Origin of the sequence: Ammoniphilus sp. CFH 90114 (genome assembly GCF_004123195.1) — a bacterium.
Classification (GTDB): Bacteria; Bacillota; Bacilli; order Aneurinibacillales; family RAOX-1; genus YIM-78166.
In genome coordinates this window covers 57672-173014 of record NZ_SDLI01000002.1, presented here as the reverse complement: position 1 = coordinate 173014, position 115343 = coordinate 57672, and the positions used below count along the sequence as shown (strand labels likewise).

Genomic DNA, 115343 nt, shown 5'->3' with positions numbered 1-115343 from the left:
TGCTCTCTGGTGATCGGTAAAAACGTTCGAATATCGCATCCAACTCTTTCTCTGGGATCATGGGTCCATTGTTCGTGATACTTATGACAGCTTCTTGGACGAGAAGATCTCGTTCGCGAATCTCCAGTTTCATTTCAATCTTCCCCTCATCAGGGATGAACTTTTTCGCATTTGCCAATATATTTGCAATGACCTGCTCCATTCGTAGGGTGTCCACGTGGGCTAAAGGTCTACCCTTATCGTCGAGTTCCGTGTCAGAAGGGGCTTTCCAGGTAAATCGGGCAGCTCGCTCGAGCATATCCATCTCATAACAGCTGTATAGATGATGAAAAAAGGAAACCACATCAACCTTCTGGAATTCAAATTGAATCTGTTCTGTTTCTAGTTTCGTAAGCTCCACTAAATCATCGATTAAACGTTCAAGCAGCTTAGTCCGTTCATAGATTCGAGTGGCGTATCTGGTGTAATCCTCGGCAACGAATCCGTCTGCCATGGCCATAGAGAGTCCGCGTATCGCTGTGATGGGGGTTCCCAGCTCATGGGAAATATCAGACAGCAGTTGACGCCGAAACTGTTCATCACGGAACAATTGTTCATTCACTCTCTTTAGTTCTTCATTGGAACGGCGAAGCTCTATTGTTCTCTCTTGAATTTTTTGTTCCAGCGTTCCGTTGGCTGCCTTTAGTTCCACAGACAATCGCTCGGCCCTTTGCGCTGTTTGGGAGAATTTCAATGATAAATGGATCGATTGAGAAAACAATAGTATAAGCAATCCATATGGCGTGAATCCCCCATTTGGAATCAAGTGATTATAAAATAAAATATCACCGATAATCGAAGCCGCAAAGAAAATAAATCCTGTCATATTGAATATGAAATCTATCCTTCTTTTCATAGAAACCCGTAGGAAACCAACTAACAAAATGAGGAGAACAGGGACCATCACAAGCAGTTGATAAGGAAGCATCAGCTGGGTATAGATTCGGGCAGGAGTCACCATGACTAGCAGAAGTAAACAGGCATGTATAACCATGGATAATTTGACGATCAAACCATATTTCTTTGTATACTCTCGGCAGATGAACAATGCAATCATGTGCATACCGATGAAGATGGACGCGTATTCCAGCTTTACAGCCCATTCCCAAGAGAAACTAGGAATGAGATAGAGCAAGACGGCTTCACCTAACACCGAGGTTCGTACGGCAACAGCCAGACATAAGCTTCCAAAATAAAGGGAAGAGAGATCCTTTTTTCTTCCAGCATAGAGTCCTAGATGATAGATTCCCATGATAAGCAAGCAGCCGATGATAAAAGCTTCTGAAGCAAAGTTTAGTAACCGTTCTTGCCCAATTTGCTCCGTACTCCCAAGTTGTATGGGTTCCCAGATCCCCCCTTTTCGCTGAACAAAATTGGAAACCTGCATCACGAGTTCATTGTGGCCGGGCTTGGGCACAAAGGTAATCACCTTTGGCAAATTGTAAGGAACCATGGTTTCAAATGAGTTACCAACAGTACCATTTTCGGCTAAGAGTTCTCCGTTGATCCATAAGCGATATGAAGTGGCCACGCCCCTTATATAAAGGGACAAGGGCGGTGGATCCTGATAATCAGGCAGGAGGATTCTGATTCGATAGGTAGCGAACCCTACATTTGGCAGCTCCTTATTTTCTACGCTCGCCCGGCTCCAGATCGATGGGACACGCACCTTGAGTGGCTCTTCTTTCAATCGGTTCAAGTGTTCAGGGTTTAGCTCATTCCAGTAGAGGTCCCATTCCCCATCCAAGCCCACGATACCAACAGAGGGTTCCCACGTTGATAAATCTAGGGTCGCAGGTTTTCTAAGATTCTCTTGAGCAAATACCGCCTGACCCAATCCACCCCATATGATGAACAAGATAACGATCCGAAGCAAACTACCTAATCTAGACATAATCCATAAACTCCTATCGATATAGGTCACTTTTACTATACGTTAATCTTACTACATGTTTTCATAAAAAACAGTATTTACAATCAATTCCCTCTCTTTGACAAAAAAAAGACGCAGCCACGGCGGGCTTGCGTCTAAATGGTATTTCCGTTTTTTTCTTTATCAATTAGGTAACTTTAGTGAGCTTCCCAGCACCCGGTATATCTCTGGCTCATTTGCCTTATCTTGAATAAAGAAGTGACCTCCCGAAAAGGAATGTATGCTGAAACATTCGTTGGTATAACGACTCCAGGAAAGGATATCTTCTTCTTCCCCAATCTCTTGATCTCCATACCAAACCGAGATGGGACAAGACAGCACGGCATCGGGTTCCATGAGCTGATAACTTTCCGAGATCGCGAAGTCTGCTCGAATGATCGGAAGAAATAGTTCTGCTAGAGCCGGATGGTCTAGAAGTGATTCAGGTGTTCCTCCCATTTTGACGAGTTCCTTGATAAGCAGTTCATCATCCAAATCATGAATCATCTGCTTCGGCCGAGTACGATGTGGCGCACTGCTTCCCGATACAAATAAATGGCATGGGGATTGCCCTTTTTGGCTTAAGACACGGCTTACTTCAAATGCTAAACGAGCCCCTAAACTATGACCGAATAAGGCGAATGACGAGCCGTCCAACTGCTTTGTGATTTGCAGCTCTAGGTCATCCACGGCTTCGGCAAAGCTTTGATATAACGGTTCCCCCATGCGTTTGCCGTGTCCTGCCATTTCTACGGGTATAAATTGTATAGCTGGACCGAGCATTTCCCTCCAATGATAATAAATAGACGCAGAACCTCCAGCGTATGGAATACCAAATACTTTAATTTGATTCCCCTCCAAATGATGGTAATAATTGCTGTCTGTCTCTCGGATCTAAGGTAAGCACAAATTGCTCCAATAATTCTCTCCAAGATAAGACTTCTATTTCCCCTGGCATGTTGGGGTGCAAAGAACAGATCGTCATTTCATAACCAGAAGCGAGTGCATATTGCCTAAAACACCAGTTTTCCTGTTCATCCTCGCATCGAAAAAGAATACTTCCCATTTTGCACTCAAAAGAAAAGGACTGAAGAGGGATCGATAATCCCATCCCTTTCGCTTTCACATAGCTTTCTTTTAATGTCCACAGTTGAAAGAAATAACTTAACTTTTCTTCCTCTGGCTGAAGCTGTAATTGGGCTACTTCCTTCGTAGAAAAGAATCGATGGGCCAGCTCAAGGTCGATCGGTCTGATTTGTTCTACATCAATGCCGACGGGAAACGATCCAAAAGCAGACACCACCCATTCTCCTGAATGCGATACATTAAAATGAGCATGGGGCATCCCAACGATATAAGGTTTTTGAAAGCTGTTCGTTGCCATCCTTAGTTGCTTCCCTGTTAAACCCCAAAGCTTAGCTGCATAGACTCGAATGAACATCTCAGAGCATAAAGATCGGATCCGATCCTCTTGAAACCGATATCTTTGTATCCTCTCTTGTCTTTCATGACTCAGGAAGGGCGACAAGCGATCACACCAAACGGGATCAACACGGGTGATATTTACCGCTGCGATTCTCATGGTCGATAGCCTTTAGCTGTTCGCTTGATCATGGAGAACCGCCGCCTTTGCCAAATCCCCAAGCGTTTGATATTGGAACACATGTTTAATCGTCAGTTCCACTCCTATCAACTGAGCCCTTGATACGATTTGAAGGGCAAGAATAGAGTCACCGCCAAGCTCAAAGAAGTTATCATGAACGCCGATATGTTCTTGGCCCAAAACATCCGACCAGATGGACGCTAAAGCTTTCTCCGTTGGGGTCATGGGTTGGGAAATATCCCCTAAGGACTTGCTATGATTTGTCGGCTTCGGTAAGGATTTACGATCTAATTTCCCATTTGCCAATAAAGGCAGCGACGGAACAGACACAAACGAGGCTGGGATCATATAATTGGGCAGCTTCTGTTTAAGAAAATGGCGCATTTCTCGATCCGCAATCTCTCCCTTCCCTGACATTTCATAATAAGCAACCAGACGCTTATCGCCAGGGACATCTTCACGGACAATGACGACACTCCTTTGCACTCCTGGGAACTGCGCCAAGGCCGCTTCTATCTCCCCTAATTCAATTCGATATCCCCGGATTTTCACCTGATCATCGATCCGCCCGAGATACTCAATGTTTCCGTCGGGAAGCCAACGGGCCAAATCACCGGTTCGGTACATTCTTTTGTCTGGTATAAATGGATGTTCCACGAATTTCTCGGCTGTCAACTCTGGTCGGTTCCAATAGCTCCTTGCCAATCCATCCCCGCTGATGCACAATTCACCCGGAATCCCAATCGGCACTAAGTTATTTTGCGGATTCAGTAAGTAGATTTGATAGTTTGGTATCGGCTTGCCGATCGGTATGCTAGAGGATTCCGTGCCCGTGACCACATACGAAGTGGTATCAACGGTACATTCTGTGGGACCATATAAGTTCGTGATTTGCAGTGATCTAGAAAAACGCGTCCGAATCGAACGAACAAGTTCCATCGACAGCGCTTCTGCGCCAGTTAAAAAGTGTTGAAGACTCAGGTCACGAGCCGAGCTCGCCAACAGCAATTGCAAATGGGTGGGTGTGCCATCTGAAATCGCAACATCATGACGCTCAAAAAATTCAACCAGCTGAGCTCCGTCCACCCGTACCTGTTCCGGTGCCACCACGAGGGTATGCCCATGCACCAAACTGAAAAACATGTGCTTAACCGAAGAATCAAAAATATAAGCAGCCAGCAAGGCAAAACGCTGAGGTTCCGTTGCTGCGTAATAAACCTGCTGTTTCAACCCGGTAACAAGATTGACGACATTGCGGTGTTCAACTGCGATCCCCTTCGGCTGACCTGTCGAACCTGACGTATAAATGACATAGATGAGATGCTCCGGTTCCGTCAACGATGGCGGATTGCTTGTCACAGCCTGCAACCAGTCCTCCTTGTCTAAATCAAAGATCGATCCAGCAAAGGAAACAGGATCAGCCAAGCCCCGATGAATAAGCAGCATAGAAACCCCGCAATCGCTAAGCATGTATTGAATGCGTTCAGGTGGATAGGCCGGATCAAGCGGTACGTAAACGGCTCCCGCTTTAATCACGCCGAGTGTACAAATGATCATCTCCATGGAGCGTTCCACAAGAATCCCAATCCGATCGCCAGCCTGGATTCCTTTTTGCCGCAGAGTGTGGGCCAATTGGTTGGCTTTTTCATTGAGCTCTCGGTACGTCAACTGTTTGTTCTCAAATACGACGGCGATCCGATCCGGGTACTTTTCCACTTGCTCTTCAAACAACTGGTGAACCGCTTTATCTCTTGGGTAATCCTGATTCGTATCGTTGAAATCAACGAGCACTTGTCTTTTCTCCGCCTCGGTTAATAAATCAATCTGTCCCAGCTGTACATCCGGGTGATCCGTGACCTGCTCCAGCAGTCTCAGCAGGTGAACCGACCATCGCTCGATCGTTTCCCGCTCAAATAACGCTGTACTGTATTTCCAAGAGAACCAGAGTTCATCCGCTTGCTCCTCAACCTCCAAGATCAGGTCGAACTTCACGTCCGTAACTGTCTGTTTGGCAGGGCGCAGCTTCAGCCCATCCATATCCAGTTCCGCTCGATTAATATTCTGCAGCACCAACATCGTGTCAAAGACGGGGTTGCGGCTAGCGTCACGCTGGATCTCAAGCTTATCCACCAATGTCTCGAAGGGCACTTCCTGATTCTCGTACGCCTGCAGCGCGATTTCTTTCATTTCCGCAAGGAACTCTATGAAGGATTTATTCGTCTGAGGGTACCCGCGCATCGCCAACGTTTTGACGAACATCCCGGCGATCCCCTCCAGATCGGCATGCGGCCTTCCTGCAATCGGTAAGCCTACAATAATGTCATTCTGTCGGCTATAGTGCGACAGCAGAGTCTGGTATGCCGCGAGGAGGACCATATACAGCGTGCTACCGGTTTGCTGGGACAACCGCTCTAACTTTTGCTTTAACTTTTTGTCGCCCCACCTTTCTACTACCGCACCGGCTAAGCTCTGTACTGCGGGACGAGGCCGGTCGGTCGGCAGCTGAAGTACCGGTAGTTCTCCTGCCAATTGATTCAGCCAGTAGGCCTCCTGTCTAGCATAGTCTTCGCTTTGCTGCTGTTCGTTCTGCCATACCACCACGTCTTTATACTGTATGCGCAAAGGGGGAAGCTCCACTCCGTTATACACCGTGCTGAGCTCGTTCGCCAGCAAGCTGACCGTGATGCCGTCTGAGATGATATGATGCATATCAACTGCGAGTAGGTGATGATCCAAAGATAGGGTCATCACTTCAATCCGCAGCAGAGGCGCTTGAGCCAGATCAAACGGCTGGGTGAAAGATTGCTTCCACTTCGCCGCTTCCTCTTCCGTACCGCTTACGTATGACACTGCAAACGGTACGGTCTCGAGAACCTTCTGCCTGGGCTGTCCGTCCAACAGAATAAACTGGGTTCGCAGGGATTCATGGCGAGCGATCAACTGGCGAAAGGCCTGCTCAAGCCGCCCAGGATCCAGTTCGCCCTCCAGCTCAAAAAATCCGGGCATATTATAGGCCGTACCTTTAGCATCCATTTGCTGCAGCACAAAGATCCGCTTCTGTGCGGAAGACAACATATAGGTCTCCTGCCGGGGGGCGGGTTCTATCTGAGAGTAAGGCGAGAGCATCGCATGCTCTTGCATCCATCTGGCAAGCTCGCGAATTGTCGGATGCTGAAATAGTTCACGCAGCGGCACTTCCGTTCCCATCCTGAGATTAATGTGCGATACAAGTGTCATTGCCCGGAGTGAATGGCCACCCAGCTCAAAGAAGTTTTCTATCATACCAATACGCTTAATACCCAACACCTCCTGCCAAATCTCGGCTAGTATTTCCTCGAAGGCAGAATGAGGCGATACATACTGGCTTGAGAGCCGTCCGCGTTCCGGTTTTGGGAGCGCTTGGCGATCCAGTTTCCCGTTGACCGTAAGCGGCATCTGTTCGAGCTTCATGAAGTAAGTAGGAAGCATATAATCTGGCAATACCTCCGCCAGGTGAGCACGAAGTTCCTCCGACGGAATCGGCTGGTCAGCCACGTAATAGGCTCCCAATACGTGATCCCCGTCTTCCTCTAAGGCCAGAACAGCTGCCTCATCGACCCGCTCATGCAACAACAATCGGCACTCGATCTCCCCGATTTCAACCCGGTATCCGCGGATTTTTACCTGATTGTCTATGCGACCCCAATATTCAATGGTTCCATCAGGCAGCCAACGGGCCAAATCCCCTGTTCGGTACATGCGCTTTCCTGGTGCATACGGATTATCAATGAACTTCTCCCTTGTCAGTTCGGGTCGATTTAGATAGCCTCTGGCGAGACCGTCCCCTGAGATGCAGAGCTCACCAACATCCCCTACCGCAACAAGCTGCAAATCATGATTGACAATATAGACATAGTGATTGTTCAGTGGAGTGCCAATCGTCACCGGTTGGCCGTCTGAAAAATCATCAGGGACCAGCCAAACCGCTGTATCAATTGAATCTTCCGTTGGACCATAGGCGTTATAATAACGAGTGCGATGCTTCCATTTTTGAATCAACTTCGGATGGCTTGCGGCCCCTCCAATGATCAGGTTAGCAATCGATGGAACCCGATCCGGATTAAGAATTTCAGCGTAGGCAGGCGTCAAGCTTGCCGTTGTAATCTGATGCCTCGTGATGTAATCTTCCAACAACCGGTTGTCTAGGATTTCTGATGCTATCGGCAAGTACAAGGTTGCTCCGTTAAACAAGGCCATGAACATTTCCCAGCAAGACGCATCAAAGGAGAAACTGGCAAACTGAAGGATCCGATCATCAGGCGTAATGTTCAGGATCTCTTCATAAGCAGCCTTGATATTGCACAGTCCATGATGCTCTACCATCACCCCTTTGGGCTTGCCTGTTGTACCTGAGGTATAAATGATATAAGCCAAATCATTCGGTCCTGCCAACGGCTCAAGATTAGTTTCATCTTGCTCAGAGATTGGAATTTCACTTAGCATCACGGATTCTCCTGAAAAGGAAGTATCGTGAGCCAACGAAGGTTGGGTTAGAAGGAGGTTAGCACCAGAATCCGATAGCATAAAACGAATCCGCTCCCGAGGATAACTAGGGTCCAACGGCAGGTAGGCCCCCCCTGCCTTCAATACGGCCAAAACCCCCATCACCATTTCAGGCGCACGTTCGGATAGAAGAGCTACAATGGAACCTGGTCCAACCCCTTTCTTTCTTAACCATCGCGCCAATTGGTTCGCCTTGGCGTTTAAATCCCGGTAGCTTAACTGCCTATCGTTATATACCAGTGCCGCATGATCAGGTGTACGTGCGGCCTGCTCCTCGATCAACTCATGTATCGTTTGATCTTTGGCATAAGCTCCTGCCTTCCCCGCAAACACAGTGAGAAGCTGATTTCGTTCATCTGCAGATAAAAGATCTATGGCAAACAATTTCCTGCTGGAATCAAATAAGGCTTCTTGATAAAAGCGAACTAACTGGTCAAAAAATAGCTCGATCTTAGCGAAGTTGAAATTGTTGGCCGTGCTTTGGATGACTTCCAACTCGATCCCTGTTTCTGTTTTATGAAAGTGAAATTGGTGACCTACAAGAGGGTTTTCTTCCCATCCTTCACCATGCAGTGTATTGAGAGTGACAGCCCCATGGAAAAGCGGTTCCCCGCTGCTAATGCCATGGACTCTCAGTTCTTCAAACAGCAGGCCGTAAGGAAAATCCTGCTGCTCATACGCCTGTTGAACCGCTGTCCGAATGTCCTGCAAATAATCCTTGTAGGATTGCTCCATCTTCACTTTCAATCTTACCGGTAAAAGCTCCTGGCTAGACTTCTTCCCTAGTTTAGGAACGCCAACGACGAGCTCGGATGTGCGAGTCCTCCTTGTAAGTACATAGTGAACACCAGACAATAGCAGCAGATAGAGCAGGTGATCTGAATTCCGGCTGATTTCCAAGAGTTTTTCTGTGATTGACATCGAGAGTTTCCCCGTTGATGTTCGCCTATTCTCGAGATCTAAAACTTCTGCTAAGTTCTCCCCCTTCAGCTGGTCAACCCAGTATTGAATATGCTGACGCCAATCGGCTCTAGTTTCCATGTTGCACCTCCTTGGAAATAAGTATATAAATTCTGTTACAAATCAAAATCCCAATCAGGGATCGAAAGCTCCTCACTCAAATGATCCTGTTCGGCAACGAATCGAATCTCTTGTAAAAGGATATAGGGGTTATCACAAATGATATGGAGCAATTGAATCCAGTCCTCTGCGATCGATTCGATTGTACTGTGACGAAACAGATCGGTTCGGTATTCAAACTGGAAGCCTAGACTCTCATCTGCACGATTTTCCCTTGCTTCTAGACTCAGGTCGACTTGCGCGGTATGTTTATTCATCGGATATTCGCGGTAGCGTAACCCGTTGCTTTCGTATTCCTGTTTTTCAATCGGTTGCAAAACGAGCATCACGTCAAATAATGGGTTTCTTTGACTCGTTCTCACAGGATTTAATTTTTCAACCAAATCGTAAAAAGGAACTTCCTGATGTTCAAACGCCTCCAACGTCACTTTTTTTACCTCTTGCAGGAAAGTCAGAAACGTCTTGTCTCCTATTGGTTTCGCCCGCATAGCGAGGGTGTTTACGAACATCCCAACGAGCTCCTTTGCCTTCAAGTGGTAGCGCCCTTCAACAGGCGTACCAACAATCACTTCTTCTTGTCCGCTATATTTACTCAATAGAGTCTGGTAAGCGGCAAGCAACACGATAAACAAGGTCGTTTCCGTCGCCCTTGTTAACTGCTGGAGGCTATATGTCAGCTGTCGATCCGCTTTGATGGATACCACATCCCCAGCAAAACTCGGTATCACAGGTCTAGGTTTATCAATGGGAAGTTGCAGTACGGGCAATGACCCACCCAGTTGCCGCAGCCAATATTGCTCATGCGCCTGGTATTCTGGACTAGTCATCCGCTCTTTTTGCCAAGCGGAGTAGTCCTTGTACTGGATTCGCAGAGGCGGAAGCTTCTGGGCGTCGTATAAGTGAGAGAATTCCTCGGCTAAGATGTTCATAGATGCCCCATCGGAAATAATATGGTGCAAATCAATAAGCAGTAAATGACGATCCGATGCCACTCTCAATACGCCGGTGCGAAATAAGGGCGCCTGATCCAAACGGTAGGGTTGAACAAGCGTCTTGATCCAATCCTCCACCTCGTCTTCTATCCCTTCCTGGTAGACCAAGTCTAGTTTGACGTGAGTCACCACCTCCTGGACAATCTCGCCTTCATGTACATAGAACTGGGTACGCAGGGATTCATGGCGATCAACTAAGGCTTGTAAAACCTGCCCTAGCTTTTGCTGATCCACTCCACCATCCAACTCGAGAACAGTCGTTACGTGATAGGCCCTACTAGACGGTGCAAGTTCATACAGCATAAACATCTGTTTCTGGGCAGGAGAGGCCGGATAAAATGGCAGAACGGGCAAGGGTGGTATCGTTTGATGAGAATCATGCTTACCTTGTTCTTCGATCCATGCTGCCAATTGACGAATCGTGGGACAGAGAAACACCTCTCGGACAGGGACATCTACCTGTAGTTCGTGCTGGATCTTGAGCACGAGCGTCATCGCCTTGAGAGAGTTTCCACCCTTCTCAAAAAAGTTTTCACTCACCCTGACTTGCTGGATACCCAATACCTCTTGCCAGAGCTTCACCAAATGAAGCTCTAACCCGGTTTGCGCTTCCGCTTCTTCTATAGACTTCGGTTCAGACGCGCCGATCGCCATTTGCTGCAGTGACTTTCGGTCTATCTTTCCGTTTGGAGTCAGCGGAATTCGCTCAAGCTGCTTGAAGTAGGTCGGGATCATATAATCTGGTAAAAAATCAGACAGATGCATCCTGATCATGGCAGCCTCCACGGGTTGGTCTGCGGTGAAATATGCGCATAATTGCTTGTCGCCAGCAGGATCCTGGGACACCGTCACGACGGATTCACGCACATCATCTAACTCTTGCATTCGCTGTTCGATCTCCCCCAGTTCAATCCGAAATCCTCTAAGCTTCACCTGCTGATCGATCCGCCCAAGATGCTCGAGGGTGCCGTCTGCCCGCCAACGGGCCAAATCGCCGGTTCGGTACATTCGTTCTCCTGATGTAAAAGGATCCGGCACAAACTTTTCCTTTGTCAGCTCAGGTCGATTATAATAGCCGCGGGCAACACCAGCGCCAGATATGCAGAGTTCACCCGCCACCCCGATGGGCTGAACGCAGCCCGCTTCATTGACAATATAAACCTTGGTGTTGGCAATCGGTTGGCCGATATGGATGTTTCGCTGATCAATCCGAGCTGCCGTGGACCACACGGTCGTCTCCGTAGGACCGTATAAATTGTACAAGACCAAATTCCCTTCTTGATACGGGCTGACTTTCTCCAGCAAAACAAGGTCTGAACCAGCCAATGCTTCACCTCCCACCAGCAGCAGTTTCAAATGACTCATGCTGCTAGGGGCCGAGACGGCCGACCATAAGACGCGCAGTCGCGACGGCGTAAGCTGGATTCCGTCAATCAGCCCACCCTCCAGGAGGCGAAGAGTTTCTTTCGGGTCGGACTGCTCCTCTTCACGGCCAAGCACAACTGTTATCCCTGCATACCACGGTCCCCAAAGCTCCAAGAGAAAAATATCAAAGGATACGGTTGTGAGTGATAAAAATCGGGAACAACGGGACCATGGCAAAGCTTCCGCCATGCCGAAGACGAAGTTGATCGTATTCGCATGCTCAATCATGACCCCTTTGGGTTTTCCTGTAGAGCCGGACGTATAGATCATATAAGCTAAGTCGCTTCCCTTGGCATAAGACGGTAAATTCCCCTGATCTTGTGCATAGGCCTTCGGAGAAGTGACATCGATGATCACTCCACCGAAATCTCTCCACGGGTTAAACTCGGCTGTAGTCAGCAAGATCCGAGCTCCGCTATCCTTTAACATCTCATCGATTCGTTCCTTCGGATAAGCAGGGTCTAGTGGCACATAGGCTCCTCCCGCCTTCCAAATCGCCAGCAGGCCAACCACCAGCTCAGCTGATCGTCTGATCAGCAACCCCACGGTTTGGTCCGCTTCTATCCCTTGCTGACGCAATGTACGCGCCAACTGGTTCGCTCTTGAATTGAGCTCCCCGTAAGTAAACGATTGACCTTCGAAGACCAAGGCAATCTTCTCAGGAGAGCTGTCGGCTTTCTGTTCAAATAGCTGATGTAAACTTTGTAGCTGCGGAAATGACAGATCGGTTTCATTCCATTTTTGAAGAAGCTGCTTTTTCTCTGTTGTGCTTAAGAGATCGATGTGCCCGAGCTGCAGGCCAGGATTTTGTGTAACCTGCTCCAGTAGGTTCAGGTAATGGGCTGCCAGTCGCTCGATCGTTTGACGGTCGAACAAATCTGCGGCAAATTCAAAACGGAAAAGGTGCTCTCCGTTGCGTCGCTGCGATTCCAACACGAGATCCATTTTGGCAGAGATGGGAGCTTCTGTATAAGGGACCCAAGAATTTCCGTCTACCACGAGTTCGCCATACTCGAAATCCTGATACAAAAACAGAACATCAAAAATCGGGTTCCGGCTCATATCCCGGAGAATCTCCAACCGATCTACAAGGGACTCGAAGGGCACCTCTTGATGCTCATAAGCATCAACAGCAGCTTCCTTGACCTCAAGGAGAAATTCACGAAACGTCTTGCCAGCTTCCGTTTTTCCCCGCAGGACAAGCGTATTAACAAACATGCCGACCGTTTCCTGCACATCAGGATGGATTCGTCCAGCTACAGCGGAACCTACCAGAATATCCTCCTGTCCACTGTAGCGTGATAGCAAGGTTTGAAAGGCTGCCAGGAGCACCATATACTCCGTAGTCCCCGTCTGTAGGCTGAGATCTTGAATCTGCTTCTGCAACCGAGGACTCATCACCTTCAGAACTTGATCGCCGGCCTTCCCTCGAATCGGAGGCCGTGGATGATCTAAAGGCAAATCAAGCACAGGCAGCTCCCCGCTAAGTTGCTCCTGCCAATACGCCATGTGTTGCACGTACGCATCTTCCTGCATGCGAACCTTTTGCCAAGCAGCAAATTCTTTGTATTGCAATGGAATCGGGTGAAGCGATTCCCCTTCATACAGCTTGATCAGTTCGCGAAATAATAGCTGAGCGGATGATCCATCCACCACAATATGATGAAAATCAAAAGCCAACACCTGACGTCCCTCTTGCCATTCAGCCAGCCCTACACGAAACAGAGGGGCTTCAGATAGAACAAATGGACGAATGAAAACAGTAAGCCATTCTCGGATCCCTTGAATCCTATGGTCCGGCTGCTCCACGTTGACTCTCGCCTCTGGCATCACGATCTGCACGGGACGCCCATCCTCCATTCGAAAACAAGTTCGCAGCGACTCGTGTCTGGATACTAAGTTGCTGAGGGCGTCCTCTAAGCGCTCATGATCGAGCTGGCCTTTGATCACATAAGCGTAATGCACATGGTATGCCGTACTAGCTGGATCGAGCTGTTGAAGGAAAAACATTCTCTCCTGGGATGGGGAAAGTTCATACGCTTGCTGCACAGGCAGGAGGGGAATCGACTTGTAGATCACTTGGTCCGATTGTTCCAAATAATGGACTAGGGCTCCAAAGGTGGGGTTCTCAACAAGCAGACGAAAGGAAAGGTTTACCCCAAAATCTTGATAGATTTTAGTCAGCAGCCCAGCCGCTTTCAGAGAGTTCCCCCCCTGCTCAAAAAAGTGAGTGGTCTCAGAGGCTGGTTTAGAACCCAACGTCTCTTCCCAAATAGCCGCAAGTTTTCGTTTGCGGCCAGTCCATGGCACATCCTGTTGTTCATATTCTAGTTGATGAATCATTTGGATTTGTCTATTTACTTCTTCTTCCACTTGACGATAGATTCCATTTTGATAGTCTTCCGCTAATTGATATCTTTGCAGTTTTCCGCTAGTTGTTTTGGGAATCAAGGATACAGGGAGTAGTGCATGACACTGAAAGCCGAATACTTTGTTCAGGTAGGCTTGCAGCTGCAAGGCGATGGGGGCAAAGCGTTGTTCTTTGTTCCTCCCCCTGACTTGCACGAACAGGATGATCTTCTCTTCCTGACTTTTTGGATCGATCCAACCAACGGCTGCCGTCGTTCCTTCCCGAATACCGGAGCATTCCTCAGCGACCCGTTCCACATCATGGGCAAAAAAGTTTTGGCCGTTCACAAATAAAATGTCTTTTAAACGTCCTGTAACAATCAGCCTTCCGCCTCGCATAAATCCCATATCGCCTGTTCGAAGCCAGCCGTCGGATGTAAACAACTTCTGATTGGCCCCAGGGTTGTTGAGGTAACCGCTAGTTACGTTGAGTCCCTTGATTTGAATTTCACCGTAAACCTTCTCTGGTAACGGACAGCTTTGTTGATCAGCGATTCTTACCTCGACATAGTCAAGCGGATGGCCAAGATCAACGAAAACAACAGAGTCCGTTTGTTCGTTGCTTTCAACCACAGGGTGACCGAGTCCCATAGACTCGCGAGATATCAAAACCGTCACGGTTGACTCCTCTTTCGGAGGCATAGTAACTCCTAAGGAGGCCTCTGCCAACCCATACGAATTCATCATCACGGATGGTTTTAGTCCGTAAGGCGACAGCTGCCTCAAAAAGCGATCGACAACAAACGGAGAGATCGGTTCAGCCCCATTTAAGATCACCCGAATCCTGGAAAGATCCCATGTACTCGCTTTTTCTGGATCAAAGTAGTTGGCAAAATGCATGTACCCGAAATTCGGAGAGCACGTGACCGTAGTCCTTAGATCAGCCGCAATCTGCATCCAAAGCTGGGGACGAAGAATAAATAAAGCGGGCGGCATCATGTAATGACTGATGTTATGCAATAAGGGGGTCAGGTGAAATCCGACGAGTCCCAAATCATGGGTCAACGGCATCCAGCTTAATACCGAATCATCCGGCGTAAAACCGATCACACGACCAATCGCTGCAACGTTATGGACAACGTTCCGATGGCTAATGACGACACCTTTGGGTTGACCTGTCGACCCCGAGGAAAATTGAATGAATGCCGTTTGATCTGGTGAAGCAGGTACGAGGACACCTGGTTCACCCGTGTCCCCATTCCAAACTTCTTCCAGAAAAGTTCGTTTCTCAATGTTCCGAAAAACGGACTTCCACTCCTCCTCTTGTGCGAAGGTTTCCAACAAGTTGAATTGCTTGGCGTCTGTCACCAAATAAGGCTTACTTAACGTTGCCCAAATCCGAAACAATTTCCGCTTATACTCATCCATCGTCGCCAAGGTGATCGGAACAGGAACGATGCCCCCCAGGATGCAGGCCCAGAACACATACACAAACGGTTCATTCTTCTCGATCTGAAAAATCAGCTCATCGCCCGGTTTCACCCCATTGCGTTGCAGGCTTCCTAGGATCTTCATGGCTCTAGCAAGTAGTTCAGGATACGTGACATGAAGGATCGCATTATCCTGTTGGATAAAACCGATTCCCTGTTCGCTATCTTTTCCATGTTGTAAGATGGCATCTTGCAAAGTTTCAAAGTTCATCATATATCACCGCCCACGGCTGCTCAGGATTAAGTCGGAGGCTATTTTACCAGAGGCGAGGGCTGTCACCACGCCACCAGGCCAGATGGTCCAATGTCCAGCGCAATAAAGGTTTTCAATAGGGGTCACAATCCGTTGATCGGTGGCGCTTATGAGTGTCCGTTTCGGGTTCCATGTCCAGCCTGCCGTAGCTCCCCCGCTGTTTAGCGTATATCTATGATGAGTTAAAGGGGTTGCTGACGAGCTGTGTACGATCGCTGATCGCAAACCAGGAATAATTTGAGCTGCATTTTCAATGAGTTGTTCCTCCGCCAATTTCTTTAGCTCTTTATAGCTGCGCTGACGCCTCCCGTCCGGCTCAATTCTCCAGCGCTGCATCCAATCATAAGAGCTGAACGTCTGTAGAATGAGGGTAGAGTGCCCCTCCTTGGCCAATTTCGGGTCCAGTAAACAAGGCGCTGACATTTCCATCGGCAGAGATTGGTGAAACGCTTCCCCGAATGGATCTGGAGAAGGCAGGTGTGTCGGGAAAAACCAAGTATGATGAACTCCCTTCAGATGCTTCCCTAGCTCCTCTGGACTCATTTTCAACCCAAGGTAAACTGTAAACATCGCTTCGCTAACCGGTGTATTCTTCATTTGTTCGATCCATTGGGTCACAGAAGGATGATATTGCAAAAGGTTTTCCATGGTGTGGCGCAGATCGGCATTCGAAATGACATGATGGGCACGGATCATACGTCCGTTAGCTAATCGAATCCCTCTTACCTTATTGTCCTTGACCACAATCTCTTCCACAGAAGCTCTCAGCGCAAGCGTTCCGCCACGTTCGGTAAAAGCATCCGCAAGCATATCCAGAAGGGCTTGTTTTCCGCCCTCATTGTAGTAGTAATCATCACACCACATATACCAAAACAGACCTGTAGCAAAAACACTTTGGTTGCGATAGCCCATGTGAGTCAAGATGCGGGACACCCTGCTATCTTTTCCAAGAAGTTCTCTAGTCTTTTTCCAGGAGATGGTGGAATTGTATTCCTTAAAGGCTTCATAATGGGGGAGTTTGGACCAGTAGCTTTCGTAATTTGGCATAAACGACTGGGCGTCGCCCTCTATGATCCCGCGAAATCCTTTCAAGTTATACAGACGCGCAACCTCATATACATGGTCATAATAATCAAAATAAGCATGTAATTCGGCTTCGCTTTCAGGAAAGGCTTGAATAAATGCCTGCCTTGCCCCGTCCATACTGTTAATAGTCACATCGAGGGAATTAAAGGGCGATAAGAGCCTATATCTGCTGGGATGAAAGGTTACGCGATCATTCAGCTGCAATTTCTCAAGAGCAGGGAGAATTCCACCCATGATTTCATTGGATTGAATACCGTAGTCGAAATAAAAACCTCGCTCCCACCCCCCCTGCATGTATCCACCAACGACGTAGTGGCGTTCAAGGAGTAAAGTTTTCACACCCTGCTGTGCCAGAAAGTTCGCAGCAAAAAGCCCGGCAATCCCTGCTCCGACAATAATGGCATCGTACGAGTCTTCCAGTTGGACGATAGGGATCGATTTTGCCTGACGAGAAGTAGAATTCATTGATTTTCTCCATCCTTTATTTTTATCAGCAACAGCGGGATTAGGGACAGATCGCAAAAGAGATTTCGCCCTTTGCGACGGTTTCGCCATTGACCGTCGCCACACAGTCTACAATGCCTCCCGTACTGATGATTTTGACAGGGCTGCAGGTAAAATGCAGCTGGTCACCAGGTTTCACGACATTTACAAATCGAATTTTCGTACCCGCAAGCAAGTAGGTTGCTTCCGTTTCTTCTTGCTGCATCGAGCGAAGCATGACAATGGAAGACTGAGCCAATCCCTCAATAATGAAAATCCCAGGATATATCGCCTGTTTAGGGAAATGCCCTGGCATCATCCATTCGTTTCCCGTCACATTCTTCAGTGCGATAATGCGCTCGCCGGGCTCGAGCTCCAAAACCGTGTCAATCATGATCATTGGATAAGCTTGAGGCAGCAACTCGCGAATCTCGTCATAAGTCAATACCGGTTTCATCTGGCTCCCCCTTAAAAGTTCTGTATCACCACAGCCGAAGAACAGCCGTAATAGTCCTGAGAAATGAGTAAAATGGTTCCTTTATTGTATTTCCAAGCTGTACAATCACGCGTGATATTTAGACCGCTAAACAGCTGGTTGTCTAGATCGCTTGGAATGGTGGCTGGAAGATACCCCGTCTTTAAGGCACCAAGTGCCGTAATCAGTTGAAAGTGGCCGCCAGCCCCATAGGTTTCTCCCATAATGCCTTTCGGGGAGCAGATCGGTACCGATTCCGAAGAAGAAAAATATTGGGCCAGTGCGGAAGCCTCGGCACGGTCCTGCCTTGAAAACCCGCTGGCGCCTGAAATCACAAGCTCAATGACCTCGGGACCAAGCCCCGCCTTTTGCACCGCCTGTTTGATCGCTCGCCGCAACGTCCCGCCTGAATCGCGCTCCTCCCTGCCAAGGGGAGTCGTTGAAGCCCATGACAACACTTTCGCGAGGGGCTGAACCTCTCTTTCCCGTGCGCTGGATGCTCGCTCAAGGATGACGGACGCCGCACCTTCCCCTGGTAACCAGCCTGTGGAATCCAGGAGGAAAGGGCGACCAGCCCACTCGGTTGAATCCTCAGACCATACTCCCATATGCTTGTAGCAGCTCAGGACACGATCGTTTAACTCTTCCACTCCCCCTACGACAAGACGAAGGGCCCGGGATGCGTTCAGCATCCGTGCGGCATAACCAATAGCGTCAAGACCTGCGCATTGTCCGGTGGAGATGGTTGTATTTAAAGCTTGTGCTTTGATTCGGGTACCGAGATGGGAAGAACCGGCATTCGCCAGCGTATTCGGTGCTTGCATCGGGCTGACATAGCGTGGACCCTCTGAGATCGCCGTATAATCATATTCAGACATAATCTTTAGACCTGTAAGATTGGCCGAAACCACTACTCCTAACGTTTCCGGTTCCTGTGACACGCGCTCAAGCTTGGCCGCATCCATAGCTAATAAAGAAGCTCCAGCCAGAAAACGAGCACTCCGAGGGAGATATTGCAAGCCTCTGCGCCCCAGCAAGGCTTCAGCATCCCAGTTCGTTACCATCACACCCGACGGGTAATCGGGGTCAGGCAATGGACGTTTGCCTTCCAGAAGTCTAGACCAGAATTCTTGCAGTTCCGACCCGAAGACAGAAACAATGCCAGCTCCTGTAATGACGATGGAATCCTGCTTATTCATCTTGATCCCTCCGTCCTAATAGAATCGTTGCGTTATTTCCCCCAAAGGCAAAGGAATTGCTGAGGACAACCTGCAATTCTTGCTGAATCGGTTGGTTCGGAACGATATGGTTCAAACACTCCGGATCCGGCGTTTGAAAATTCGCTGTTGGAGGAACCATCTGATGGTATAGTGCCAAGGAACAAGTGACGGCTTCAATAGCGCTGGCTGCTCCCATCGTATGACCAAGCATCGATTTGATCGAGCTGCACGGAATATCATCAGATCTTTCACCAAATGTATCTCGAACAGCGAGAGACTCGGTTGAATCATTGGCACGCGTTCCTGTTCCATGTGCGCTAATATAGGAAACCTGCGAAGCATCACAGTCCGCTTCCGCTAACGCCCGATCCATGCCTAACTTCGCTCCTGCTCCCTCTGGATGGGGCGCTGTAGGATGATGAGCATCACAGGATAAACCGTACCCTAGAAATTCCGCATAGATCCGCGCCCCTCGTTTAACGGCAAGTTCATAGTCCTCAAGGACCAATACCCCTGCCCCTTCACTTACGAGCGTCCCTTTACGCTTCGCATCAAACGGTTGGCACACATCCGGTGAGATGGCACCCAGCCTGTGAAACACCGCATAGCACCCGCGGGACAAGGCATCTGTCCCCCCCACGATGGCGATATCTACACTGCCGTCGCGAATGAGATCGGCTCCCCAACCGATAGCATAATTCCCTGCTGCACAGGCCGTTGGGATGGTCATACTTGGGCCGCCAATCCCCAATTCCTCCGCGATGGCTACGCAAACATAAGATGTGGGATAGGAAGACCAAAGACTAGAAGGAACTTCTGCTCCGTTCCCCATTTGATGGTTGTTACTGGATTCCACGATGGTTTGGTTTCCCATCGTCGTTCCCATGCACACAGCCACTCTCTCCATGTCCATGTCATGAAAGGATAAGCGGGCATCGTCTACCGCCATCCGTGTGGCAGCAACAGCCAGCTGTGTGGTTCTCGCGCAGTTGGCAGGATCGATAACGCGAAAGTAGGTGGAAGGATCGACATCCGTTACTTCACCCCCGTTTCGGATATCAAACAAAGACGTATCAAACGATTGAATCGGTCCTGTTCCGACGCTGCCTAAGCAGAGCTGCTGCCAGAATTTTTCCTGGCCAGATCCAATCGGCGACAGCACACCCAGACCTGTAATGGCAATTCGTTTTGTCGGACTTTGCATGATTAGACTTCCTTTGTTTCATTTTCATTCATAATTTTGATGACTACAGCAACGACCTGATTCAACGATTGCAAGTTCGTCAACTCTTCTTCAGCAATCTGGATCCGATACGCTTTTTCAATCCGTGCCACGATTTCAAGCGCCATCATGGAATCTACACCTAAATCCTGAACAAAATTCTCATCATCGGCAAAATCATCGATCTCAATGGTTGCGGCAATCATTTCTCTTAATTCTTCTTTTAGTTGCTGTTCATTCATTTCCAAGCCCTCCAATGGATAAAATGTAGTTTTATGAAGTTAACCCACCGTCAATCACCAATGTACTTCCGGTTACATAGGCCGCTGCGTCAGACAGAAGATACAGCACACTGCCGGCTATTTCTTCCGGCGTTGCAGGTCTGCCTGCAGGGATTTGCTCGATGGCTTGAAGCTTTTTTTTCTCAGACATGGCTTGCCACATGTCGGTCTCAACAAATCCTGGCGCGACACAATTGACCGTGACATGGAAGCGTGCGGCTTCCTTAGACAACGAGCGGACAAAGCCTATAAGTGCAGCCTTGGAAGCGGAATAATTGGTTTGCCCGACTGTGCCTGAAAGGCCGCCAACCGAGCTGATACAGACGATTCGTCCTTGTTTTTGTTGAATAAAGCCATAAATGACCGCCTTGCAATAGTTGAAGGTGCCCTTGAGATTGGTGTCCACGACGGTATCCCAATCCTCTTCAGTCATCATAGCCAGCAGTTTATCCCGTGTTACGCCAGCGTTCGTGATGAGGCCATCTAATCCGCCAAAACGCTCGCGGACATTCGCTACAACGGTGCGAGCCTCATTCAAACCGTTGACAGGCGTATGGATAGGAACCACACTTCCCTTCAGGTCACGGGAAGCCGCCACGACTTCCTGAGCAGCTGATTCATTATTTTTATAAGTGAAAGCAACATGTGCACCCTGCGAAGCGAGCGCTAACACGATCGCGCGTCCGATTCCCCGGGAGCCTCCAGTCACGAGGTATCGTTTCTCTTCGTAAGACACCCATTCATTCCCCCTGTCTGTCTATGTGTTGGTGAATTCATCGATCTCATCTTGTTTTTTTACAAATAACGACTTTATCATAACAGTCCTTGTTTAAAACTAGTTTAAAAAATCCAAAGAGCACCAAAGATTTTTCAAAAAAAAAAGACGCAGCCAGATGATTACTGACTGCATCAAAATTTCCTATTATGTAGTGGCAAATCCTCCTCCACCATGGGGTTTCCCACTTCAATCAACCCTTTATTTTGTGCCAGAAACACACCGATGAAGAAAACAAGTAACCCCGTTCCGACAAGGAGCCATTCAATTGGGATCACATCTGCTATAGGTCCAAATATTAGCATGCCAATGGGCATCATCGAAGTCGAAATCATCCCGTATACACCAAATACTCTCCCCAAATAGTTTTCCTCAATCTTTTCTTGTAGTAAAGTCCTGGTTGGCGCATTAAAAATGGGCATCGCAGCTCCTAATATCCCCATGAAAACGAGGTAGATCCAAAAAACAGGGACCATACCAAGGGCAAAGGTACAAGCACCCATGATCAAACTCGAGAGAATCATCGTATGAACTTTATTGGGAAAGCCCCCCCAAGAAGCAAGGATTCCTCCCCCTGCTATCATCCCCACCGAAAAAGCGACTTCAATGGCCGTTAATCGCCAAACCTCTTCCCCGAAGCTGCGCGCCACCTGCAGCGGAGTTAAAAAAGCCGCAGGAGCCATCAAGATATAAAAACAACCAAAAATCAAAAAGAATTTCTTTAGAAATTCGTGATGCTGAATATAGGTTAAACCTTGTTTTAAGTCATTAAAATAACTCGTGGTTGGTCTTGCGGCTGCCTTCTGATGCACAGGAATCTTAAAAAATATGAATAAAATCAAGATTGCAATCGCTGCGGTTAGAACATCGAGAAGAAGAATGATTTCAATGGAAGACATGGTCAATAAGGCAGCGCTAACCATCGGTGCCAAAAACAGCTTCAAGGCTTGTAGACTTCCATTGATTCCATTGACCTTCATTAACTTTTCCTCAGGCACAATTTGCGGCAAAATAGCCCCGACCGCTGGAGTTTGAATCCCTGCCCCGATCGCGCGAATAGCAGATATGAGTAAAAACAACCAAATATCATCATATCCCATCAAAAATACGACAGCTAGAATGAGCGTTGCAAGGGCAATCAGGGCATCTGAAAGAATAATGAGCATTTTACGATTGTAGCGATCCGCCCATACTCCCCCGAATGGGGATAGGATGAAGGTTGGGATAAAGCCACAAATAATCATCAGCGTAATCATCAATCCCGACTCCGTGGCAAGAGTAATATGCCACATGATCGCATATTGAACGATGGAAGAACCAAAAAGCGAGATCGTCTGGCTGATTAAGAACAGAAAAATATTTCTTTTCCAAATGAGGTTTACTTCACTCACTTTTGAATCCAATATACCCACAACCTTTTTGTGTAAAATAGTAGTTGGTATCTTTCATGACAACCAGGTTTCTCTTCAACACTAACGAAATAATATATTAATTGTTATTAAGTGTAAATTGAATTGTTCCCTTCACTTCTATTGCCAAACCTGGGGAGAAGGTCACGGCCTGTGGGGTTCTTTTTCTATGGAAATCAATCCGATTTATGTGCTTTTTGAATATATTATATAAGACAAATTCATTTCACTGAATTGTACCCCATCTTTATAATGTTCCTATAACAAAAAGGTGGAGGTACATGATGCTAGGAATTACTAATTATGAAATCTTTCTAATCACAGGCATTATCCTTAATTTAACTCCTGGGCCAGATACACTATTTATCCTTGGACGTAGTATGGCACAAGGAAGATCCGCAGGTGTTTGTTCTGCCTTAGGGATTAATGCGGGTGCAGTAATCCATACGATTCTAGCAGCGATCGGATTATCTGTAATCTTATCTAAATCTATTCTAGCGTTTACCATCTTAAAATACTTAGGAGCAATGTATCTATTGTATTTAGGTGCAAGATCTCTCCTTGCGAAAAATGATCAACTTTCCGTAAAGGAAGGGGGAAAAATGAGATTGCAGAAAATATTTTTGGAGGGCATGCTGACGAACGTATTTAATCCTAAAGTAGCCTTGTTTTTCTTAGCTTTTCTGCCTCAGTTTATAGAACCTCACAACTCCTATGGGATGCTGCCGTTTCTTGTACTTGGAGTAACCTTTGTTGTGACAGGGACTATTTGGTGTCTGATTGTAGCTTTTTTTTCTTCAAAGTTCACAATTCAGCTGAGAAACAATAGGAGAGCATCTTCCCTTCTTAATAAAGCTTCCGGATTGTTATTTGTTGGGTTAGGTATTCATTTACTTTTTACCAAGTCATCTAACTAACCTAAAAAAGAGCCAGGTTTCCGTATGTAATTACAGATCCCTGGCTCTTTCTTTTTCCTTTCTAGATTCATTTCTTATCCCATAAATGGATTAGCTATCGTAATTATACTCCTGATAATAGTAGACGTTTAAAGTCAAGAAAGGCTCGTGAATAACGATTTTTCTTATGAAAAACAAGATAAATGGATCTCTTGGGGATGGGATGTAGTGAGCGAAACGGAATCGAGATCAATTCACCTGATTGAATAAAGGAACGAGCCACAAGTTCAGGAAGAAAGGCTAACATTTTATGATTTAGAAGTAAGCGGGTAAGAACCGTAGTATCATCGACTTCAATAGACGGTAATAACCTCGTACCAATGTCTTGATGAAACCAGTCAAGGAAGGGGGACTCCCATGGAATATGGATAAACGGTAGTGTCCGCAATTCCTCACTAGTTAAGTGTAAGGGTACTTGAGTAAAAAGAAATGGACTAGCAACAAGCTGAAAGGATTCTTGAAAGAGCTCAATTCCCTCTAGATATGGATGGTGTGGAGGGGTGGGGACCACACACGCATCTAGTCTTCCATCCATTAGTAGGTCTAGCATTCTTTTAGTATGTCCCGTAAAAAAACGAAGGGTGTATTGGCTCTGATTCCTCAGCTCATGAATATAGGGTAAGAGGAAATAATGCCAAATCGAGACGTGGCTTCCGATAGCTAAAATCTCATCGAAATCTATCGAATTTTTGGCTACTAATTCCCCTTGTTTTAGTAGCTCAAGCCCTTTTTTCGCATAGGGATAGAGGGCAAGTCCTGCTTCCGAGAGCCTAACACTACGTGTATCTCGAACGAATAAAAGCTTGCCAACTTTGTTTTCTAACTGCTTTATCCGATTAGTCACTGTTGTTTGCGAGATATGCAGTAGCTCCGCTGTTCGTGAAAAGCTATGAGTATCAGCTAACGCCAGAAAGGTTTCCCAATGCTCGTAATCCATGTTCATCACCTTTGTCAACAATTGCATTATTGGCCTATTATAGCGAAATACACCCTTATACAGAAGAAAAAAATCTCGTGATCTTACCTTTATGATAATCATCGTATACCGGAATGTCGTCGTGCTCCAACACTATTAATTAAAATTGCTCAGGAAACAAAAAAAAGTCCCTAAAGCCTTGAGATTACTGGAATTCCAGCAGTGTCAAGGATCTTCAGGGATGGAAGTAGGAAATGAAATGGATTTACTACATACTTAATATACCATACAGAGCCTAGTTACGACAGGGCACATTGCTCGACAGTTTTCGGCAGGTTTCTATGCTTGTTTGAGAAAAAAATGGAGTCGATTAATACTAGACATAATTACTGAAAGTGTGTATATTTATATATTATAAAAGCATATTTATTCAATTACGACTTATAAAAATACTAACATGTTGGAGGCCCGAGAGGGAGGAACCTTATGAATATTCGTCAAGCTACAATAAAAGATTTAGACCGTATGGTTGAACTCATTAATATGTACGCAGAAAAGGGAATGATGCTGCCACGCTCCAAGCTATCCCTCTGTGAATCGCTAACCTGCTTTTCTGTTGTCGAGGATCCTGAAGCCGATCGCATCATTGCTGTTGGCGGGTTGCATATCTTATGGGAGGACTTAGCTGAGATACGTTCTCTAGTGGTGGCCCCAGATTATGCAGGAAAGGGAATTGGGAAGAAGCTGGTGGATCACTTATGTGAACGAGCTTGTGATCTAGAGATTAAGAAGGTCATGGCTTTAACGTACCAGGAGAAATTTTTTAATAGCTGCGGCTTTCAGGTTGTATCGAAGGAAACTCTTCCGCATAAGGTTTGGAAGGATTGCATCAACTGTTCTAAGTTCCCTGCCTGTGATGAAATTGCGGTGATTAAAGAGGTTATGGTTGCTCAAATTGCATCTTAGAAAAGGAACAAGGCTGTCCATGGTTTCATAAAAAACCGAGGATCAGCCTCTTTTTTTGCACAAGCAGAAGGGTCTTCCCTCGTCGATTCGCTTTGACGATAATAACAGTAGAAATTTCCTTTATTTCATAAAAAGAAATAAAAAAAGAGAAAATAAGAGAAAAATTTTCCTCTATTGCTCTAAAAAAGCCTCTAACAAGCTGTTTTTAGGGCAATAACGGTAATTTTTTCCCTTATTCCTCCTCTTTTCCACACGTTCATTGAAATATGGGAAAATGATTCCCTTATTGATCCACCAGGCCGCAACCACCAGGCTGCCTCCACCAACCGCGCCATCAACCGACCAACCAGCCCCTAACACCTGGCCTTCCCTACTTCTTGTTCAACAGGTTCTTAATCGTCCCCAACACTTTGTTATCTACTAATTCTTCAGCTTTCTTTAACAGCTCCTGCACGGTCTCAAGCAAGTCTGCTTCCCCATTCCAATGCTCGAGCAGTACATGCTTGTCCACTTCATTCATCATCCGACTCAAGGCATAAGCAGCTAAGATAATATCATCTAAAAAGCCGATAGGTCCGAGCAGTATCTCCGGCATGACATCCAAAGGAGAGAGAAAATACGCAACCACGACTCCTGCCATGGCCTTAGACTTGGTTGGTACACGTTTATCCTGAAGAAGCCGAGCAAATAAGACAAACAGATCTGGTGCAAGTAGAATGTATTTAGCTGCTGAATCGGCTTTATCACCTGTTTGCTTTTTGAGAAATTCTTCAACCTTACTTCTTAATTTATCATAGAATCTTTGGTGTTCCTTTTCTAACACAATCAACTGAGTGTTCTGACCAGCCTCTGAACGTTCACGCGGTTCCTCGGCTGATGCCGTTTCAATCTGACTCCACTCGCCATCGATCGAATTCTTCTTATCCCACTTGTTCACTTGACTGCCTCCATCCTCAAACTTAGGTTCTTACCCTCTATTTTACATGAAGATGAAAGCTTAGGCCAACTTGTCTATCCTAAAACCGCACGATCGCTTGCAAACTTCTCTCCGCGTAGGCGTTCGAATTCTTTTAGCAATCGTTCAATGGTTAGAGTCTCTTTCTGCTCAGGTCCTACATCAAGTATGATCGTCCCCTTATCCATCATGATCAAACGGTTCCCTAAGTCAATGGCTTGCTGCATATTATGGGTAACCATGAGGGTCGTCAGGCCTGCATTTTGAACAATCTCCTTCGTCAGCTGGGTGATTAGCGCTGCTCTAGCCGGGTCAAGTGCTGCTGTATGCTCATCTAGCAGAAGAACCTTGGGACTAGTGAAAGTAGCCATGAGTAGACTTAAGGCTTGTCGTTCTCCACCGGATAGAAGGCCGACCTTTGCACTGAGACGACTCTCTAAGCCTAAGTGAAGGGACTCAAGATGCCCACGGAACATTTCTCTTCGTTCTTTATTTACGCCTTTGCGAAGTCCTCTCGTTTTATTTCGAGAATAGGCCATAGCAAGATTTTCCTCAATCGTCATTGTTGGAGCTGTACCCGCCATAGGATCCTGGAATACACGTCCAATTAGAGGCGCTCGCTGATGCTCCTTTAGATGATTCACTACAGACTCATCAATTTCTACAGTTCCTTCATCAGGCTGAAGAACCCCGGAAATAATATTCATTAAAGTAGATTTTCCCGCTCCATTACTCCCTATGATCGTAACGAAATCTCCTTTTTTCAACTCCAGATTGATGTTTCCGAGGGCAATTTTTTCATCTACCGTGCCTTCATTAAAGATTTTATTAATATTCTTCATTCTAAGCATCGTCTGCTCTCCCCTCTTATTGAGCTGGATTTCTTGACTCTGTAATTTGCTTGCGTCTATCTGCTTTTTTCTTCTTCTCTTTCATACTAGAAATAATCTTCGGTGTGATAAGAGCAACAATAACGATTAAAGCCGTCATCAATTTCATATCTGATGGACTTAGACCCACCCGAAGTGCAATAGCGACCACGAGGCGGTAGATAATGGCACCACCAATAACAGCTAGAGTTGCGCGTTTAATCGAACGATTTCCGAAGATAGCCTCACCTATGATAACGGAAGCCAGACCGATAATAATCATACCAATCCCCATTGATACATCTGAGAACCCTTGGTATTGGGCCATTAAAGCACCGGATAAAGCAACTAATCCATTAGACAAAGCCAAACCAATAATAATCGTATTGTCTGTATTCGCGGAGAAGCTTCGAATCATTCTTGGATTGTCTCCAGTGGCTCTAAGCGCTAGTCCAACTTCCGTATCCAGGAACCAATCTACAACTAGTTTAATGACTACTACAAAAACAGCCATAAAAATAAGAGTAGAATATTGGGAAAAAGCCTGGGCAAAGGCACTTGTAAATGCTCCCATTTGAGACATAACCGTCTCTTCTCCAAGTAATCCGATATTCGCCTTCCCCATGATTCTTAAATTAATAGAATATAGAGCGATCATAGATAGAATACCTGAAAGCAGGGCATTAATTTTCCCCTTGGTATGAAGAATTCCTGTAAGACTACCAAAGAACAATCCTGCTAGCATCGCTACAAAGGTAGCCATAATCGGAGGATAACCGCCTACAATCATCACGGCTGCTACGGATCCGCCCGTTGTGAAACTTCCATCTACGGTTAAGTCCGGGAAGTTTAGTATTCTAAATGTTAGGTATACACCCATGGCCATAAGAGCAAAAATGATACCTGATTCAACCGATCCTAATAATGCTGGACCCATGACGAAAACCTCCTCATCCTCTATCTGAAATATAAAAATTATTATAATATAAGATGACAAATAGTTTAAGCACAAATTTTTAACACGATAGCGCTTTTTAGCTTTTATCTCATAAAGAGGACAATTTTTACTTTCATTCTAGTCCGATCACACCAAACGTTATTTCACCCGTCAACAAAAAAAGGAATTCCGAGTGGAATCCCTTTTCTCTATTCCTTCTTATACGTTGGACGAGGCATACTCATGATATTCCCTAATGTCACATAATCTGTTCCCGCCAGCCTGCCAATCGGCGCCAGCTTCTTCGTGTCTATTCTTCCCCCATCGTAAAGGGTATCATCAACATGAATATGAACGACTTCGCCTATGATAAGATCTGAGTTTGGACCATTTCCTAATTCAAGATGCTGATGCAATCGGCATTCGAAATGTACCTTTGCCTGTTGAATACGCGGTACATGAACAACTTGGCTTGGCGAGGTTGTAAGTCCTGCTTGCTCCACCTCACTGATCTCTGACGGATAGTCACAAGAGGTAACATTTACCTTATCGACATTCTGCTCATCCACCACATTGATAACGAATTCCTTGGACTCAAGAATATTACGAGCCGTATCTTTGTGAACACCTCCAGGCTTCCTCATCACCGCAACAGCTATCATCGGTGGATCCGTCGATACCACGTTAAAAAAACTATATGGAGCTGCATTCAGTACACCTTGCTCCCCTATTGAGGTAATAAAAGCAATCGGCCGTGGCAATACTCCTCCGATGAGCAGTTTGTAATTCGCTATGCGTTCATTTGTTTTTGGATTAATTTCCATACTCATCATCCTTCCATAATTGCAATTGATGAATTAAATGAAGAAAGTCCTCTGGTAAATCCGCATCAAAGCTTAAGACTTCACCCGACCTGGGATGCGGAAAAGAAAGAGAACGGGCATGCAACGCTTGTCTGCTAATCTTCTCTCTACTTCCTCCATACAGGTCATCACCCATTAAGGGATGTCCCAGATAACTCATATGTACACGGATTTGATGCGTTCTTCCCGTTTCTAGCCGCAGCCTGATATGAGTCGCTTGGTTATACCGTGCAAGAACCTCATAATGGGTAACGGCTTCTTGCCCAACGGGACTCACCATACGTTCCACGATCGATTCCCCCTTTCGGGCGATGGGGGCGTTAATCGTCCCCGAGTCATCGCTAAGCATTCCATGGACTAAGGCTTCGTAGGTCCGTCTAATCTCATGCTTCCTCTGTACAATGGCAAGCTGCTGATGCGCATATTGATTTTTCGCCACAATCAATAAGCCTGTCGTATCCTTATCTAGCCTATTAACAGCGCGGAACTTTCGGTTAAACCCCTGCTCTTGCCAATACTTGACGACCCCGTTCGCTAACGTCCCTGAAGGGTGCAACAAGGTAGGGTGAACACACTGACCAAAAGGCTTGTTCAGTACCATGATATCTTCATCTTCATAAACAATGTTTAGCGAGATGTCTTCCGGGATAATATTTTCAGACTCTTCCTCTTGCATCACGATGCTAATCGTATCCCCTGTATGAAGGGGATGATCTAAATAGGTAAAGCGACCATTCAAGAAAATGGATTTCTCTTGCTTCATCTTGACTAAGAGCTTACGAGATAACCCTTTCTTCTTACGTAGAAAGACCTTCATGGTTGATCCCTCATCCTCTTCGGTGACTAGATAGGTAACGGTAGGGATATCCATCCGCTTTTCTCCCCTTTATTTATAATTGAAAAAATCCGTAGCTATGCATATTTTCAAACCAGCTTTGAATAGCTGGATTCACTTTTTTTTCGCGATGAACGACGGCATAAGCGGTTCGCTTAGGAGGACAATTTTCCCCAAGCATCGGTACTTCTACCAGTTCTCCTCTGTTCAGTTCCTGACGTGTGGTCGACCTCGTGACTAAAGAAATACCCAACTGTTCTCGCACAAGAGAAAGAGCAAGCGATGCCTGATCAACTTGAATTCTTGGTAAGAAGTTCGGAGATAAGATTTCTTCCATCCACTCCTGAAATGGCGATCCCCAATTGATATAAATGAATGAATAATCCGCAAGCTGCTCAGGGTAAACCCCTCCTAATTGAACAACCGGATGATCGGGATGGGCCACTAATATGATCTCGTCTTCATAGAAAGGGGTAACCTCAAAACCCGGAACATGGGGCTGCATAAAAACAAAACCAATCTGGATGACTCCGTCCATTAAATACTGAATAATATCCGCTGAATGCCCTGTCTTCGTTGAGAGCGCAATGTTCGGATAGCGGATGTAAAAATCTTTAAGAACTGGCGATAAGATGTATTTCCATATGGAATCCAAACTGCCTATAGCCAATCTTGCCGAATAGATCTCCAATGCTTTTAGTTTTTGTAAACTTTCTTGTCGCAGCATAAGGATTCTTTCCGCATAGGGAAGTAAAGATAACCCGGCAGGGGTGATTTCTACTTTTCGATTATTTCGTGTGAATAAAGGCCTCCCCACGGTCTTCTCTAAGCTTTGAATCCGTGCAGTCACCGTTGATTGCACGAGATGAAGCGACTCGGCCGTTTTTGAGAAATTTTTAGTATGAGCTAAAACGACAAACGCCTGCAGCTGTTCAATGTCCATTCCATCCTTACCTCTACTATTCAAATTATCGATAATTATATTCGATACTATTCGTTGTACAGATATAAAATCCTGCCGTATCTTTAGAATAGATTGTGATCCTATAAAGAAGGTGTTTATAGTGGCTTTGAAAGTTTGGAAAATCTCCCCTCCGGGAATTAAAGTCCTTTATTTTAGTTCTTTTTTAATGAACTTAGGATTTTATGCATTAATACCTTATTTAACGCTTTATTTAACAGGAAGTTTTGCCTGGTCTATGGCTATGGCCGGAATTCTGCTCGGGGTTCGCCAGTTCTCACAACAAGGACTTACCTTTATTGGGGGGCTTGTCTCCGATCGTATAGGCTGTAAACCTACCTTAGTCATCGGCGTATTTATTCGATCTCTTGGTTTTTTAAGCTTTGCCTTTTGTACGGAGGCATGGCAATTCTTTCTCGCTGCCATTGTATCAGGTTTAGGGGGGGCATTGTTTGAACCTTCCTTCCAAGCCGCCTTTGCTAGGCTGGCTCCGGATGAACATAGAAAAGCTTTATTTTCCTTTAAGAATGTCGTAACCAACGTTGGAATCGTGGCTTCCACTTTACTTGGAAGCTTGTTAAGCTCGGTAGACTTTTTCTTTTTAGCCCTCGTAGCAGGGGCACTGTATATCGTCATTGGCTTCGTATGCCTATTCTTATTGCCTAACCTTGAGGTGGAGATCACCCAAGTCAGCTGGATGCAGGATATCCATGAGATGGTGAAGGATAAACCCTTTGTTATCTATACGATTATTCTAATAGGTTATTACTATCTCTATATGCAGCTATTTTTGACCATACCTAAACTCGCACAGACCCTAACAGGGGATTCACAAGCTGTCGCCTATATTTATGCCACGATTTCAGGTTCCGTCATTCTTTTGCAGATGCATGTTGCTAAGTATCTCGAGAAATTCACCCAACGAATGACATTAATTGGGATTGGTTCTTTACTAATGGGGACGGGACTATTTATGTTTAGCTTTTCCAACAGCTTATGGGAACTGCTTATTAATGCTTTTATCTTTGCTTTAGGAACCATGATTTCCGGACCGGTATTAATGGACGTTGTCCCTATCCTTGCACCTAGAGAAAAGCTGGCATCCTACTACGGCTTTAATGGCTATTCTTTAGCGATTGGAGGAGCTTTAAGCACCAGTCTTGGTGGATGGATCTACGATTTAGGCTTAAGCTTAAACTGGAAGGGGCTTCCTTGGATGGTCTGTCTTCTGGTTTCGCTCCTCGTCGCCTGGAGTTTGCATAACCTCGAAGGTAAGCATAGCCAAAGATTTATCGGCTCTCTAAAAAAAAGCATATAAAACATTAGAAAATCCCCCTTAACCAAAAGAAGGGGGATTGATTTTTTGGGAGTCTAGTTCAAGTGGAGTGATAGACTCAATCTCATACTCCCCTGTGTCCTCAAATTGAACATTCATGTCGTGACAAGTGAGTAAAGCATGATAAAGAGCAAATCGAAAAGTCACATCTTCTAAGGTATAAGTATAGCTTTGAGGATGCTGATCTAGTCTATTAATAACCTCTACTTCATATGTTCTCTGGCTCTTCCCCATCTTCAATGGCACCAAAAATCCCATATGCTGCAAAATAGCCCCTATTGAAAACAAACCACAATCATCGTAATCTAACGTATCCTTATCATGAAAGAGGAGTTCCCAAAGGTCTTCCGGAGTAAGTATCTGAAGATTTTCGGGCTTTTTCATTCGTACGACTGCCCCGTCCTCATGCACAAAGTAAATATGCCCTCGAAAACGGAATATTAAATCATCATATTCATGATCTCTAGAAAATAAAATGTTTTGTTTAGGTAGCAATAATCTCCAAATCTCTGCTGGAGAACGATCAAGTAGGAGCATAGAATTCATTCACCTCTAGCTCCCATTGTTCTCTAGAAAAAATGATTATATACCATAATTTTTCCCATAAATAAAACACAAAAAATGACTAAAATATTAAACTATTAACAATTATCAAATCTAAATATGATATACTTAGGTGTATAAAAAAAAATAATCCTATTGGAGTTGTGGGAAACTGGGAGGCGAACGATGAAACAGATCAAACGATTTAGAAAAGTATTGGTAGCCAATCGTGGCGAGATCGCTATTCGTATTTTTCGGGCATGTACAGAGCTTGGGATTCGTACGGTGGCGGTATACTCCGAGCAGGACAACATTGCCCTCCATCGCTTTAAGGCAGATGAAGCTTATCTCATAGGAGAAGGAAAAGGGGCAATAGAAGCTTATCTTGATATTGAAGGTATTTTAGAGGTAGCGAAGCGTCACAATGTAGATGCCATTCATCCTGGTTATGGATTCCTCTCAGAAAATGCTGAACTCGCGAAAAGATGCCATGAAGAAGGCATTGTATTCATCGGTCCGAACCCAGAGCACATCCAGATGTTCGGAGACAAAGTGGATGCTCGGACGATGGCCATTAAAGCAGGCATACCGGTTATACCTGGGACCCCCGAACCGATTCAAACCCTTCAAGAAGCGATGTTCTTTGCTAAGGAACATGGATACCCCATTATTATTAAGGCCGCTTCAGGTGGCGGTGGACGAGGAATGAGAATTGTCCGCAATCCAGACGAATTACAAGAGGCCCTTGACCGAGCAAGATCTGAAGCAAAATCAGCATTCGGGAATACAGCTGTCTATATTGAGAAGTATCTAGAGAAACCCAAGCACATTGAAGTGCAGATTCTTGCTGACCGATACGGTCACGTTGTACATCTCTTCGAAAGAGACTGCTCCATTCAACGTAGACACCAAAAGGTTGTCGAAGTAGCGCCAAGTGTCTCTCTTCCTGAGGCGTTGCGTGATGAGATTAACCAATCCGCCCTTCAATTAATGACGACAGCCGGTTACGTCAACGCCGGTACAGTAGAATACTTAGTTACACAGGATCATAAGTTCTACTTTATTGAAGTCAATCCACGAGTACAAGTTGAGCATACCATCACCGAGATGATTACAGGAATCGATATCGTTCAATCTCAGATCCGTATTGCTGAAGGCTACGCATTAAGGGATAAAGAAATAGGGATTAACAGCCAAGATGATATCGCTACACGGGGTTATGCTATCCAGTGCCGAGTCACGACAGAGGATCCTGCTCGAGGCTTCCTCCCAGAGACCGGACGTTTGCTGGCCTATCGCTCTGGTGGGGGCTTCGGTATACGATTAGATGCAGGGAATGGTTATCCCGGTGCCGTTATAACCCCACACTACGATTCTTTATTAGTAAAAGTATCTGCTTGGGCGATGCAGTACGAGCAGGCCTCTCGCAAGATGCTGCGCACTCTCAAAGAGTTTCGTATTAGAGGGGTCAAAACTAATATTCCTTTCCTTGAGAACGTCGTTCAACATTCAGATTTCCTTAGCGGAAACTATAACACCTCCTTCATTGACACCACGAATGAACTATTTGAATTTCCAAAGCGAAGAGACAGAGGGACAAAACTGCTAACTTATATCGGCCAAACGATCGTGAATGGCCATCCTGGACTCCCTAAGGGGAAGAAACCTAGCTTCTCAGCCCCTCGGATTCCAATCACTACATTTAAACAAGAATACCCAAAGGGAACGAAACAGATACTGGACCAACAGGGTCCAGCTGGACTGATTAACTGGATACAACAAGAGAATTGCCTTCTTATTACAGATACAACATTCCGTGATGCACAACAATCCCTATTTGCCACCCGAGTTAGAACCCATGACATGTTGCAGATCGCGGAAGCAACAGGGAAGTTAGCCCCGAACTTATTCTCCTTGGAGATGTGGGGAGGAGCTACCTTTGACACAACGATGAGGTTTCTCAATGAAGACCCATGGGAGAGACTTCATTTACTAAGAGAACAAATTCCAAATCTTCTTTTCCAGATGCTTTTCCGTGGAGCAAATGCTGTAGGATATACGAATTACCCGGATAATGTAATCCGCAAGTTCGTACAGTTATCTGCTGATGCTGGAATTGATGTTTTCCGCATCTTTGATAGCTTAAACTGGCTAGATGGGATGAGAGTAGCTATTGACGCGGTATTAGAAACCGGTAAAATTGCCGAAGCAACGGTTTGCTATACAGGGAATATCCTCGATCCGAAACGAGATAAGTACTCCCTTCAGTACTATATCAACTTAGCCAAGGAATTAGAGCGCACAGGAGCCCATATTCTCTGCATTAAAGATATGGCTGGTCTTCTGACACCATTCGCTGCGTATGAGTTAGTTCGCGCTCTGAAGCAAGAGATCGGGATCCCGATTCATCTTCATACTCATGATACCAGCGGCAATCAGCTTGGCACGCTATTGAAGGCTTATGAAGCGGGTGTTGATATTGTTGATGTGGCCGTAAGTTCGTTGTCAGGACTGACTTCTCAGCCCAGCTTGAATGGTCTAGTCGCTACCTTAAAGGGACAACAAAGAGAAACCGGGCTAAACGAAGACCACATGCAGAAACTCTCCGATTATTGGGAGGATGTCCGGAAGTATTATGTTGGCTTTGAGAGTGAAATGAAAGCATCAACGACTGACGTCTATCAGCATGAGATGCCAGGTGGTCAGTATACGAACTTAAACCAGCAAGCTATAGGTGTAGGCCTTGGTGACCGTTGGGATGAAGTAAAGGAAATGTATGCCACTGTTAACATGATGTTCGGTGACATTGTGAAGGTAACTCCTTCCTCTAAGGTCGTAGGAGACATGGCTCTGTTTATGGTACAAAATAATCTGACTGAACAGGACGTTTATGAAAAAGGAGATCGTCTAGATTTCCCTGAGTCCGTCGTCCAATTCTTCCAAGGATATTTGGGCCAACCGCCAGGAGGATTCCCTTCCCAATTGAGGGATATCATTCTTAAGGGGCGAGATTACTTTACTTGCCGTCCAGGTGAGCTTCTTCCTCCTGTGGACTTTGAGAAGATACGTCTGGAACTAGAAGAAAAAGTAAATCGATCTGTTACAGAATTAGATGTCATGTCTTATATCATGTACCCAAAGGTGTTCCTCGATAAAGAAAAAAATTCTAATGAATACGGTAAACTCTCTGTTCTTGATACTCCGACCTTCTTCTATGGTCTACGCTTAGGGGAAGAGATCGCCGTTGATATTGAACAAGGGAAAACTCTCGTGGTGAAACTTGTCTCGATTGGAGAGACAGCTGCTGACGGTACAAGAACCGTTTATTATGAATTGAACGGGCAGCCTCGTGAAGTGACTGTTCGGGATCTAACAGCTAAGGTATCCGTTCAAGCCAGACGTAAGGTGGATACAACAGACCCTGAGCAAATTGGAGCGACCATGCCAGGTAAAGTACTTAAGCTCATGGTAGAACCAGGAGACAAGGTAAAGAAGGGTGAACATTTGGTTGTTACGGAAGCCATGAAGATGGAAACTACGCTTCAAGCACCGTTTAATGCTGTAGTGAAGAACGTCCACGTGAAAAATGGCGAGACCATTGAAACGGGTGACCTGCTTATTGAGCTGACGAAGGCAAAATAATAGAGAGAGGACCTCCTTTTCTCATCCCTCAACTGTATGACTAAATATTGCCCTCTTGATTCAGACTAACGGAAGATGAAAGGAGGGTTAACTAGATGCCTATACAAATTAGAGGATATGATATTACGTCTTTCGACAAGAATCATGAAGAAACAGATATTTTCTTTGCTGGGATTGCTCACTTGGAGTACAACAGTAAAATAGCCGATGTGGGGTTTGAAGGGCGTCATGAAAAAGGAGTTACAGGCTTCATTGATTTTGATTTAAAGGATCCTGATCAAATTGATATCCCTCAAGTTCGGGCCCGAGCTGATGAAATACGGGACGTACTTGCTGAACACTTGCTGGAAAGCGGTTATGAAGCTGGCGAATATCGGGATGTACTAACGCTGCAAGATCACTCATAGAAGAAGGGAGGCTGAATACAGCCTCCCTTCTTTGCTTGAATTATTGAATGTCAAAAGGGTCTTCTGCCCCTCTTTCAAGTCTTCCGCTTCCTTGACCTTTATTTTTGCCCATCATCGACTGGAACTTCTCAAGGAACTGTGGAGCCATATCCATGATGCGATCATATAGATGGTTTGAACCTTCAAGGGGAATGGTTTTAATTCCGTTTTTTCCGACTACAAGAAAAGCAACAGGTGTAATAGAAACACCTCCACCACTACCACCACCGAAAGGCATTTCTTTTCCGCCCTGTTCTTTCCCTACTTCATATTCAAATTCACTTCCACCGGCCGCAAACCCAAAACCTACCTTAGAAATGGGGAGAATCACACTTCCATCCGGAGTCTCAACAGGGTCACCCACAATGGTATTTACATCCACCATTTCCTTCAAATTTTCCATTGCTGTCTGCATTAAGCCCTGAATAGGGTGTTCTGCCATATACCTTCACGCCCTTTGATTAATTTGAATAGGATTCGCACGACTGCGATAATAGAGTTCCCTATACGATATCGGAATATACAAAGAAATCGAGTATCCACCTCGGTTGTATGGTAAGCAGGAATCACATTGATCCGAGGGGTAGTACGCATGGAGATGTAATGTGTGAATATACCAATAAACGTGGTTTTCACTCCCCAGAACATGCCGGTCACCATTCCTGTCTTGGCTGCATCCCCAACCCCTACACGTGTATACCATTCAAATCTTTCACACCTAAACCGACTTAGAGTAAATTTAGCTACTTCCTGTAAGTCATGAGCTCTAAGCTTGAGACGATTTAGAAACTGTAACACTTTTCGAACCATTCTTGGAGATAGGAAAAAACCCCCTTTAGCCACTGGCGGCTCCTGGTCTTCTGCAGCAGGAAGATCAGAGGCAGTTTGAGCCTTAACAGGAGTACCTTCAAGTAAGGAAGTCAGTTTCAAAACAGGAATATCGAACTTAAAAACCACTAAACCGAACAAAAATTGGAGCTCCAGATGCATGTGATCGTTTTCTTTTGCCTTCTTGTATTCAATAATGATCTTGACATTGGTTAACAAAAAAATAATCCACAATGTCGTCCAAACGAGTAAGAACCATTTCATCCCTTTTTTTCCACCTCTTGCTTTTATTATGGACGGGATACATTGGTCTTACTCCATACCTTTTTCCATAAATGTGTTGCATTACATTTGGACATACTATCCTAATGGAGGTGTTAATAGGTGAGTGATCAAAAACGTTTGCAAGAACTCGTTGAAAAAGGCAAGAAATCCGCATTAAGCAACAAAGAGCTTATGGAGATGATCAGCTTATTAGGTCCAGAAGAAGCGATGAGAGCTGTTAAAGAAAGATAGTCCAGATACGAAAAAGAAGACAGGGCAACCCTATGGTTGCCCTGTCCGGACTATAAGCTCCAGATCCAATGGAGCTTTTCCATTATTGACGCATTCCGCTAAGTTGTTGCTCAGCGAATTGTACTAAACGCTTGGTGATTTCTCCACCAACAGAACCGTTAGCACGAGCAGTTTGTTCAGGTCCAAGTTGTACGCCAAATTCTTGAGCAATTTCATACTTCATTTGGTCAAGAGCTTGAGCTGCACCAGAAACTAACTTTTGGTTGTTGTTTGGCATTTGATTCACCTCCTCTTGTGGTGTAACCATATCGTTTCACAAAGAGATGAAAGTCATTCACCTTTAACAACTGCTAATTTATGGTAATTATTCTACCGTTAACATAATCTTTCCTACCTCAACAGCCGAACTTGGCTTAGAAAAGGGCTGTATCCTTTCTCTCCAACGCTTAGACCGATCTTCATCAAGACAGAATTCCGTAACACGATGAGTAAGCTCGTCCACGCCTGTTGCTCTCATTCCGACTTCATGAGCAAGCAAGAATTGGCTATTTCGTTCTTCCTGACCAGGAATAGGCTTGTAAATCAACATAGGTAAATGACTTGCCAAGGCTTCTGAAACAGTAAGTCCACCTGGCTTCCCAATGAGCAAATCTGCACTTTGCATCCATTCATGTATATTGTTCACGTAATCCATAATTATGACTGGATGCGGGAAAGGGTTATGTACTAAATAGTCTTCTAAATCTTTCTTTGCCTGTTGATTTGTTCCTGCCAAGACTGCCACATACAAGGGGTAAGCTACCCTTGATAACCCATTCAGTATCTCTCGGTAAGGCAACAAGCCTAAGCCTCCACCTGTTACTAAAATAAAGAGAGCATGCTGAGGTACCGAGTGCTGTTCCCTAATCTCTAATTGTTTCCTAGATTGCTCAAAAATAGGATCGATCGGAATACCTGTGACGTGAATTCTTTCTGAATCCATTCCAAAGTCTGCTATCATTTTCTTTTTCAGACTTGTTGCCCCTACAAAGTAGGCGTCGATTTCATCATGAATCCAGAAAGGGTTCACCCAGTAGTCGGTTAAAGCCGCCCCTAAACGAAAGGAATAAGAAGACTTAAGTTCAGCAAGTCCACCCAGACAGAAGGCATGGGTACTTACTACGATATCTGGACGCTCCTTTTCCAAATATGGAATCATCTTTTTTGCAATATATTTTTTCAATACGTTCTTTCCCATAAGACTCCATTCCTTATCCCGCCGATAAGCCCAACCCCATATTGGAGCTGCATGGCGAATAGCTCCCATGTAGAGCTTATTTGACAGTTTCTCTAATAAAGGGCTTACATGGGTTAAGGAGGTATCTACTTTAATATCGGCTGTAGGAACATGTCTCTTAAAACCTTTAGCTACATTCTCCGCGGCGCGATTATGGCCGGATCCGGCGATCGATTCAGAGAGAATAAGAATTTTCATAAGGGCACCTCACAAAACTTGCATTACATTTATACCCATTATGCCCTTTTTCCTCCTATTTTCCACATCTCTCCATCAGCAATTAGTTTCTTACTTTAGACGGTGGATGGTGACAATCGTATCCCTCCAGATTTTACCGAAAATGATTACAATACCTGTAACCGTAAGAGGGAGCAGAATATGCTGTCCGGGCACATTAAATTCTTGAAGAAGTGAATGGGTTAATGGATCTTCCATGACCATCGTCGCGGCGGTATAAGCTAGTACCCCTGATCCAAAATACGTTAAGATCGGATATTCATTCATCCATTTTGCTACAATACTGCTCCCCCACATTAATAAGGGCACACTAAGTAATAGTCCGAATACAATTAATCCAAAACTCCCCTTTGCTGCACCGCCAATGGCTAATACATTGTCAAGACTCATAATAAAATCTGCAATAATGATAATTTTAACAGCATCCCACGTATTCTTCCCAGATTGAATCGATGAGGCCTCTTCTTGTTGAAGGAGCAATTTAAACGCTATCCATACAAGCAATAATCCACCTATTAGTTTAATATAAGGAATGCCTAAGAGCCATGTGGCCAATGCCGTAAAGAACAATCTGAGGCCAACAGCCCCCGCCGTTCCCCATAGAATAGCTTTCTTCCTTTGTCCTGGCGGCAAGTTGCGACTGGCCATTCCAACTACCACAGCATTATCGCCACTCAGAACGAGATCAATAATAATAATATTGATAAAAGCTACAATAAACTGCCAATCCAACTTGTTATCCCCCTCTCCCGCTAAAGATATATATATTTGCCTTGTCCCTCCTTCATACATGAAAATAAAAATAAAAAAGCTACTTCTCTAAAAAGATTAGAAGTAGCTTCGACATAAATAACTCTTATCGTTCTAAGGGGGAATAATTGACCTGTAAACGGAGGCTTTCTTTATCAATTATATTTCTCTCAGCTTGATCAGAATCTAGGATAGAAAAAAGCATCCAGCCTGTAAAGACAGTTAGAAAAATTGCAAGATAGTAAATGTAATTTTTCTTGAAACGATAGCTTTCCATGGTTTGCCTCCTCAGCTGCTTTTATCCATTATGGCATAAACACTAAGGCTTCTACCTACAAATAAATCGCAAAATATCGACAATACCAAGAAGCTTTTGTCGAATCATTACTCCTTGATCATCAGGAAACGATGGTCCAAGTGCATCTTTCCCTCTTTTTTTAGTTGACTAATGATTCGACTCGCCGTTTCTCTCGTAGTTCCAACCATATTGGCTATATCCTGATGCGTCAATTCGATTTCTAATAGAAAACCTTCATCGATTCTTTTTCCTTTTTCCTTTACTAAGGCGTATAGAACACCCCATATCTTCTCTGTCATATCTTTACTCAATACGTGCGATAGGCGAGATTGAAGGGCTCTAATTTTAACGTCTAGTTCTTTAAGGAGTTTTACGGTCAGCTTAGGCTGTTGTTCAAGGAGCTGGGTAAATTGCTGGACATACATAAAGTAAAGTTCCCCATCCTCAAGTAATTCCGCTGTAGCAGGATAATCACTGCCCCCATACCAACCTACGTGAGGGAGCATATCTCCCTTGCCTAGGAGATTAACAATTTGTTCTCGGCCATCTTCCGTCGTTTTAAATACTTTAACTCTTCCCTTTTTTATAAAATAGATTACGTCACAGGGATCACTTTCATAAAACAAAACATCCCTCTTTTTTCCTTCCTTGAGGAGCATGAGGGTGGAAAGTTGGCTTAACTCATCTTCATTGCAGTGCTGAAACATCCCTATTTTTTTAAGCATTTGCTGTAATGAATTTTCGATTTCCTTCACCTCCTATACGCCATCTTACCATTTTTTCATTGTAACGCGCAGACCCTAAAAAAATAGGATTGTCATCGTCTTACTTTTTTGATATTTTAATATATATACTTTATCACACATATGCTTTTTAGTGTAAAAGTGAAAAAGATGATTGATTCATAACTTTTCACGTAGACTGATTTAAAAGAAGATAGACAGAGGGGGAAACTATAATGAGGAAGCAATGGAAACAGTTCGCAATGGGGGTTTTAGGATTCTCTTTAGCTCTATCTCTTAGTGCATGCGGAGGCGGAGGATCATCCAGCCAACCTGCTGCAACACCTGAGAAACCAGCTGAAACCACAGAAGTTAAACAATTGAAGATCGGTGTAACGCAGATTGTAGAGCACCCTGCCCTAGATGCTGCTCGTAAAGGGTTTGTTGATTATCTAAACGAGAACGGATATAAAGAAGGCGAGCAAGTCACGTACGATTTCCAGAGCGCTCAAGGAGATATGAATACAGCGACTTCTATTGCACAGAAATTTTCAGGAGATAAGGTAGATTTAATTCTAGCGATTGCGACACCAACAGCACAAGCTGCAGCTCAAGCAACGAAAGATATTCCGATTCTTATCACAGCGGTAACCGATCCAGTAGTAGCGAAGATTGTACCTGATATGGACAAGCCAGGAGCTAATGTAACAGGTACCTCAGATATGAATCCAATAAAAGAACAATTAAACTTGATTAAAGAAATCAAGCCAGATGCAAAGAAAGTCGGAGTAATCTACAATTCCGGAGAAGCGAACTCTGTTGTTCAGATTGAGCAAGCGAAAGCATTGGCTCCTGAACTAGGTCTTGAGCTTGTAGAGCGTGCTGTCACCAACAGTTCTGAAGTAAAGCAAGCCGCTGAATCATTCTCTGGAATTGACGCTTTTTACGTGCCAACTGATAATACCGTTGTGTCTGCTCTTGATACCGTGTTAATGGTTGCTGAGCAGCTTAAGCTTCCAGTTGTGGCTGGTGAAGGTGAATCCGTTAAAAATGGGGCTCTTGTCACTTATGGTATCGACTACTATGAGTTAGGTAGACAAACAGGGGAAATGGCAGTAAGAGTACTAAATGGGGAAGCCAAACCAGCAGACATGGCCATTGAAACGCAGAAGAACCTTCAATTATTCGTAAATAAAAAAGCTGCAGAACGCTTTGGCATCACCCTCCCTCAGAAGATGTTGGACGATGCGGATGAAGTTATTGAGTAAAAAGTCCCAGAACGCAGTAGAGGTTCCCTTAGGGAACCTCTTATTATTACAATTTACCCTAGCGAAGATTGTCTAAAAGTGTTCACTCTCTTTCCTTACTTTTTATTATACAATAGGTAATAATCTTTAGATCCAACTCTTAACCGCATGAATAAAGGAGAGATTTTTTGTGGACCGTGTCAAATACAACACGTTGATCCCTGCCAGAATTTATATTGGAAGTGAGAATGATGCACAAGACATGGTCGACATTGCTCAATGTGACGTCATCATCGATTTGCGAGAAGAAGCTACTCGTCCATCCTTTTCCAGTGAGAATTCTAGGTGGATACATATCCCCTTGAAGGACCATATTACAGGTCAGGAAGCGCTGGTAAGAGAAGCGATTCGCACCGTTACAGAGCTCTATCATCAAGATAAAAAGATTGGGATTCATTGTGCTTCAGGTGTATGCAGAACAGCGACAATAGCTATTGGCGTCCTCATTGAGCTTAAAATTTGCAAAAAAATGAAGGAAGCGTTAGAATTTGTAGAGATGAGCCGTAAACAAACCGCTCTTCATCCAAGCTTAAAAAAGACCTTGCAAAATCTATACAAATAACGATAAGCCGGGGTGCAAACCCGGTTTTTATTTTGGCTATCCTTAAATCACCAAATGACAAAGATAGACGACTTACAGAGTTATGGCTATAATATCAATATGAATTTTCGGAAAGGGGGACTAACAATGTCCTATCTTCCATCTAAAGATAAAAAAGAATCTTATGTAAGAGATCTATTTAATACGATCTCTACAGGCTATGATCGTACAAACCGAATGATGAGTATGGGACAGGACGAGAGATGGCGACGTATGGTTGTCGCGCGCTCCGAAGCCAGCAAGGGAGATCACATTCTTGATGTTTGCTGCGGAACAGCCAAGCTCTCCATGCAACTTGCTACGTCGGTTGGACCAGAAGGAAGAGTAACTGGCCTTGATTTCTCAGAAAACATGATTGAGGTTGGGAAGCAGAACATTCTCTCTCACCCCCATAAAGACATCATTACTCTTATCCAAGGAAATGCCATGAGTCTCCCCTTTGAAGATAACCAGTTTGATGCGGTTACCGTCGCTTGGGGACTGCGCAACGTCCCGGATATAGAGGTAGCCATCTCGGAGATGGTTCGTGTCCTTAAACCAGGCGGAAAACTCGTATCCCTAGATATGTCTAAGCCCAATGCTCCTGTCTTCAAACAAGTCTACTGGCTCTACTTTGAAAAGATTGTCCCCGTCATGGGGCAGTTTGGAGCAGGCAAAGCTAATGCCTACCACTATTTCTACGAATCAGCTAAAGAATTTCCTGACGCAAGGAAACTAACAAGCCTGTTTGCCAAGAAGGGACTTCAAGAAACGAAGTTTAAGGATTTAATGGGCGGTACATTGGCGATTGTAGAGGGACGTAAATAGGGGCGTCGTGTTTCCTGTGTGCCCAGCAGGCGGTCTTAGAGAAATCGAAAACCGCCTTGTTCGGGTTCATTAAAAGGGAACTTCTCGTGCCATTATAACCCCACATATACCACTTACCACTTAAAATAACTGCGTGATCACCTGCACGATGATGGGCCCCAAGATGACGATAAACAATGTAGGAAAGATCAGCAGAACCATGGGAATCATCATCTTGATGGGTGCTTTCATCGCTTTTTCTCTTGCCGCTTGCCTTCTTTGTTCTCTTAGCCTTCTGGTTTGAGCACGTAATACCTTGGTCATGCCAATTCCGAATTGGTCTGCTTGAATTAAGGCACTCATCACACTTTGAAAAGGTTCCGAAGGCACTCGATCACGAAGACTAGTGAAGGCATCCCGCCTTGACTTCCCTAATTTCATCTCATCCAACGCTTGCAAGATTTCTTTAGATAACGGTCCCTCCATTCTCTTACTTACTTTATATAGTGCCCCATCTAATCCCATACCTGCTTCAAGGGAAACGCCCACCATATCAAAAAAATCCGACAAACTCTTCTCAATAGCTAGGATGCGCTGCTTTCTTTTGTCAACGATATATAAAAAAGGATAGAAAAATCCCAAGGCAGCCGTCAAAAAGGAATAGATCATTACTTTTCCCATCGAGTCATTCGTGTAAGTAAAAAAAGCTAAGGAACCTACAAGCAATACACCAAAGAGAATGAACTGTATCAAACGGTAATCAACAGCAGTCCACTGAAAAGGACTTCCCGCTTCCTGCAACCTTTTTTCAAGGGCCATGGTTGCCTTTGACGGCATCTGATCCGAAAGCGTACGTCTTAATGCAAACCAGATGGGTTGGATCACTCTTTCCCGAAGGGACTTCTCTTCCGTTTGAACAGGCGTTAAATCAGCAGGCTCCTCGACCCCAATTAGAGGAAGCAGGCGACGTTCGACTCTTAACCTTGATCGAAGAAGATAGTGCAGCAGACCTGCAATAATAAGAGTAAAAAAACCAAAACTTCCTATAAGGAACAAGAATTTACTCATCGTTACACCTCAATTTTCATCATTTTTTGGATAACGATCCATCCAATTGCTCCTGATACTAAGCCATACAAAATAAATCCCCAACCAATCGGGTGTGTTAGCATGGGTGTAAAATAGTCATGATTCGTTCCATACAAAAAGACAGCCAACGCAATAGGCAGTATCGTAATTACCCACGCTGAAGCCCGCCCTTGTGCAGTTAATGTCCTCGATTCTTCCTTCATCCTTACCCGTTCCTGAATCGTTTCTTGTATGGACTCCAAAATCTCAGCTAGATTTCCTCCTGTGGAACGTTGAATTAACATAGCCATGAGGACCATCTCCAAATCTGGGTTGGGTAGCCGCTCCGTTAGTCTTTTCAATGCGTCATCCACTGAAACTCCAAAATTGATTTCTCTTAGAGTTCGGGCAAATTCAGGTCCTAAAGGATCAGGTATTTCCTTAGAGATCATTTGTAAGGCTTGCATAAAGCTAAAACCTGCACGAAGGGAAGTAGCCATTGAACCTAAAGCCGGTGGCAATTGGGTTAAGCAGCGCTGTAGTCTTTTTTCTTTTCTTCTCTTCAACTCGATATTCGGGATCATGTAGCCAACCCATAACATCAGGAGAGCAATCCATCCTCCCCATTCTAGTCCTAGAGCAATGAGAGAAGAAAACCCGATTCCCGAAACTACTTTTACGATGACGAATTCCTCTGCCTTTAGAGGGACTCCTGATTGCTCAAGCTCACGCTCAAAGCGGAGAACGAATGACCTGCCCTCTATCATTTTACTCATCACAGAAAGGATCTGGGCTCCTATTTTTTGCTTTGGCATGCCCTCCTTTTTCGGTTCATCTGTTACGATCATGGTAGAGGAATAAGGTAGAAATTTCTCTAACCGATCCACCACCCAGAGACGTCTCTTACGAATAAGTAAACCAATTGCAGCGAAAAGCACCGTAATGGATACAAAGAAGATGGTGAATAGTATAAAGATCATGAAGACCACCCCTCGCGAAACCATTCTGATGGAAGAGCAATCCCTAGCTCTTCCAATTTTTCTGCGCAATAAGGACGTATACCTGTAGCTGTAAATTTTCCTTGTACCTTATTCTCCTGAGACATGCCTGTTTGTTTAAAAACAAACAAATCTTGAAGAACAATCGTTTCCCCTTCAAGTCCAAGAACCTCGGTAATATGGGTAATCTTCCTACTGCCGTCTTTTAATCTAGATTGTTGAATAATCAGATCTATGGCGCCTGCCATTTGTTCCCGAATCGCCTTTACCGGCAATTCCACCCCACCCATAAGAACCATCGTTTCGAGACGAGACAACATATCTCGCGGAGAGTTAGAGTGACCCGTTGCTAGAGAACCATCATGTCCCGTGTTCATGGCTTGCAACATATCAAGCGCCTCGGCTCCCCGAACCTCCCCGATCACCACTCTTTCCGGTCTCATCCTAAGGGCATTGCGCACCAAGTCACGCATGGATATGGCACCTTTCCCCTCGATATTGGCTGGACGAGTTTCGAGGGATACCACATGCTCTTGAGAAAGTTTTAACTCCGCTGCGTCTTCAATCGTAATAATTCTTTCATCTTCAGGAATAAAAGAAGATAAGACATTAAGAGTACTTGTTTTTCCTGATCCTGTACCCCCACTGATAAAAATATTTAACCGCGCTTTCACGCATGCATCTAGAAAATCTGCCATTTCTTTACTTAAGGTTCCAAATCGGATTAAGTCATTAATTTCTAAAGGCTTCTGAGAAAACTTCCTGATGGTAATCGTAGGGCCGTTCAAGGCGAGGGGAGGGATAATGGCATTCACCCTTGATCCATCAGGTAGCCGAGCATCCACCATTGGTGAATTTTCATCGATTCGTCTCCCCAGCGGAGAAACAATTTTTTCAATGACTTGCAGCACATGCTCCTGATCTCGAAAAAAGGCTTCGCTTTTAACTAGTCTACCTTTTTTCTCTACATAGATTTGATAAGCTCCATTTACCATGATCTCAGAAATATCTGGGTCAGATAATAGGGGGGTAATGGGTCCATAGCCCGTAAGTTCGTGGATAATCGTATTGATCAGTTTTTGTTTTTCTTCAAAAATTAGGGGCTCGCTCTTCTCTAAAAAAGTCTCTGCTAATTTTGAGATAAGAACCGTTAATTCTTCTTCTGGAGCATTCGGATGCTTCTTCAATTCTTCTACAATATAGGTTCTTAGTTTCACTTTCTGATCAGGCTCTTTGGGTATCTCCCTTATAGAAACAACAGGTCCATTGCTAGGTTGTAGAGGATAGATGTCTTTTTTACTATGCTGTTCATTAATCCTTTTGAGAAGTGACATAGGTTCTCCTCCCTATTTTTTTCTTGAAGGTATTTTCTTGAACCATTTTGCAAAAACAGATGAACTTGGAGCCTTTTCTCTTAATTTCACACCTTGCAATTGAGCAGCCAAAGAGAAGAAACTCCTAGAAATCTCTAACCGAGGATGAGAAAGGACAAAAGGAATACCTTGATTAACAGAGGGAACAACCACATTCCCACTGCTTGGAATGCGTAGATAAATAGGTTCTCCTAAAACCTGCTCTACTGTATCTAACCTTAATCCCTTCACTTTCGTATCTCGATTTAAAATCACTTTCACTCGATCTTTCAATCCTAATGATTCCAAGGTTTGCATACATAGCTTTGTATTCTTTAATGTAGGCAGCTCCATGGAAGTAACAAGGAGGATCTCCGTTGAGCTTTCGAGAGCAACAAGTCCTGTTTCGAGAAGGGAAGGCGGAGTATCTATAATCACGATATCGTAGACGGATTGAAGAGCTTCAATGGTTTGTTTCATATGATCACCCGTAATCACTTCCGCGAACTCTGGTCGGATAGGAGCAGCTAGCAGGTGTACCCCTGAGTGGTGATGAGTCATATACTTATCAATACTCTCTTCCCATTTGTCGTTCTGTTCTTTGACTAATTCGTAGCTCGTCCGCTTAGGCTGCTCATCAAACATAATAGCAATATCACCAAACTGAAGGTCAGCATCGACGACAGCTACCTTTAAGTTATATTTCGCAAAAGCCACCGCGAGATTAACCGCTATCGTTGTTTTCCCAACTCCGCCCTTCGTACCACAAATCGTCATGACTCTCCCTAACTTTTTCTCATGTAGAGGATAAGGAGCTTGCGAGGACTTCTTCAATTGAAGACGATACTTCGCTTCCTGAACGGCAGTAACCAATTCCATTTCTTGCACAGGTAACCCTATGGAATCTGTTGCCCCTGCTTTCATGGCGCGTTTCAGATCTAATTTATCTTTCGGAACAAGGAGAATAATAAATAATAGGGGATGATAGATGGAAAGCTGCTTGCATACTTCATAAATATCATAGTGAGCTCCCTCGTGGAGGAAGAGTATGGTTTCCTCCGAAGGAGAAATAGCTGTGGAAAGGGAGTCGACGTTCGAATACCACTGTAAGGTATCCCCCATATGTCTTACAACAGAGGAAACAGAAGGGAGTAGAGATGGATGTTCTGATAAGCCAAACCATTTTAAACTCATCTTATTTTCTCTCCCCTTCCACTAGCTCTTCAAATTTTTGGAGAATCGGTGCAGCCGTTGATGAGTCCTCAGGATGGCGGAGCATAAGATGAAGAGCTAATCCGGTTTGGGTAGCTAATCCTAGGGAAACACCTTCTTCAGGGGAGACTTCCAGCGTAACCGTTTGATACTCCTTCACTTGCTCCTTGTGAACACTCCACGCTACGGCGTTCCCAGCTCTCAAGACCTTCACGTTCTCTAGAAGGAGGAATGCTTTAGAAAGTGCCTCTTTGTTTGGCGGAGTCACAAGGATTACATCAACCATACTACCAGGAACGAGAAAGCCGGATACTCCTTTTACCTCATCTACACTTATCGAGACGGCACGCTTGCCAGGTTGAATTTCTACTTCTAAGGAAGTATTAATCTTTGCTTCCGGCTCGGCCACAGGAAGTTCTTCTCCTTGTGGGGCTTCTACCACAGGTGTCATTGTCTCGGTAGGTGCAGGCGGCAATAGAAGGAGATACAGACTTCCTGAAGCCAACATCCCAAAGATTACAGCCCATATCCAAATGGTTTTTGTTTTCATCCGTCTCTCTCCTGATGCTCTAGTTTACTCTACCAATTTGTATCCATAGGCCCCATAGGATGAACCCGCTGAGACTATTGGACCAGATATCGTCTTTTCTATAAATCGACCGACTACTTCCGCCCCTTGATTGTTATCACTAACCGATTCAATAAAAAAGAAGGCAAAACCAACCACACGAACCTGTTTAATTTGGTTTTGCTGCGTTACCACAGGCTGATAAACAGGGATAAGCCCTATTCTTGGACAATTCACTGGATAATCCGTGTAAGTAGCCCCTGGATAAGGACAAGAGGAGATCCGATGCTCAATGGCTCGTTTGGTAGGATTGGCAATCTGTCCAGTCTCCGTGTTCAGAACATCATAAACGCTAAGCTCTCCGTCAAACCCTTGCTGTAAATCTCTCTCGTAGTTACTAGCTCCTGAACCTGTAAGCGCTAGAGCGCCAAAGTTTCCTGTATCTGCTGTTCCCACTTTTAACTTGGCCTGCTGTCCAAAGGTTAAAGGGGTCCCCGCATTAACTCCAAGGGGGATGGCCCCCACCCCTGCACCGATTGGACCGAACTTAATTTTGGCTGTAGCATGGATCGTGTTGTCCGAAAAACCTAATACCTTCGAAAAAGTTGCAAGCACTTCTTTCGACGATCCTCCTGCTAGGGACATGTCAGTACGGTCAAAAGTTAAGGTTAAGTCAGACGCTTCTACCCCATTTCCTTGAGCAACATGTTCTGCAGCACGCTGGCCCAGATCCGGTCTACTGGGATAATCCATCGCTCCAGCTAAAACAGCGGAATCGACAGCCTTTTGAAGTCTTGATTTTTCAAGATAAATCACGCCTATATCTAACACTAATGCAGTCATGCCTAATAATAACGTCATCACCATCGCCACGATGATGACAACCGTACCTTTTTCTGAACGCAGTAAGTTCATCATGTTATTCCACCCTCATCACTGTTTTCGTTGTGATCGTATAGGGACTTTGAAAAACCGTTTTAGTTATGGGTGAAATAAAATCAATAGGATAGGATATCGTCACTGTAGCGTATACTCCACGTGTTCGGTTTGCTTGAGCTGGTGTAACGGAAAAAGAAAGTTTAGATGACTGTAAACCGGGAGTTCCACTAAGGATCATCTGGCTAACTTCTGCATCCGTCTTTCCCACGCTTGCGGCCCGTGCAGCTTCACGTCCCGCATGATCAAGCATTAAATTGGTATGAAGAACGAGTCCAAAATCAAGGATGCCAATAAGGAGAATAAGCAAGATCGGTAAGCATAATGCCAACTCCACAGTAGACTGCCCCTTATTGGATCGCATTACCTTACACCCCAGGCGTACACAGCAGGTATGCGTCGTTCTTTGATATCCTTCCACACTGAAATGACCAGTGCAATGATTATGATTAGGTCGGTCATAAGACATCGACTCCTTGATGATAGAAGAGAACCCCGCGGGGGCGGGGTGGTTGCAATAATTAAAAATAGTTTTTTATGGTGTTGGTGTTGTTGTTGTCGGGCTAACTTGTCCTGCAATGTTAGCGAATGCGTCAGTTATAGCCGTACCTAATGGACTAGCAGTAATTAAAGCTAGTATCCCAACAATAACCCCCAAAATTAACGCATACTCCGTCATACCCTGACCTTTTTCCTCTTTGAACAAACGTGTTAGATGTTTCAACATAATGTCTCCTCCTCTAATTGTTGTGGAACAACCCTTAAAGTCCCGAAGGAGATGGCATCTACTTATGTAAAGTAGGCTTACATCTTCGGCAACTGGCTGGCCTAGCCATTCGTGCTTTAGCCCCTTTAGTTTTGCGTCCTTGAGTTTCCTCAAGTTTGCCCTTTCGGTTGTTTATGTCTCTATCTTAGTGGGAAATACGGCTATTTATAATCCGACAAAGTTCCTGTTATTTTTACAATGTTTGACATTGGAATTCCAACTATTTACCTAGATGGTAAATTAGATATATGATTCCAGTTCTATTTCTCTCGAAAGTCTGACAGAATTATGAACTTGTGCTTTATCTTATTTTCCATTATGGTAGAAAAAATTAGAATCTGGATGTGATGAAAGTGAAGATTCAATCTTTTCACTATACCAAGCGAAATACGGAACAAAATTTAACAATAGAACTCGAAACAGCTTTTACTTTTGCTAGGAGATTTTTCGGGCTAATGGGAAGGGGAACAATCCAGCGTGGAATATTATTCAATAGAACCAAACAAGTACATATGTTTTTCATGCGGTTCCCTATCGATGTTTACTTTCTAAACCAAGAAGGTGTAGTTATTCGGATAGTAAAAGACTTAAGACCTTGGCGGATCAGCCCCTATGTGAAGGAAGCTTATTATGTCATTGAATTACAGGTAGGGCATCCATATCTCCTAGAGATCGGGGATGTTTTTCAAGTAAGTTGAGGATGGATATTTGCAAAAATACTTTATTTATTTGCAACCTCTTATATTTTATTTGCAATCTGTTCACACCCATAAAACCCCCTCTACTTCAAGAGCTGTTTTTTGACGTTTTTATATATATAATGTGACTTAAATAAGAACTTTTACAGGAGGAAAGAATGGATGCATAAAATCGCCTTATCCATTATTGCTGGCTTCATTCTCATCTATCTTCAGTCACTAATGGTCATGAAGTTGAATGGTTATTCGTCCATTGAGTTTAATAATCTCTCTATATTATTCTCCTTATGGGCCGTGAACGTGATTATGGTATATAGTTTATTATTCAATTTAAAGAAACCAATACTCGAATCGGAAAATCAAGCTTAGCTACCGACTTTCTTCCGTTCTTCCAAAACCAGTAGACAACCATAACAAAACAGCCCCCGCTATTATCACGCGAGGGCTGTTTCCATTATCCTTACTTCTTCTCTGCAATTTCCTCGATTAGTTGTTGGACAAAGTCATGAAGTGCCATCGTACCTAGGTCACCCTGATCTCTCTTACGCACAGCCACTTGTCCATTTTCTGCTTCAGCTTTCCCGATTACTGCCATATATGGCATCTTCTCTAGCTGAGCTTGTCTAATCTTATATCCAATTTTCTCGTTACGATTATCGAGTTCTACACGGATGCCAACTCGCTTCAACTTTTGTACGACTTCTTCCGCATATCCGGCTAAATCGTTGCTAATGGTTAAGACCTTCACTTGAGTTGGAGATATCCAAAGCGGGAACTTGCCTTCGTAAACTTCAATCAAGTAAGCCGTTAGACGTTCCATTGTAGAAAGAATACCACGGTGAATAACAACTGGACGATGTGGTTTGTCATCATCTCCAATGTACTCAAGCTGGAATCTCTCTGGAAGTAAGAAGTCTAATTGAGCTGTTGATAGCGTTTCGTCTTTACCAATGGCTGTCTTTACCATAACGTCAAGCTTCGGGCCGTAGAAAGCTGCTTCCCCTTCTACTTCCTTATACGGCAGACCAAGGTTATCCATCGCATTCTTCAGCATAGATTGAGCCATTTCCCATAGTTCGTCATTTTGGACGTACTTTTCCTTATCCTCTGGATCACGATATGACAAACGGAACCAGTAATCCGTGATATTCAAATCCTTATAAGCTTGTTGGATTAATTGAACAACACGACTGAATTCCTCTTGAATTTGATCTGGACGACAGAAGATATGGGCATCATTGAGTGTCATAGCGCGAACACGCTGTAAACCGGAAACGGCACCAGACGCTTCATAGCGGTGCATCGTACCAAGCTCGGCAATTCGGATAGGCAAGTCGCGATAGCTATGCTTCTCCGATTTATACACCATCATATGGTGCGGACAGTTCATCGGACGTAGAACGAACATTTCGTTGTCCATTTCCATTGGCGGGAACATATCTTCTTGGTAATGCTCCCAGTGACCGGACGTCTTATACAAGTCAACATTCGCAATAACTGGAGTATAGACGTGATCATAACCGAGACTTTCTTCTAAATCTACAATATATCGCTCAAGCGTGCGGCGGATCTTCGCTCCATTAGGCAACCATAATGGCAATCCAGGACCGATCTCCGGAGTTGCTGAGAAGATCTTCATTTCTTTACCGATTCGACGATGATCGCGACGACGTGCTTGCTCTAAGCGATCAAGATACTCGGCTAATTGCTCCTTTTTCGGCCAAGCTGTACCATAGATTCGGGTGAGAGAATCATTCTTTGCATCCCCACGCCAGTAAGCAGCTGACAACGACATAAGCTTAAATACTTTGAGGTATCCAGTCGATGGAACATGCGGTCCACGGCATAAGTCCGTAAAATCCCCCTGTGTATAAAGCGTTAATGTTGTCTCCTCGGGTAAATCATTAATGATTTCGACCTTGTACTTATCCTCGCGTTCTTGGAAGTATTGGAGAGCCTCATTGCGAGAAATTTCTTTTCTTTCAATCTTCAAATTCTCTTTTATGATACTTTGCATTTCTTTCTCAATCTGATCAAACTCCTCAGAAGAGAAGGTTCTCCCAGACATATCATAATAGAACCCGTCTTCGATCACAGGACCGATTGCTAGCTTAACTCCTGGCCAGAGTCGCTGAATCGCTTGAGCCATTAAGTGTGCCGTTGAATGTCGAAGAACTTCAAGTCCTTCTGCATCCTCTGCTGTAAACAACTGTATATGACAGTCTTCTGTAATCGGAGTTGTCAATTCAACCAACGTTCCATTGATACTTCCCACTACAGATTCCTTTTTTAACTTGGAAGAAATCTGGCCTGCTAGGTCACGCAAATTAATGCCAGCCTCGACCTCGCGCACACTGCCGTCCTTCAGTTCAATCTTTACCATAGACATGCTTGTACACCTCTTTTTTCTCTTTTCATCATTATTTCATAATACCGGAAAAAACAAGTAAAAGCTACCTTCACTTCAAAGACAAATACATTGGTAAGCTCTTCTTTTTAAGCTATAATATTACTTGCTCAAATAAGTTGCCGGAGGCATCTCAAATGACTGCAGAGGAACTACTAAGGGAATTAGCGAGTAAACGTCTTTTTGCAAGTCCGGAAGAGAAAAGAAGACTCGTTGCTACATTAGCTGAAAAAACAGGGCTTCTTCCTTACTCGATTCCCCTAATCCTGATTACGGGAACCTGTGGGAAAGGATCTACCACTTTATTTCTATCCTCCATTCTAGAGTCTCATGGGTTTCGAGTAGGTTTAATACAGAGTCCCCATTTATCTTCCTTTAATGAAAGGATTCAGATCAATAGAAAAGCAATGTCTGAGAGAGTCATTTTAGGCAAAATAAATGAACTTCTACCTTCCTTCCTCGAATCTGTAGAACCAACGGAGAGCCATTCGTTAGGTGCCTTAAACTATAATCAGGTTTTTCTTATGACAGGACTTCACCTTTTCTTACAAGAGAAACTAGACTTTGTCTTAGTGGAGACGGGAATAGGCGGCTACAATGATCCGAGTTCTTTTTTTACTCCCATTGTATCGATCATTACGAATGTCTTTAAAGATCATGAAGCGGTTCTCGGGCATTCGTTTGAACAGATCGCGTATGACAAATCCGGCGTCATAAAAGATCATGTTCCCGTTATTACAGGGACAAGCGTTCCCGAAGCCTTAGAAGTGTTAAAAGTGGAAGCACAAAAGAAAAAGGCTCCACTGTACTGCTTAGGTGAGGATTTCTCCACCGAAAAAGAAAACTATATGGAAAAAGGGCTAATACTCCCCTATCAACTTCGTGTTGCAGGAGAGTTTCAATGGAGCAACTCCGCCTTAGCCATTAAATGCAGTCTTCTTCTACACGAGATGGGGTTTCCTCTTAAACAAGATAAAATAATGGAAGCACTTCTTCATACTCAGCTGCCTGGACGGTTTCAAATTGTCAAAGAGTCTCCGCTTACCGTCATAGACGGGGCGCATAACGAAGAGGAGATCAGACGTTTTTGTGAAACTGTTCGCAAATTTGGATGTGAGACTCATTATTTTATTCTGGGTTTTTCACAAGATAAGAGGATCGAAGACATGATGCAAAATTTTGAAGGAATAAGGGCCGTCTTTTTATTTGCTCCACACAGCAATATAATTAGACTAAAGGATCCACAAGAATTAGCCGATTATTGTCACAGAAACCAAATGCATGCCCTTACTTTTCCGACTCTTGAACAAGCGTATGCTTATGCCTTGTCAAAGGCCACAATCTCGGACGGAATATTCTTCACTGGATCAATGTTTATGGCTGGAGATGCCATTCAATTGCTCCCAAGTGATTTATAAAATCGGTCCATAATAGGAAAGATAACCATTAAGATTCATTGTTACGGAGGAATATATGCAACAATCACCTATTGATCCATCTTCCATCATCTTATTTGGAGCCACCGGAGACCTCGCAAAGAGGAAATTATATCCAGCTCTCTACAGTCTCTATCGACGTGGAATGCTGCCTGAGAAATTCAGCGTGATCGGTGTTGCCAGAAAAGACTGGACAAACGAGATGTTCCGCGAACATGTATGGCAATCCCTGAAGCAATTTGGTCGGTATAAAGAAGATCAAGAAGAAACCTGGGAGCAATTTTCCAAGCATCTCGATTACGTTAGTGTTGATCTCCAGAATTCCGAAAGCTACGCCAAATTAAGAGTGTCCTTAACGGAAGCCGAAGCTAGATTTATGATACCAGGCAACCGAGTCTTTTACTTAGCGATCTCTCCTGAGTTATTCGGTACCGTCTCCTTTAATCTAAAGGACAGCAACCTCTTAGAAACGGACGGATGGAAGCGACTTGTGATAGAAAAGCCTTTTGGCCAGGACTATCGCTCAGCAAACGAACTGAATGATAAGATTCGATCCGTGTTCCGTGAAGAAGAAATCTACAGGATTGACCATTACCTTGGAAAAGAAATGATTCAAAATATTGAAGTCATTCGATTTGCCAATTCTTTCTTTGAACCATTATGGAACAATAATTACATTGCCAATGTCCAAATTACCTCGAGTGAGACCGTAGGGGTGGAAGAGCGAGGAGGATACTACGAAAAGTCTGGCGCTTTACGAGACATGGTACAAAACCACATGCTTCAAATGGTTACGATGATCGCGATGGAGCCGCCCAGCCGCCTTGAAACAGAAGCCATCCGTGATGAAAAAGTAAAAGTACTTCGTTCTCTTCGGAGATTTCCTGTCGATGAGGTGAAAGACTACGTCATCCGTGGACAGTATGATCGGGGCATCATTGCCGGAAAAGAAGTGAGTGGATATCGAGAAGAGCCAGGTGTAGCTCCTCTTTCCTCAACCGAAACCTTCGTTTCCGCCAAATTATATATCGATAATTTCCGTTGGGCCGGCGTTCCCTTCTACATTCGCACAGGAAAAAGGATGCCTAATAAATCCACCGAAATCATTATTCAGTTTAAGACATTGCCTAAGAACCTCTATTTCAACAAGCATGGCAATTTAGAGCCTAATTTGTTAAGTATCAGAATACACCCTCAAGAAGGTATTTATTTTAAAATGAACGTTAAAAAGCCAGGAACCGATGGCGTGGTCTCTCCGATTCCTCTTGATTTCTGCCAGAACTGCGAAGCGGGAATCAATTCACCTGAGGCTTATGAGCGATTGTTGCACGATTGTCTTGAAGGAGATTCTACCTATTTTACCCGTTGGGACGAGGTTTCGTTGGCTTGGAAGTTTGTTGATCCGATCTCCGCTGCCTTTCAACAAGGAAAAACAGAGATTCATTCGTACGCAGCAGGAACGTGGGGACCTCAAGCTTCTACCGAGATGCTCGGACAAGATGGCTTCCGCTGGTGGCCTGTGTACGGACAGGAAGAATTAAATACTGAGCATGAAGCCTACTTTGTGAGATCCTAGAATAAGAAGAAGGGTGCCCCTTTGGGACACCCTCTTCTCTTTTATTTATACGCTGAGCACAAACCACACGCCTGCTGCGATCAATAATCCCCCTAAAACTAGAAAGCCCATCATGATATAGTATAAGGGCTTGTTGTTTCTCCTTCTCCTAAAAAACTCATCCACGCTGCTCTTCCCCTTCTCTACTTGGCCGTGGTGGTCTTGGGCCAAAGTATTGATAATAATCAACTTTTATATTCCCGTTGAATAACTTTCTCTTTTTGCTAGCCCGCTTGCCGAATAACTCTTCAAATTTCTCATTAGACGTAATAACATAATAGGACCAGGTATCAAGCGCTTGGAATACTTGTCCCATTTCGCGATATAATCTCTCTACTTCCTTTTCTTCCCCTAGCCGTTCCCCATAAGGTGGATTACAAATAATCTTTCCGTATTTCTTCTTCGATCTAAGTTCAGATACCGACATCCGCTGGAAGTGGATATGCTCACTTACCATCGCTTCCTCAGCATTAGTGCGGGCAATCTGTAGAACTTCGTCGTCATAGTCTGTACCTATAATCTGAAGCGGTTGATCGTATCGGGCAAGATCATGGGTCTCCTTCCTAGCCTCTCTCCAAATTTCTTTTGGGATGACCGGCCAATTCTCAGAAGCAAATTCTCGGTTCATTCCCGGTGCAATATTTTGTCCGATTAGAGCCGCTTCAATAGGAATAGTACCGGACCCACAAAATGGATCAATCAGTACACTATCCGGCTTCCAACGAGAAAGAAGGATGAGAGCCGCTGCCATGGTTTCTTTTAACGGGGCTCCCCCAATTAAAGTTCGGTACCCTCTTTTATGTAGTGCTGTCCCACTTGTATCGATGGTTAGAGTAGCAACATCTTTAAGGACAGACACTTCTATTCGATATAGAGGACCACTTTCCTCAAACCATTCTTTCTTGTACTTTTGCTTCATATGCTCAACAATGGCCTTCTTCACGATGGCTTGGCAATCCGATATGGAAAACAACGTTGATTTTACCGATTTCCCATCTACGGGAAATTCGGCATTTTCCGGTAACCAGTCAGACCATGGTAAGGCTTTTGTTTTTTCAAAAAGCTCGTCAAATGTTCTCGCTTCAAATTCCCCGATCTTAAGCCGTATTCGATCCGCCGTACGAAGCCACAAATTCGCCTTCGGAATGGCTTCAATCCCCGCCTTGAAGGTAACTTTCCCATTTTCCACTACAGCATTTTCATATCCTAGGGCTTTAACTTCCTCCCCCACAACGGACTCCAGACCAAAAGTGGAAGTGGCGATAAGTTCCACTACCTGATTACTCGACATACCTTTCTCTCCTATCCTAAACATAATGAAAACATTATACTATTAGTCATAACCGTTTCCAAACGAAAGCGTACAAGATATACTGTTTAAGTTAACTTTTTTTAACAGAAAGGTGGAACAGCATGAAGACCGCTTATATTAACGTAAACGTCGCAACCGTCTGGACCAAGCCGGATCTTCCCCGCGAGCTGGATTACACAGCCACAACGTCTCCAACCGATATCCCAGCATGGTTATCCGGACTTACTCACCAGGATCGCATCTGGTTCATTGATGAAAATATTCTTCAAACCCAAGTACTGCTAGGTACTCAGGTACTGATTACAGAAGAATCCGGAGACTGGAGTCACATTCTGATTCCAGACCAATATACCCCAAAGAATGAAACTGGTTATCCGGGATGGGTTCCAACTCGTCAGCTTGGATATGACGAAGCCTACCATCACCTTTATTCAAGCTCTCCAAGTGTCTGGGTAACTGCGGCTCAGGCCACATTAAATACGGAACAATCGAAGGTATCCTTATCCTATCTTACCCGCCTTCCTCTATTAAAACATGAGGGAGAAAAGATTTACGTCAAGTTACCATCCGGAAAAGAGGGATGGCTGTCTTTCGATGAGGTAACCATTCGCCAGGAGCCGCATCAGGTCGAGCTTCCTCACTTGAAAGCTCCTTATCCGATGCTAGAGAAACGTATGGGGGCAGATATTGTTGAAGCAGGAAAACAGTTCTTAGATTTACCCTATTTATGGTCAGGCATGTCAAGCTTTGGCTTTGATTGCTCCGGATTCTCCCATAACATGCACAAGGCGAATGGCATTCTTATTCCACGCGATGCATCTGCCCAGTTCAAATTTGGAAAAGAGCATGGTTTTGAAGTAAGTAAAGAAGAATTGCAAGCAGGAGATCTTGTTTATTTTGCAAATGAACGAGGGTTTGTCGACCATGTTGGAATTTACGTTGGAGAGGGAGACTTCCTTCATGCTTCCAATTCTAATTACGTGGTGAAAATCCAACCACTGTGGGAAGGCAAGTACTTACAGAAGTATTGTGGAGCCATAAGATTTTGGTAATGTAACTAGATAGAGGTCGAGTCTCAATATTGAGACTCGACCTTTTTTGTTAAATAAAATATATCTTGTTAATTTGTATAATTTATGTACAATATTATTATAAATAATAGACTAAAATTATACATTATAAAAGAAAGAACGGTGAGTTCTATGAAATGCCCCTTCTCTTTATTCAGAAAGACTACAGTCCCAAACCCACTAAGTCATCAAGATATGAGACTTAGTAAATCCATTACGGTTAATAACGCTCAAATAAATGCCAAATTGAGTTACATGAATTTAAAGCAGGAACACATTGAAGTCTTACAAAAACTAAAACCATCTGTGCTAGAAATGGCTGATAAGATATTTGAAACCATATTGGACACCGTTTTTGAAACAACAATAATTCAAGAAGTCGCCAATCAGCATTCTTCTAGACAAAGATTGAAATCCGTGTTTATGCACTATATTGAAACATTATTCTCTGGAAAGCTTGACGACTCCTACTTTCGCTACCGTAAACAAATTGGAAATAAGCATAATCAAGTAACACTTCCTATTGACTGGTTTCTTGCCACCTATCAAACGATTAATTCTTACTTGATTCCACAGTTAGTAGAAACCTTAAAAGATGATCCAAAAGAATTATCAACTGCTTTACTTGCTGTTACCGGATTTATTAACCTTGACTCGCAAATCATTGCAGAGGAATACCTTAACGCTAGAATGTCTGTAATTGAAAATTTATTAAGTGAACAAAAACAAACCCAATCAGAGCTATTAGAGATGAGTCAACAAATAGCTGCCTCAATCCAACAAACGGAATCTGCATCCGTGGATACATGTCAGAAAGCTCAAAAAGTCATTGAAGAAACAGATAATACCTTGTATAGCAGCAAACAACTGTTCCACTTAACTGAACAAAGTATAGAAAACATGTGCAAAACAGAAGAAAAAATATTAGAGTTAAGAACTGACATTTCTGATATGGTTAATGAAGTAGAGGAATTATCGACTTTATTGCGCAGAGTCATCAACATGTCCAAGGATATAGAAGGAATTACAAACCAAACCAATCTCTTGGCCCTTAATGCTTCCATTGAAGCTGCACGTGCTGGGGAGCACGGTAGAGGATTCTCAGTTGTAGCCAATGAAGTTCGCAAATTGGCGGAAGCGACTAAACAAACCAATAGTATTATTAGCCAGTTAGTAGCTGAGAGTACAGGAAGTATGCAACATATTGAGGAAAGGCTAAATCGTATGACTTACTCAGCTGAAGATACAGTTGGTTCTGTTAAAGAGGTACAGGTTGAATTACAGAGGACAAATAACGAGGTGAAATATTACATCGAAATGTTTGGAAACAACAAACGCGATCTGGACTTAATTGTAACTTCTATTCAAGAAGTATCCATGGCAACTAGTTCATTATCGCAGCTTGCGATACATATGAATCTCAGAGCTGAGAGAAAGTGAATAAAGGTTGAACAAATTAGTGAGTAATCTGTTCAACCTTAAGCTTGCTTACTAGCCTACTTTCCCCACATCCGAAGGGCGACCTCGACCAGCTTTCCTCCCAGGTAAAGCCCAAAGATTCCCAAGACCGCCGGTAATACCGGTGGTGCTGGAATGGGGAGCTTTAATAATTTAAAGATAACACCGACGAGAATACCGGCGATAATAGATAAAATAATCTCTCTCACGTTTGAATCCTCCTGCTGTTACTCGATTACATCATATATCAATGGCAGGGCTGACACCTGCTCTTGTTGAATCGCATAGGCATGAGTGGTCTTAGTGACCCATTCTTCCATTTCATCCTCTGTGTTCGCATGTAGAACCGCTAGAACGTCTCCTTCTTGTACAGGGTCGCCCACTTTCTTCTTCAGCTCAACCCCTACGGCTAGATCAATGGAATCTTCCTTTGTCTTACGCCCTGCTCCAAGCATCATTGCGATATGGCCAATTTCTTCTGCTTTGATTGACTTCACATATCCTGTAGAAGCGGTTTTCACTTCAACTTGATACTTTGATTGAGGGAGTCTCTCTGGATGATCAACGACCTCCGGATTTCCTCCTTGAGCTTGAATAAACTCTTTGAGTTTTGATATTGCTTCCCCTGATGCAAGAATTTTCTTGAGTCGGTTATAAGCCATATCAAAATCATCTTCCTTTTTAGCCAGCACAACCATATGGGCTCCCAAGACTAAGCATAATTCTGTAAGATCTTCTGGTCCATGCCCACGCAAGGTATCAATGGCCTCTTTCACTTCTAACGCGTTTCCAACAGCGAAGCCCAATGGCTGATTCATATCGCTAATGACAGCAACTGTATTCCTTCCTACGCGCTTGCCAATCTCCACCATAGTACGAGCAAGTTCTTTAGAACCCTCCAAGGTTTTCATGAACGCCCCGTCACCCGTTTTTACATCCAGCACAATGGCATCTGCTCCAGAGGCGATCTTCTTACTCATAATGGAGCTTGCTATTAAGGGAATTGAATTTACAGTAGCCGTTACATCTCTTAGACCATAAAGCTTCTTATCTGCTGGGGTTAAGTTCCCACTTTGGCCAACAACCGCTACTTTAATTTCATTGACGATCTTGATGAATTCCTCTTTTGTAATTTCTGTATGAAATCCATCTATCGCTTCTAATTTATCAATGGTACCTCCTGTATGCCCTAGTCCTCTACCTGACATTTTAGCAACGGGAACACCTGCTGCTGCAACGAGGGGACCTAAAACTAAGGTTGTTGTATCTCCTACCCCACCCGTGCTATGCTTATCAACTTTAATACCCTCGATAGCGGATAGATCAACTTCATCGCCTGACTTGACCATAGCCATGGTTAGATCGGCTATTTCTCGTGGATTCATTCCTTGGAAGAACACAGACATAGCCCATGCTGAAACTTGATAGTCTGGAATGGCTCCTTGCGTATAACCTTCAATAATAAAATCAATCTCTGACTTTGTTAACTCGAGTCCATCTCTCTTCTTTTGAATCAAATCGACCATTCTCATCATTGTTCACCTCTTATTATGTATTTATTGTCTACTCATTGTACGCTCACGGAACATAGTAATAAATACCAATACTAATCCCATAAGTGAGAATGCAGTCATTGTTATATAGAGGAATTGACCGTTGTAAGCCTCAAAAATCCAACCCGCTATAAGCGAGCCGACAATCCCTGCGAAACCGAAGAATACGGCAGCAAAAACCGTCTGACCTGTGGATTTCAACTCTGGGGGAATTAATCTATACAAATATTGTAAAGAAGCTAAATAATAGATAGCAAAGGATAGGCCATGAAATAATTGAAGATAAGTTACCAGAACCGGATCCGCTAAGAGTGCACATAAAATCCAACGAACACAATAGAATACAGCAGCCCAAGCTATCAGTTGCAATTCTCGGCCCTGACGAAGCCACCGCACACTAAGGCCAAATAATAAGGCTTCACTCCCTGTTGCGAAAAACCAAGCCGTGCCTACCAAGCCGGTCGTGCCACCTAAGGATTCAATATAAACTCCAACAAATCCGTCATTAATCCGATGAGGTATGGATAAAGTGAAAATCACGAAAAGAAACCAAAGAATCCTTTTTTCCTGAAATACAGAAAAAATGGATCGAAGGGAGACGGGTTTTAAAGATGATGGAGCATCACTAAGCCTTGTGCACGTATATAATGCAATTAATCCAAAAGCCAGAAAGACCCATGAAATATAACCCAGACCAATGCGTTCAAATACAAAGCCCATAAAGATGGCGGTTATAGCAAAACCAACCGATCCAAACAGTCGAATGCTTCCGAAGGGAATTCGATACACCTCCGAAACCCGGTAGGTCAGGCTATCAGTTAAGGGACCAATAGGAGACATAAAAAAGTTGAAAACAAGAACGTAAAAGAACATCCACTCAAAGGAGACAGATCTGAACATAAATGTCCCAAAAAGAATTGTCGCTACAAGGGTCAGTATTAAGATGTTCTTAACGGTTTTGTACTTATCGCTTAAGTAGCCCCAAATAGGGGGCGAGATGATGGAAATAAAGGGGCCAACGCCGAGTAAGATACCAATTTGTACAGGACTGATTCCTTGGGACGTAAAATAGACGGGCAGATAAGAAATGAAAATGGAAACAATTGCATAAAAGAAATAATTATATGCCACAAGTGACACAATTGGCCCTTGTAAAAACGGGCGTCTTAATTCATTCAAACCCACTTCTCCTTCCATTCTTCATGCTATCCGTTAATTCTACCATTAAATTAAAATGGAAAAAAGAAACTGACCCTAATGATTTAAGGGTCAGTTCAGTTCATCTGGAATTAATCCCTGCCATAGCTTACATCTTTATCAGGGTGCATAAAGGGAACACCTAATGGGTTAATTCCTTCTTCAATCATTTCAGCATTTTCGCTGGAGTTGCAGCCAATATCATTTGTTGGGTGTACCCATTGATCGCCTGCCATAATGGCTGGATCAACGTCCGTACTCCAATTGTTTAAAGGGGAGTTAGGAGAGTCGTAAAAACTGTCTCCTATCACCACTCCAAATTCATTAATAAAAGGCTCTCGAATGTCTGACTTGGATTTGTTATAAGCCGGAGAATGCACCTGATGTGGGATAGTTTGCTCCATAACAGGAGAATTCAATTTTGGCTGTTGCTCCCGTTTCTTGTTGCTCATATCCATCACCTCTTTTAAAGGGGTATTCTAAGTTTGGCCATAATCACTACAAGTTATGTAGTCAAGCGTTCCCTTGGAATAAGTCCCATTTTCTCCTTCACGTCGATCATCTTCTTCTCAGCAAATACGGAAGCATGCTCTGCTCCGCGAAGCAAGATCCGATCAAGCTCATCGGATTCGATCAACTCACGGTACCTATTTTGAATCGGTTCTAGCATGCTTACGACCGCATCTGCCAGCTCACTTTTAAACGTCCCATAGCCAACCCCTTGATAGCGGGCAACCAATTCATCCACAGTCTGATTAGCACAGAAGGAATAGATCGTTAAAAGATTACTAATCGCTGGTTTGTTGACTGGGTCAAAGCGAATTTCATTTTCTGAATCGGTTACGGCTCGCTTGATCTTCTTCACAATCTTGGAAGGCTCGTCGAGTAAAGCAACATAGCTTCCTTCGTTTGGATTGCTTTTGCTCATTTTCTTCGATGGGTCATCTAAGGACATTACTCGTCCTCCAACCTTCGGTATCATCGGTTCAGGAACAACAAAAGTCTCACCAAAACGGTTGTTAAAGCGCTGCGCAATATCCCTTGTTAATTCCAAATGTTGTTTCTGATCCTCCCCAACAGGAACATGGGTAGTATCATACAACAAGATATCCGCAGCCATTAGAGCGGGGTAGGTAAACAAAGCAGAAGTAACTACATCTTTTCCAGTTGATTTATCTTTAAACTGAGTCATTCGCTCTAGTTCTCCCATATGGGATACACATTGCATCAACCAGCCTAGTTCGGCATGTTCCTTTACTTGAGATTGAACGATTAGAGTAGATTTATCTGGATCAATCCCTACGGCCAAGAACAAAGCAGCTAAAGAGCGAACATTATTGCGAAGGGCAACAGGGTCCTGCGGAACCGTCAAGGCGTGTAGATCGACGACACAAAAAGTACAGTCCCCTTCATCTTGTAGTTCTACGAATTGTTTCATGGCTCCTATGTAGTTACCGAGCGTTAATAAACCGCTAGGCTGAATGCCAGAAAAAATTTTCTTCTTGCTCATACTTATTCACTCCTAATTGTCAAATAAAAACAAAAAAGCCCCTCATCCGTAAGGGACGAGGGACCGTGGTGCCACCCTTGTTGATCTAGGTTCATATAAAAAGAACGCAGATCTCCTTTTGTCTTCTTTATCGTGAAGACATTCCGCCAAAGCCTACTCCATAAGGTTTCAGTTTGGGGCTCAGAAGTCCATTCAATCACGGTTCTGTACCAGTTTACACCAACCACTGGCTCTCTGAAAGCAGAAAACAACGGATTTACTTCTCTTCGTCAACGCCATCAACTATTCGAGTTGATAAAATTTTATCTTAATGCACTTCAAAATGCAAGAAAACTTGGGTCTAGACCTCTCCCGTTCTCAATTGCAGTTCTGATGCTTCAATCGCACACCTTAAATCCTCAACAAGATCTTGCGCATGCTCGACTCCGACAGAAAATCGCAGTAACCTATCGCACACTCCCACTGAATCTCTTACTTCCTTAGGCACATCAGCATGTGTTTGAACAGCTGGATAAGTTAACAGACTCTCTACGCCACCAAGACTTTCGGCAAACGAAATCACTCTTAAATGTCTTAATATCCCCGGTACCAAAGCTGCGTCTTTGACCCGAAAGGACACCATCCCACCTAAACCAGCGTACAAGACATCCGTTATAAGGGGATGTTCCTTAAGAAAAGATACAATTCGCTTAGCGTTTTCCGTATGACGTTCCATCCTGAGGGCTAAAGTTTTCATCCCGCGGATAAGTAACCAAGAATCCATCGGTCCTAGCACAGCACCGATGGAATTTTGCAAAAAGAAAAGCCTATCGGATAGTTCTTGTCCGTTAGACACAATAAGCCCGGCAAGTACATCATTATGTCCCCCTAGATACTTCGTTGCACTATGAAAAGAAATATCTGCCCCCTCTAGAATGGGTTTTTGGTAGTAGGGAGATAAGAACGTGTTATCGACGATCGTAAGTACTCCTTGTTTTTTCGCTACACTTGCAATACTTGAAATATCAGCCGTTATCATCATCGGATTCGTTGGAGTTTCGATAAACACAGCAGTTGTTTCAGGGAGAAGATGGTCTTGCAAGTCGCTTCCACTTCTTAAATTGACATAGCTGAAGGTTAACCCATAAGACTTCCAAACCTGTTCAAACAGTCGGTATGTTCCTCCATATAAGTCCAGTGAGGCTATAATATGATCACCGGGTTTAAACAAGCCCATGATCACGTGAATGGCTGCCATACCAGAACTCATGGCGAATCCTCTGTCCCCTCCCTCAATTTCAGCTATCGCTTCTTCTAGTACCGTTCGAGTTGGATTCTTGGTCCGGATGTAATCGAAGCCCGTACTTTCTCCTAGTGCTGGATGTAGAAAGGCAGTGGAGAAGGTTACGGGGAAGCTGATCGCTCCTGTTTCCTTCTCCCTTCGATTTCCAATCTGTACAAGCTTTGTCTCTATGTCCATGGACTCTCCTCCTACATAAAAAGTTTGTTTATACACAAATAACCCCTAACTTGTATAAGTAAGGGGCTGATCATCTTATCCGAGACGGACCAAACCCTTATCTATCAAAATGAAAATCATTCTGTAGGAATTAGCACCGTGCTGGATAAAAATATCACAGTCGGTTGCCGGGCTTCATCGGGCCAGTCCCTCCGCCTTCTCTTGATAAGAGCAACGTATTCACTTGTTTATAAAACTAATTACGTCAAATTATATGGGGTGATTCATTTTTTGTCAATCATTCTTACGATTTAGGTAAGTAGCGCTTTTCTACCAGCTTGCCCACTCCCCACAGAAGCGCAACACCTAGAAGTAAGGTGATTAACTTGACGGGTTCACGAATGAATTGAGGCAAATCGGCCCCAATATAGGATAAGATAAACACCATCACTGCTTTTCCAAGAATGGTCGCCCAAAAATAGGTATGAAAAGAAATAGCCGACAAACCCGCTAGTACATTGATTAGACTTGATGGTGAGAACGGAAAACACCTTAATAGAAATAACACAGAGAATCCATGCTTCTCAAACCATTTCGAGCTCTTCTCAATCCCTTTGTACCTATGGAACAATCTCTCTGTCCAATTACGGCTGAATGTCCGGATAAGCCAAAAGACTAAGAGGGATCCTGTACACGCTCCAAGCCATGTAAAGAAGAATCCCTTCCACATGCCGAAAGCAACAGCGTTTCCTGTAACAATAGCAATCAACGGAAGAATCGGAAAGAATGCCTCTAGAATGGGAAGAATAAAGGCAATAGCAATCCCTAAGCCTCGATAGGCGTTAATCCAATCGTATAGCTCTTCTATTCTAATGTCCACGAAATTGAACCCTCTCATTATTGATCTTTATCTGGTACTATGATTTAAATAAAGGAGCAGTATTCTATACGATAAAAATATACCACAATAAGGAAAGAGAGGAAAATGGAATGGTAAAGAAGTGGGTTTACTCCTCTTTTTTATACTTACTCATTATTTCACTATTAGGTATCCTCCTTAGATGGAAGATGGTGGAACCCGTTTGGCCTGAGCTTTCCTTCATGCATATCGTGCATGCCCATTCTCACGTTGCTTTTCTTGGTTGGGTTTACATTCTCATTAATGCTGTATTCATTCAACATTGCTTTCCTGCAGGTTTTAGCGAAAGGCGAGCAATTAAGATCTATTACTTTTTACTGCATGTCTCAGTTATTGGGATGCTGTTTTCTTTTAGTTACCAGGGGTATGGCTTGATATCTATTGGCTTCTCTACTCTACATGCCTTCTTATCTTACTATTTTGCTTACCAATTTTTTATTCATCGGAACACTCATCCTAAAGGAATAGTCCGTTCCTTCTATCAAGCGGCTGTCTGGTTCAACCTACTATCTTCCCTTGGTCCTTGGGGATTGGCCATTGCAGGTGCTACTGGACTCGGCAATGAAACAATAAATAATTTTTTTATTTATTACTACCTACACCTTCAATACAACGGATGGTTTACCTTCGTTATTATTGGGATCATTTATCATTTGCTTGCTTCCGAGAGGAACCTCCAATATCGTTGGGTAAAATGGCAGTTCGGATTATTGGCTGTGAGCGTTATTCCTTCTTATCTCTCATCAGCCCTATGGTTATTATCTCAACCTATCTTCGTCGCTATCGGACTTATTGGATCACTTCTCCAATTTATTTCGATTAGCATGCTTCTCATGATGACAGCTAAACTGTTATGGAAGCGTGAGAGGTCATTTTCCTTGCGTTTACTGTTAAGTGTATCCTTGGCCAGTTTAGGAGTAAAATCTCTGCTGGAGCTTATGGGTGCATGGCCCTTATTAGCCTATGCTATATATGATAGCAGACAGGTCATTATTGCCTATTTGCATCTTACCCTGCTTGGCTTTATCACTACTTTCCTTATGTATTTCAGTGGAAAAGTATATGCTCAAAGCAAGATCACTGGTCCCTATGTTGCTTTCTATCTGCTAGGAGTCGTCAGCATGATCATTCTATTGTTCTTGGCTGGACTTCTGCAATGGATGCAATGGCCATTACCGAAAGGGATATGGATGTCCCTACTTGGTACAGGCATCTTGACTACCTTGGGAATCGTTGGATTTTTCATTGATATTCAACGAGGGTTTCGTGTTAGTAACTAAGAACTGACCATGATTACAAGCATCCACTTGCAATAAGACCCAAAAAAGAGGCTGGTTCCCTAAAAACATCAGTTTTACCTACCTTTAGGGACAGCCTCTTGTATCTATTATTCAGGTTTCCATTGTCCATGGAAGCTTGAGCTCGACCATGGTACCATCGGGTTCGGGGTAAATATTGATTTTACCGCCGTGGGCCTCGATAATCTGTTTGCATATGGCTAGTCCTAATCCTGTGCCGTTTTCTTTAGTGGAGTAAAAAGGATTAAAGATTTGCTTTACATCACTAGGGCTTATCGGGCTCCCATTATTAAAAAAGAGGACCATTACTTTCTCCCCGCTAACCCGACAGGAGATGCGAATCAGCTTCTCGCGCTGTTCGGGAGTGCGTTGAAACTCTTCACAGGCATTCTTAATAATATTGATAAAGGTTTGTTCAAGCTCCTTGCTATTTCCTCTAATGACGGCATTTGACTCTAGATGAACGATTGTTTCTATACCTAAACGAATAAACTCAAACTCAAAAAGGGAGACACAGCGATCAATCAAACGACTAATATCGACCTCTTCAAACTCTCTCTTCATCGGGAGATTCCTTCTCTTGGTTAACGATAAGAACCTCTCTAATATATAATCGAGCCGCTTTACTTCTTCATCAATAATGGTGTAGTAATGATGAATCTCTTCAGGATGAGGATGCATCTCATAGATCAGCTTGAGAAAACCTTTGATACTGGTAATTGGATTCCGTAATTCATGCGCCATTCCGGAAGCCATATTCCCTATGGCATTGAATTTCTCCACTTCTAGACGCTCTAATTCCCACTGTTTCTCCTTGAATAGACGAATCATAAATTCATCTACAAAGGTACTAATTATGCTCACTGCTCTAGCTTGAAACTTACTCTCCAAGTGCGGATAAACAATCTGATTTAAAAATCGATTCTTTAATTCTGAACAGTCCCTGATTAAGGTCTCTGCATCATGAAAATAAATGATATAGTGCTCAGCATAGCTACCGGCAAAATCATTGACTGTCTTTAGAGAAATGGTTTCACTTTCAATAGCCTCAAGAACAAACATAAGCGCTTGCTGTAAAGTCTCTACTAACTCTTCCTTCTTTTCATGATAAAGTATTTCATAATTTAGCGATTTTCCAAATACCTCACTGACATATTCGTTCGTAAACGCAAGCAGGTGCTCACGCATCGTCCGATCTGTTGATAACATACTGGGATACTCCTTAAAAAGTTGGATTAGACAAAATTGTCCAATAAGTTATTTATTTCTACAACGAATATCAAATTCCTTCAAAAAATAAGAAAGCATAACCTTTATACAACTGTTTGTTGACTTACCTTTAAGATTACCCTATGATAGAATGGCTTTATTAAAGATAAATCGTAATGATTAGAACTTAAAAAAGATAGGAGGGTGACACCGATTCCGGTGAAGACCCATGCAACCAATCATACAATGTAAGGATATACATTTTAACTATAGTCATAATGAAGTTTTGAAGGACGTTCATTTCATTGTCGAGCAAGGCGATTATGTAGGTCTTGTGGGTCCTAATGGCTCAGGAAAATCTACTTTACTGAAGATTATACTTGGACTTGTCCAGCCTAAACAGGGAGAAGTGAAATTATTCGGGATTCCAACTTCTTCTTTTAAAGACTGGTATAAAATTGGTTATGTCTCACAGAAAGCGAACAGCTTTAATAGTGGATTCCCTGCTACCGTATACGAAGTCGTCTCTATGGGACTCTATGGGAAAATGGGCTTATTTAAAAGACTAAATAGGCAACATCATGAATCGATCATGGAAGCCATTGAACAAGTTGGACTCTCGTCCCTTGCAGATAGAAATATAGGTAAACTCTCTGGCGGACAGCAGCAGAGAGCCTTCATTGCTCGTGCCTTAGTATCCAAACCCAGCCTACTCATCTTAGATGAACCTACGGTTGGGGTGGACACCGAATCCGTCGATCGATTTTATCATCTATTAGCGAAGCTTCACCAAGAACACCAATTAACCCTGCTCATGGTCACCCACGATATCGGAATGATGACACATCACGTGAATAAGGTAGCTTGCCTTAACAAGCGAATACATTTTCATGGAGATCCTAGTGACTTTCAAGCCAATCAGCAGGCGATTCTAGAAAGAGCATATGGCTCTCATATGAATTTAGTGGAGCACCGTCACTAGGAGGAATACAAAGCACATGCTAGAAATTATTTTTCAATATGAATTTATGCGTAATGCCCTTTTTGCTGGTTTGATTGTAGGAATTATCTGTCCCGCAATTGGGGTTTTCCTTGTCGTTCGCCGCTTATCACTCATGGCTGATGCTCTTTCTCACATTACCTTGGCTGGTATTGCCGCCGGGATCTTATTAGGTAAGAAAGTAGCTTTCTTCCAGGGACTTAATCCCATGTACATGGGTATGGTCTTTTCAGTAGTGGGCTCTCTACTCGTAGAACAATTAAGAAAAGCTTACCGTTTCTATCAAGAATTAGCGATACCCATTATCCTCTCCACTGGTATTGGGTTAGGTGTTGTCTTAATCAGTATTGCCAAGGGATTTAATGTAGACTTATTCTCCTACCTCTTTGGAAGTGTAGTTGCGGTAGGAAGAACCGATCTCTGGGCCATTATAGGAATTGGATTAGCCGTACTACTCTCCTTATACCTTCTATACAAAGAATTATTTGCCCTCTCCTTCGATGAGGAGTATGCACGCATATCAGGAATCAGGCGTAGTTTGGTTAATCTGATTTTCACCATCTTAGTTGCGCTTACCATCGCCATCTCCATGCGTATTGTTGGAATTTTACTGGTTTCAGCCCTTATTACCTTACCTGTTGCTGCAGCCTTACAGATCTCACATAGTTTTAAACAAACTTTATGGATGTCTATTATCTTTGCTGAAATTGCTGTACTTGGTGGGTTAACCTTGGCCTTCTACTTAGATTGGGCTAGCGGAGGCACCATTGTCCTATTTTCAGTCTTCATGTTACTATCTGTACTCTTGGTAAAAAAACTAATTCTTAAAGCAGACTAACGTAGAAGTCCCTGTTTTTCTTGTACAAGAAATCCCCCTTTCCTCTTAAAACGGTAAGGGGGATTGTTAATTTATTATTTAAACATATTGAACGCAGATGTACGGCTTGTTTCCCAAGATTCCATTAGACCTTTGTTTGTGTGCTTTACTTGATCCGTGAAGTTCTCTAGTAATCCTTGAACTTCAGTACGAGTCTTTTGTTGTTGCTCAATAAGGCTAAGTAAAGTAGACTCTAACTGTTCTAAAGACTTACCAATCATGCTGTTGCTAGCTTTTCCAGGTGTTCCATAAAGCTGCTGAACTTTGTTTAATACTTCCTCTCCACGCTTGTTCCATTCCTCTACATTCTTAGAAACAGCTTCACCGTTTACGTTCTTCACATTATCAAGTACGTTTGCTTTCACATCTACTACGAACTTATTTAATTCACTTTCTAGCTTATCGATGTTTTCTTTTGTTTGTTGCCATGCTTCTTTTTGACGCTCAAGCGCCTGAATGGTTACAGCTTCCATTTCGCGTTGGTAGCCATACATAAGCTTCACACTGTTTAACCATCCATCCCACATCGTGTCGAACACATTCACAGGATTTGTAAGTTCATTCTTTTTTTGAGCAGTCGCCATTTTTACATCCTCCTAAAAGATTATTCATTTTTTTATATGACACAGCTAAAGCTGAATCATTCTAGGTCATCATCACTACTCTTATTTTCCTTCCCTTTCCGATTGGGAACGTTGGGAAGACCCATAAAAAACTGGGTATACATATTAAAGAACTGATCAAGCATGCTCTGATATTGTCCTAGCGCTTCAGCCCATGATTCTAGGTATTGCGTTCCCGCGTCAGTAAGGGAATATACTCTCTTAGCTGGTCCTCCTGACGTGGTATCCCATTCTGACTTGACAATATTCTCTTTCTCTAATTGACGCAGAGTTCGGTATACATTTCCCTGATCAATAGAATGAAATCCAAATTTAACCAACTGCTGGATTAGCTCATAGCCATGGGCATTCCAACCTTTTAAACTAAGCAGTATGACAGGGACCATCATATTTTTAGGCGGCCCGCCTGGAATATTCCACTTTTCGTCTTCTTTGACTTCCTGCCCTTTATCCTTACTGGCCGACATCCGCATCACCTACGAAAATTGTAATTTGCTTCTATGTGTAATTTACACCTATGTGGTTCGTTCTGTCAAGTATTACCACTACAATTATCTATGTTGATCATTCGACAAATTCTGATAACTATCACAAGAATGTTCCTGGAATTGTCGAAGGGTTTCAATTGTGTTCCTACTAACCATTTACTATAATTTTCAATGTAAGCAAAAGGAATCCTATTTTTCGACAGTCGAAGAATGAAAGTTGGATTCATAATCAAGACTCTTTGATCAATCGTTTGTCTGAATTATTTTCGGACTGATTTTTCTAAAGAGTAGTTGTTTTACAAATAGATGAAAAAGGAGATGAAACCATGAGCCAACAAATGCCCTTTGATCCTTTTGCCTTATGGAAGCAGTTCTATGACAAGGCTGAGGAACAATGGAGTCAGACGGTGGACGAAGCTATGCATAAGGAGGAGTTCTCCAAATTGATGGGACAAAGCTTAAACAGCTACCTTCAGTATCAGAATATGGCCCGTCAATCTGCTGAAAAATACCTAGAGCAAGCCAACATGCCTTCACGTCAAGATGTTGCCAACGTCGCATCCATGATTGTGAATGTCGAAACGAAAGTCGACAGATTAGAACAAACCATCGAGGAAGAGGTTGTCGACGCCCTTAAGCAAAGTGAATTGTCGAAGGAAGTCAAAGCCCTGAAAACCGACATGGCCAAATTAACGAAACGACTCGACCAATTATTTGAGATCTTAGAGGCCAAGACAGAAGCTGCCGTGGCTAAGGAAGCTAAATCCGTAGAAGTTGACGCACCTAAATCCAAATAAACCTATCAATTTAATAGATATATAAATATATATATAAATACTAAAAACTGAGAGGATGTATGAAGATGAAAACACTCGACAATCAAGTAGCTATTGTAACCGGAGGATCCCGCGGAATCGGGAAGACTATTGCCCTTGAATTAGCTCGTAACGGCGCTAAAGTCGTCATTAACTATAATAGCAACGCGGATGCCGCTAATGAAGTTGTAAAAGAAATTGAAGCATTGGGTTCTGTTGCTTTTGCTAGCCAAGCAGATGTATCCGACTCCGCTCAAGCCAAAGTATTAGTAGAAGAAACGATCAACCGTTTCGGCAAGGTAGATATCCTTGTAAACAACGCGGGTATCACTCGTGATCGTTCCTTCCTTAAACTGACAGAAGAAGCATGGAGAAAAGTAATCGACGTAAACCTTAACAGTGCGTTCAACACGACAAGTGCCGTTCTCCCTCTCATGGTAGAGCAAAAGTATGGACGTATCATCAATATCAGCTCTATTATCGGGCAATCGGGTAATGTTGGGCAAACCAACTACGCTGCATCGAAAGCCGGACTAATCGGATTTACGAAGTCTCTTGCTCTAGAGATGGCTAATAAAGGGGTAACCGTAAACGCGATCTGCCCAGGATTTATCGAAACCGAAATGGTTGCAGAAATTCCAGCTGAAATTCTTGATAAGATTGTAGCTAAGATTCCTCAGCGTCGCCTCGGACAGCCAAGCGAAATCGCTCGTGCGGTATGCTATCTCGTAACAGACGGTGATTACATTACTGGCCAACAATTAAATGTCAACGGCGGACTTTACATGTAATAATCTGTTGACATCAACAGAAAAAAGTGGAGGGTAACAAAACAATGATTATTTCCCCAATTAAAGAATGGGAAGATATTTTGGGTATGGTTCCGGAAGAGTTAAAGAGCCAGATGAACCGCGCTAAGCGTTTTAATGAAGTTATGTTTGTTGAACCTGAGCCGCAAGTCTATCAAACTCCTAAGGAAGTCGTCTGGACCAAGAACAAAGCAACACTCTATCGCTTTGCTCCTCATCTACCTAAGACTAAGCGCGTTCCACTTCTTATGTTTTACGCGCTAATCAATAAACCGTATATACTCGATCTAGCCCCTGGAAACAGTTTAATCGAGTATCTAGTCAATCGCGGTTTTGATGTCTATCTTATGGATTGGGGTACACCTGGTCCTGAAGATCGATATATGAAACTAGATGATTATATTATGGACTACATGCCCTTGGCAGTGAAGAAAGTACTTCGTCACAGTGGTTCAGATGAAGTTTCCGTTTTAGGTTATTGTATGGGAGGCACGATGACAGCCATATTCTCGTCCCTACATACTCACCTGCCCATCAAGAATATTATTCTTATGACGGCACCGATCGATTTCTCAGAACTTGGCCTCTTCACCAACTGGCTGGATGAGCGCTATTTTAATCTGGATAAGATGGTGGACACTTTAGGCAATGTACCTCCAGAAATGATAGACTTAGGGAATAAGATGTTGAAGCCCTTGGTTAACTTTTACGGACCATATGTAAGCTTAGCTGAACGTGTTGAGAGCCAATCTTTTGTAGATAGCTGGAAGTTAATGCAGAAGTGGGTAGGCGATGGCATTCCTTTCCCAGGAGAGGCCTTCCGTCAATGGATTCGCGACTTCTATCAACATAACAAACTCATTAAAGGAGAGCTCGTCATCCGCGGGCAACGTGTGGAACTATCCAATATTCGTGCCAGCTTGTTAAACATTGGAGCAACCCGCGATCATATCGCTCAGCCTAAGCAATTGGAGCCTTTAATGGATGCCATTTCCAGTGAAGATAAGACACTGTCTCTTATGCCTACAGGCCATGTATCTATTGTCTTCGGACGCCAAGCGGTAAAGCATACCTATCCAACCATCGGTGACTGGTTAGACGAACGCTCTAATTAAGCAAGAAGCCCTGACTCTGCTTTTTCTAGAAGAATCAGGGCTTTTTATATTTAAAACAGATCCAAGCTTTCTTCTTGTTTCTGAATTGCAGAGGCGACCACGATTTCTGTATTTCGGACGGCTTCTTCTACTAAACCCTCAATATCAAGCTTTTGCTCGAACTTCTCAGCTTTTTCTACATTCGGACGAGTAACAGGTGACTTCGGCACAAATATCGTACAGCAATCTTCAAATGGAAGAATGGACGTTTCATACGTTCCAATCTGATGGGCAATGCGGATAATATCAGCCTTGTCCATGGCCACTAATGGACGAAGTATCGGCATCTTGGTTACGTTATTAATCGTATACATACTTTCCATCGTTTGACTGGCGACTTGGCCCAGACTCTCCCCTGTTGCTATAGCCAGAGCTTTACGCTTATGGGCTATTCTCTCTGCTATGCGCATCATGAAACGCCTCATGATCGTAATTAGATAATGTTCAGGGCACTTCTGACGAATTTCCGTTTGAATCTTCGTAAAGGGCACCATATGTACTCGCATTTCTCCTGCTCCATACTGGCTTACGATACCCGCTAAGTCCAACACTTTCTGTCTAGCCCGTTCACTTGTAAAAGGAGGACTCTCAAAATGGATTCCTTCTAAACGTACACCTCTTTTCATCGTCATCCATCCTGCTACAGGGCTATCAATCCCACCGGATAATAGGAGCATCGCTTTGCCGCTTGTCCCTACAGGAAGACCACCATTAGCAGGCACGTCCAAACAATTAATAAAGGTTCCTTCATTACGTATTTCTACCTTAAGCAATACTTCAGGCTGGCGGACATCCACCTTCAGCCCAGGCATATTTTTTAGAACATAACCTCCGATGAAGTTATTCATCTCCATGGATCGATGGGGGAACCGCTTATTTGATCGGTTCGTTTCCACCTTGAAGGTTCTTGGCTGCGGACTTACATCTTGCATAACACTTAATGCAGCTTCCTTAATGGTCTCGAGTTCAAAGCTGTCGATCCTTTTTGTAGGACTGAAAGAAGTAATACCAAAAATCTTTTTAACCTTTGGTTCCACCTCGCTGTAAGGTGCTCCATTTAATGAAATGTACATTCTTCCGTAAGTATTTTCAATCTCTATGTCGGGAAAATCCTTTAGACTTCTTTTCAGATTGGTTATTAGCTGCTTTTCAAACATTCCCCGATTTTTTCCTTTTAGGGCCATTTCACCGTATCGAATTAAGATATCGTCATAATTTACCATAAGAACTCCTTTAGGTTACCTTTAGCATCTTTTTCAAACGTGGTACTACATCATGGAAGATCATAAGAAACTTCTCAACTTCTGACATCGTGTTCATATAAGATAGGCTAAGCCGAAGACTACTGCTCGCTCTTGCTTCTCCTAGATTCATGGCCATGAGCACTCGACTTGGGCGGTCAATTTTAGAAGAACAGGCAGACTTCGTAGATACATAGACAAACTGATCTTCGAGCGCATGAAGGATGACCTCAGATTTTAACCCTGGCAATGAAATATTGACTATATGAGGCGCTCCAATGCGAGGCGTGTTCATAAAGCATCCTTCCCACTCATTCAAGCTCTCCCAGAGCCGATCGCGCATAGCCAAAAGAGCTTGCGAGTTAGACTCCATAGATTCTTTAGCGAGTCGCATTGCTTTAACCATTCCAACAATTCCTGCCAAGTTTTCCGTACCCGAACGAAGCCCTCCCTCTTGTCCTCCTCCAACCATGAGAGGATAGAGGTCAACTCCCTTTCGAACATAAAGCAGTCCCGTTCCCTTGGGACCATGAAATTTATGTGCGGATAAGGAGACAAGATCCGCTCCCCAGCCTCTAGGATCTACGGGAAGTTTGCCAAATCCTTGCACAGCATCTACATGAAAAAACAGCTTCGGGTATTTTTTCAGTATTCTTCCGATTTCCGCTAGAGGCTGAACACTCCCGACTTCGTTATTGACATGCATCACAGAAACTAATACCGTATCAGAACGAATTGCCGATTCTAAGTCTTCAAGATTCACCACTCCCTCTTGATTTACTGGGAGTACCGTTAATTCAAAACCAAATTCTTCTAATTGCTTGCATACATCATAGACAGCGGGATGCTCGATAGCCGTTGTCACAATATGCTTTCCTCGATTCTGATATCGAAAGGCAATCCCTTTAATTGCCATGTTATTACTTTCAGTTGCACCCGAGGTAAACACAACTTCCCCTGGCTGCACCCCTAAGAATTTAGCTGCTAACTGACGGGATTGGTTTAATATTTTTTCTGACTCAACACCTAGATGGTGAAGTGAAGATGGATTTCCGTAATAGTTTTGCAAAACCGATCTCATCGTTTCCACGACTTCCGGATGAGGGGCTGTCGTAGCCCCATTATCGAAATAAATCATAGGCACCTCCTTCATTTCAGCTTATCGTCGCTTGACCTTATTATTTCCCCATACTATGGAAGAAAAAGCTAACTCACATTATAACTTATCCAAACCAACGCATACAACTACAACTCACTTACCTACCTCTCTGTTTTCTAAAATTCTGAAAACCTATTTACAAACGACTTTCCCCTTGTTAGAATTATCAATAAATTATATATTTATATGCACCATAACGCGGTGAAGCAATAAAGAGAAATCATAAAGAACAGCTGGAGGGTTCAATCATGACAGTAACAGTGAATGTGGAAGTACTTAAGCAACTAGAGGAACAGATTCAATCATTACAATCTCAAATAAAGAAGCTTAACCAACAGGAAGAAGGCTTCGAACACTTAGACAGCGATATTTATCTTATGGAACTATACAATAAACAAATGAGATAGTATTTTTTTCGTTATATAACAGAGGCGTTGCTCCCGAATTGTGAGTAACGTCTTTTTTACTTCCATTATTTATCCAATGATACCAACTCCTTCCCCAAGTACAATAGAGGTAAGAATTTCTTACTCTACATGTTGCTGGATAGAAAGGGGCCTATACATCATGACAAGACAGCGATGGAAAAGATGGGTTGGACAAGGTATGCTAGCTACACTGCTTCTAAGCAGCACACAGGCAGCTTATGCACAAAACTATACCGTACAGCGTGGAGACAGTTTGTTTTTAATCTCTCAACAGTATGGTATTACAGTAGATCAGTTAAAAACAGCAAATCGTCTTACGAGTGACGAGATCTGGATCGGTCATACTTTAACCATTCCCCCTAAATCATTTACCTACACCGTTCAAGCCGGTGATACGCTCTTTCTGCTCGCCCAACGCTATAAAACGACGATAGAACAACTTACAACATTAAATCAATTAAACTCAAGTAATCTTCTCATTGGACAAAAGATACAAATCCCCGAAGGGAGTACACCCATTGTTACAGCTCCAACGCTGGATAGCTCAACCTATCTTGTTAAGCCTGGAGATATGCTCTGGAAAATTGCCCAGTCTACCAATACAACAGTTGAAGCCATTAAACAAGTCAATAAGCTTAGCAATGATTACATAGAGGTTGGACAAACATTAAAAATACCAGATCCCGGATCACAAGCTGTTCAGCCCACTCCCTTACCATCACCCGTGGACAAGCAAGTCCCTTGGGTTGAATATCAAACTCACACTGTACAAAGTGGAGAGACCGGCTGGACCATATCCTTAAAGTACGGCATCCCTTTCTCCGAGTTTCTTCAACTGAACAATATGACTGAAAAGAGTATGCTATCCATAGGCCAAAAAGTAAAAGTAGCGATTCACCATGTACCTGTTAAGCCTGTTTCTAGTCCTCAATCCGGTGAGCTGTTGGACTGGTCAACGGAGGCTCAATATGTATTTCCTATTGGGGCTACGGCGAGGGTCGTCGATATCGCTACAGGGCAAACCTGGAATATTAAACGTACCATCGGAGCCTTCCATGCTGATTGTGAACCACTTACATCAAGAGACGCCGAGATCATGAAGGCTGTCTGGGGAGGAAACTATTCCTGGTCGGTTCGCCCGGTTCTTCTTGAGGTGAATGGACGTCGTTTAGCTGCCTCCATGAGCTCGATGCCTCATGATATTCAGTACATTACGGACAATAACTTTGCTGGCCATGCGGACGTACACTTCCTCAATAGTTTACGTCATAAGGATGCCCAAGTAGACCCGCGACATCAAGAAGCCGTTCGACTGGCAGCAGGAATCAAGTAAACGAAAAAAGGGCTAACGCCTAGTCAACTTCAATACGACTAGACATTAGCCCTTCACTTTTACCCTACAATTACGGCATACATTACCCCTGGGCCATGTACTCCGATGGTTAAATCATTCTCTATGTCAGCCGAACGACTTGGACCCGTTACAAAATGCACTCCCGCTGGCATAGCTCCATCGTCATTTCTATAACTTACTTCTTTTAAAACTTCTCCAAGACGCGTTCTTAAACGATCAGCCTTAATGATAGCCATAAAGGCAGTCGGCAGAAGACTAATGGCTCTTCCCTTGAACGGGCTAGACATAGCAAGAACTGTTCCTGTGTGAGCGATGGCAAAATCCACAACCCCAATTCCAATATCTGCCCCTGCGGCTTTATTTAATAGATCTTCTTGATCTGGATTCCAGAACGTAACTTCTACATTGGAACGAGCTGATTCAAGAGAAAGATCCTTCAACTCTTCCTGATCAAAACAGAGGAGATACTTTGCTTCCATTGTACGGATCACGTGATGAATATAGGAACCCGCCTCCTCCATCGTAGAGACGCGTGTCACTTCTCCGCCTACCTTTTCCCAGTTTTCCATAAAAAGTTGAACTTTCTCTTCAAGCGAAAGATTGTACTCTTTCCAAAACTCCGGTGCCCCTCGAAAAGGGTGCTCGGGTGGCTTCGTAGTCTGATCCCTACCTAGTCGCTTAGCAATATGATTGATGAACTCAGCTTGTCTTCTCTTCGATTCCTTCTCGAGTTCAACTAGGTAATCCGGATTAGCCATTGTGTTTTCCTCCCTTTCCCCTTGAGGCTAGAATCTCTTGCATTCTTTTCTTTACCTGCGGGTCCATTTCTTGAAGCTCAGCTTGAACATCAAGATCTAAAGCTTTCCAGGAATCTCTAAATGACTGCTTAGCCAAGCTAGGTGCATACCGCTGAGATGTCCAACCTTTAAGTGGCCCTACCTTTGACTTAATCATCCCTTGGTTGACGAGAGGCAATTGTCCGATACTTCCTACCTTCAGCGATAGATGGTATCTTTTATGATTAGACATGACATAACGAAACCCTTTAAATGCGGCTCTCTCGGAAGCGGGTGAATATCCTTGTTCTGCTTTTTTTCTTCTTAGATAAACGAGCATGTCATGTAACGGAATTTGTACGGGACAAGCTTCCCAACAAGCGCCACACAAGCTCGAAGCATTGGCAATATCATCCCACTCCGCGACATTCCCATTAAGCGCGGGAGTTAAGACGGCTCCGATGGGGCCACTATATACTTTTCCATAAGAGTGCCCGCCTATATGGCGATAAACCGGACAAGCATTCAAACAAGCTCCGCAGCGTATACAATTGAGCAACTCCTGAAACTCTGGATCACCAAGCTGTAAGGATCTCCCGTTATCTAGAATAATGATATGCATTTCTTCCGGACCATCACTATCTTCAGATCGTCTCGGTCCCGTTATGACAGACATATAAACGGTTAGCTTCTGCCCTGTAGCGGAGCGAGGCAAGAGGGTGGCCATCACTTCAAGATCATCTAAGGTTGGAATGATTCGCTCCATTCCCATAAAGGTAATCTGTGTCTTCGGAACCGTGCTAACCATACGAGCATTGCCTTCATTAGAAAAAAGGGATATAGAACCTGTTTCAGCAATCGCAAAATTACAACCCGTCATCCCTATATCGGCTTCTAAGAACTTCTCCCGCAGCTTAGCTCGAGCGAAACCCGCTAGTACGGAGGTATCAGCTGGAAGCTGTTTTCCTGCTTCCTTGGAGAACAAGTCCGCAACTTGCTGCTTATTTTTGTGGATAGCTGGAATGATGATATGAGAAGGGGTTTCTCCTGCTAGTTGGATAATATATTCGCCCAAGTCTGTCTCTACCGCTTCGATCCCCGCATCCTCGAGAGCCTGGTTCATATGGATTTCCTCTGAAACCATAGATTTTGACTTCACAACGGATTGGGCCTGTTTCGCTTCGGCTATCTTCATGGCAATCTCAACAGCTTCTTCGCTTGTTGAGGCAAAATGGATGTGTGTTCCTTGAGCTCTAGCATTCTCAATGAATTGGGTTAGGTAATAATCCAGGTGAGCAATGGTGTGTAACCGGATTTGTCGTCCTCGTTCACGCCACTTGTCCCAATTCCCTTGCTCTTCAGACGCATTTTTACGTCCTGCTCGAAGCTTTTCTGTCGTAAACTTAACCGCATTACGCAGAAATTGGTCATTCAACGCCACTTTCGCACGATCTACAACGCTGTTTAGTCCGGATGTGCTCATACCTTGGCTTTCACCCCTTCATACAAAAGTTCAATAAGATGCATGACGCGAACCGGTTTTCCTTTATAGTGAAGGTGCCCTCCAATATTCATCAAGCATCCCATATCCATTCCGACTAATACTTCAGCTTCAGTTTCAAGAACATGTTGGGCCTTCTCTTCTACCATAGCACCAGAGATATCCGACATTTTTACGGCAAAGGTTCCCCCGAACCCACAACAATCCTCTCCCGATGGTAGCGGTACCAATTCCAGCCCTCTTACGTGTTGTAAAAGCTCTAAAGGCTCACTCTTAACTCCTAATAAGCGTGTCCCGTGACAGGAAGGGTGGTAGGTAACTTTATGAGGAAAGTAGGCGCCCAAGTCTTTCACACCAAGGACTTGCACAAGGAATTGAGAGAATTCATATGTCTTTTCAATAAACTGCTTGGCTCTTTTCAGCTGAACAAGGTCATTCTCAAAGAGCTTCTCGTAGTTATGATGAATCATCCCTACACAAGAGCCTGACGGAGAAACGACAAAGTCGCTATCTTCAAAAGCATCCAATAAGGTTACCGCTGCTCCGCGTGCATCTTCCCAATAACCACTGTTAAAAGCCGGTTGTCCGCAGCAGGTTTGAACCTCCGGAAAACAGAGCTTTATTCCGTGTTGTGAAAGGATTTTTGTCATGGCCTCTCCGACCCCGGGATATATTCCATCTACTAAACAAGTAATAAACAGGGAAACTTTCATTGATTGACCCTCCCTCTTTTCTGCCCATATCATCTTCTGCCCCTCAGGTCATCAGATGTCTTTTGTAGGTAAGTATACTTCATATTTAAAAGGTTGAACAGAGTTTTTCAAATGGAAAAATCCGAACAAAATTGTAAAAAGCCCGAGGTACAAAAAAATGACCTCGGACTTAATCTTTAAGATTACTTAAGCATAAACTCTTCAACACCTTGCAAATGCCTGAGCATGGCTTCTTGTGCTTGATTAATGTTCTGGAGACGGATCGCCTCATAGATGTTGCGATGATCATCTAGCAGCTTCTCGCCTACACCCTCAATCTCGTATAGTTTCTGGCGAGACGCCTTCATCGTTCTCTCCATCATCTCTGATATGGAGTGCATAACCGAAACTAGCATTTCATTATGGGAGGCTTGAGCAATGGCAAAATGAAAGCTCCAGTCCGCCTCATCACCCTGCTCCCGCAAGTTCCCATGATGTGCTTCTTCCATCTTGTCAAGCGCTTCCCCAATTAAGCGTAAGTCATCTACTGTTCTTCTTTCGGCTGCAAGACGCACAATTCCGGTTTCAATAACTTTACGCACTTCATATAGTGAACGAATATCCTGCTTTGTTACAGGTCTAATGGACTCTAATGTCATCTTTAACTCTTCAGGTTCAAAACGGGTTACAAAGGTTCCTTCTCCTTGACGAATGGTAACTAAACCCATGGTCTTTAAGGAGCCGATGGCTTCACGTATAGTAGATTGTCCAACACCGAGAATTTCTCCTAACTCTCTTAAGGATGGCAACCGTTCACCAGATTGATAGACACCTGAGATGATCTGATCGCGTAAATAATCAGCAACCTCTTCGTAGGTTTTACGCACTTTAAACTGCGGTTTCATAAGACACCTCAATGTTTGAGTCATTTGAGGAGAATTATATCATACAAGTTTAGATTTTCCCATCAGATATCTGATGATTATAAGGCGCGGTCTAGCAAGTCCATGATATGAATGGCTTCCATCTTTCCTTGCATGCCTGCTCGAATAATTCCGTTCTTCATCTGGAGAAGACAACCAGGATTTGAGGTCACGACATAATGAGCTCTTGTTTCCTTTACATGTTCCATCTTTCCGTCTAAGATTTGCATGGACATATCATAATTCGTAATATTATAAATTCCCGCAGACCCACAACAACTGTCTGCATTCGTCAGCTCCACATACTCTACTCCTGGAATGCAACGGATCAACTGACGAGGTTGATTGCGAACTCCCTGCCCATGGGCCAAGTGGCAGGAATCTTGATAGGTGACTCTTGCATTTAACGGTTTACTGAATGTAATCTGAGGAAGTTCGCTCAAAAGTTCATTTGCATCCCGCATCTTCGACACGAAACTCATCGCGCGTTCCTTCCATTCTGCATCATCGTGGAACCAGTGGTGATACTCCTTTAGAGCAGCACCGCAACCTCCTGCATTATTCACAATAAAATCCACATTCGCCCGTTCGAAGGCTTCGATATTTCGCTTGGCTAAACCCATGGCCCCGTCTTTTTCACCACTATGGGCATGAAGCGCACCGCAGCATGACTGGTTCTCTACAAACACGACATCACAGCCTGCTTTTTGTAAGAGACGAGCTGTAGCCTGATTGGTTTCATAGAACATCACGTCTTGAATACAACCCGTAAACAATCCAACTGTAAAACGAGTTTCTTTCTCCGCCTTCATGATTGACTGTCTTTTCTTTCTTTCCCATGGTGATGCTACAGTGTCTACTGCTTTTTGCATCTCTGCCATAGGTTTAGGCAAAACATTAATTAATCCTGTCATATCTGCTAGCTTTTGCATTCCTGTAGCCTGTGCTGCCCATAATGCAGTACCCAATAGCTTCATTCGTTTCGGTTTAGTAAATAGTTGCTCAAAAACAACCGTACGAATAATAGATGGCTTTTCCTTACTTTTCTTGCCGTCTTCAACTACTTCTCGCGCCGTCTCTACCAGACTTCCATAAGGAACTCCTGCCGGACAGGCCGTCTCACAAGCACGGCAACCGAGGCAAAGGTACATATTTTTCTCAAATTCTTCGTCTAGGGACAGCTGCTCTTTCGCAACTCCCTTCATGAGAGCGATCCGACCACGCGGGCTAGCATGTTCCATTCCCGTTTCCCGGTAGGTGGGGCAAGCAGGTAAACAAAATCCGCAATGCATACAGTTCATAATTTCATCCATATTAAACTTTGCCAACCAACCGTTACCATTTGCCATTATTAAAGAATCTGACTCACATGCAGGCTTTTGTTCTGGTTTCGCTATGGCACTCATTATTGTTTCACCACCACTCTGCGTCTTTCACTGTTAGCAAACATCTTGCCAGGGTTCATAATATTATTCGGGTCAAATGCTGCCTTCAGTCTTTTCATCAGTTCAATTCCGCCGTCACCGACCTTCAGACTTAGATAGTTCATCTTCGCCATTCCCACACCGTGCTCACCCGTAATGGTCCCTCCCATCCGAATAGCAGCATGGAAAATCTCATCAAACGCCTGCTCGACTCGGTGGATTTCTTCTTTATTACGCTCATCCGTCATGCAAGTCGGATGGAGATTTCCATCTCCAGCGTGACCAAAAGTACAAATCTGAACTTGATACTTCTCGGCCACACGTTCTACCTCTTCTACAATTTCGGCCAAGCGAGAGCGAGGCACTGTTGCATCTTCGAGAATCGTCGTCGGACGAAGACGAGATAAGGCAGCCAAGGCAGACCTTCTTGCAGCTAGCAACTTCGCGCCTTCCTCAGGAGTTCTAGCCACCTCCACAATGGCTGCTCCTTCCTGGCGAGCAATCTCCGCTATTCTCTCAATATCACGAACGACTTGATCTTCGCTTCCATCTTGTTCAATAAGAAGCATTGACTTCATCTCTAGAGGTAATCCTAGTTTGGCAAAGTCGTCAACCACTTTCATTGTCGATTGATCCATAAACTCCATGGTAGCTGGAATGATCTTTGATGAGATAACTTTTTCAACGGTGCGGGCTGCATCGACTAAGTTCCGGTAATAAGCAACGAGTGTACGTTTCGTTTCCGGTAATGGAACTAATTTCACTGTAATTTCAGTGATCACCCCAAGCGTTCCTTCCGATCCAACCATCAATCGAGTCATATCGTATCCGGCAACATCCTTCACGTTCTTTCCTCCAGAACGAAGGACTTCTCCAGATGGCAATACATACTCCAAACCCATAATATAATCTTTCGTTACGCCGTACTTTAGCCCGCGCATTCCACCTGCACATTGGGCCATATTGCCACCAACCGTTGAGATTCTCATACTACCAGGGTCTGGAGGATAAAATAAGCCAACCGCTTCAACTGCCTTATGCAAATCAGAAGTAACTACCCCAGTCCCAATTGTTGCTGTAAGATTCTTCTGGTCAATTTCATAGATTTTATTAAAACGATTCATATTGAGGACAATTCCACCTTCGACTGGAATCGTTCCCCCTGCCAGATTGGTCCCCGATCCACGGGGAACAATAGGAATTAAATGTTCATTGGCTAGCTTGAGTATAGCTGACACTTCCTGAGTCGTTTCAGGCATAATCACTGCGTCTGGCATTGACTGATAGATCGGAGTGGCATCATAAGAATACGCATACAATTCATTCGGACTATCTAAAAAATATTTACTCCCTACAATTGCAATAAATTTATTTTTCAATTCTTGACTAAGCATGAAACTTCCTCCCCCATCCAAATCATGTTAGCAGGTCATCAGACGAATTTTGTTTATACTCTATCATAAATGCGTAAAATTGTGTAGAGTATTTATTAATAATTGCTTTTGGAAATGACCGGAGGACGAACATGAACCTTACAAAGAAAAGCTATGAAATCATTGCGGAAGAACTGCAGCGCATTATCGAGTCAGGTGTATACAAACCAGGAGATAAAATCGATACAATCGAAAACCTGGCAAAAGAATACCATGTAGGTCGTTCTACGATTCGTGAAGCGCTAAGCCAATTAAAAGCTCGTGGCCTCGTCGAGTCCCGTCAAGGAGGAGGGACCTATGTTACGAATCCTATTCCCACTATTTCCCCCTTTCACGATATCCCAACATCCAATACGATGGAGTTAACTCAGCTCCTTCAGGTAAGAAAAATATTAGAGGTGGGCTGCATTGAACTCGCTGCTGAGCTTCGCACTACTTCCCATATTGAAGAATTAGAGCGTATTCTTCATCAGATGAAGGATGCGATAGGAAACGAAGAAATTAGCCAAGTTTATGATGTAAACTTTCACCTCGCCATTGCTAAAGCCACCCAGAATCCTTTGCTTCAATCGATGATGGAGGGAATATCTACCGTCATGATTCGAACCATTCGGGATACGAGAAAGTTATGGCTATATAGTAAAAAGGAATCAGCCGATCGGTTGTTCGAGGAACATCACCGGATGCTTCAAGCCATTATTCAGCGCGATTCGAATTCCGCCGTTACGGTCATGAGAGAGCACTTGTCAAAAGTTGAATCAGTTTTAAAGGACAGTTAACGCTAAGGAGGGGATGCCTCCTTAGCAGAAGGCTTCAAAAGGTTACAAAAATTTTTAAATGACCCTTGTCAAAACGTTTTCCTCTTTTTATAATAAGGTCATCTGATGATCTCATTATATTAATTTTGATATGATGTGCAGGGATCAAGAGTTCCCTGTCTATCATGTAAGCGATTGCAAGATCATACGGTGAACTAATTCTCTGGGGGAGGTTAATCCGATTTATGAGCACTGGTCTTTTAGCATTTCTATCCTTATTACCCATTCTATCCGTAGCTTTATTCCTTGTTGCCTTACGCTGGCCAGCCAGTAGAGCTATGCCAATTTGCTATATTGTGGCAGCTGGACTTGCTCTGTTCATATGGCAGGTTCCTGCGGCCCAAGTCGCGGCAGCTTCTGTAAACGGTTTAGTTACAGCAGGAACTCTGCTTTTCATCATTTTTGGAGCCATTCTATTATTAAATACGCTTCAAGAGAGCGGTGGACTTCGAACGATTCGCCAAGGATTTACAGACATTACACCAGACCGCCGCATTCAAGTCATCATTATTGCTTGGTTATTTGGTTCCTTTATCGAAGGAGCAGCAGGCTTTGGGACACCTGCTGCCGTTGCGGTACCTCTATTGGTCGGTTTAGGATTCCCTGCTATGGCAGCTGTTGTTGCAGGAATGATCATCCAGAGCACACCAGTTTCCTTCGGTGCCGTAGGTACCCCAATACTCGTTGGAATTAACAGCGGTATATCCTCTGATGAAGCTATTAAAGCTTTTGCTGCTAACCTAGGATATGGAGAATTTGGCCAATTCCTAAACATGATTGGTGCTAAAATCGCCCTTCTTCATGCTATTGGTGGAACATTAATTCCATTAATCGTAGTTGCTTTCTTGACGAAGTTTTATGGAAAGAATAGAACCTTTACAGAAGGATTAAAAGTTTGGAAGTTTGCTCTCTTCTCTGCTTTTGCCATGACGATTCCTTACTACCTTGTAGCTGTATTCCTCGGACCTGAATTCCCATCTATGATTGGGGGATTAATTGGACTTGCTATCGTCATTACAGCTGCTAAGAATGGATTCTTAATGCCTGCGAAGTCTGAAGTGTGGGACTTTGACAAAAGAGAAAATTGGGATGCTTCTTGGAACGGAACCATTGAAATTAAAGACATAGCCGCTCGCAATGGGAATATTAGTATGATTAAGGCCTGGACACCTTATATCCTTGTAGGTTTATTCCTCGTATTAACTCGCTTAAAACAGCTTCCATTCATGGATATGATGAGATCATGGACGGTGAAGTTCCCTAACCTTTTTGGAACAGAAATCAGTTCAAGCTTTCAGCCATTATATCTTCCTGGAACAATCTTTATAGCGGTATCTTTAATCACATTCTTCCTCCATCAAATGGACGGAGGAGCCTATAAGCGCGCTGTCACGAATTCATTTAAAACCACTTTATCTGCATCCGTAGCTCTAATCTTTACCGTTCCTATGGTTCAAGTCTTTATTAACAGCGGTGGTGGTGCTGCTGAATTTGCTAGAATGCCTATCGCTCTAGCTGATGGGGTAGCTGCTCTTACAGGATCGGCTTGGCCCATCTTTGCTCCCTTCATCGGTGGTCTAGGTGCTTTCGTTGCAGGTAGTAATACCGTTAGTAATATGATGTTCTCCTTGTTCCAGTTTGGCGTAGGAGAAAGAATTGGGGTCGATCCAACTTGGATGGTTGCCCTGCAAGCCATCGGTGGTGCTGCTGGGAATATGATTTGTGTGCATAACGTTGTCGCCGCTTCTGCTGTCGTAGGATTAGTCGGACGAGAAGGGGAGATTATCCGCAAAACGGTATTCCCATTTGTCTACTACGCTTTACTATTAGGTTCGATTGGTTACTCTATCGTATGGTACTCGCAAAAAGGCTTTTTCAACATCGGTACGTTTATCGCTATGGCGATCGGCTTTGCTGCCATTTGGGTTATTGCTACGAATAACAAGAGAGCAGCGGAGTTTGGAACGAGAAAGAACATTGCCTCTTAATCTTATATAAAGCAAGGGATGGAGACCAAAGAGTCTCCATCCCTTTTAACTTTTAGCTGCGAATCGCTTGCGCAACGGATTAACAATGTTAGTCGCAGCAATAACAAACAATATACTCATGACCAAATAAACCACACTAAACAAAATCCAAGGTGTAACAGGATATGTGGGAAAAGGAGCGACCTTCTCTCCCAGAATATCTCCTAATACGAAACCAGGGTTCAAAGCTGCAAGGATCTGTAAAAAAGCAGACTGCTCTCGCTCCCATTCCATCATTCTATAGAACTCCCACAGAAAGTAAACAAGAAACCCTGAGCCAACCCCAATGAAAAAGGTAAGGCAGTAAGCCACAATCGTGCTTACGCCCGTTCTCTTAAACCAAGCAGAGCAAAAGGCCCCTAAGCTCCCGAAGAAAACCATATTGACAGCAAAGAATATAAACACCTTGACTAATTGCTCTGGAGAATTCCCTCCATAAAGGAAGACAAAACTGTATAAAGGCAAGGAAGACACCAGCAGTAACCCAATGAAAGCAAGAGAGGTAAGTAACTTGCTTGCTACAATTGAAAACGGGGTTAAGTGGGTCGTTAACAAAATATTTAAGGTCTGTCTTTCTCTCTCTCCACTGATTGTTCCTGCTGTCAAGGCAGGAGCAATAAATCCGATCATTCCTAACTGAATGACAGAGAGAATCGTAAACATCTCACGACTTTCTCCAGGACGGAAAAAAGAGCGCTGGTACGGTCCCAGATAGATGAATCCCAACAGAATGGTTCCCATGATGAATAAGTAAGCCCCAAGAATCCATGCCGTTTTTCCTGTTCTGAATCGTTCCCTTACTTCTTTAATAATGACTGGATTGGGAAAAAAACCTTTCATTAGCTGCCCACCCCCTCGGTTATGGTAAGGAACACGTCCTCCAAATTCTCTTTCGCCTCTGAATAACTGCTTACAGGTATGCCTGCTAAAAGCAGGCTCTGCAATAACTCTGCCCGGTGATCCTCAGTACCGCTAAATTGAAAGCGTAAATATCGGTTCTTATTATCTACTCGCTGTACATAAGGAGAGGCTTCTAATATTCGCTCAGCTTCTTGTTCTTTATCTAACACCTTCAACTGCATGACCACGATTCCTCTCGAACCTGCCGTCATATCTTGAACAGGCCCACAAGCGATGAGTTTTCCCTTCTCAATTACTCCAATATCGTCACACAGTTCCGCAAGTTCAGGGAGAATATGAGAGCTAATGATAATGGTCTTACCCATGTGTCTTAATTGCTTTAATATTTCTCTCATTTCAATTCTTGCTCGAGGATCAAGGCCGGAAGCTGGCTCATCTAGGATAAGCACATCAGGATTATGTACTAAACAGCGAGCTAAACCAAGTCGCTGCTTCATTCCTCTTGAAAGGGAATCTACATAACTATCTGCTTTATTGGTGAGATTAACCAACTCAAGGAGATCTGCAATCAAGGCTGTACGTTTTCGTTCGGCGATCTGATAAGCACCACAATAAAAATCTAGATACTCGGTTGCCTTTAAGTTATCATAAACACCAAAGAAATCAGGCATATATCCGATGAGTCGCCGCACTTCAGATGGGTATTTCTCTACATCATATCCCCCCACAAAGGCTTGCCCAGATGTCTGGCGAAGCAAAGTGGAAAGGATTAGCATCGTTGTAGACTTCCCGGCACCGTTGGGACCAATGAACCCAAATACTCTTCCTTTTTCGATATGCAAGTTTAAGTCCGTTAAAGCCTCCAGCTTTCCATATTTCTTCGTCAAACCTATCGTCTTAATCATGGTTTAATCACCTGACCTTCTACAAGAAAAAAAGGTTGTGGGAGGAATACTCTCTCTTCAGACTCTTGATAGAAACGGAGCACGATCTCTCCTTGAGGAGTAATATATTCTTCTTTCTCAGTGCCTGTCAGAATGATCGGCTGATTGGACTCCACTGTATCCCAACGATCCTTCTTTACATTGTAGATTTTCTTCTCGAATGGCTTGTAAGGTGTTTCATTGAGAGGTACCTCTATTCTGTCTACCATTAATCCATTAGGTTGGACCTTCAAAGCAAAATTTAAGAATCCATTACTCACATAGTACCCCCCTTGAACTCCTTCCCAATTCCCCTTCGTTTCTCCTATCCTTAGAGGCAAAGTTCCGTATGGGTAAATCTGCTTCCCATTTGAGCTGGCTATGAGCGTTGTGTTTTGACGGACAATTGTAGAGTAATATTTTTTCTCTTCACGATCAACGACATTAAACACTTCGATTCCTTCCTCACTCCAACCTGTGATCGTTACAGGAATAGATGTTGCATTGTATTCATAATGACTACGTTGCAGTCTTTCCATTCGTTCGTGGCGATTCAATACCCGTCCTTCTTCTTCCCTATCCAGTAGGATGGAATCGGGAACGTACACACGCTTCAGTGACACATCGACTTCGATATCCTTCCCTCTCGGCAGATCACCTAGATGGATTTCCTGCATCCCTACTGTCACAAGCACATTCTTCAAATCAAAGACCGTCAGATTTCGAACCTTTCCTTTCACTCGTTCTTCATCAATGTATAGCTTATTCTCGATATATCCCACATCCTTGCGAAGAGAATGCGCATAAGCCTCCTTCATGGATAGATAAGGAATTTTTCTAAATTGAAAGCTTCCATTCTCGAAGGTGATGACACTCTCAGTTGATTCGGTTCTGCCCCTATGATTGGGGATGAGCGTAGCTCCCTCTACTTGCTCCACGGTAAATGTTCCTCCATCAATCATTAGGAAGGAGGTCGCACTATTCACTTCAGCTTGTTGGTCATGTAAGATATCTATGGCCGAAACCGTGTGAACAACGTCATCTTTTGCTACCATATACTTCCCAAGACCGTATATTCCAGCAGTCAAGAAAATGGATAAAGATGGAATAAGGAACCAGGCCCATTCTCTTTTCCCACGCCTTTTTAGTAGAAGAAAAAGACCTGGCGTAACAATTAGAATATACACAATCCAAATGGAACTGATGAGAGGGAAATGCGGTGGAGTCACTCCAGGCGTCATGTAACTAAGTTCCATTAAGCCATAATCCGAGATAGCTCTCATATCTTTTCTGGTCACCGAGTCCAATAACCATCTCTTCATTACCTGTTGCCAGAGGGCCTTGTTGCCTTGCCAGGAAGCGATGGGCTCTTCGGTTACATCATAGGCCACAGTAAGAATCGTTCCTTTACCAAAAGAAACAGCATGAAAGGTCTCTGTAGCCTCCTTTAAAACCGATACTTGATCCACTGGGGGCTTCATTTCTGAGAGCATCTCAATATCTTGAGATATTTTTCTGGTTTGTGTCTCTTCTGAAGAATAAGGTAATATATCTCCTAAGTACTTAACTGTAGATTCATAAGACCTTCCTCCGGATACGACCAATACACCGCCACTTAGTACCCATTCTTTTATAGCCTCAGACTGTTCTTTCTCCAACCCTTCAGCAAGATCACCAATAGCTAGAACATCTAAGTGATTCATAAGAATCGACTCTTTTGGAAGAGAAGAGGGCTTAATTTGTTTGATAGTAAGATTTCTTCCCTGTTCCGGGTGAGCCATGCTAAGAAAATGAAAAGCGTTGCTATCTCTAGATATGACTCCAATAACCCATTCATGTTGAGGCTGCAAGCCGGTCACTGGAATCCACTCGAGCTCTTCGCCTCCCTGTAGAATGCTAATGCCTACATGACGCCAGGCATTCATTAACTGATCACTATGGACATCGATTTCAACTGTCTTTTGCTCATCAGTTTCGATTTGGAATTGCTTGGGTTGAGATAATATCTGTGTATGGCCCATCTCTACCGATTGAACAACCATCTCTCCCGTAAAAGGTTGATCTTGGTTTTTCATGGTAACGTAAAACCGAACCATCTTGCCGTTCTTATAGATCCCATCCAATGGGACATCAACCGATATTGCCATGTTGAGCTTGTTGTTTTCCGCTTCAGCGGTTAGTCCTCCCTGTAGAAAAAAACATAGGAGTAATCCTATCATTAATAACCTATACATCATCTATTGTCCCCTTCTACTATTTTTAACTATCGTCGTACTTCTCCTAGTTTCCATTCCTTCCCCTCGGAAGTTTTGTATTCTACTAACAACCTATCCCCATCTTCGGACACGTGAAGGTCCTTAATGGACTGTGGAACATCTTGAGGGGCATGAAGAAGTACACGATGATGGGTAGAGTCGAGTGACGTCATACTGATCCTCCCTTCTGAATCAAGGAAAATGATATGCTGGTCCCCGATCCATTGAGGTGATGAACCTTCTCCTATTTCAGCCATTGTATTTCCCTGTTCATTTACAATCTTGATTACCCCTTGGTCTACAACAGCTAACTTCTGTCCACTTGGTGTTGGGGAAGGATCACTACCCACTGTGAATTCCAAAGTTTCGGGGGAAGTTGTACTAATCTTCCACACTTTCTGATCAACAGAAGCGTATAACCACTGTCCATCTGAAGACCATGCCATTCCATCCGTAGTTTCTGTAGGGAATTCTTCTAATAAGCGACTCCCCCCTCCGTTCATTTGAGAAACCCAAATTTGAGTACGCTGAGGAGTCGTCTTCATCCATGCCCATTCATCTCCTCTCGGAGACCAAGCCAAACTCGTATAGACTCCTTGTTGTGCGGGTAGAGACATTCGAAAGTTGCTTTGTTGTTTCTCATCTAAGACAATCAGCTCATGATTTGCAATCAAGGCAATACGATCCTGATTAGGTGCTAGTTGTGCGACTACCGCTGATCTTAGTTCTGGAGCAGTAAAACTCTTCATCGTCCGGATAGAAACTTTACCTCCTATTCCCATACTCACCGCCCAGACGATAACAATAGCTAACAAGAATAAACTAGGTCTAAACCATCTGCGCTTCTTTTGGGTCTCTGTTCCTACAGAGTTGCTAGTTTCAACATTTTTTAAAGCCATCATTTGGGCCATTAATTTCTTTTTCAATTCCGCCTTCAGTTGATAGTTGACGGGGACGGTTTCTCTCATTTGTTTCAAATGGTCTAGTAGATTAGATATAGTAGGATCTCGTTCTTCTTCATGCCATGAACGATTCTTTGTCATCTTCCTTCCCCCTCATAAAGCCTCTGCAATTGTCGAAGCCCTCGGTAAGAGATCATCTTGACCGCCGAATCAGATTTTCCAAGAACTTCAGCAATCTGATTGATTTTCAAGTCTGCAAAATAACGCAGGGTCAACACGTCCCGTTGGTCTTGCGACAACCCATTCATTTTTTCATGGAGATACTGAATTTGCTCTTTAGTCAGTGCTTTCTTCTCTGGCTGCCACGTTTCATCATCCTCGTCCATCATCCATGAGTTCGGCTCCATTGGAACCTCTCTCTTTTTACGCAAGTAATCCACAAACGTATTGTGAGCAATCCGAAATATCCAAGCAGCAAAAGGGTTTCTACGATCGTATTGGTGGAATTTTTCCAGCACTTTAATAAATACGGTTGTAGTCAAATCATCCGCGTCCCACACATTATCTGCTCGACATCGCAAATAGCGGTTAACACGATCAAAGTATTCATCATACAATTCTCCGAAATCTCTTTCTTCAATTTTGGGTTCTATATTCGACATTTCGGGGTCCTCCGAGGGAAATTCGGTTTGTAACGCCATCCCCATCGTTTTACCTCCTTTTTTGTAACTTTCGTTAACTGGCCAGTCAATTCAAGTTATTCGTTAATCTAAAATAGAGGACGATAGATAGGATTATATGGTCACAAACGAAAGATATATTTTTTAGAAGGTAGAAGTATTTACGTAACTTCCGAATTATTACATAATAGTAAAGACCACTTTCATCAGGGAGGTACGAATGAAAAAAACGTTAGGTATCCTCTTCTTTGCTGTTCTTTGGATAACAGGCTGTTCTACCCAAGGATTCAGCCCGGGGCAAGATACACCTGATATCTTACAAGAAAAGATTCAGTCTCAACAAGAACAAAAGCCTGCTACCCCCTCATTATCTGACGAAACCATACCAGAAAACATTTCACCGATTGTGCTCTCCTTTGCTGGAGATACGATGATGGCCGGGAGAGTAGCTGATATCGTAAAACAAAAAGGACGCGATTACCCTTTTACTGATTCTGCCCCCATCTTTCAAGAAAGCGACCTGTCTATGCTTAATGTGGAAACTGCCATTAGTACGAAGGGCGACGCAAAGCAGAAAGAATACACGTTCCGAAGCGATCCCCTTATGGCAGATGCCTTAAAAAAAGCAGGAATAGATATTGTAACCGTGGCTAATAATCATGCTCTAGATTATGGGACAGAAGCTTTTCTAGATACTCTCGATTACCTACAGAGAGCTGGGATAGATTATGTCGGTGGGGGGAAAAATCAAGAAGAAGCCTATGCTCCTATACGCATGGAGGTTAAGGGGAAAACTTTGTCTATCTTTGCTTTTAGCCGCGTATTAGCTGAAGCCAATTGGCATGCAGGCATCGGGCACCCAGGTATGGCTAGCGCTTATGATCCAGAGCTTGTCTACCGATCTGTTCAGCCTCACATTGAACAAAGTGATTACACAATCGTTTATCTCCATTGGGGACAAGAATTGGCGGAGCAACCTCTGCCCTATCAGGTTCAACTTGCGCACGGATTAATTGATTTAGGGGTAGATTTAGTCATCGGAAGTCATCCCCATGTCCTTCAAGGCCTTGAATGGTATAAAGGAAAATTAATTGCTTATAGTCTTGGGAATTTTGTTTTTACGACGAGCCGTGTACCTGAAGGTCGCCAATCTGGAATTCTACAGGTTACCTTAGAGGGTGACGAAATCGTCCCGCGATTTATACCCATGCATATTGATCAAGGGGCCGTTTGGCTAGCAGACGAAGGGGTTTCGGGGCAAATTATGGAGCGTTTGAACCGGCTTTCTAGCGGAGGAACTTGGCAAGATCAAACCTATCATAAAAAATAAGAGGCTGTGCTAACCACAGCCTCTTTTCTTTCTTCTCATTACCCTACAAGGGGAGGTGGAGTAAACATGGAGTACGTCACCATCATCATCCACCCTAAAAATACAGCAAGCCCAATATAAGATAATCCATATGTCCATCGAACCTGATTAGGCACTTGATAATATCCTTCTTCTTTAATCATAGCAGGCACGTTTTCAGGATACATACGGTAAGTCACCTGCATTTGCATTTTTAACTTTCCTTCTTCAATCTTTGTTCCCATCAGTCTAACTCTCTCTACGATACCAGACTCAAAAGGTAATGAAGCAATCCTTCCTAACCCAGGATAATAGAGATGGCAATACTCCTCACGTAAGCGGATATCGCTGGCTTGGATAAAATAAAGTTCACGTTGATGAGACTCGGCTGGAATTGGTAAGCCGCTTTCTAAGAATGGGTCCATATCCACCGTTGCCGTAAGATTCGTATCCTGCCGAACATCCTTAAGATGATCCTTTCTCACATACTTTTTGTACAGCTCCCAAGCAAACATTCCCCAAAAGATTAAAAAGATAATGGCTTTAAAGTACAGGATAACGAAAAGACCACCAACAAGTCCAACCACCCACAGCCATCTAGAAATGGCTGTTACAATTCTCCCACCATCAAGCGGATGAACGGGTATTAAGTTGATTAAATTTAAAAAGAAACCAACCTGTGCGACAGACAATAAAGCCGGTGAATCTAAGGCAACCCCCAAGCCTAATGCTGCTAAGGCACCTAACGTACCAATCACAGGACCCCCAAACGCTAAATAAGCCTCTGTTTGGGCATCAACTGGCTGCTTTTTCATTGTAATGAGGGCTCCTACGAATGGGATGAATGCGGGTGCTGATACAGGAATACCCTTACGCTTGGCTGCAAGTATGTGACCCATCTCATGAATAAAAATCATCACGACAATCCCTATCGCAAAAGACCAAGGATAAATAACAGCGTAGGCTCCAATCATCAAAGCCATACTCCAGATGGTGCCTCCGAATTTTCCTAACTTTAGTAAGGGTAACAGGAACTTGAGCTTCCCTCCAAACAATACGAGGAAAGCTATGATGCCACCAAACGACTTCCATTTCCCCGAGTTATTATTCTTCTTGTATTGATCCATGACAACCTCCTACGTAAAAACTTACCATTAGGACCTTTTCTATTATTTTAGCAGAAAGGCAGCCGTTATGTAACGAAGCTGTATTGCATTACGAGCTTGAAAAAAGGAAGCTCAAAAGAGCTTCCTCACTACCCTACGAATGGAGCAAATAAAATCGCACCAATCATGGAGATAACCCCTACACCTATGGCCCATCTACCAAGACTGTGTGCGCCTCTACGAGTTGCAACAAATCCAGCCCCAATCCCAATAAGAGCCAGTAAAAAGGGAAGAGTAAAGAGAGAAGCAAGGGAGAGGACTAAACCGACAATTCCTACAGCTGTACCACTACCTTCACCCTCCTGAACGTCATGTAAGGAGGATTGGGTCATGGTATCAAAGTCTTCATCTTTCTCCTCACGGATGGCTGGAGCAGGTAGACGCGGAGTAAATTCCGACGCCGTTTCCTCATTGAAAACTCTTCTTTCGGAAAATCGTTCTTGTTCCCTATCGCTACTCACTTGGGTTCCCCCTTTGCTGTTTAGGGTACTTATAGCATTGGTTTAACCCTTAAAGAATATGTTAACAAAAAAAAGGAAACACCTGACTAGAATAGTCAGGTGCAATGGGTAAAACTATTGCTTTTGTTTGAACGTACGGCAACAGGTTTCCGCAGAATTGGTTGCACGGTCCTTGTGCTCTGTCTGGATGCCCATTTCATCGGCCATTTCAGTATTATAGTCAGCATGGCGATCTACTTCCACCATGATAGCTGGGGCTACACAATTATTTCCTTGTCCCCAGTAAGTGCAGTTTGAAACAGAACATTTTACTTCTACAGCTGGCATATCCATCACCTCCCCTACTATCCTTTCCTTGTTATGAGCTTTGCATACTCATAACTTGGAGTTGTAAGGGAGGAAGTAATAACTATAGCACGAGCCCGCCGTCTACATTGAGAACACAACCATTTATATAAGCTGCTTCAGGGGATGCCAAAAACAAGTAAGCTTGAGCAATATCCTGAGCTTCCCCTAACCGTTTCAAAGGTACCTTTTCTTCCATTAGCTTTAATATCTTTTCTGGTACAGCCGCTGTCATGGGTGTTTTAATAAATCCTGGGGCTACAGCGTTTACGCTTATTCCTTTAGGCCCCAACTCTTTAGCCCAAGTTTTTGTCATCGCAATCACACCAGCTTTGGCGGCTGCATAATTTGTCTGGCCCATGTTTCCGTAAACACCTACAACGGAAGAGGTATTGATGATTCTTCCATATCCTCTCTCTCTCATAAAAGGAACAATAGCATGCGTACAGTTGAATACACCTGTCAAATTAATTTGAATAACTTGTTCCCATTGTTCAGGTGACATCTTATGAATCATGGCATCACGTGTGATTCCGGCATTGTTAATTAATATGTCTATTTTTCCGTGTTGGCCATGGATCTGCTCCATACTTTCGGCAACTTGCTTTTGATTACCTACATCTACCAGATTAAAATGGGCTTTTCCACCTTGTTCTTGAATCTGCTTAACGGTTTCAATCCCTTGATCCTTGTTGACATCACACACCGCAACCGTCGCACCAGCTTGAGCGAATAGTAGGCTCGCCTCTCTCCCTAACCCACTGCCTCCCCCTGTAATCACCGCGACTTGATCCTTTAATCTCATCCTCCATCCTCCTCTGCATTCATATATAGATAGGTATATGTAAAGGCATTTAGACTGTGATTCCTAGAACCAATTCTCAGTAAAGCATATTAGTCGATACCGACTTTTATCACCTATGGAACATTTATTTATCAAAAAATTTAAAAAAGAGCACCAGGATTCTGGTGCTCTCAAATCATGATTAATTATTGAATTTCCTCTAGATCTTCAATCGACACCGTTCTTTTATCTTGTGGTTCTCCTTCGGTGTGAACTCTGGCAGTTCTACTTTGAGCATCAATGCCTTCAATCCAAACCGAGGTTCCATCCACTTGAACATCAATTTTTTCTTTCGCCTCAACAATTTCCTGTGCTCGATTCAAATCCATTTCTAGTTTCCTCCCAAATCTTGTTATTTCGCTAGATGACTTTATTCTTTTCCTTTTTTAATTTTCTATACCTGATCATGGGAAATCACTCTTTTATCTTCGCAAGAGAGTTCTGACAAGGTATAATTTACATGTACTCTTTGAGGAGGGAAATGAATTGGAGAAACAGCAGCGTATTAACTGTGTAAAATGCAAGCACTATTATGTAACTTGGGATAAGCATAATCCACGAGGTTGCAAGTTCTTTGAGTTTAAAACCTCCCTCTTGCCGTCCCTTGTTGTTTTTCAATCCTCCGGCCAACCTTGCCTGAAGTTAGAACCAAAATAACCAAGGGGAGGATGCTGCATGATACGCCTTAATAAAATCTATTGGATCCTTCTTGTCACATTACTTACTGGGTGCAACCCCTTGTCTGGTAAGGATATGGTCATCATGGATATTCATATTGGAAGTGTCTTAGTGCAGGAAGAGGATGTTATATTTAAGAAAAATGGAAAGACCTACGTGGCTAAAGGTGAAGCTTCCAAATTTACGAACTTAAAAACGACAAAACAGGCTGAGTTTCAAAGATATTATGAAGCGAATGAACAAGACAGAAAAAACATACGAACGAGTTGGTTTGTGCGATTTGCCGACTACGGAGGAAAAATAACACTATTGGAGTAGAAGTTAGTGACTGAAGCCATGAATGTCTGTTCCCATTGATGAATAGATTAGTCTATATAGTCATGGGAGGAGGCATTTTTTTTGCATTTTCAAAAATGGATTATCTTTTTTCTCCTTAGTTTTTGGATGATTACACCGATGTCCGTTTACGCACAGCAGCCTAACTGGGACGTGGCACCTTACATTGAGATTCACAGCAAACGAACCATGGTTCCGATTAGATTTATTAGTGAGGAACTGGGAGCTGAGGTAAACTGGAACCCTGTATCGAAAACCGTTCTGTTAGATGCCGCTGAAAAGAATATTGTCCTAACGATTGGGAGTAATCAAGCTACCGTGAACGGAAAAACTCATACCTTGGACACCAAGCCAATGATCCGTGATGGTCGTACCTTCGTTCCCCTTCGATTCATTAGTGAGAGCTTCGGCGCACAGGTTGAATGGATAGGGGTTGAAAATAAAGTTGTAGTAAAGACAAATCACCATACGGTAGAAATGGTAATCAAACAATGGGAAGTCATTGGAAGCGGAAGAATCATTGGACAAGTAGATCCTCACTCCGTTGAGATTGAAACGAACAAGGGTCCCAACGTAGTCCAATTATCCCATCCTCTCATGGAGCAATCCATTTCTTGGAAAGAAGGCGCTTATATTTTATATAAATCCTACTCAGATGAACATAATAGACAGGTGATGACAGAAATAATACAAATGATAAATCCCACAAGGCCATATGGGGAAAATGAGCGGTTCAGTAAAGTTCATGTCATCCCATACGAGGGCAAGTATTGGGTGTTAGGATTAGCTCGAGTGTTTGAAGGTGTTACGGGCTATGTGGTTGAAGACGGTCACAATGAGTTAGTTAAAGGCCACGAAACAACAAGTAAAGGCGCACCTGAGTGGGGATTTTTCACCTTAAACTTGAATGTAAAAAAGATTCAGCCTAATTCCACCTTAACCCTCATCTTATTTGAAGAAAGCCCTAAGGATGGTTCAAGACAATTTGAACTTCCCATTGTACTCCCTTGATAGAACTAAGATATATAAAAGGGGTGTCCCGAAGGACACCCTTTTATTTATCTTCCTACGCCAACCTAAACACAATCCCATGCCCGCCCTTTGGGTACTCCCACTTAATATTCTCGTATGGGCATCCAATTCGACAGCTTCCACATTCATGACAGCCCTCATAGCCTACTTGCATCCGTACCTCTTCCCACTTGTACACCTCAGCAGGACAGAATAGAGTGCACAGCTTCTCCGGGCACTTCGTGGCACAGACATCATAGTCTAACACATGCAAGTGACTTTGCGTATCACACTTGAAGCGAATGCTATACTGCTTTTCCTCTAGATTATTTGACCTTGGTATGAGGCTCATTATTTCATCACCTTCCAGGCTCTATAAATATCTTGGAATGTTTGCCACTTCCCTCTTCTCTCCATCATGGAAGAGAAGATTTTCTTTTGCTTATCTCTTTTAGGTGTCCCATCAACGGTAAAGAAATCACTCGCAGCCTTATTAATAAACGGCATATATTCCTTAAAGTACTGTGGATAGCTCTCAAACGTGTGAGTGACATCCTTGTACTTCTTCAGGTCTTGCCCTACAAAGCTTTCCATCAGCTTGGTTCGATACGTGTCCAGCATATTCTCAGAGAAGTCATTAGCTTGCTTCGCTAGCACAACGGTCTCAGCGGCTAAGCGTCCCGAGGTCATGGCCATATTCGAACCTTCCCGATGTATAGCGTTAACCAATTGCGCAGCATCCCCACAAAGAATCACCCCGTTTCCTACAATCTTAGGAATGGAATGATAGCCTCCTTCAGGAATTAAATGTGCAGCATACTCTGATGGCTTTGCCTCCTTGAGCAATGGCTTAATCATCTGATGGTTCTTTACATATTCAAGCAAATCGTAAGGACGAAGCTTTGCTTTGATGAGACCTGATAATGTAGTACCAACCCCTATATTGAGGCTGTCCTTGTTTGTGTATAAGAAAGCGGTACCCAAGATTCCTTTTGTTGCGTCCCCAAATATTTCAATCGTACATCCTTGATTGGGTTCTAGGTTAAAACGCTCCTCAATCTTCGCGGCGGGTAGGTCCATGACTTCCATGACCGCTAACGCCACTTCGTCTGGGCGTAGCTCCTTATGAAATCCTAATTTCTTCCCTAACAAGGAATTTACACCGTCACATAATACGACCACATCTGCGTAAACATCGCCGTCTGGACGATCGGTACGCACCCCTACAACTCGGTTATCCTCTACAATACATTCTAGTACTACAGTTTCTGTAATCAGGAGAGCCCCAGCTTCAACCGCTTTATTGGCAAACCACTGATCAAACTTCGCACGTAGCACCGTAAAATTGTTATAAGGTTCTTTCGCCCATTCCATACCTTTATAACCAACGTTGAACAAAGAATCTTCACCTAGCACCCAGAATCTCTGCTCTACTACGGGTCTCTCTAATGGGGCTTCTTTCCAGAATTCTGGAACAACCTCCTCCATTTGCTTGCGATAAAGGACCCCTCCCATGACATTCTTGGATCCAGGATACTCTCCTCTTTCAATAAGCAACACCTTCAGCCCCGCTTGAGCTGCCGTTAAAGCACAAGAAGCACCCGCAGGTCCGGCTCCAACAACGATAACATCAAACTTTTCATTAGCCATACATTAATTCACCCCCTTGTTTTATCTTCGAGAATTGTTCTATAAGCTTTGGCACTATTTCAAAAGCATCCCCTACAATCCCGTAAGTTGCTACACCAAAAATGGGGGCGTTTGGATCCGAATTAATAGCAATAATATACTCTGAGTTTTGCATCCCGACAATGTGTTGCACGGCACCTGAAATTCCAATAGCAAAATAGATCTTCGGCGTTACCGTTGTTCCCGTCTGGCCAACCTGATGGGCATGATCAATCCAACCGGCCTCTACCGCATCTCGGCTCGCTCCCACACTTGCCCCAAGCACCTCAGCTAATTGATGACAAAGTGAAAATCCCTTCTCATCCTTCAGACCTTTCCCTCCAGCTACAATAATATGAGCCTCATCTAGCTTCACCTTGTTCCCAACATCCTTAACAATCTTAAGAACCTTGGTGCGGACTTGGTTCTCACTCATCTGAATTTGTTCCTCTATAAGTTCTCCACGCCGGCCCTTAATAGGCTCTATTGCCTTCATCACCTTGGATCGTACAGTAGCCATCTGTGGCCGATGCTTCTTACAAAGAATTGTAGCCATGATATTCCCGCCGAATGCCGGTCGACTCGCTTCTAACAGACCTGTTTCCTCATCCACATCAAGCAACGTCGTGTCTGCCGTTAGGCCTGTCTCTAAATCAGTCGCGGCCGCACTAGCCAAGTCCTTGCCATTCGAAGTCGCTCCATAGAGAACAATTTCTGGTTTGTACTTATTAACCAAAGTAACAAAACCTACTCGGTACGTCTCAGAACGATAATCCTTTAGTATAGGCTCATCGATGACGTAAACCTTGTCTGCCCCATATTCAAAAATCGTAGGTGCAAGGGATTTTACTTGGTGGCCAAGGAGGATACCTCCTAGTTCCACGCCTCGTTTGTCAGCCAATCTCCTTCCAGCTCCTAATAGTTCTAAGGAAACCCCAGCAATTTCTCCTTCATTTTGTTCGATATAAACCCATATCCCTTTATAATCCTCTAGAAGCATCGCCATCTAAGCTCCCCCCTTCACCAGAAACAACTCTTTTTTCTCTTTTAAGAGAACATCAATAATCTGTTTGACCTGCTGATCAGGTGAGCCTTCTAGCATTTTTCCTCCTTCGGGCTTAGGAGGACTAAACATTTTACCAACAATAGTAGGAGATCCTTTCAACCCCAATTGCGTGCGATCCACATCTTCCAAATCATTAACCGACCAAATCGTTGGAGCATAACGTGCTGCACGAATCATGTTTGGAAGCGGCGAATAGGAAACTTCATTTATTTCTTTCTCAACGGCTAATAGACATGGTAGAGTAGATTGAATTACTTCATATCCATCCGGTAGCTTCCGATGAACAACAATCTCTCTCCCAATCTCATTAATCGCTTCAATTTTTTTCACAGATGTTAAAGGAGGGATATCCAACCTGCGAGCAATTCCTGGTCCAACCTGTCCCGTATCCCCATCAATGGTCATTTTCCCTGTCAGAATTAAATCAATGGGCTGTTGCTTTGTTAATTTCTCGATCGCCTTGGTTAGTGCATAGCTTGTAGCTAAGGTATCCGCCCCTGCAAACGCCCTGTCAGAAATCATATAGCCAGCATCCGCTCCAATTTGAATACACTTCTTAATTGCGGCTACTGCTTGCGGTGGTCCCATGGTAAGCACGCTTACTTGGCCCCCGTACTTCTGTTTAAGTCTCACAGCTTCTTCTACCGCGTGAGCATCGTAAGGATTAAGAATGGCAGGTACCCCTCTGCGATCAAGTGTATTCGTTTTGGGATCAACTTTGATGATCTTGGTGTCTGGAACTTGCTTGATACAGACCAAGATGTGCATATCTTCTACTCCCTCCCCTTTTCTCCCATTATTCTTGATTCCTTCACCGGTTGTGATAGTTTTCACAACAGTTTAATTAGTTTGAATATTACAACACCATTATACAATCTTGTTCTTATAGTGTATATGAATATTCGGAATTATTTATTCAAAAAATTTTCATAACACAATGGAAGGAGCGCCCTTTACAATAAGCACTCCTTCTCTTTAAAGACTAACTTGAAAATTGCTCCTCTTCCGTTGAACCCTTCAGAGCCGTAGTCGACGACGTTCCTCCTGAGATGATCTGGGAAACCTCATCAAAATATCCTGTCCCCACTTCTCGTTGGTGTCTCGTTGCGGTATATCCATGAACCTCACTGGTAAACTCCGCTTGCTGCAACTCAGAATAAGCCGCCATTCCACGATCCTTATATCCTCTTGCCAGCTCAAACATGCCATAATTTAAAGAATGGAACCCAGCAAGAGTAACAAATTGGAACTTGTAGCCCATCTTTCCTAGTTCGTTTTGGAAATTTGCAATAGTTTCATCATCTAGCTTCTTCTTCCAGTTAAAAGAGGGGGAACAGTTATAGGCGAGTAATTTATTAGGATATTCTTTATGAATCGCTTCGGCAAACCTTCTAGCCTCTTCAATATTCGGTTCCGATGTCTCACACCAGATCATATCTGCATATGGTGCGTAAGCAAGACCTCTGGCAATAGCCTGGTCTAACCCTGCCTTGGTTCGATAGAAGCCTTCTGTCGTCCGCTCCCCTGTAATAAAATGATGATCGTAAGGGTCTGCATCGCTGGTAATTAAATTTGCTGCGTTCGCGTCCGTTCTTGCAATAATCACAGTAGGAACTCCCATCACATCCGCCGCGAGCCGCGCCGCAATTAAGTTGCGGACAGCAGATTGAGTTGGGATCAATACCTTCCCCCCCATATGACCACATTTCTTCTCAGAAGCCAATTGATCTTCAAAATGTACACCAGCTGCTCCTGCTTCAATCATGCCCTTCATTAATTCGAATACATTCAACGGTCCTCCAAATCCGGCTTCAGCATCTGCAACGATTGGCGCAAACCAATACGTTTCCCCCGCTCCTTCTGAATGTTGAATCTGGTCTGCTCTTTGCAATGCCTGGTTAATGCGTTTCACTACTTGTGGAACGCTATTGGCTGGGTATAAGCTCTGGTCTGGATACATGTGTCCCGCAAGATTAGCGTCTGCCGCTACCTGCCACCCGCTTAAATAAATCGCTTTTAATCCCGCTTTTACCTGCTGAACAGCCTGATTTCCAGTTAACGCTCCTAATGCATTAATGTAATCCTCTGTATTGATGAGATTCCATAAACGCTCGGCTCCCATTCGGGCTAGTGTATACTCAATTTGAATGGATCCTCGCAGTCGAATCACATCTTCGGTAGAATAAGCTCTTTCTATCCCTTTCCAACGGTCTGCCTTCCAGTTTTCCTCTAATTTTTTGATCTCATCATGTCTTGTCATATTCGTCCTCTCCTCTATTTGTCTTTTTCAACTGCAATATAACTGTTCCTCACGTTTCTAAGTATATTGTTCCTCTTACACTATTATGCAACAGTGGTATATTTTGTGTTTGTATTATAGTACAACACTTTTAGCTAATAAAACAAAAAGACAGCCCTTCGTAGGACTGTCCCTAAATTATGCTTTCTTTTTTCGAATAAGACGACTTAAGCCTTCAGAGTAATTAGAGGCTACATCGTAGGCCTCTTGAGCCAAGTAATAAGCTTGCTCATAATCCGCATTACGAAATGCCTGTTCGGCTTCCGTTAACATCTCATTCACATCTTTTAGTGTACTGCGATAGCGATTGGTCAGCTGAATTTTTTCCTCAGCCATTCTACTGTACTTGAACACAGATTCCGCGTATTGAACTAACTGTGTAATGTACTCACTAGCCTGCTTAACCAAACTATTCACTCGTTGAAGCTCTAAAGGCACTTCATTTAGTGACATCTCAATTTCAAAGAGAGATTTCCTTCCATCCTCCATCATCTCGACCAATCGAAGTGGAATTCCAGGGAGATTCTCTCGTCGAATCTGTTGCTCTACTCTTACGATTTCAGCTTGAAGGGAGATCACAAGATCCTTTGCTTCGAATTCGCCTTTACGAAGTTCTTCTAGTTCTTCATAGGCCTTGTCCCTATGACTCATTAGATTCTCAATATCTTGCTCAACACCAGCCAACAGATCTGCAGCCTGAATGAGCTCGAGATCATTCCCACCATCCATCTGCCTCGCAATGAACAGCTGATCTGCTGCTTGTTTGCAAACCTTCTGCAACTCCAAGTAATAATTAAATATCGCCCCCTCTTGCACACGATAGCGCAACGAGAGTTCTTCTAATTCATCCTTAAGTTGCTTACGCTCTTGCTCTAATGTATAGAGGATCGGCGGAATCTCCGTTAAGTAGTGATCTACCATCCCTTTCTTCGTTACCAGTTCCTCCATCAAATCATAAACCGCATCTACCTGTTCCTTTACACCATCTACTTTTTCGGATAAGCCTTCAATCCTACCCTCATCAAGCATATTCTGTAATTGGACAAGTTCTGTTTGTAGATCTGCTAAGAGATTCTCAAAGTGCTCCTGTGGAATTTGGTATCCATGGTCCAACATCTCTTGAATGCCTTCTTTTAGTTGGGAGATCTCTCGTTCTAAACTCACGGTGACTTCTTGCTTGAGTTTCGGGAATCGATCTACAGCACTTAGACTATCTATTAGGATTTGTTTTTTCTCTTTGATTTGATTTAGAAATACGGATGGGTCTGTTTCAATTTCTGTTGGCATAGCTCTTAGCCAATGATCAATTTGCTCATGCTTCTCACGAAGTTCATAGAAGGTGAGTCCATAATGTAATCTAGCCTCATCCAATTTTCGTTCAACAAGTACGCAAGTCTTCTTCACTTCTTCTAATAATCGTGCGCATTCCTCTTCTGCCACTTTATTCTGAAACATCTTGCTTTGTACTTGTCCTATCTCATGATCAATGTGTGCTAATAAATCCTTCGTTTGTTGGATGTGGTAGGCCGACTTATGAAAACGGAAACGTTCACACATGGATTCGGCCTCAAGGAGGCTAAACTCTGCCGCCGGCAACGAATCCTTCCGAATCTTCTCAACAAGATTGTTACCTAGATTTGCTTTTCCCTTAGGATTTGACTCATCATCTACAACTAGATTCTTCAGCTTGTCTTCGATAACATCCATCCAACTCTCAATTTCATCCATCTCATTATTCAGCTTTCTCCGTTGCATCATCACGTAGATTCCTAAGGTAAGGATCCCTGCAAGAATAAGAATGGTAGTTATCAGCCAGGAAGGCATTCCATCAGACTCCTCCGCTTCTCCTTCTATCCCTTTAGCAAGCGTTGGTTTAGATCCACTTTGTACTGTTTCACTAAACTGCTGAACGACGGTGGACAGTCCTGTCATATAGGACTTCTGCTTAGCGTATGGAGTAAAGAAGTGATCTGTAATCCCAGAGATTGTATCTTCCGTTAGACCCTTAGATGAGAAAAAGGACCCTGCTCTTACTCCTAGCTCTTCCTTTTGCTTATTAAAAACGAGCAGCATCTCATCTTCAGCCATAGCGTAATTCTCATAAAGCTGAGCGGCATATTCTTGAGTGCCTAGCTCTTCTGTGGAAGGGATGATCACAATTTTATATTTTTCCGGTAGTTTAACAATAATTTCTCCTAGCTGTTTAACTTGTGACGTATCCATGACACTTTCATGGTCTTGCACAATTGCATCCGTCTTGGATGGAAACGACTCAGCAGCTACAGCCGTGGTCAACAACATTACACTTGTATATAGTAAAATCAAAGATTTTCGCATTATGGAAACCATTGGTAATTCTCCCTCGAATCAAAGTAAATACATGTCATCTATAGCCAAATTTGGCTTACCTTTTATATTTCTTTTTCAATAAAAAAAGTTCCTGCTTGACCAGAAACTTTTTTCAACATATTTCATCATTTTTTAATTGAGAGAACCATATTTTCGACAAATATCTTACGTATTCTTCCCGATAATTGTCGTCTAGCGGTTCGACATAGAACACTTCTCTAATAATTTGAGGATTAAAGTATGGGAAGAAAATGCTGCTCATCATGTGAATGATCTGCATATCCACCTCAAGGTCCTGGCGAAACTGTCCTGCTTCAATTCCTCTCTCAAGGTGAAGAGAAAAGTTGGCTTTTAATTTAGCAATATATGTACTCATCACTTCACGTATGAGCATAGAATCCACACTGAGTTCACGTTGAATGATCCGTGACACTTCTAAGTTCTTACATTGATAGCCAATTACAATATCAACTACTCTCATTAAATCGGCAAAGCTGTCACGGTCCTCAGCTTGTCCACTCTGATCAGCCTCTAGTTCAAAAAAGAGTTTCTCAAAATAATCAACCATGATCGATTCCAAAACACCCTGTTTATTTTTAAAATGATAGCTTACGAGGGCCGCATTGACCTTAGCTGCTTCGGCAATTTCTCTAATGGATGTACTGCCGAAACCTTGAACTGAAAAAAGTTCAATCGCTGCTCGTAAAATATGCACCTTCGTGCGATTAGCCGTTCTGCTCACGATGTAATCCCCCTTAATTCTTTCTCCCGACCTTACCCTCTAGTCTGGAATAACGGATGTGGGACGTCTTTCTCTCTATATTTTATCACTCGATCGATAGCAATGTGTATGATCCACCCCAATATTGACCATAAAACAAGGTCAAGAAATAAAAAGGTGAATAAGGCAACGATTACCGCGATCGAATAGGAATGCAACAATGATACCAAAGTACGGTGAACTAATTCATATACCTTATTTTTTAGCCAGGCAGACGGAAGCAAGTGAAGCAGTTTAGGAAGGGCCAAAAAGATGAGGAACCCGGTCCAAGTGGTGCCATATATCAGAAAGACATAAAAAGCAACCACCATAATGAAAGCGTTTTCTATTCGATATAAAATCCTTTCCAATGTGTCTCACCTCCTCCCTTCTATTTTATTCCATAACCACATAAAGAGTACATACAATTTTGTGATTTTTTCTATAATTTTCAAAAAACTTTATGATTTTAATTATTCTGTTAATTTGTTATTCTTAGATAAACAAACGTTCAACTACAACAGGAGAAGTCTATGATGAAGAAAAAGGACTTATTTATTCTCTTTATATCTTTAACTATCCTTCTTCCCCTTTATATCTCATCCGGTATCTGTACTGTTAAGAATCAGATTCACTATGGTTTTAACGAAGCGAAGACGATCCGTGTCATGACTTACAACATTCGCGGGGCCAGAACAGATAACGGAGATGTTCATCTGTCAACCATCGCAGAGCAGATTAGAGCTATGAACCCAGATATCATTGCTTTACAAGAAGTTGACTTCCGACTCCCTCGATCTCACTTTCTGAACCAGACCAAGATATTAGGCGATCTCCTTCAGATGAATTATTTATTTGTTCCTAATCAGAACTTCCTTATTGGATCTTATGGCAATGCCATTTTAAGCAAATTCCCCATCACTGATTTTGAACGGCATCTTTTACCCAGTAGTCTTGAGAACAGAGGACTTTTGCGAGCACAGATAAATACAGGTACAAGGGCCATCGATGTTTATACCACACACCTTGGCCTAACCACAAAAGAGAGAACAGCACAAATTTCTTCTTTAGCATCAACAATGTCCATGAAGAATAGTCCTAAGCTGCTGCTAGGAGATTTCAATTCCAGCCCTATGGAAGTTCCCATTCAGTCTATACGCTCACTGTACATCGATCCGGTTTTCGAGAAACAATTGGACGTCATAACCTATCAACACAATAAGAAAAGAACACAACTAGATTATATTTTTCATACAAAAGACTTCGTTTTTGAAGGCGTTTTCACTGAGACTTCCCTTATTTCTGATCATAATCCGCTCATGTATTCTCTCATCTTAGATAGTATTAAAGAGTAACTAGAGTAATTTTCTCGAAAAAGCGAGGACCCGTACCACTTTATAATAGTGGGTACGGGTCTTAATTCCTCGCCTCTTAAATACCAGCTACACGACATTGATTACGTCCATTTCTCTTCGCTTCGTAGAGGGCCATATCTGCCGAGTTAAACAAAGACTCAACCGTTTCCTCACCTAAATCCTCTCTCCATGCTGCAATTCCTAAAGAGATTGTCACTTTTGGCTTTGTTTGATGTTCGATTCTGGAGCGTATTCGTTCAGATACTTCAAGCGCTGTTTCTAAAGTTTGTCCAGGTAGATAAACAGCTAGCTCTTCTCCTCCCCACCTTGAGGCGATATCAGTTTTTCTTACACTTGTCTTTATAATCTCCGAAACTTGAATTAAGATCTCGTCGCCCACTTGATGACCATACGTATCATTCACTCTCTTAAAATAATCAATATCCATCAAAATGAGGGCCCCTTGTTTATCCTGCTTCACAGAGTACGACACGTGATCATTAAGAAATTTCCGGTTGTATAAATCGGTTAAGGTATCTGTGATCACCATTCTCTCTACTTCATTATGAAGAGATGCATTGCGAATCGCCATATTAACATGCTGGGCCAGAATTTCGAGAAGTTTAAAGTCATCAAAGGTAAAAGAGTTGGGATGACAATCTGAAACGAATATGGCTCCTTCTATTTCTTGCCCATTAAACAAAGGCACTCCTAATAACGAACGGAACGGCATAAGAAAGGTGGAACCGTCTTCTTCCACTTGATAATCAGAAAGTATAACAGCTTCTTTCATATGAAGAATCTTTGCTAACTCTCCATCCGTTGCTGGTACCTCTAACCCATTATGATCCGCGTTCGTTGAGGCAAGGACTGTAAAATTTTCCTCCTGAGGAATTCGCTGAAGAATCACACAATACTCCGCATGATAAGTCTCCATAAGCTTGTCCAACACAAACTGCAAAATATCCTTCAGATTCAGACTTCTATTTAATTGTTTAGCCATTCCATTAATGAGAAGTAGTTCGCGAATTAATTTTTGAGACTGTTGGTACAACTGAGCATTTTCAAAGGCATTCCCTGCTGTGTCTGCAAGGATCGTAATGTATTCAATATCTTTAGAGGTCATTTGGACAGGTTGGTCGGAATACATCTCTAAGATTCCGTAAATCCCTTGCTTTCCTCGCAACGGAGCAGCCAAGGTGATCCTTCTGCCATTCTCCGATTGGTCATATTCACGTATGATCACTTTCCCTTCCATAAATGCCCGTAAACTAACCTCATCCTCATTCATATTGAAATTGAAAGTTTTGAAGGGCATCGTCGTGGAAGAATCATGGGAAAGCCATAGGTCTACCTTCATTGTAGGGAATAACATGCGGATATTATTGACGATAGAAGGCAAAACCTCATCAACGTCAATGGAAGAATGGATCTTCTTGGTGATGTGGAACAGCATTTCATGTGTGCGCATTTGTTCTAGTTGAACATCAATGGAAACCATGAACCCTTGTAAAAAGCTGATCATCGCTTCCTTAGGAAAAATACCATCCCCTTGTATCCCGATATGATAGGACTGTTCTTCAATGTTCATCAAGAAAGCCGTTGCCACACTATATGCGGATTCTTCGGCATGAATGACTTGAAACCATAAATCCTCCCCGTCCCACTTGAGTTCTTCTAATGGGTACAAGTTAGTCGCAGGTCCTATTGAGGTACTGTTAATCACAGTGCGACTTGCGTTAATAAGAAAGAAAAATCCCGAAGACGCAATAAAACGTTCAGGAGTTACTCGGTCTTTCAGATTTTTAAAGGCATCAACGAGTTGTTCTTCCTTAGTGAGTAGCCTATGTTCGAAACCTGTTTCTGAATAAATGTCGGGGTATGCATTCACAAGCTAGCCCTCTTTTCCTACCTTTATTGTTCTAGATGGGTGGAATCATTGACTGTATGAACCGTCCACTTGCCATGCTGAAAAGAAATATGATTAAACGCTGTATTACTTAATTTGGTCTTTCCTGTACCAAAGGTTCCATCACTAAACAACAATAAGAGAGCATTAATTAATCCACCGTGACTAATCACTGCAATATGCGAATTAGGATAGCGTTGACTAAGGTCCTTAAGCTTGTTTACCGCCCGGTCTTGCATAGCCTCCAATGTTTCAATACCATACTTTCCACCTACGTGCTGACCTGGTTCATAGTCTGGGTAGTTTTTTCTTATTTCTTCATAATCTAGACCTTCCCATTGACCGTAGTTACGCTCTCTAAAATCATGAACTTGAATAAAGGGTACGTTTATATGATATCTGCTGACTTGTTCAGCCGTTTGCCGTGCACGCAATAAATCACTGCTACAGATAAGTTGAAGAGGTAGTGTCGACAATCTCTTAGCGACTTGATCAGCTTGTATTACTCCCTGCTTATTTAAAGGAATATCTGTATGCCCTTGAAGCTTCTTCCATTTGTTCCAGTCTGTTTCTCCATGACGTATTAAATAGAAATGGTTGATCAATTTGATTACCCCTTATCTTATCACATGGTACTAATAATTATATGATATTCTGTAATTTGTTTCACCATGTTTAAAAGATAAATGAAATCCAAACTTTTCCCTGTTCAAAAATTCGCCTTATCTATTCGCTTAATGATCATCTTCTTGACTTTTCTTTTATTGCGTATATAATTATATTCATGTGTTTATAAAAGGGTAGCAATGATTTTAGGTAAAAACGGTAAACGAACCCTCTTCTAGTTTATTCCCATAGGGACCGCGGCTGGTCTTCCCTGTGGAGCACACTGCGGAAACGCTACCGTCCGAATTGGGTGCCAATTAAAGAATAAACTAGCTTACCGGAAGTTAACACCTGATAATCTATAATAAAGGAGATATGAATAATGGCACGTTATACAGGACCTCGTCACAAACTTTCTCGCCGTCTAGGCATTTCCTTAGATGGTACTGGTAAAGATCTTAAGCGTAATTACCCACCAGGACAACATGGACAAGCTCGTCGTAAGCTTAGCGAGTATGGTGTTCAATTACAAGAAAAGCAAAAGCTTCGCCATATGTATGGAATGAATGAAAAGCCTTTCCGCAAGTTGTTTACACAAGCAACAAAAATGCAAGGTGTTGCGGGTTCTAACTTCATGAAACTTCTTGAGTCCCGTTTGGATAACTTAGTATACCGTTTAGGTTTTGCTACTTCCCGTCCAGCTGCTCGTCAATTAGTTGTTCATGGACACGTAACGATTAACGGAAAGAAAGTAGATGTTCCTTCTTACCGTGTACAACCTGGCGATGTAATCGGACTTCGTGAAAAGAGTCAAAACCTTGAAATCGTGAAGGATGCGCTAGCTGCTCGCACTCATCTTCCTGGCTACCTTAGCTTCAATGAGTCTGCATTAGAAGGTGCTTATGTTCGTCTTCCAGAGCGTGATGAGCTTACTTCCGAAATCAACGAAACACTTATCGTAGAGTTCTACTCTCGTTAATAGAAAAAAGAATCAGGATAAACTTCCTGATTCTTTTTTTATGCCTACCGTGAATTACATACGGCAGGCACTATTTAACTATCCTAACTTTACCTTGGCAAACTTTCTTTTCCCGACTTGTACGATCATCGCATCTTCCACATTGATCTGCGCTTGTACATCTTCGACTTTCTCTTCATTAAGCTTTACGCCACCTTGTTGAATCATTCGACGGGCCTCACCAGTAGACGCTGTTAGACCAAGCTCTACGAGCAACTTGGCAATCCAGATTCGCCCATCTTCAAGAATACCAGATGAAATGCTTACTTCAGGAATGTCAGTTGGTAAAGCACGTTGCTGGAAGACTCGCTTAAAGTTCTCCTCAGCTTCTACTGCCGCTTCTGATCCATGGAACATGGTCACAAAGCGCTTCGCAAGGTTCATTTTTGCATCACGAGGATGGACGTTTCCACTTTCTAATCCAGCTCGTATTGCTTCTAACTCCTCATTTGAGATATCGGTTACAAGCTCATAGTATTTCAGCATAAGTTCATCCGGAACAGACATCGTCTTACCATAAATTTCGTTCGCTGCTTCCCCAATGCCAATATAATTGCCCAAGCTTTTACTCATCTTTTGAACGCCGTCCAACCCTTCTAGAATCGGCATCATGATGGCTATTTGCTGCTCTTTGTCGTACTCCTTTTGAAGCTGACGACCCATTAATAGATTAAACTTCTGATCCGTTCCTCCTAATTCTACGTCACTCTCTAAGGCTACAGAGTCATACCCTTGCATTAACGGGTAAAAGAACTCATG

Annotated in this window: 107 protein-coding genes, 2 riboswitches and 1 other annotated feature (2 of these 110 cut by a window edge); of the genes, 30 read left to right on the top strand and 77 right to left on the bottom strand. The window is 43.4% G+C overall.

The features are described 5' to 3' along the window. The 12 genes from EIZ39_RS05465 to EIZ39_RS05410 all read right to left on the bottom strand — a co-directional run. Positions 1-1933: the 5' portion of a sensor histidine kinase gene (locus EIZ39_RS05465; RefSeq protein WP_129198280.1), read on the bottom strand. The gene continues 164 nt to the left of window position 1, outside the view; 1933 of the gene's 2097 nt are visible here — the first part of the coding sequence; it begins with the start codon at positions 1931-1933; its stop codon lies beyond the left edge, outside the window. A 162-nt stretch (positions 1934-2095) separates the two neighbouring features. Beyond that, complete coding sequence (locus tag EIZ39_RS05460; protein WP_164984916.1) at positions 2096-2812, bottom strand: thioesterase II family protein; 717 nt, start codon at positions 2810-2812, stop codon at positions 2096-2098. Further along, positions 2793-3533: a 4'-phosphopantetheinyl transferase family protein gene (locus EIZ39_RS05455; RefSeq protein WP_129198276.1), complete on the bottom strand. Its 741-nt coding sequence runs from the start codon at positions 3531-3533 to the stop codon at positions 2793-2795. The genes EIZ39_RS05460 and EIZ39_RS05455 overlap by 20 nt, the downstream gene beginning before the upstream one ends. A 12-nt stretch (positions 3534-3545) precedes the next feature. After that, positions 3546-9137, bottom strand: a complete 5592-nt coding sequence (locus EIZ39_RS05450) for a non-ribosomal peptide synthetase (protein ID WP_129198274.1) — start codon at positions 9135-9137, stop codon at positions 3546-3548. Between the two features lie 35 nt (positions 9138-9172). Next, a complete protein-coding gene (locus tag EIZ39_RS05445; RefSeq protein ID WP_129198273.1) occupies positions 9173-15646 on the bottom strand; it encodes a non-ribosomal peptide synthetase in 6474 nt (2157 codons plus the stop codon). A 3-nt stretch (positions 15647-15649) separates the two neighbouring features. After that, positions 15650-17236, bottom strand: coding sequence for a phytoene desaturase family protein (locus tag EIZ39_RS05440; RefSeq protein WP_164984915.1), 1587 nt, complete (start codon positions 17234-17236; stop codon positions 15650-15652). A 40-nt stretch (positions 17237-17276) separates the two neighbouring features. After that, entirely contained in the window at positions 17277-17711 is a 435-nt protein-coding gene (fabZ, locus tag EIZ39_RS05435; RefSeq protein ID WP_129198269.1) for a 3-hydroxyacyl-ACP dehydratase FabZ, read from the bottom strand. An 11-nt stretch (positions 17712-17722) separates the two neighbouring features. After that, on the bottom strand, positions 17723-18928 hold the full coding sequence (locus EIZ39_RS05430; RefSeq protein ID WP_129198267.1) for a beta-ketoacyl synthase N-terminal-like domain-containing protein: 1206 nt from the start codon (positions 18926-18928) through the stop codon (positions 17723-17725). Continuing rightward, entirely contained in the window at positions 18921-20153 is a 1233-nt protein-coding gene (locus EIZ39_RS05425) for a beta-ketoacyl-[acyl-carrier-protein] synthase family protein (RefSeq protein WP_129198266.1), read from the bottom strand. The genes EIZ39_RS05430 and EIZ39_RS05425 overlap by 8 nt, the downstream gene beginning before the upstream one ends. Positions 20154-20155: 2 nt before the next feature. After that, positions 20156-20413: an acyl carrier protein gene (locus tag EIZ39_RS05420; protein WP_129198264.1), complete on the bottom strand. Its 258-nt coding sequence runs from the start codon at positions 20411-20413 to the stop codon at positions 20156-20158. A gap of 31 nt (positions 20414-20444) precedes the next feature. After that, positions 20445-21188, bottom strand: coding sequence for a 3-oxoacyl-ACP reductase FabG (fabG, locus tag EIZ39_RS05415; protein WP_129198262.1), 744 nt, complete (start codon positions 21186-21188; stop codon positions 20445-20447). Between the two features lie 173 nt (positions 21189-21361). Further along, positions 21362-22630 (bottom strand): MFS transporter, encoded by a 1269-nt coding sequence (locus tag EIZ39_RS05410; RefSeq protein ID WP_129198260.1) that lies wholly within the window; start codon positions 22628-22630, stop codon positions 21362-21364. A gap of 290 nt (positions 22631-22920) precedes the next feature. Here EIZ39_RS05410 and EIZ39_RS05405 point away from each other — a divergent pair, with 290 nt between their 5' ends. Next, positions 22921-23553: a LysE family translocator gene (locus EIZ39_RS05405; RefSeq protein ID WP_129199120.1), complete on the top strand. Its 633-nt coding sequence runs from the start codon at positions 22921-22923 to the stop codon at positions 23551-23553. A 103-nt stretch (positions 23554-23656) separates the two neighbouring features. Here the strand turns inward: EIZ39_RS05405 and EIZ39_RS05400 are convergent, their stop codons facing one another. Beyond that, on the bottom strand, positions 23657-24529 hold the full coding sequence (locus tag EIZ39_RS05400; RefSeq protein WP_164984914.1) for a LysR family transcriptional regulator: 873 nt from the start codon (positions 24527-24529) through the stop codon (positions 23657-23659). A gap of 465 nt (positions 24530-24994) precedes the next feature. On the opposite strand from EIZ39_RS05400, the gene EIZ39_RS05395 reads away from it, so the two are divergent. Then, complete coding sequence (locus EIZ39_RS05395) at positions 24995-25474, top strand: N-acetyltransferase (protein WP_129198257.1); 480 nt, start codon at positions 24995-24997, stop codon at positions 25472-25474. A 171-nt stretch (positions 25475-25645) separates the two neighbouring features. Here EIZ39_RS05395 and EIZ39_RS05390 read toward each other — a convergent pair whose 3' ends face one another. The 7 genes from EIZ39_RS05390 to EIZ39_RS05360 form a co-directional block, all read right to left on the bottom strand. Further along, a complete protein-coding gene (locus tag EIZ39_RS05390; protein WP_129198248.1) occupies positions 25646-25834 on the bottom strand; it encodes a hypothetical protein in 189 nt (62 codons plus the stop codon). A 10-nt stretch (positions 25835-25844) separates the two neighbouring features. After that, positions 25845-26411, bottom strand: a complete 567-nt coding sequence (locus EIZ39_RS05385) for a YkvA family protein (RefSeq protein ID WP_240675711.1) — start codon at positions 26409-26411, stop codon at positions 25845-25847. Positions 26412-26485: 74 nt separating this feature from the next. Beyond that, the gene (locus EIZ39_RS05380) at positions 26486-27280 is read right to left on the bottom strand and encodes an ABC transporter ATP-binding protein (RefSeq protein WP_129198246.1); all 795 of its coding nucleotides are present in this window, start codon (positions 27278-27280) and stop codon (positions 26486-26488) included. Positions 27281-27296: 16 nt separating this feature from the next. Beyond that, complete coding sequence (locus EIZ39_RS05375) at positions 27297-28235, bottom strand: ABC transporter permease (RefSeq protein WP_129198244.1); 939 nt, start codon at positions 28233-28235, stop codon at positions 27297-27299. Positions 28236-28444: 209 nt separating this feature from the next. After that, positions 28445-29059: a flavin reductase family protein gene (locus EIZ39_RS05370; RefSeq protein WP_129198242.1), complete on the bottom strand. Its 615-nt coding sequence runs from the start codon at positions 29057-29059 to the stop codon at positions 28445-28447. Next, positions 29049-29969 (bottom strand): RluA family pseudouridine synthase, encoded by a 921-nt coding sequence (locus EIZ39_RS05365; RefSeq protein ID WP_129198240.1) that lies wholly within the window; start codon positions 29967-29969, stop codon positions 29049-29051. Before EIZ39_RS05365 ends, EIZ39_RS05370 begins: the two co-directional genes overlap by 11 nt. A 19-nt stretch (positions 29970-29988) precedes the next feature. Next, a complete protein-coding gene (locus EIZ39_RS05360) occupies positions 29989-30876 on the bottom strand; it encodes a LysR family transcriptional regulator (protein ID WP_129198238.1) in 888 nt (295 codons plus the stop codon). A 121-nt stretch (positions 30877-30997) separates the two neighbouring features. On the opposite strand from EIZ39_RS05360, the gene EIZ39_RS05355 reads away from it, so the two are divergent. Continuing rightward, positions 30998-32212: an MDR family MFS transporter gene (locus tag EIZ39_RS05355; RefSeq protein WP_240675710.1), complete on the top strand. Its 1215-nt coding sequence runs from the start codon at positions 30998-31000 to the stop codon at positions 32210-32212. A gap of 18 nt (positions 32213-32230) precedes the next feature. On the opposite strand, the gene EIZ39_RS05350 is transcribed toward EIZ39_RS05355, so the two are convergent. Beyond that, complete coding sequence (locus tag EIZ39_RS05350; protein ID WP_129198234.1) at positions 32231-32776, bottom strand: hypothetical protein; 546 nt, start codon at positions 32774-32776, stop codon at positions 32231-32233. A gap of 183 nt (positions 32777-32959) precedes the next feature. Between EIZ39_RS05350 and pyc the strand changes: the two genes are divergently transcribed. Both pyc and EIZ39_RS05340 read left to right on the top strand, forming a co-directional pair. Then, positions 32960-36415, top strand: a complete 3456-nt coding sequence (gene pyc / locus EIZ39_RS05345; protein WP_129198232.1) for a pyruvate carboxylase — start codon at positions 32960-32962, stop codon at positions 36413-36415. A 95-nt stretch (positions 36416-36510) separates the two neighbouring features. Continuing rightward, the gene (locus EIZ39_RS05340) at positions 36511-36822 is read left to right on the top strand and encodes a hypothetical protein (protein ID WP_129198230.1); all 312 of its coding nucleotides are present in this window, start codon (positions 36511-36513) and stop codon (positions 36820-36822) included. Between the two features lie 40 nt (positions 36823-36862). On the opposite strand, the gene ytfJ is transcribed toward EIZ39_RS05340, so the two are convergent. Both ytfJ and EIZ39_RS05330 read right to left on the bottom strand, forming a co-directional pair. Next, positions 36863-37303 (bottom strand): GerW family sporulation protein, encoded by a 441-nt coding sequence (gene ytfJ / locus EIZ39_RS05335; protein WP_129198228.1) that lies wholly within the window; start codon positions 37301-37303, stop codon positions 36863-36865. Beyond that, entirely contained in the window at positions 37276-37953 is a 678-nt protein-coding gene (locus EIZ39_RS05330) for a DUF2953 domain-containing protein (RefSeq protein ID WP_129198226.1), read from the bottom strand. Before EIZ39_RS05330 ends, ytfJ begins: the two co-directional genes overlap by 28 nt. 120 nt (positions 37954-38073) lie before the next feature. Between EIZ39_RS05330 and EIZ39_RS27490 the strand changes: the two genes are divergently transcribed. Then, entirely contained in the window at positions 38074-38205 is a 132-nt protein-coding gene (locus tag EIZ39_RS27490) for a hypothetical protein (protein WP_255433869.1), read from the top strand. 82 nt (positions 38206-38287) lie between these two features. Here the strand turns inward: EIZ39_RS27490 and EIZ39_RS05325 are convergent, their stop codons facing one another. The 5 genes from EIZ39_RS05325 to EIZ39_RS05310 all read right to left on the bottom strand — a co-directional run bounded on the left by EIZ39_RS05325 (position 38288) and on the right by EIZ39_RS05310 (position 41521). Then, positions 38288-38482, bottom strand: coding sequence for an alpha/beta-type small acid-soluble spore protein (locus EIZ39_RS05325; RefSeq protein WP_129198224.1), 195 nt, complete (start codon positions 38480-38482; stop codon positions 38288-38290). An 87-nt stretch (positions 38483-38569) separates the two neighbouring features. Continuing rightward, positions 38570-39679 (bottom strand): MGDG synthase family glycosyltransferase, encoded by a 1110-nt coding sequence (locus tag EIZ39_RS05320; RefSeq protein ID WP_129198222.1) that lies wholly within the window; start codon positions 39677-39679, stop codon positions 38570-38572. A gap of 90 nt (positions 39680-39769) precedes the next feature. Further along, on the bottom strand, positions 39770-40450 hold the full coding sequence (locus EIZ39_RS05315; protein ID WP_129198220.1) for a TerC family protein: 681 nt from the start codon (positions 40448-40450) through the stop codon (positions 39770-39772). Between the two features lie 124 nt (positions 40451-40574). Further along, positions 40575-40745, bottom strand: a complete 171-nt coding sequence (locus EIZ39_RS26430; RefSeq protein ID WP_164984913.1) for a hypothetical protein — start codon at positions 40743-40745, stop codon at positions 40575-40577. Positions 40746-40852: 107 nt separating this feature from the next. Then, on the bottom strand, positions 40853-41521 hold the full coding sequence (locus tag EIZ39_RS05310; protein ID WP_164984912.1) for a Crp/Fnr family transcriptional regulator: 669 nt from the start codon (positions 41519-41521) through the stop codon (positions 40853-40855). 203 nt (positions 41522-41724) lie between these two features. Between EIZ39_RS05310 and EIZ39_RS05305 the strand changes: the two genes are divergently transcribed. The 3 genes from EIZ39_RS05305 (at position 41725) to ubiE (ending at position 44203) form a co-directional block, all read left to right on the top strand. Further along, positions 41725-42756 carry an ABC transporter substrate-binding protein gene (locus tag EIZ39_RS05305; RefSeq protein WP_129198216.1) on the top strand — a complete coding sequence of 344 codons (1032 nt, stop codon included), beginning with the start codon at positions 41725-41727 and terminating at the stop codon, positions 42754-42756. 169 nt (positions 42757-42925) lie between these two features. Continuing rightward, on the top strand, positions 42926-43357 hold the full coding sequence (locus EIZ39_RS05300) for a protein-tyrosine phosphatase family protein (RefSeq protein WP_129198214.1): 432 nt from the start codon (positions 42926-42928) through the stop codon (positions 43355-43357). Between the two features lie 126 nt (positions 43358-43483). Next, complete coding sequence (gene ubiE / locus EIZ39_RS05295) at positions 43484-44203, top strand: bifunctional demethylmenaquinone methyltransferase/2-methoxy-6-polyprenyl-1,4-benzoquinol methylase UbiE (RefSeq protein WP_129198212.1); 720 nt, start codon at positions 43484-43486, stop codon at positions 44201-44203. A 120-nt stretch (positions 44204-44323) separates the two neighbouring features. Here the strand turns inward: ubiE and EIZ39_RS05290 are convergent, their stop codons facing one another. The 8 genes from EIZ39_RS05290 to EIZ39_RS05255 all read right to left on the bottom strand — a co-directional run bounded on the left by EIZ39_RS05290 (position 44324) and on the right by EIZ39_RS05255 (position 51043). Continuing rightward, complete coding sequence (locus tag EIZ39_RS05290) at positions 44324-45250, bottom strand: type II secretion system F family protein (RefSeq protein WP_129198210.1); 927 nt, start codon at positions 45248-45250, stop codon at positions 44324-44326. A gap of 2 nt (positions 45251-45252) precedes the next feature. Further along, a complete protein-coding gene (locus EIZ39_RS05285) occupies positions 45253-46230 on the bottom strand; it encodes a type II secretion system F family protein (RefSeq protein ID WP_164984911.1) in 978 nt (325 codons plus the stop codon). Further along, complete coding sequence (locus EIZ39_RS05280) at positions 46227-47582, bottom strand: TadA family conjugal transfer-associated ATPase (RefSeq protein WP_129198206.1); 1356 nt, start codon at positions 47580-47582, stop codon at positions 46227-46229. Before EIZ39_RS05280 ends, EIZ39_RS05285 begins: the two co-directional genes overlap by 4 nt. A gap of 12 nt (positions 47583-47594) precedes the next feature. Then, positions 47595-48794, bottom strand: a complete 1200-nt coding sequence (locus EIZ39_RS05275; protein ID WP_129198205.1) for a CpaE/TadZ family protein — start codon at positions 48792-48794, stop codon at positions 47595-47597. 1 nt (position 48795) lies between these two features. Continuing rightward, the gene (gene cpaB, locus EIZ39_RS05270; protein ID WP_129198203.1) at positions 48796-49362 is read right to left on the bottom strand and encodes a Flp pilus assembly protein CpaB; all 567 of its coding nucleotides are present in this window, start codon (positions 49360-49362) and stop codon (positions 48796-48798) included. 24 nt (positions 49363-49386) lie between these two features. Continuing rightward, positions 49387-50298 carry a pilus assembly protein TadG-related protein gene (locus tag EIZ39_RS05265; protein ID WP_129198201.1) on the bottom strand — a complete coding sequence of 304 codons (912 nt, stop codon included), beginning with the start codon at positions 50296-50298 and terminating at the stop codon, positions 49387-49389. A 1-nt stretch (position 50299) separates the two neighbouring features. After that, a complete protein-coding gene (locus tag EIZ39_RS05260) occupies positions 50300-50680 on the bottom strand; it encodes a TadE/TadG family type IV pilus assembly protein (protein ID WP_164984910.1) in 381 nt (126 codons plus the stop codon). 171 nt (positions 50681-50851) lie between these two features. Beyond that, entirely contained in the window at positions 50852-51043 is a 192-nt protein-coding gene (locus EIZ39_RS05255) for a Flp family type IVb pilin (RefSeq protein ID WP_129198197.1), read from the bottom strand. Between the two features lie 84 nt (positions 51044-51127). Continuing rightward, positions 51128-51213, bottom strand: a riboswitch (cyclic di-GMP riboswitch). Positions 51214-51435: 222 nt separating this feature from the next. Between EIZ39_RS05255 and EIZ39_RS05250 the strand changes: the two genes are divergently transcribed. Continuing rightward, positions 51436-51780 (top strand): DUF192 domain-containing protein, encoded by a 345-nt coding sequence (locus EIZ39_RS05250; RefSeq protein WP_164984909.1) that lies wholly within the window; start codon positions 51436-51438, stop codon positions 51778-51780. 162 nt (positions 51781-51942) lie between these two features. Next, positions 51943-52149, top strand: coding sequence for a hypothetical protein (locus EIZ39_RS05245; RefSeq protein ID WP_129198193.1), 207 nt, complete (start codon positions 51943-51945; stop codon positions 52147-52149). 91 nt (positions 52150-52240) lie between these two features. Here EIZ39_RS05245 and thrS read toward each other — a convergent pair whose 3' ends face one another. Further along, positions 52241-54169 (bottom strand): threonine--tRNA ligase, encoded by a 1929-nt coding sequence (gene thrS / locus EIZ39_RS05240; RefSeq protein WP_129198191.1) that lies wholly within the window; start codon positions 54167-54169, stop codon positions 52241-52243. A 155-nt stretch (positions 54170-54324) separates the two neighbouring features. On the opposite strand from thrS, the gene EIZ39_RS05235 reads away from it, so the two are divergent. Then, the gene (locus EIZ39_RS05235) at positions 54325-55605 is read left to right on the top strand and encodes a bifunctional folylpolyglutamate synthase/dihydrofolate synthase (protein WP_129198189.1); all 1281 of its coding nucleotides are present in this window, start codon (positions 54325-54327) and stop codon (positions 55603-55605) included. Positions 55606-55660: 55 nt separating this feature from the next. Then, positions 55661-57199, top strand: coding sequence for a glucose-6-phosphate dehydrogenase (gene zwf / locus EIZ39_RS05230; RefSeq protein WP_129198187.1), 1539 nt, complete (start codon positions 55661-55663; stop codon positions 57197-57199). Positions 57200-57356: 157 nt separating this feature from the next. Here the strand turns inward: zwf and EIZ39_RS05225 are convergent, their stop codons facing one another. Continuing rightward, positions 57357-58529 carry a THUMP domain-containing class I SAM-dependent RNA methyltransferase gene (locus EIZ39_RS05225; protein ID WP_129198185.1) on the bottom strand — a complete coding sequence of 391 codons (1173 nt, stop codon included), beginning with the start codon at positions 58527-58529 and terminating at the stop codon, positions 57357-57359. A 122-nt stretch (positions 58530-58651) separates the two neighbouring features. Here EIZ39_RS05225 and EIZ39_RS05220 point away from each other — a divergent pair, with 122 nt between their 5' ends. Beyond that, a complete protein-coding gene (locus EIZ39_RS05220; RefSeq protein ID WP_129198183.1) occupies positions 58652-59602 on the top strand; it encodes a C40 family peptidase in 951 nt (316 codons plus the stop codon). 150 nt (positions 59603-59752) lie between these two features. Then, the gene (locus EIZ39_RS27640; RefSeq protein WP_305013173.1) at positions 59753-61060 is read left to right on the top strand and encodes a globin-coupled sensor protein; all 1308 of its coding nucleotides are present in this window, start codon (positions 59753-59755) and stop codon (positions 61058-61060) included. A 56-nt stretch (positions 61061-61116) separates the two neighbouring features. On the opposite strand, the gene EIZ39_RS05210 is transcribed toward EIZ39_RS27640, so the two are convergent. From EIZ39_RS05210 to EIZ39_RS05180, 7 genes are all read right to left on the bottom strand, one after another. Continuing rightward, positions 61117-61287, bottom strand: a complete 171-nt coding sequence (locus EIZ39_RS05210) for a XapX domain-containing protein (protein ID WP_129198179.1) — start codon at positions 61285-61287, stop codon at positions 61117-61119. 18 nt (positions 61288-61305) lie between these two features. Further along, entirely contained in the window at positions 61306-62610 is a 1305-nt protein-coding gene (locus EIZ39_RS05205) for a pyrimidine-nucleoside phosphorylase (RefSeq protein WP_129199116.1), read from the bottom strand. A gap of 24 nt (positions 62611-62634) precedes the next feature. Further along, on the bottom strand, positions 62635-63810 hold the full coding sequence (locus tag EIZ39_RS05200) for an MFS transporter (protein WP_164984907.1): 1176 nt from the start codon (positions 63808-63810) through the stop codon (positions 62635-62637). 110 nt (positions 63811-63920) lie between these two features. Then, positions 63921-64280: a DUF3905 domain-containing protein gene (locus EIZ39_RS05195; protein ID WP_129198175.1), complete on the bottom strand. Its 360-nt coding sequence runs from the start codon at positions 64278-64280 to the stop codon at positions 63921-63923. 53 nt (positions 64281-64333) lie between these two features. After that, positions 64334-65338, bottom strand: coding sequence for a tryptophan--tRNA ligase (gene trpS / locus EIZ39_RS05190; protein WP_129198173.1), 1005 nt, complete (start codon positions 65336-65338; stop codon positions 64334-64336). A 48-nt stretch (positions 65339-65386) separates the two neighbouring features. Further along, positions 65387-65620, bottom strand: a binding site (T-box leader). A 58-nt stretch (positions 65621-65678) separates the two neighbouring features. Next, a complete protein-coding gene (locus tag EIZ39_RS05185) occupies positions 65679-66797 on the bottom strand; it encodes a PLP-dependent transferase (protein WP_129198171.1) in 1119 nt (372 codons plus the stop codon). Between the two features lie 94 nt (positions 66798-66891). Beyond that, positions 66892-67008: riboswitch (SAM riboswitch) on the bottom strand. A 72-nt stretch (positions 67009-67080) separates the two neighbouring features. Continuing rightward, positions 67081-67656 carry a TVP38/TMEM64 family protein gene (locus EIZ39_RS05180; protein WP_164984906.1) on the bottom strand — a complete coding sequence of 192 codons (576 nt, stop codon included), beginning with the start codon at positions 67654-67656 and terminating at the stop codon, positions 67081-67083. Positions 67657-67766: 110 nt separating this feature from the next. Between EIZ39_RS05180 and EIZ39_RS05175 the strand changes: the two genes are divergently transcribed. After that, entirely contained in the window at positions 67767-68975 is a 1209-nt protein-coding gene (locus EIZ39_RS05175) for a hypothetical protein (RefSeq protein WP_129198167.1), read from the top strand. A 111-nt stretch (positions 68976-69086) separates the two neighbouring features. On the opposite strand, the gene EIZ39_RS05170 is transcribed toward EIZ39_RS05175, so the two are convergent. Next, on the bottom strand, positions 69087-70202 hold the full coding sequence (locus EIZ39_RS05170; RefSeq protein ID WP_129198166.1) for a sensor histidine kinase: 1116 nt from the start codon (positions 70200-70202) through the stop codon (positions 69087-69089). 229 nt (positions 70203-70431) lie between these two features. Here EIZ39_RS05170 and EIZ39_RS05165 point away from each other — a divergent pair, with 229 nt between their 5' ends. Both EIZ39_RS05165 and EIZ39_RS05160 read left to right on the top strand, forming a co-directional pair. Next, on the top strand, positions 70432-71184 hold the full coding sequence (locus tag EIZ39_RS05165) for a metal ABC transporter ATP-binding protein (protein WP_129198164.1): 753 nt from the start codon (positions 70432-70434) through the stop codon (positions 71182-71184). Positions 71185-71200: 16 nt separating this feature from the next. Further along, on the top strand, positions 71201-72040 hold the full coding sequence (locus tag EIZ39_RS05160; protein WP_129198162.1) for a metal ABC transporter permease: 840 nt from the start codon (positions 71201-71203) through the stop codon (positions 72038-72040). A gap of 74 nt (positions 72041-72114) precedes the next feature. Here the strand turns inward: EIZ39_RS05160 and phaP are convergent, their stop codons facing one another. Together phaP and phaQ are read right to left on the bottom strand one after the other, a co-directional pair. Further along, positions 72115-72663 (bottom strand): polyhydroxyalkanoic acid inclusion protein PhaP, encoded by a 549-nt coding sequence (gene phaP, locus EIZ39_RS05155; RefSeq protein WP_129198160.1) that lies wholly within the window; start codon positions 72661-72663, stop codon positions 72115-72117. A gap of 56 nt (positions 72664-72719) precedes the next feature. Then, positions 72720-73169, bottom strand: a complete 450-nt coding sequence (gene phaQ / locus EIZ39_RS05150) for a poly-beta-hydroxybutyrate-responsive repressor (protein ID WP_129198158.1) — start codon at positions 73167-73169, stop codon at positions 72720-72722. A 347-nt stretch (positions 73170-73516) separates the two neighbouring features. Between phaQ and EIZ39_RS05145 the strand changes: the two genes are divergently transcribed. The 3 genes from EIZ39_RS05145 (at position 73517) to phaC (ending at position 75929) form a co-directional block, all read left to right on the top strand. Continuing rightward, on the top strand, positions 73517-73987 hold the full coding sequence (locus EIZ39_RS05145) for a poly(R)-hydroxyalkanoic acid synthase subunit PhaE (RefSeq protein WP_129198156.1): 471 nt from the start codon (positions 73517-73519) through the stop codon (positions 73985-73987). Between the two features lie 65 nt (positions 73988-74052). After that, a complete protein-coding gene (fabG, locus tag EIZ39_RS05140) occupies positions 74053-74796 on the top strand; it encodes a 3-oxoacyl-[acyl-carrier-protein] reductase (protein WP_129198154.1) in 744 nt (247 codons plus the stop codon). Positions 74797-74843: 47 nt separating this feature from the next. Then, a complete protein-coding gene (gene phaC, locus EIZ39_RS05135) occupies positions 74844-75929 on the top strand; it encodes a class III poly(R)-hydroxyalkanoic acid synthase subunit PhaC (RefSeq protein ID WP_129199114.1) in 1086 nt (361 codons plus the stop codon). A gap of 50 nt (positions 75930-75979) precedes the next feature. On the opposite strand, the gene thiI is transcribed toward phaC, so the two are convergent. Both thiI and EIZ39_RS05125 read right to left on the bottom strand, forming a co-directional pair. Beyond that, positions 75980-77191 carry a tRNA uracil 4-sulfurtransferase ThiI gene (gene thiI / locus EIZ39_RS05130; RefSeq protein ID WP_129198152.1) on the bottom strand — a complete coding sequence of 404 codons (1212 nt, stop codon included), beginning with the start codon at positions 77189-77191 and terminating at the stop codon, positions 75980-75982. A gap of 10 nt (positions 77192-77201) precedes the next feature. After that, on the bottom strand, positions 77202-78347 hold the full coding sequence (locus EIZ39_RS05125) for a cysteine desulfurase family protein (RefSeq protein WP_129198150.1): 1146 nt from the start codon (positions 78345-78347) through the stop codon (positions 77202-77204). A 269-nt stretch (positions 78348-78616) separates the two neighbouring features. On the opposite strand from EIZ39_RS05125, the gene EIZ39_RS26425 reads away from it, so the two are divergent. Both EIZ39_RS26425 and EIZ39_RS05120 read left to right on the top strand, forming a co-directional pair. Continuing rightward, the gene (locus EIZ39_RS26425) at positions 78617-78775 is read left to right on the top strand and encodes a hypothetical protein (protein ID WP_164984905.1); all 159 of its coding nucleotides are present in this window, start codon (positions 78617-78619) and stop codon (positions 78773-78775) included. Between the two features lie 160 nt (positions 78776-78935). Continuing rightward, the gene (locus EIZ39_RS05120) at positions 78936-80129 is read left to right on the top strand and encodes a LysM peptidoglycan-binding domain-containing protein (RefSeq protein ID WP_164984904.1); all 1194 of its coding nucleotides are present in this window, start codon (positions 78936-78938) and stop codon (positions 80127-80129) included. A 59-nt stretch (positions 80130-80188) separates the two neighbouring features. Here the strand turns inward: EIZ39_RS05120 and EIZ39_RS05115 are convergent, their stop codons facing one another. The 6 genes from EIZ39_RS05115 to EIZ39_RS05090 all read right to left on the bottom strand — a co-directional run bounded on the left by EIZ39_RS05115 (position 80189) and on the right by EIZ39_RS05090 (position 86860). After that, on the bottom strand, positions 80189-80908 hold the full coding sequence (locus EIZ39_RS05115; protein ID WP_129198146.1) for a LutC/YkgG family protein: 720 nt from the start codon (positions 80906-80908) through the stop codon (positions 80189-80191). Beyond that, positions 80901-82409 carry a LutB/LldF family L-lactate oxidation iron-sulfur protein gene (locus tag EIZ39_RS05110; RefSeq protein WP_129198144.1) on the bottom strand — a complete coding sequence of 503 codons (1509 nt, stop codon included), beginning with the start codon at positions 82407-82409 and terminating at the stop codon, positions 80901-80903. The genes EIZ39_RS05115 and EIZ39_RS05110 overlap by 8 nt, the downstream gene beginning before the upstream one ends. Then, positions 82406-83140: a (Fe-S)-binding protein gene (locus tag EIZ39_RS05105; RefSeq protein WP_129198142.1), complete on the bottom strand. Its 735-nt coding sequence runs from the start codon at positions 83138-83140 to the stop codon at positions 82406-82408. Before EIZ39_RS05105 ends, EIZ39_RS05110 begins: the two co-directional genes overlap by 4 nt. Positions 83141-83322: 182 nt before the next feature. Further along, the gene (locus EIZ39_RS05100; RefSeq protein WP_164984903.1) at positions 83323-84024 is read right to left on the bottom strand and encodes a FadR/GntR family transcriptional regulator; all 702 of its coding nucleotides are present in this window, start codon (positions 84022-84024) and stop codon (positions 83323-83325) included. A 77-nt stretch (positions 84025-84101) separates the two neighbouring features. After that, complete coding sequence (locus tag EIZ39_RS05095; RefSeq protein WP_129199112.1) at positions 84102-85391, bottom strand: (Fe-S)-binding protein; 1290 nt, start codon at positions 85389-85391, stop codon at positions 84102-84104. 56 nt (positions 85392-85447) lie between these two features. Next, positions 85448-86860 (bottom strand): FAD-binding oxidoreductase, encoded by a 1413-nt coding sequence (locus tag EIZ39_RS05090; protein WP_129198138.1) that lies wholly within the window; start codon positions 86858-86860, stop codon positions 85448-85450. Between the two features lie 131 nt (positions 86861-86991). Between EIZ39_RS05090 and EIZ39_RS05085 the strand changes: the two genes are divergently transcribed. Both EIZ39_RS05085 and EIZ39_RS05080 read left to right on the top strand, forming a co-directional pair. After that, the gene (locus EIZ39_RS05085; RefSeq protein WP_129198136.1) at positions 86992-87678 is read left to right on the top strand and encodes a FadR/GntR family transcriptional regulator; all 687 of its coding nucleotides are present in this window, start codon (positions 86992-86994) and stop codon (positions 87676-87678) included. 224 nt (positions 87679-87902) lie between these two features. Continuing rightward, entirely contained in the window at positions 87903-89705 is a 1803-nt protein-coding gene (locus tag EIZ39_RS05080) for an L-lactate permease (protein ID WP_129198134.1), read from the top strand. A gap of 45 nt (positions 89706-89750) precedes the next feature. On the opposite strand, the gene EIZ39_RS05075 is transcribed toward EIZ39_RS05080, so the two are convergent. The 5 genes from EIZ39_RS05075 to EIZ39_RS05055 are packed head-to-tail and all read right to left on the bottom strand — an operon-like array spanning position 89751 to position 95392. Further along, positions 89751-90584, bottom strand: a complete 834-nt coding sequence (locus EIZ39_RS05075) for an ABC transporter permease (RefSeq protein ID WP_129198132.1) — start codon at positions 90582-90584, stop codon at positions 89751-89753. Continuing rightward, positions 90584-91510, bottom strand: coding sequence for an ABC transporter ATP-binding protein (locus tag EIZ39_RS05070; RefSeq protein WP_129198131.1), 927 nt, complete (start codon positions 91508-91510; stop codon positions 90584-90586). The genes EIZ39_RS05075 and EIZ39_RS05070 overlap by 1 nt, the downstream gene beginning before the upstream one ends. Next, on the bottom strand, positions 91507-93765 hold the full coding sequence (locus EIZ39_RS05065; RefSeq protein WP_129198129.1) for a hypothetical protein: 2259 nt from the start codon (positions 93763-93765) through the stop codon (positions 91507-91509). The genes EIZ39_RS05070 and EIZ39_RS05065 overlap by 4 nt, the downstream gene beginning before the upstream one ends. Before the next feature lie 26 nt (positions 93766-93791). Then, positions 93792-94826, bottom strand: a complete 1035-nt coding sequence (locus EIZ39_RS05060; RefSeq protein WP_129198127.1) for a TolB family protein — start codon at positions 94824-94826, stop codon at positions 93792-93794. Next, entirely contained in the window at positions 94823-95392 is a 570-nt protein-coding gene (locus EIZ39_RS05055; protein ID WP_129198125.1) for an RNA polymerase sigma factor, read from the bottom strand. The genes EIZ39_RS05060 and EIZ39_RS05055 overlap by 4 nt, the downstream gene beginning before the upstream one ends. Positions 95393-95585: 193 nt before the next feature. Between EIZ39_RS05055 and EIZ39_RS05050 the strand changes: the two genes are divergently transcribed. After that, entirely contained in the window at positions 95586-96695 is a 1110-nt protein-coding gene (locus EIZ39_RS05050) for a CapA family protein (RefSeq protein WP_129198122.1), read from the top strand. A 38-nt stretch (positions 96696-96733) separates the two neighbouring features. Here EIZ39_RS05050 and EIZ39_RS05045 read toward each other — a convergent pair whose 3' ends face one another. The 5 genes from EIZ39_RS05045 to EIZ39_RS05025 all read right to left on the bottom strand — a co-directional run bounded on the left by EIZ39_RS05045 (position 96734) and on the right by EIZ39_RS05025 (position 99858). Then, positions 96734-97840, bottom strand: coding sequence for a site-2 protease family protein (locus tag EIZ39_RS05045; RefSeq protein ID WP_129198121.1), 1107 nt, complete (start codon positions 97838-97840; stop codon positions 96734-96736). A 128-nt stretch (positions 97841-97968) separates the two neighbouring features. Then, the gene (locus EIZ39_RS05040) at positions 97969-98340 is read right to left on the bottom strand and encodes a hypothetical protein (protein WP_129198119.1); all 372 of its coding nucleotides are present in this window, start codon (positions 98338-98340) and stop codon (positions 97969-97971) included. A gap of 114 nt (positions 98341-98454) precedes the next feature. Then, complete coding sequence (locus tag EIZ39_RS05035) at positions 98455-98667, bottom strand: DUF1540 domain-containing protein (protein ID WP_129198117.1); 213 nt, start codon at positions 98665-98667, stop codon at positions 98455-98457. An 82-nt stretch (positions 98668-98749) separates the two neighbouring features. After that, a complete protein-coding gene (gene fabG / locus EIZ39_RS05030) occupies positions 98750-99490 on the bottom strand; it encodes a 3-oxoacyl-ACP reductase FabG (protein ID WP_129198115.1) in 741 nt (246 codons plus the stop codon). A 185-nt stretch (positions 99491-99675) separates the two neighbouring features. Then, positions 99676-99858, bottom strand: a complete 183-nt coding sequence (locus tag EIZ39_RS05025; protein WP_129198113.1) for an H-type small acid-soluble spore protein — start codon at positions 99856-99858, stop codon at positions 99676-99678. Positions 99859-100204: 346 nt separating this feature from the next. Between EIZ39_RS05025 and EIZ39_RS05015 the strand changes: the two genes are divergently transcribed. Together EIZ39_RS05015 and EIZ39_RS05010 are read left to right on the top strand one after the other, a co-directional pair. Beyond that, positions 100205-100525: a hypothetical protein gene (locus tag EIZ39_RS05015; RefSeq protein WP_129198110.1), complete on the top strand. Its 321-nt coding sequence runs from the start codon at positions 100205-100207 to the stop codon at positions 100523-100525. 81 nt (positions 100526-100606) lie between these two features. Then, positions 100607-101554: a stalk domain-containing protein gene (locus tag EIZ39_RS05010; RefSeq protein WP_129198108.1), complete on the top strand. Its 948-nt coding sequence runs from the start codon at positions 100607-100609 to the stop codon at positions 101552-101554. A gap of 55 nt (positions 101555-101609) precedes the next feature. On the opposite strand, the gene EIZ39_RS05005 is transcribed toward EIZ39_RS05010, so the two are convergent. The 8 genes from EIZ39_RS05005 to EIZ39_RS04970 all read right to left on the bottom strand — a co-directional run bounded on the left by EIZ39_RS05005 (position 101610) and on the right by EIZ39_RS04970 (position 110067). Next, the gene (locus EIZ39_RS05005; RefSeq protein WP_129198106.1) at positions 101610-101906 is read right to left on the bottom strand and encodes a ferredoxin family protein; all 297 of its coding nucleotides are present in this window, start codon (positions 101904-101906) and stop codon (positions 101610-101612) included. Further along, the gene (locus EIZ39_RS05000; protein ID WP_129198104.1) at positions 101906-103204 is read right to left on the bottom strand and encodes an FAD-dependent oxidoreductase; all 1299 of its coding nucleotides are present in this window, start codon (positions 103202-103204) and stop codon (positions 101906-101908) included. Before EIZ39_RS05000 ends, EIZ39_RS05005 begins: the two co-directional genes overlap by 1 nt. Then, positions 103197-104222, bottom strand: a complete 1026-nt coding sequence (locus EIZ39_RS04995) for an electron transfer flavoprotein subunit alpha/FixB family protein (protein ID WP_129199110.1) — start codon at positions 104220-104222, stop codon at positions 103197-103199. The genes EIZ39_RS05000 and EIZ39_RS04995 overlap by 8 nt, the downstream gene beginning before the upstream one ends. 6 nt (positions 104223-104228) lie before the next feature. After that, positions 104229-105056 carry an electron transfer flavoprotein subunit beta/FixA family protein gene (locus EIZ39_RS04990; RefSeq protein ID WP_129199108.1) on the bottom strand — a complete coding sequence of 276 codons (828 nt, stop codon included), beginning with the start codon at positions 105054-105056 and terminating at the stop codon, positions 104229-104231. 214 nt (positions 105057-105270) lie between these two features. Next, positions 105271-106548, bottom strand: a complete 1278-nt coding sequence (gene aceA, locus EIZ39_RS04985) for an isocitrate lyase (RefSeq protein ID WP_129198102.1) — start codon at positions 106546-106548, stop codon at positions 105271-105273. A gap of 177 nt (positions 106549-106725) precedes the next feature. Next, entirely contained in the window at positions 106726-108936 is a 2211-nt protein-coding gene (locus tag EIZ39_RS04980; RefSeq protein WP_129198100.1) for a septation ring formation regulator EzrA, read from the bottom strand. A gap of 112 nt (positions 108937-109048) precedes the next feature. Then, on the bottom strand, positions 109049-109678 hold the full coding sequence (refZ, locus tag EIZ39_RS04975; RefSeq protein WP_164984902.1) for a forespore capture DNA-binding protein RefZ: 630 nt from the start codon (positions 109676-109678) through the stop codon (positions 109049-109051). A 32-nt stretch (positions 109679-109710) separates the two neighbouring features. Next, positions 109711-110067, bottom strand: a complete 357-nt coding sequence (locus EIZ39_RS04970) for a DUF4260 family protein (RefSeq protein ID WP_129198096.1) — start codon at positions 110065-110067, stop codon at positions 109711-109713. A gap of 162 nt (positions 110068-110229) precedes the next feature. Here EIZ39_RS04970 and EIZ39_RS04965 point away from each other — a divergent pair, with 162 nt between their 5' ends. Next, a complete protein-coding gene (locus EIZ39_RS04965) occupies positions 110230-111051 on the top strand; it encodes an endonuclease/exonuclease/phosphatase family protein (RefSeq protein ID WP_129198094.1) in 822 nt (273 codons plus the stop codon). A gap of 76 nt (positions 111052-111127) precedes the next feature. Here EIZ39_RS04965 and EIZ39_RS04960 read toward each other — a convergent pair whose 3' ends face one another. Further along, a complete protein-coding gene (locus EIZ39_RS04960; RefSeq protein ID WP_129198092.1) occupies positions 111128-112942 on the bottom strand; it encodes a sensor domain-containing diguanylate cyclase in 1815 nt (604 codons plus the stop codon). A 23-nt stretch (positions 112943-112965) separates the two neighbouring features. Continuing rightward, positions 112966-113565: a histidine phosphatase family protein gene (locus EIZ39_RS04955; RefSeq protein WP_164984901.1), complete on the bottom strand. Its 600-nt coding sequence runs from the start codon at positions 113563-113565 to the stop codon at positions 112966-112968. Between the two features lie 383 nt (positions 113566-113948). Here EIZ39_RS04955 and rpsD point away from each other — a divergent pair, with 383 nt between their 5' ends. Next, positions 113949-114545 (top strand): 30S ribosomal protein S4, encoded by a 597-nt coding sequence (gene rpsD, locus EIZ39_RS04950; RefSeq protein WP_129198088.1) that lies wholly within the window; start codon positions 113949-113951, stop codon positions 114543-114545. A gap of 78 nt (positions 114546-114623) precedes the next feature. Here the strand turns inward: rpsD and tyrS are convergent, their stop codons facing one another. Beyond that, positions 114624-115343: the 3' portion of a tyrosine--tRNA ligase gene (tyrS, locus tag EIZ39_RS04945; protein WP_129198086.1), read on the bottom strand. Its footprint extends 543 nt past the window's final position; 720 of the gene's 1263 nt are visible here — the last part of the coding sequence; the start codon falls outside the window, past its right edge — the gene reads right to left on this strand; it ends in the stop codon at positions 114624-114626.

Excerpts from the sequence above, each read along its gene's own strand:
- EIZ39_RS05455 (WP_129198276.1), bottom strand. The coding sequence starts at position 3,533 with ATGAGAATCGCAGCGGTAAATATCACCCGTGTTGATCCCGTTTGGTGT.
- EIZ39_RS05450 (WP_129198274.1), bottom strand. The coding sequence starts at position 9,137 with ATGGAAACTAGAGCCGATTGGCGTCAGCATATTCAATACTGGGTTGAC.
- EIZ39_RS05445 (WP_129198273.1), bottom strand. The coding sequence starts at position 15,646 with ATGATGAACTTTGAAACTTTGCAAGATGCCATCTTACAACATGGAAAA.
- EIZ39_RS05440 (WP_164984915.1), bottom strand. The coding sequence starts at position 17,236 with ATGAATTCTACTTCTCGTCAGGCAAAATCGATCCCTATCGTCCAACTG.
- fabZ (WP_129198269.1), bottom strand. The coding sequence starts at position 17,711 with ATGAAACCGGTATTGACTTATGACGAGATTCGCGAGTTGCTGCCTCAA.
- EIZ39_RS05430 (WP_129198267.1), bottom strand. The coding sequence starts at position 18,928 with ATGAATAAGCAGGATTCCATCGTCATTACAGGAGCTGGCATTGTTTCT.
- EIZ39_RS05425 (WP_129198266.1), bottom strand. The coding sequence starts at position 20,153 with ATGCAAAGTCCGACAAAACGAATTGCCATTACAGGTCTGGGTGTGCTG.
- EIZ39_RS05420 (WP_129198264.1), bottom strand. The coding sequence starts at position 20,413 with ATGAATGAACAGCAACTAAAAGAAGAATTAAGAGAAATGATTGCCGCA.
- EIZ39_RS05405 (WP_129199120.1), top strand. The coding sequence starts at position 22,921 with ATGCTAGGAATTACTAATTATGAAATCTTTCTAATCACAGGCATTATC.
- EIZ39_RS05400 (WP_164984914.1), bottom strand. The coding sequence starts at position 24,529 with ATGGATTACGAGCATTGGGAAACCTTTCTGGCGTTAGCTGATACTCAT.
- EIZ39_RS05395 (WP_129198257.1), top strand. The coding sequence starts at position 24,995 with ATGAATATTCGTCAAGCTACAATAAAAGATTTAGACCGTATGGTTGAA.
- EIZ39_RS05380 (WP_129198246.1), bottom strand. The coding sequence starts at position 27,280 with ATGCTTAGAATGAAGAATATTAATAAAATCTTTAATGAAGGCACGGTA.
- EIZ39_RS05375 (WP_129198244.1), bottom strand. The coding sequence starts at position 28,235 with ATGGGTCCAGCATTATTAGGATCGGTTGAATCAGGTATCATTTTTGCT.
- EIZ39_RS05370 (WP_129198242.1), bottom strand. The coding sequence starts at position 29,059 with ATGGAAATTAATCCAAAAACAAATGAACGCATAGCGAATTACAAACTG.
- EIZ39_RS05365 (WP_129198240.1), bottom strand. The coding sequence starts at position 29,969 with ATGGATATCCCTACCGTTACCTATCTAGTCACCGAAGAGGATGAGGGA.
- EIZ39_RS05360 (WP_129198238.1), bottom strand. The coding sequence starts at position 30,876 with ATGGACATTGAACAGCTGCAGGCGTTTGTCGTTTTAGCTCATACTAAA.
- EIZ39_RS05350 (WP_129198234.1), bottom strand. The coding sequence starts at position 32,776 with ATGAATTCTATGCTCCTACTTGATCGTTCTCCAGCAGAGATTTGGAGA.
- pyc (WP_129198232.1), top strand. The coding sequence starts at position 32,960 with ATGAAACAGATCAAACGATTTAGAAAAGTATTGGTAGCCAATCGTGGC.
- EIZ39_RS05340 (WP_129198230.1), top strand. The coding sequence starts at position 36,511 with ATGCCTATACAAATTAGAGGATATGATATTACGTCTTTCGACAAGAAT.
- ytfJ (WP_129198228.1), bottom strand. The coding sequence starts at position 37,303 with ATGGCAGAACACCCTATTCAGGGCTTAATGCAGACAGCAATGGAAAAT.
- EIZ39_RS05330 (WP_129198226.1), bottom strand. The coding sequence starts at position 37,953 with ATGAAATGGTTCTTACTCGTTTGGACGACATTGTGGATTATTTTTTTG.
- EIZ39_RS05325 (WP_129198224.1), bottom strand. The coding sequence starts at position 38,482 with ATGCCAAACAACAACCAAAAGTTAGTTTCTGGTGCAGCTCAAGCTCTT.
- EIZ39_RS05320 (WP_129198222.1), bottom strand. The coding sequence starts at position 39,679 with ATGAAAATTCTTATTCTCTCTGAATCGATCGCCGGATCCGGCCATAAT.
- EIZ39_RS26430 (WP_164984913.1), bottom strand. The coding sequence starts at position 40,745 with ATGGAAAGCTATCGTTTCAAGAAAAATTACATTTACTATCTTGCAATT.
- EIZ39_RS05305 (WP_129198216.1), top strand. The coding sequence starts at position 41,725 with ATGAGGAAGCAATGGAAACAGTTCGCAATGGGGGTTTTAGGATTCTCT.
- ubiE (WP_129198212.1), top strand. The coding sequence starts at position 43,484 with ATGTCCTATCTTCCATCTAAAGATAAAAAAGAATCTTATGTAAGAGAT.
- EIZ39_RS05290 (WP_129198210.1), bottom strand. The coding sequence starts at position 45,250 with ATGAGTAAATTCTTGTTCCTTATAGGAAGTTTTGGTTTTTTTACTCTT.
- EIZ39_RS05285 (WP_164984911.1), bottom strand. The coding sequence starts at position 46,230 with ATGATCTTTATACTATTCACCATCTTCTTTGTATCCATTACGGTGCTT.
- EIZ39_RS05280 (WP_129198206.1), bottom strand. The coding sequence starts at position 47,582 with ATGTCACTTCTCAAAAGGATTAATGAACAGCATAGTAAAAAAGACATC.
- EIZ39_RS05275 (WP_129198205.1), bottom strand. The coding sequence starts at position 48,794 with ATGAGTTTAAAATGGTTTGGCTTATCAGAACATCCATCTCTACTCCCT.
- cpaB (WP_129198203.1), bottom strand. The coding sequence starts at position 49,362 with ATGAAAACAAAAACCATTTGGATATGGGCTGTAATCTTTGGGATGTTG.
- EIZ39_RS05265 (WP_129198201.1), bottom strand. The coding sequence starts at position 50,298 with ATGATGAACTTACTGCGTTCAGAAAAAGGTACGGTTGTCATCATCGTG.
- EIZ39_RS05260 (WP_164984910.1), bottom strand. The coding sequence starts at position 50,680 with ATGCGATCCAATAAGGGGCAGTCTACTGTGGAGTTGGCATTATGCTTA.
- EIZ39_RS05255 (WP_129198197.1), bottom strand. The coding sequence starts at position 51,043 with ATGTTGAAACATCTAACACGTTTGTTCAAAGAGGAAAAAGGTCAGGGT.
- EIZ39_RS05245 (WP_129198193.1), top strand. The coding sequence starts at position 51,943 with ATGCATAAAATCGCCTTATCCATTATTGCTGGCTTCATTCTCATCTAT.
- thrS (WP_129198191.1), bottom strand. The coding sequence starts at position 54,169 with ATGTCTATGGTAAAGATTGAACTGAAGGACGGCAGTGTGCGCGAGGTC.
- EIZ39_RS05235 (WP_129198189.1), top strand. The coding sequence starts at position 54,325 with ATGACTGCAGAGGAACTACTAAGGGAATTAGCGAGTAAACGTCTTTTT.
- zwf (WP_129198187.1), top strand. The coding sequence starts at position 55,661 with ATGCAACAATCACCTATTGATCCATCTTCCATCATCTTATTTGGAGCC.
- EIZ39_RS05225 (WP_129198185.1), bottom strand. The coding sequence starts at position 58,529 with ATGTCGAGTAATCAGGTAGTGGAACTTATCGCCACTTCCACTTTTGGT.
- EIZ39_RS05220 (WP_129198183.1), top strand. The coding sequence starts at position 58,652 with ATGAAGACCGCTTATATTAACGTAAACGTCGCAACCGTCTGGACCAAG.
- EIZ39_RS27640 (WP_305013173.1), top strand. The coding sequence starts at position 59,753 with ATGAAATGCCCCTTCTCTTTATTCAGAAAGACTACAGTCCCAAACCCA.
- EIZ39_RS05205 (WP_129199116.1), bottom strand. The coding sequence starts at position 62,610 with ATGAGAATGGTCGATTTGATTCAAAAGAAGAGAGATGGACTCGAGTTA.
- EIZ39_RS05195 (WP_129198175.1), bottom strand. The coding sequence starts at position 64,280 with ATGAGCAACAAGAAACGGGAGCAACAGCCAAAATTGAATTCTCCTGTT.
- trpS (WP_129198173.1), bottom strand. The coding sequence starts at position 65,338 with ATGAGCAAGAAGAAAATTTTTTCTGGCATTCAGCCTAGCGGTTTATTA.
- EIZ39_RS05185 (WP_129198171.1), bottom strand. The coding sequence starts at position 66,797 with ATGGACATAGAGACAAAGCTTGTACAGATTGGAAATCGAAGGGAGAAG.
- EIZ39_RS05175 (WP_129198167.1), top strand. The coding sequence starts at position 67,767 with ATGGTAAAGAAGTGGGTTTACTCCTCTTTTTTATACTTACTCATTATT.
- EIZ39_RS05170 (WP_129198166.1), bottom strand. The coding sequence starts at position 70,202 with ATGTTATCAACAGATCGGACGATGCGTGAGCACCTGCTTGCGTTTACG.
- EIZ39_RS05165 (WP_129198164.1), top strand. The coding sequence starts at position 70,432 with ATGCAACCAATCATACAATGTAAGGATATACATTTTAACTATAGTCAT.
- EIZ39_RS05160 (WP_129198162.1), top strand. The coding sequence starts at position 71,201 with ATGCTAGAAATTATTTTTCAATATGAATTTATGCGTAATGCCCTTTTT.
- phaP (WP_129198160.1), bottom strand. The coding sequence starts at position 72,663 with ATGGCGACTGCTCAAAAAAAGAATGAACTTACAAATCCTGTGAATGTG.
- phaQ (WP_129198158.1), bottom strand. The coding sequence starts at position 73,169 with ATGTCGGCCAGTAAGGATAAAGGGCAGGAAGTCAAAGAAGACGAAAAG.
- EIZ39_RS05145 (WP_129198156.1), top strand. The coding sequence starts at position 73,517 with ATGAGCCAACAAATGCCCTTTGATCCTTTTGCCTTATGGAAGCAGTTC.
- fabG (WP_129198154.1), top strand. The coding sequence starts at position 74,053 with ATGAAAACACTCGACAATCAAGTAGCTATTGTAACCGGAGGATCCCGC.
- thiI (WP_129198152.1), bottom strand. The coding sequence starts at position 77,191 with ATGGTAAATTATGACGATATCTTAATTCGATACGGTGAAATGGCCCTA.
- EIZ39_RS05125 (WP_129198150.1), bottom strand. The coding sequence starts at position 78,347 with ATGATTTATTTCGATAATGGGGCTACGACAGCCCCTCATCCGGAAGTC.
- EIZ39_RS26425 (WP_164984905.1), top strand. The coding sequence starts at position 78,617 with ATGACAGTAACAGTGAATGTGGAAGTACTTAAGCAACTAGAGGAACAG.
- EIZ39_RS05120 (WP_164984904.1), top strand. The coding sequence starts at position 78,936 with ATGACAAGACAGCGATGGAAAAGATGGGTTGGACAAGGTATGCTAGCT.
- EIZ39_RS05115 (WP_129198146.1), bottom strand. The coding sequence starts at position 80,908 with ATGGCTAATCCGGATTACCTAGTTGAACTCGAGAAGGAATCGAAGAGA.
- EIZ39_RS05110 (WP_129198144.1), bottom strand. The coding sequence starts at position 82,409 with ATGAGCACATCCGGACTAAACAGCGTTGTAGATCGTGCGAAAGTGGCG.
- EIZ39_RS05105 (WP_129198142.1), bottom strand. The coding sequence starts at position 83,140 with ATGAAAGTTTCCCTGTTTATTACTTGTTTAGTAGATGGAATATATCCC.
- EIZ39_RS05100 (WP_164984903.1), bottom strand. The coding sequence starts at position 84,024 with ATGAAACCGCAGTTTAAAGTGCGTAAAACCTACGAAGAGGTTGCTGAT.
- EIZ39_RS05095 (WP_129199112.1), bottom strand. The coding sequence starts at position 85,391 with ATGGCAAATGGTAACGGTTGGTTGGCAAAGTTTAATATGGATGAAATT.
- EIZ39_RS05090 (WP_129198138.1), bottom strand. The coding sequence starts at position 86,860 with ATGCTTAGTCAAGAATTGAAAAATAAATTTATTGCAATTGTAGGGAGT.
- EIZ39_RS05085 (WP_129198136.1), top strand. The coding sequence starts at position 86,992 with ATGAACCTTACAAAGAAAAGCTATGAAATCATTGCGGAAGAACTGCAG.
- EIZ39_RS05080 (WP_129198134.1), top strand. The coding sequence starts at position 87,903 with ATGAGCACTGGTCTTTTAGCATTTCTATCCTTATTACCCATTCTATCC.
- EIZ39_RS05075 (WP_129198132.1), bottom strand. The coding sequence starts at position 90,584 with ATGAAAGGTTTTTTTCCCAATCCAGTCATTATTAAAGAAGTAAGGGAA.
- EIZ39_RS05070 (WP_129198131.1), bottom strand. The coding sequence starts at position 91,510 with ATGATTAAGACGATAGGTTTGACGAAGAAATATGGAAAGCTGGAGGCT.
- EIZ39_RS05065 (WP_129198129.1), bottom strand. The coding sequence starts at position 93,765 with ATGATGTATAGGTTATTAATGATAGGATTACTCCTATGTTTTTTTCTA.
- EIZ39_RS05060 (WP_129198127.1), bottom strand. The coding sequence starts at position 94,826 with ATGACAAAGAATCGTTCATGGCATGAAGAAGAACGAGATCCTACTATA.
- EIZ39_RS05055 (WP_129198125.1), bottom strand. The coding sequence starts at position 95,392 with ATGGGGATGGCGTTACAAACCGAATTTCCCTCGGAGGACCCCGAAATG.
- EIZ39_RS05050 (WP_129198122.1), top strand. The coding sequence starts at position 95,586 with ATGAAAAAAACGTTAGGTATCCTCTTCTTTGCTGTTCTTTGGATAACA.
- EIZ39_RS05045 (WP_129198121.1), bottom strand. The coding sequence starts at position 97,840 with ATGGATCAATACAAGAAGAATAATAACTCGGGGAAATGGAAGTCGTTT.
- EIZ39_RS05035 (WP_129198117.1), bottom strand. The coding sequence starts at position 98,667 with ATGCCAGCTGTAGAAGTAAAATGTTCTGTTTCAAACTGCACTTACTGG.
- fabG (WP_129198115.1), bottom strand. The coding sequence starts at position 99,490 with ATGAGATTAAAGGATCAAGTCGCGGTGATTACAGGGGGAGGCAGTGGG.
- EIZ39_RS05025 (WP_129198113.1), bottom strand. The coding sequence starts at position 99,858 with ATGGATTTGAATCGAGCACAGGAAATTGTTGAGGCGAAAGAAAAAATT.
- EIZ39_RS05015 (WP_129198110.1), top strand. The coding sequence starts at position 100,205 with ATGATACGCCTTAATAAAATCTATTGGATCCTTCTTGTCACATTACTT.
- EIZ39_RS05005 (WP_129198106.1), bottom strand. The coding sequence starts at position 101,906 with ATGAGCCTCATACCAAGGTCAAATAATCTAGAGGAAAAGCAGTATAGC.
- EIZ39_RS05000 (WP_129198104.1), bottom strand. The coding sequence starts at position 103,204 with ATGGCTAATGAAAAGTTTGATGTTATCGTTGTTGGAGCCGGACCTGCG.
- EIZ39_RS04995 (WP_129199110.1), bottom strand. The coding sequence starts at position 104,222 with ATGCTTCTAGAGGATTATAAAGGGATATGGGTTTATATCGAACAAAAT.
- EIZ39_RS04990 (WP_129199108.1), bottom strand. The coding sequence starts at position 105,056 with ATGCACATCTTGGTCTGTATCAAGCAAGTTCCAGACACCAAGATCATC.
- aceA (WP_129198102.1), bottom strand. The coding sequence starts at position 106,548 with ATGACAAGACATGATGAGATCAAAAAATTAGAGGAAAACTGGAAGGCA.
- EIZ39_RS04980 (WP_129198100.1), bottom strand. The coding sequence starts at position 108,936 with ATGGTTTCCATAATGCGAAAATCTTTGATTTTACTATATACAAGTGTA.
- EIZ39_RS04965 (WP_129198094.1), top strand. The coding sequence starts at position 110,230 with ATGATGAAGAAAAAGGACTTATTTATTCTCTTTATATCTTTAACTATC.
- rpsD (WP_129198088.1), top strand. The coding sequence starts at position 113,949 with ATGGCACGTTATACAGGACCTCGTCACAAACTTTCTCGCCGTCTAGGC.